The 96,140-nt window shown below is 70.8% G+C and carries 87 protein-coding genes, 2 tRNA genes, 3 pseudogenes and 1 riboswitch; of the genes and pseudogenes, 42 read left to right on the top strand and 50 right to left on the bottom strand.

Annotated features, from left to right (window positions below; all coding sequences use genetic code 11):
• The first annotated feature begins 175 nt into the window (after window positions 1–175).
• Entirely contained in the window at window positions 176–787 is a 612-nt protein-coding gene (locus ACFPZN_RS24545; protein WP_378284486.1) for an AraC family transcriptional regulator, read from the top strand.
• Here ACFPZN_RS24545 and ACFPZN_RS24550 read toward each other — a convergent pair.
• Genes ACFPZN_RS24550 through ACFPZN_RS24575 form a run of 6 tightly spaced genes read right to left on the bottom strand, consistent with a single transcriptional unit; the run spans window position 784 to window position 8,075 of the window.
• The gene (locus ACFPZN_RS24550) at window positions 784–2,046 is read right to left on the bottom strand and encodes an MFS transporter (RefSeq protein ID WP_378284487.1); all 1,263 of its coding nucleotides are present in this window, start codon (window positions 2,044–2,046) and stop codon (window positions 784–786) included. The genes ACFPZN_RS24545 and ACFPZN_RS24550 overlap by 4 nt on opposite strands.
• Window positions 2,034–2,519: a (2Fe-2S)-binding protein gene (locus ACFPZN_RS24555; RefSeq protein ID WP_378284488.1), complete on the bottom strand. Its 486-nt coding sequence runs from the start codon at window positions 2,517–2,519 to the stop codon at window positions 2,034–2,036. The genes ACFPZN_RS24550 and ACFPZN_RS24555 overlap by 13 nt, the downstream gene beginning before the upstream one ends.
• Entirely contained in the window at window positions 2,516–3,331 is an 816-nt protein-coding gene (locus ACFPZN_RS24560; protein ID WP_378284490.1) for an FAD binding domain-containing protein, read from the bottom strand. Before ACFPZN_RS24560 ends, ACFPZN_RS24555 begins: the two co-directional genes overlap by 4 nt.
• Window positions 3,328–5,376 carry a xanthine dehydrogenase family protein molybdopterin-binding subunit gene (locus ACFPZN_RS24565; RefSeq protein ID WP_378284491.1) on the bottom strand — a complete coding sequence of 683 codons (2,049 nt, stop codon included), beginning with the start codon at window positions 5,374–5,376 and terminating at the stop codon, window positions 3,328–3,330. The genes ACFPZN_RS24560 and ACFPZN_RS24565 overlap by 4 nt, the downstream gene beginning before the upstream one ends.
• The gene (locus ACFPZN_RS24570) at window positions 5,369–7,627 is read right to left on the bottom strand and encodes a YcaO-like family protein (protein WP_378284492.1); all 2,259 of its coding nucleotides are present in this window, start codon (window positions 7,625–7,627) and stop codon (window positions 5,369–5,371) included. The genes ACFPZN_RS24565 and ACFPZN_RS24570 overlap by 8 nt, the downstream gene beginning before the upstream one ends.
• Window positions 7,620–8,075, bottom strand: a complete 456-nt coding sequence (locus ACFPZN_RS24575) for a pyridoxamine 5'-phosphate oxidase family protein (protein ID WP_378284493.1) — start codon at window positions 8,073–8,075, stop codon at window positions 7,620–7,622. Before ACFPZN_RS24575 ends, ACFPZN_RS24570 begins: the two co-directional genes overlap by 8 nt.
• A gap of 456 nt (window positions 8,076–8,531) precedes the next feature.
• Here ACFPZN_RS24575 and ACFPZN_RS24580 point away from each other — a divergent pair, with 456 nt between their 5' ends.
• Window positions 8,532–8,819, top strand: coding sequence for a hypothetical protein (locus ACFPZN_RS24580; RefSeq protein WP_378284494.1), 288 nt, complete (start codon window positions 8,532–8,534; stop codon window positions 8,817–8,819).
• A gap of 39 nt (window positions 8,820–8,858) precedes the next feature.
• Here ACFPZN_RS24580 and ACFPZN_RS24585 read toward each other — a convergent pair.
• From ACFPZN_RS24585 to ACFPZN_RS24595, 3 genes and pseudogenes are all read right to left on the bottom strand, one after another.
• Window positions 8,859–8,984 (bottom strand): annotated as a pseudogene (locus ACFPZN_RS24585) (sigma factor-like helix-turn-helix DNA-binding protein); the annotation flags it as partial.
• Window positions 8,985–9,382: 398 nt separating this feature from the next.
• Window positions 9,383–9,634 carry a DUF397 domain-containing protein gene (locus tag ACFPZN_RS24590; RefSeq protein WP_378284495.1) on the bottom strand — a complete coding sequence of 84 codons (252 nt, stop codon included), beginning with the start codon at window positions 9,632–9,634 and terminating at the stop codon, window positions 9,383–9,385.
• Entirely contained in the window at window positions 9,625–10,425 is an 801-nt protein-coding gene (locus ACFPZN_RS24595) for a helix-turn-helix domain-containing protein (RefSeq protein ID WP_378284496.1), read from the bottom strand. Before ACFPZN_RS24595 ends, ACFPZN_RS24590 begins: the two co-directional genes overlap by 10 nt.
• Window positions 10,426–10,564: 139 nt before the next feature.
• Here ACFPZN_RS24595 and ACFPZN_RS24600 point away from each other — a divergent pair, with 139 nt between their 5' ends.
• Window positions 10,565–10,963: an ATP-binding protein gene (locus ACFPZN_RS24600; protein WP_378284497.1), complete on the top strand. Its 399-nt coding sequence runs from the start codon at window positions 10,565–10,567 to the stop codon at window positions 10,961–10,963.
• Window positions 10,964–11,231: 268 nt separating this feature from the next.
• On the opposite strand, the gene ACFPZN_RS24605 is transcribed toward ACFPZN_RS24600, so the two are convergent.
• From ACFPZN_RS24605 to ACFPZN_RS24625, 5 genes are all read right to left on the bottom strand, one after another.
• Entirely contained in the window at window positions 11,232–12,803 is a 1,572-nt protein-coding gene (locus ACFPZN_RS24605; protein ID WP_378284498.1) for a serine/threonine-protein kinase, read from the bottom strand.
• Between the two features lie 112 nt (window positions 12,804–12,915).
• A complete protein-coding gene (locus tag ACFPZN_RS24610; protein WP_378284499.1) occupies window positions 12,916–16,068 on the bottom strand; it encodes a type I restriction endonuclease subunit R in 3,153 nt (1,050 codons plus the stop codon).
• A 3-nt stretch (window positions 16,069–16,071) separates the two neighbouring features.
• Window positions 16,072–17,391, bottom strand: a complete 1,320-nt coding sequence (locus ACFPZN_RS24615) for a restriction endonuclease subunit S (protein ID WP_378284574.1) — start codon at window positions 17,389–17,391, stop codon at window positions 16,072–16,074.
• Window positions 17,391–19,394, bottom strand: coding sequence for a type I restriction-modification system subunit M (locus tag ACFPZN_RS24620; protein ID WP_378284500.1), 2,004 nt, complete (start codon window positions 19,392–19,394; stop codon window positions 17,391–17,393). Before ACFPZN_RS24620 ends, ACFPZN_RS24615 begins: the two co-directional genes overlap by 1 nt.
• Window positions 19,395–19,472: 78 nt before the next feature.
• Window positions 19,473–21,563, bottom strand: a complete 2,091-nt coding sequence (locus tag ACFPZN_RS24625; protein WP_378284501.1) for an N-6 DNA methylase — start codon at window positions 21,561–21,563, stop codon at window positions 19,473–19,475.
• Between the two features lie 129 nt (window positions 21,564–21,692).
• On the opposite strand from ACFPZN_RS24625, the gene ACFPZN_RS24630 reads away from it, so the two are divergent.
• The 7 genes from ACFPZN_RS24630 (at window position 21,693) to ACFPZN_RS24660 (ending at window position 32,704) form a co-directional block, all read left to right on the top strand.
• Entirely contained in the window at window positions 21,693–22,625 is a 933-nt protein-coding gene (locus tag ACFPZN_RS24630; protein WP_378284502.1) for an exonuclease domain-containing protein, read from the top strand.
• Between the two features lie 163 nt (window positions 22,626–22,788).
• Window positions 22,789–23,265 (top strand): DUF4352 domain-containing protein, encoded by a 477-nt coding sequence (locus ACFPZN_RS24635; RefSeq protein WP_378284503.1) that lies wholly within the window; start codon window positions 22,789–22,791, stop codon window positions 23,263–23,265.
• 193 nt (window positions 23,266–23,458) lie between these two features.
• Window positions 23,459–24,700 carry a metallophosphoesterase family protein gene (locus tag ACFPZN_RS24640; RefSeq protein WP_378284505.1) on the top strand — a complete coding sequence of 414 codons (1,242 nt, stop codon included), beginning with the start codon at window positions 23,459–23,461 and terminating at the stop codon, window positions 24,698–24,700.
• A gap of 5 nt (window positions 24,701–24,705) precedes the next feature.
• Complete coding sequence (locus ACFPZN_RS24645) at window positions 24,706–28,161, top strand: AAA family ATPase (RefSeq protein WP_378284506.1); 3,456 nt, start codon at window positions 24,706–24,708, stop codon at window positions 28,159–28,161.
• 34 nt (window positions 28,162–28,195) lie between these two features.
• Window positions 28,196–29,956: a hypothetical protein gene (locus ACFPZN_RS24650; protein WP_378284507.1), complete on the top strand. Its 1,761-nt coding sequence runs from the start codon at window positions 28,196–28,198 to the stop codon at window positions 29,954–29,956.
• Between the two features lie 478 nt (window positions 29,957–30,434).
• Window positions 30,435–31,751 (top strand): hypothetical protein, encoded by a 1,317-nt coding sequence (locus ACFPZN_RS24655; protein ID WP_378284508.1) that lies wholly within the window; start codon window positions 30,435–30,437, stop codon window positions 31,749–31,751.
• Window positions 31,748–32,704: a hypothetical protein gene (locus tag ACFPZN_RS24660; protein WP_378284509.1), complete on the top strand. Its 957-nt coding sequence runs from the start codon at window positions 31,748–31,750 to the stop codon at window positions 32,702–32,704. The genes ACFPZN_RS24655 and ACFPZN_RS24660 overlap by 4 nt, the downstream gene beginning before the upstream one ends.
• Before the next feature lie 1,313 nt (window positions 32,705–34,017).
• Here the strand turns inward: ACFPZN_RS24660 and ACFPZN_RS24665 are convergent.
• On the bottom strand, window positions 34,018–34,161 hold the full coding sequence (locus ACFPZN_RS24665; protein ID WP_378284510.1) for a hypothetical protein: 144 nt from the start codon (window positions 34,159–34,161) through the stop codon (window positions 34,018–34,020).
• Between the two features lie 22 nt (window positions 34,162–34,183).
• Here ACFPZN_RS24665 and ACFPZN_RS24670 point away from each other — a divergent pair, with 22 nt between their 5' ends.
• Complete coding sequence (locus tag ACFPZN_RS24670; protein WP_378284511.1) at window positions 34,184–34,372, top strand: hypothetical protein; 189 nt, start codon at window positions 34,184–34,186, stop codon at window positions 34,370–34,372.
• Window positions 34,373–34,503: 131 nt separating this feature from the next.
• Here the strand turns inward: ACFPZN_RS24670 and ACFPZN_RS24675 are convergent, their stop codons facing one another.
• Window positions 34,504–35,994 (bottom strand): carboxylesterase/lipase family protein, encoded by a 1,491-nt coding sequence (locus ACFPZN_RS24675; RefSeq protein ID WP_378284512.1) that lies wholly within the window; start codon window positions 35,992–35,994, stop codon window positions 34,504–34,506.
• A gap of 97 nt (window positions 35,995–36,091) precedes the next feature.
• On the opposite strand from ACFPZN_RS24675, the gene ACFPZN_RS24680 reads away from it, so the two are divergent.
• Window positions 36,092–36,691: a TetR/AcrR family transcriptional regulator gene (locus ACFPZN_RS24680; protein ID WP_378284513.1), complete on the top strand. Its 600-nt coding sequence runs from the start codon at window positions 36,092–36,094 to the stop codon at window positions 36,689–36,691.
• A gap of 330 nt (window positions 36,692–37,021) precedes the next feature.
• On the top strand, window positions 37,022–37,303 hold the full coding sequence (locus tag ACFPZN_RS24685; RefSeq protein ID WP_378284575.1) for a site-specific integrase: 282 nt from the start codon (window positions 37,022–37,024) through the stop codon (window positions 37,301–37,303).
• Here the strand turns inward: ACFPZN_RS24685 and ACFPZN_RS24690 are convergent.
• Window positions 37,282–37,374 (bottom strand) — tRNA-Ser (locus ACFPZN_RS24690). The two genes, ACFPZN_RS24685 and ACFPZN_RS24690, sit on opposite strands and share 22 nt — an antisense overlap.
• A 255-nt stretch (window positions 37,375–37,629) precedes the next feature.
• Between ACFPZN_RS24690 and ACFPZN_RS24695 the strand changes: the two genes are divergently transcribed.
• The 3 genes from ACFPZN_RS24695 to ACFPZN_RS24705 all read left to right on the top strand — a co-directional run bounded on the left by ACFPZN_RS24695 (window position 37,630) and on the right by ACFPZN_RS24705 (window position 38,752).
• Window positions 37,630–37,702, top strand: a tRNA-Arg gene (locus ACFPZN_RS24695).
• Window positions 37,703–37,991: 289 nt separating this feature from the next.
• Window positions 37,992–38,279, top strand: coding sequence for a CPCC family cysteine-rich protein (locus ACFPZN_RS24700; RefSeq protein ID WP_378284514.1), 288 nt, complete (start codon window positions 37,992–37,994; stop codon window positions 38,277–38,279).
• A gap of 329 nt (window positions 38,280–38,608) precedes the next feature.
• Window positions 38,609–38,752, top strand: coding sequence for a hypothetical protein (locus tag ACFPZN_RS24705; RefSeq protein WP_378284516.1), 144 nt, complete (start codon window positions 38,609–38,611; stop codon window positions 38,750–38,752).
• 105 nt (window positions 38,753–38,857) lie between these two features.
• Here ACFPZN_RS24705 and ACFPZN_RS24710 read toward each other — a convergent pair whose 3' ends face one another.
• From ACFPZN_RS24710 to ACFPZN_RS24730, 5 genes are all read right to left on the bottom strand, one after another.
• Entirely contained in the window at window positions 38,858–39,487 is a 630-nt protein-coding gene (locus tag ACFPZN_RS24710) for a DedA family protein (RefSeq protein WP_378284518.1), read from the bottom strand.
• Window positions 39,488–39,792: 305 nt separating this feature from the next.
• On the bottom strand, window positions 39,793–40,140 hold the full coding sequence (locus ACFPZN_RS24715) for a hypothetical protein (protein ID WP_378284519.1): 348 nt from the start codon (window positions 40,138–40,140) through the stop codon (window positions 39,793–39,795).
• Window positions 40,128–40,466, bottom strand: coding sequence for a hypothetical protein (locus tag ACFPZN_RS24720; protein WP_378284520.1), 339 nt, complete (start codon window positions 40,464–40,466; stop codon window positions 40,128–40,130). Before ACFPZN_RS24720 ends, ACFPZN_RS24715 begins: the two co-directional genes overlap by 13 nt.
• A gap of 126 nt (window positions 40,467–40,592) precedes the next feature.
• Window positions 40,593–40,865 carry a hypothetical protein gene (locus tag ACFPZN_RS24725; RefSeq protein ID WP_378284521.1) on the bottom strand — a complete coding sequence of 91 codons (273 nt, stop codon included), beginning with the start codon at window positions 40,863–40,865 and terminating at the stop codon, window positions 40,593–40,595.
• A 61-nt stretch (window positions 40,866–40,926) separates the two neighbouring features.
• A complete protein-coding gene (locus ACFPZN_RS24730; protein WP_378284522.1) occupies window positions 40,927–43,017 on the bottom strand; it encodes a nucleotide-binding protein in 2,091 nt (696 codons plus the stop codon).
• A gap of 186 nt (window positions 43,018–43,203) precedes the next feature.
• Between ACFPZN_RS24730 and ACFPZN_RS24735 the strand changes: the two genes are divergently transcribed.
• Both ACFPZN_RS24735 and ACFPZN_RS24740 read left to right on the top strand, forming a co-directional pair.
• Window positions 43,204–44,160 (top strand): NAD(P)H-quinone oxidoreductase, encoded by a 957-nt coding sequence (locus tag ACFPZN_RS24735; RefSeq protein ID WP_378284523.1) that lies wholly within the window; start codon window positions 43,204–43,206, stop codon window positions 44,158–44,160.
• A 20-nt stretch (window positions 44,161–44,180) separates the two neighbouring features.
• The gene (locus ACFPZN_RS24740) at window positions 44,181–44,726 is read left to right on the top strand and encodes a bacterial proteasome activator family protein (RefSeq protein WP_378284576.1); all 546 of its coding nucleotides are present in this window, start codon (window positions 44,181–44,183) and stop codon (window positions 44,724–44,726) included.
• Between the two features lie 56 nt (window positions 44,727–44,782).
• On the opposite strand, the gene ACFPZN_RS24745 is transcribed toward ACFPZN_RS24740, so the two are convergent.
• From ACFPZN_RS24745 to ACFPZN_RS24770, 6 genes are all read right to left on the bottom strand, one after another.
• Window positions 44,783–45,694, bottom strand: coding sequence for an HAD family hydrolase (locus tag ACFPZN_RS24745; protein WP_378284524.1), 912 nt, complete (start codon window positions 45,692–45,694; stop codon window positions 44,783–44,785).
• Window positions 45,695–45,855: 161 nt separating this feature from the next.
• Complete coding sequence (gene serS / locus ACFPZN_RS24750) at window positions 45,856–47,115, bottom strand: serine--tRNA ligase (RefSeq protein WP_378284525.1); 1,260 nt, start codon at window positions 47,113–47,115, stop codon at window positions 45,856–45,858.
• 69 nt (window positions 47,116–47,184) lie between these two features.
• Entirely contained in the window at window positions 47,185–47,988 is an 804-nt protein-coding gene (locus ACFPZN_RS24755; protein ID WP_378284526.1) for a class I SAM-dependent methyltransferase, read from the bottom strand.
• Window positions 47,989–48,021: 33 nt separating this feature from the next.
• Complete coding sequence (gene pheA / locus ACFPZN_RS24760; RefSeq protein ID WP_378284527.1) at window positions 48,022–48,951, bottom strand: prephenate dehydratase; 930 nt, start codon at window positions 48,949–48,951, stop codon at window positions 48,022–48,024.
• A 140-nt stretch (window positions 48,952–49,091) separates the two neighbouring features.
• Entirely contained in the window at window positions 49,092–49,544 is a 453-nt protein-coding gene (locus ACFPZN_RS24765; protein WP_378284577.1) for a DUF4446 family protein, read from the bottom strand.
• Window positions 49,544–50,938 (bottom strand): glycosyltransferase 87 family protein, encoded by a 1,395-nt coding sequence (locus tag ACFPZN_RS24770; protein WP_378284528.1) that lies wholly within the window; start codon window positions 50,936–50,938, stop codon window positions 49,544–49,546. Before ACFPZN_RS24770 ends, ACFPZN_RS24765 begins: the two co-directional genes overlap by 1 nt.
• 151 nt (window positions 50,939–51,089) lie before the next feature.
• Here ACFPZN_RS24770 and ACFPZN_RS24775 point away from each other — a divergent pair, with 151 nt between their 5' ends.
• Window positions 51,090–53,372, top strand: coding sequence for a DUF2339 domain-containing protein (locus ACFPZN_RS24775; RefSeq protein WP_378284529.1), 2,283 nt, complete (start codon window positions 51,090–51,092; stop codon window positions 53,370–53,372).
• 568 nt (window positions 53,373–53,940) lie between these two features.
• Here ACFPZN_RS24775 and mptB read toward each other — a convergent pair.
• From mptB to ACFPZN_RS24785, 3 genes and pseudogenes are all read right to left on the bottom strand, one after another.
• Window positions 53,941–54,726, bottom strand: a pseudogene (gene mptB, locus ACFPZN_RS56795) (polyprenol phosphomannose-dependent alpha 1,6 mannosyltransferase MptB); the annotation flags it as partial.
• A gap of 158 nt (window positions 54,727–54,884) precedes the next feature.
• The gene (locus ACFPZN_RS24780; protein ID WP_378284530.1) at window positions 54,885–55,616 is read right to left on the bottom strand and encodes a glycosyltransferase family 2 protein; all 732 of its coding nucleotides are present in this window, start codon (window positions 55,614–55,616) and stop codon (window positions 54,885–54,887) included.
• A 145-nt stretch (window positions 55,617–55,761) separates the two neighbouring features.
• Window positions 55,762–56,097, bottom strand: a complete 336-nt coding sequence (locus tag ACFPZN_RS24785; protein ID WP_378284531.1) for an STAS domain-containing protein — start codon at window positions 56,095–56,097, stop codon at window positions 55,762–55,764.
• Between the two features lie 314 nt (window positions 56,098–56,411).
• Between ACFPZN_RS24785 and ACFPZN_RS24790 the strand changes: the two genes are divergently transcribed.
• On the top strand, window positions 56,412–56,783 hold the full coding sequence (locus ACFPZN_RS24790; protein WP_378284532.1) for a hypothetical protein: 372 nt from the start codon (window positions 56,412–56,414) through the stop codon (window positions 56,781–56,783).
• Between the two features lie 8 nt (window positions 56,784–56,791).
• Here the strand turns inward: ACFPZN_RS24790 and ACFPZN_RS24795 are convergent, their stop codons facing one another.
• The gene (locus ACFPZN_RS24795; protein ID WP_378284534.1) at window positions 56,792–57,397 is read right to left on the bottom strand and encodes a TIGR03086 family metal-binding protein; all 606 of its coding nucleotides are present in this window, start codon (window positions 57,395–57,397) and stop codon (window positions 56,792–56,794) included.
• Between the two features lie 70 nt (window positions 57,398–57,467).
• Between ACFPZN_RS24795 and ACFPZN_RS24800 the strand changes: the two genes are divergently transcribed.
• The 4 genes from ACFPZN_RS24800 (at window position 57,468) to ACFPZN_RS24815 (ending at window position 60,943) form a co-directional block, all read left to right on the top strand.
• Entirely contained in the window at window positions 57,468–57,926 is a 459-nt protein-coding gene (locus tag ACFPZN_RS24800; protein ID WP_378284535.1) for a MarR family winged helix-turn-helix transcriptional regulator, read from the top strand.
• Window positions 57,927–58,261: 335 nt separating this feature from the next.
• Window positions 58,262–59,083, top strand: a complete 822-nt coding sequence (locus tag ACFPZN_RS24805; RefSeq protein ID WP_378284536.1) for a hypothetical protein — start codon at window positions 58,262–58,264, stop codon at window positions 59,081–59,083.
• A 35-nt stretch (window positions 59,084–59,118) separates the two neighbouring features.
• Complete coding sequence (locus ACFPZN_RS24810) at window positions 59,119–59,298, top strand: hypothetical protein (RefSeq protein WP_378284537.1); 180 nt, start codon at window positions 59,119–59,121, stop codon at window positions 59,296–59,298.
• A gap of 91 nt (window positions 59,299–59,389) precedes the next feature.
• Complete coding sequence (locus tag ACFPZN_RS24815; RefSeq protein WP_378284538.1) at window positions 59,390–60,943, top strand: long-chain-fatty-acid--CoA ligase; 1,554 nt, start codon at window positions 59,390–59,392, stop codon at window positions 60,941–60,943.
• A gap of 55 nt (window positions 60,944–60,998) precedes the next feature.
• Here ACFPZN_RS24815 and ACFPZN_RS24820 read toward each other — a convergent pair whose 3' ends face one another.
• The 3 genes from ACFPZN_RS24820 to ACFPZN_RS24830 all read right to left on the bottom strand — a co-directional run bounded on the left by ACFPZN_RS24820 (window position 60,999) and on the right by ACFPZN_RS24830 (window position 64,249).
• The gene (locus ACFPZN_RS24820) at window positions 60,999–61,910 is read right to left on the bottom strand and encodes an endonuclease/exonuclease/phosphatase family protein (protein WP_378284539.1); all 912 of its coding nucleotides are present in this window, start codon (window positions 61,908–61,910) and stop codon (window positions 60,999–61,001) included.
• Between the two features lie 173 nt (window positions 61,911–62,083).
• A complete protein-coding gene (gene tuf, locus ACFPZN_RS24825) occupies window positions 62,084–63,268 on the bottom strand; it encodes an elongation factor Tu (RefSeq protein ID WP_378284540.1) in 1,185 nt (394 codons plus the stop codon).
• A 273-nt stretch (window positions 63,269–63,541) separates the two neighbouring features.
• Window positions 63,542–64,249, bottom strand: coding sequence for a CPBP family intramembrane glutamic endopeptidase (locus ACFPZN_RS24830; RefSeq protein ID WP_378284541.1), 708 nt, complete (start codon window positions 64,247–64,249; stop codon window positions 63,542–63,544).
• Window positions 64,250–64,346: 97 nt separating this feature from the next.
• Here ACFPZN_RS24830 and ACFPZN_RS24835 point away from each other — a divergent pair, with 97 nt between their 5' ends.
• Complete coding sequence (locus ACFPZN_RS24835; RefSeq protein WP_378284542.1) at window positions 64,347–64,961, top strand: DUF7691 family protein; 615 nt, start codon at window positions 64,347–64,349, stop codon at window positions 64,959–64,961.
• Window positions 64,962–64,991: 30 nt separating this feature from the next.
• Here the strand turns inward: ACFPZN_RS24835 and surE are convergent, their stop codons facing one another.
• Together surE and ACFPZN_RS24845 are read right to left on the bottom strand one after the other, a co-directional pair.
• A complete protein-coding gene (gene surE, locus ACFPZN_RS24840) occupies window positions 64,992–66,038 on the bottom strand; it encodes a 5'/3'-nucleotidase SurE (RefSeq protein WP_378284543.1) in 1,047 nt (348 codons plus the stop codon).
• Window positions 66,039–66,146: 108 nt separating this feature from the next.
• Entirely contained in the window at window positions 66,147–67,913 is a 1,767-nt protein-coding gene (locus ACFPZN_RS24845) for an MFS transporter (protein WP_378284545.1), read from the bottom strand.
• Window positions 67,914–67,981: 68 nt separating this feature from the next.
• Here ACFPZN_RS24845 and ACFPZN_RS24850 point away from each other — a divergent pair, with 68 nt between their 5' ends.
• Window positions 67,982–69,196, top strand: coding sequence for an arginine deiminase (locus ACFPZN_RS24850; RefSeq protein ID WP_378284546.1), 1,215 nt, complete (start codon window positions 67,982–67,984; stop codon window positions 69,194–69,196).
• A gap of 263 nt (window positions 69,197–69,459) precedes the next feature.
• Here the strand turns inward: ACFPZN_RS24850 and ACFPZN_RS24855 are convergent, their stop codons facing one another.
• From ACFPZN_RS24855 to ACFPZN_RS24870, 4 genes are all read right to left on the bottom strand, one after another.
• Window positions 69,460–69,993: an ATP-binding protein gene (locus ACFPZN_RS24855; protein ID WP_378284547.1), complete on the bottom strand. Its 534-nt coding sequence runs from the start codon at window positions 69,991–69,993 to the stop codon at window positions 69,460–69,462.
• Window positions 69,994–70,319: 326 nt separating this feature from the next.
• Window positions 70,320–72,236 (bottom strand): PAS domain-containing sensor histidine kinase, encoded by a 1,917-nt coding sequence (locus ACFPZN_RS24860; RefSeq protein ID WP_378284548.1) that lies wholly within the window; start codon window positions 72,234–72,236, stop codon window positions 70,320–70,322.
• 136 nt (window positions 72,237–72,372) lie between these two features.
• Window positions 72,373–73,755, bottom strand: a complete 1,383-nt coding sequence (locus ACFPZN_RS24865; RefSeq protein ID WP_378284549.1) for a purine-cytosine permease family protein — start codon at window positions 73,753–73,755, stop codon at window positions 72,373–72,375.
• A riboswitch (TPP riboswitch) is annotated at window positions 73,748–73,862 on the bottom strand. It overlaps the preceding gene by 8 nt.
• 91 nt (window positions 73,863–73,953) lie before the next feature.
• Window positions 73,954–74,286, bottom strand: coding sequence for a rhodanese-like domain-containing protein (locus ACFPZN_RS24870; RefSeq protein WP_378284578.1), 333 nt, complete (start codon window positions 74,284–74,286; stop codon window positions 73,954–73,956).
• Between the two features lie 49 nt (window positions 74,287–74,335).
• Between ACFPZN_RS24870 and ACFPZN_RS24875 the strand changes: the two genes are divergently transcribed.
• Window positions 74,336–74,803, top strand: coding sequence for an SSI family serine proteinase inhibitor (locus tag ACFPZN_RS24875; protein ID WP_378284550.1), 468 nt, complete (start codon window positions 74,336–74,338; stop codon window positions 74,801–74,803).
• 108 nt (window positions 74,804–74,911) lie between these two features.
• Here ACFPZN_RS24875 and ACFPZN_RS24880 read toward each other — a convergent pair whose 3' ends face one another.
• A complete protein-coding gene (locus tag ACFPZN_RS24880) occupies window positions 74,912–75,775 on the bottom strand; it encodes an Fpg/Nei family DNA glycosylase (RefSeq protein WP_378284551.1) in 864 nt (287 codons plus the stop codon).
• Between the two features lie 339 nt (window positions 75,776–76,114).
• Here ACFPZN_RS24880 and ACFPZN_RS24885 point away from each other — a divergent pair, with 339 nt between their 5' ends.
• The 3 genes from ACFPZN_RS24885 to ACFPZN_RS24895 are packed head-to-tail and all read left to right on the top strand — an operon-like array spanning window position 76,115 to window position 79,687.
• On the top strand, window positions 76,115–76,321 hold the full coding sequence (locus tag ACFPZN_RS24885; RefSeq protein WP_378284552.1) for a heavy-metal-associated domain-containing protein: 207 nt from the start codon (window positions 76,115–76,117) through the stop codon (window positions 76,319–76,321).
• Window positions 76,322–76,328: 7 nt separating this feature from the next.
• Window positions 76,329–77,324: a hypothetical protein gene (locus tag ACFPZN_RS24890; RefSeq protein WP_378284553.1), complete on the top strand. Its 996-nt coding sequence runs from the start codon at window positions 76,329–76,331 to the stop codon at window positions 77,322–77,324.
• A gap of 32 nt (window positions 77,325–77,356) precedes the next feature.
• On the top strand, window positions 77,357–79,687 hold the full coding sequence (locus tag ACFPZN_RS24895; RefSeq protein WP_378284554.1) for a heavy metal translocating P-type ATPase: 2,331 nt from the start codon (window positions 77,357–77,359) through the stop codon (window positions 79,685–79,687).
• Window positions 79,688–79,747: 60 nt separating this feature from the next.
• Here the strand turns inward: ACFPZN_RS24895 and ACFPZN_RS24900 are convergent, their stop codons facing one another.
• Window positions 79,748–80,092 carry a hypothetical protein gene (locus tag ACFPZN_RS24900; RefSeq protein ID WP_378284555.1) on the bottom strand — a complete coding sequence of 115 codons (345 nt, stop codon included), beginning with the start codon at window positions 80,090–80,092 and terminating at the stop codon, window positions 79,748–79,750.
• Between the two features lie 100 nt (window positions 80,093–80,192).
• Window positions 80,193–80,612, bottom strand: a complete 420-nt coding sequence (locus ACFPZN_RS24905; protein WP_378284556.1) for a MarR family winged helix-turn-helix transcriptional regulator — start codon at window positions 80,610–80,612, stop codon at window positions 80,193–80,195.
• A gap of 95 nt (window positions 80,613–80,707) precedes the next feature.
• Here ACFPZN_RS24905 and ACFPZN_RS24910 point away from each other — a divergent pair, with 95 nt between their 5' ends.
• Window positions 80,708–81,106, top strand: coding sequence for a RidA family protein (locus tag ACFPZN_RS24910; RefSeq protein WP_378284557.1), 399 nt, complete (start codon window positions 80,708–80,710; stop codon window positions 81,104–81,106).
• Window positions 81,107–81,136: 30 nt separating this feature from the next.
• On the top strand, window positions 81,137–82,258 hold the full coding sequence (locus tag ACFPZN_RS24915) for an alkene reductase (protein WP_378284558.1): 1,122 nt from the start codon (window positions 81,137–81,139) through the stop codon (window positions 82,256–82,258).
• Window positions 82,259–82,265: 7 nt separating this feature from the next.
• On the opposite strand, the gene ACFPZN_RS24920 is transcribed toward ACFPZN_RS24915, so the two are convergent.
• The 3 genes from ACFPZN_RS24920 to ACFPZN_RS24930 all read right to left on the bottom strand — a co-directional run bounded on the left by ACFPZN_RS24920 (window position 82,266) and on the right by ACFPZN_RS24930 (window position 84,380).
• Entirely contained in the window at window positions 82,266–82,874 is a 609-nt protein-coding gene (locus ACFPZN_RS24920) for a TenA family protein (RefSeq protein ID WP_378284559.1), read from the bottom strand.
• Window positions 82,875–83,264: 390 nt separating this feature from the next.
• Entirely contained in the window at window positions 83,265–83,810 is a 546-nt protein-coding gene (locus ACFPZN_RS24925) for an HAD domain-containing protein (protein WP_378284560.1), read from the bottom strand.
• The gene (locus tag ACFPZN_RS24930; protein ID WP_378284561.1) at window positions 83,811–84,380 is read right to left on the bottom strand and encodes a DUF6368 family protein; all 570 of its coding nucleotides are present in this window, start codon (window positions 84,378–84,380) and stop codon (window positions 83,811–83,813) included. It abuts the gene before it with no gap.
• A 209-nt stretch (window positions 84,381–84,589) separates the two neighbouring features.
• On the opposite strand from ACFPZN_RS24930, the gene ACFPZN_RS24935 reads away from it, so the two are divergent.
• Both ACFPZN_RS24935 and ACFPZN_RS24940 read left to right on the top strand, forming a co-directional pair.
• A complete protein-coding gene (locus ACFPZN_RS24935; RefSeq protein WP_378284562.1) occupies window positions 84,590–84,952 on the top strand; it encodes an ATP-binding protein in 363 nt (120 codons plus the stop codon).
• A gap of 11 nt (window positions 84,953–84,963) precedes the next feature.
• Window positions 84,964–85,824 (top strand): aminoglycoside 6-adenylyltransferase, encoded by an 861-nt coding sequence (locus ACFPZN_RS24940; RefSeq protein ID WP_378284563.1) that lies wholly within the window; start codon window positions 84,964–84,966, stop codon window positions 85,822–85,824.
• On the opposite strand, the gene ACFPZN_RS24945 is transcribed toward ACFPZN_RS24940, so the two are convergent.
• The gene (locus ACFPZN_RS24945; RefSeq protein WP_378284564.1) at window positions 85,805–86,335 is read right to left on the bottom strand and encodes a DUF6817 domain-containing protein; all 531 of its coding nucleotides are present in this window, start codon (window positions 86,333–86,335) and stop codon (window positions 85,805–85,807) included. The two genes, ACFPZN_RS24940 and ACFPZN_RS24945, sit on opposite strands and share 20 nt — an antisense overlap.
• A 215-nt stretch (window positions 86,336–86,550) precedes the next feature.
• Here ACFPZN_RS24945 and ACFPZN_RS24950 point away from each other — a divergent pair, with 215 nt between their 5' ends.
• On the top strand, window positions 86,551–87,126 hold the full coding sequence (locus ACFPZN_RS24950) for an NADPH-dependent FMN reductase (protein WP_378284565.1): 576 nt from the start codon (window positions 86,551–86,553) through the stop codon (window positions 87,124–87,126).
• A gap of 14 nt (window positions 87,127–87,140) precedes the next feature.
• Window positions 87,141–88,760 (top strand): DHA2 family efflux MFS transporter permease subunit, encoded by a 1,620-nt coding sequence (locus ACFPZN_RS24955; RefSeq protein ID WP_378284566.1) that lies wholly within the window; start codon window positions 87,141–87,143, stop codon window positions 88,758–88,760.
• Here ACFPZN_RS24955 and ACFPZN_RS24960 read toward each other — a convergent pair.
• Window positions 88,664–89,164 (bottom strand): winged helix-turn-helix transcriptional regulator, encoded by a 501-nt coding sequence (locus ACFPZN_RS24960; protein ID WP_378284567.1) that lies wholly within the window; start codon window positions 89,162–89,164, stop codon window positions 88,664–88,666. The genes ACFPZN_RS24955 and ACFPZN_RS24960 overlap by 97 nt on opposite strands.
• A gap of 88 nt (window positions 89,165–89,252) precedes the next feature.
• On the opposite strand from ACFPZN_RS24960, the gene ACFPZN_RS24965 reads away from it, so the two are divergent.
• The 6 genes from ACFPZN_RS24965 (at window position 89,253) to ACFPZN_RS24990 (ending at window position 94,767) form a co-directional block, all read left to right on the top strand.
• Window positions 89,253–90,731: an MFS transporter gene (locus ACFPZN_RS24965; RefSeq protein ID WP_378284568.1), complete on the top strand. Its 1,479-nt coding sequence runs from the start codon at window positions 89,253–89,255 to the stop codon at window positions 90,729–90,731.
• Window positions 90,728–91,207: a pyridoxamine 5'-phosphate oxidase family protein gene (locus ACFPZN_RS24970; protein WP_378284569.1), complete on the top strand. Its 480-nt coding sequence runs from the start codon at window positions 90,728–90,730 to the stop codon at window positions 91,205–91,207. Before ACFPZN_RS24965 ends, ACFPZN_RS24970 begins: the two co-directional genes overlap by 4 nt.
• A gap of 130 nt (window positions 91,208–91,337) precedes the next feature.
• Complete coding sequence (locus ACFPZN_RS24975) at window positions 91,338–92,243, top strand: ABC transporter ATP-binding protein (RefSeq protein ID WP_378284570.1); 906 nt, start codon at window positions 91,338–91,340, stop codon at window positions 92,241–92,243.
• A 1-nt stretch (window position 92,244) separates the two neighbouring features.
• Window positions 92,245–92,985 (top strand): ABC transporter permease, encoded by a 741-nt coding sequence (locus tag ACFPZN_RS24980; RefSeq protein WP_378284571.1) that lies wholly within the window; start codon window positions 92,245–92,247, stop codon window positions 92,983–92,985.
• Between the two features lie 14 nt (window positions 92,986–92,999).
• Entirely contained in the window at window positions 93,000–94,163 is a 1,164-nt protein-coding gene (locus ACFPZN_RS24985; protein ID WP_378284572.1) for a sensor histidine kinase, read from the top strand.
• Window positions 94,156–94,767, top strand: a complete 612-nt coding sequence (locus tag ACFPZN_RS24990; RefSeq protein WP_378284573.1) for a response regulator — start codon at window positions 94,156–94,158, stop codon at window positions 94,765–94,767. Before ACFPZN_RS24985 ends, ACFPZN_RS24990 begins: the two co-directional genes overlap by 8 nt.
• Window positions 94,768–94,820: 53 nt before the next feature.
• Here the strand turns inward: ACFPZN_RS24990 and ACFPZN_RS24995 are convergent.
• Window positions 94,821–96,140 (bottom strand): annotated as a pseudogene (locus ACFPZN_RS24995) (hypothetical protein); the annotation flags it as partial.

The raw sequence follows: 96,140 nt of genomic DNA on the forward strand, positions 1-96,140 counted from the left end.
AGGGGCCGTGGAACCCCGCCCACCCGGAGCGACATCCGGGCCACCGACCTGACCACCACCAGAAAACACAAACCGGTCAGGCCGCCACACGACCCAACCGGCGCTGTGAAAGATCGAGGCTAGGAGCTTCAGGCGACCCGAGCCCGATGCGTACTGCCTCTCCCTGCTCCTCGACATGATCAAGACAGTGGAAGCCGAGATCCCCAAGGATCTGCTTTTGCTCCCACGGGGCATGGCCGACCGGGTGATCGGACGTCCGATACCGGCACGCGATGGCGTCGGTGCCCTGCTGGCGGGTTTCCTGGCCCGGATCTGCACCGACGCCGGCGGCTTCACCTCGACCGACGGCCCCCGCCTTGGGGCGATCCTTGCCGGCCTGACCTCGGCGCTGGTGGCCCACACCCTCGAAACCGAGGATGGACCGGAGCCCGAAACACATCCGCGAACCGTGCTTCTGGGCATCCGCGACTACATCGATCATCATCTCCACGACCCGGACCTCACGCCGGGCGCCATCGCCGCCGCGCATCACATCTCCATCAGCTACCTGCACCGTCTTTTCAGGCCCGACGGTGTCACGGTCTCGGCCTGGATCCGCCGACGGCGTCTGGAACGGGCATGTGACGCGTTGGCCGACCCCGCACTGAGTTCCGTATCCATTCACGACATCAGCGCACAGTCCGGCTTCCTAAGCCACGCGGGGTTCACCCGAGCCTTCCGCGCGGCATTCGGCATCACACCCGGCGAATACCGTCGTCACCACCAGTCCCGTAGCCGCCGCGGCTAGGAATTGTCGGGAACGGCGACCTTGGGTCGTGCCTCTGCCCCTGGTCGATGGCGGAGAGGGGCGGCCAACAGGGGGACCAGGGACAGCGCCATGTAGGCGACCGCGATCACCAGGACGGTGGCCGACGCGGTGGTGTGGGCCAGCACCAGACCTGCGGCCGCGCTGCCGAGGGGGTAGCCGAGCGAGCTGACGGCCATCCGTCCCCCGACCACCTGGCCCCGCAGCTCGTTCGGTATCAAGCGTTGCACCATGGTTCGTTCGACCACGAAGTAGGGTCCCCACAGGAAGGCGGACAGCGCCGCGAGGGCGACCGCGATGCCGGGTTGGGAGACCAGGCCGAGCAGGGCGAACGGCGGGACCCCGGCGAAAATGATCAGTGCGACGCGAAAGCCGGGGCGCAAACCCCGCAGGAAACCGATGCCCAGCATCAGCCCCAGCAGGGAGCCCACGCCGGACGCGCCGACGAGTAGTCCATAGGTCTCGGAGCCCGCATGGAGCTCCTGGCGGCTGAAGACGGGGAAGAGCACTTCGATCATTCCGCCGAGGAACAGGAAGCCGGTGGTGGACATCGTCAGCGCGAGCACGGCGGGCAGACGGAACAAGGTCAGGAAGCCCAGCCAGCCGCGTAGCAGCCCCTGCCGCTCCTGCACGGATCCCTGTGCCGTGGGGGCCTCGATCCGCAGCCCCAGGCACAGCATGCTCATGACCACAAAGCTCAGGGCGTCCACGAACAGGGCAGGGGAGGCGCCGATCCAGGCGATCAGCAGCCCGGCCGCCGGGGGACCCAGGATCGAGGAGAGCTCCCAGTTCGCCCCCAGCAGCGCGTTCGCTCCTTCAAGGTCCTCGTCATCGACCATGCGGGGCACCAGAGCGCCTTCGGCGACCTCGCTCGTCACCGACAGGACCGCGCAGAGCGCCGCGATAACGTAGATGTGCGCGATGTGCATCGCACCGAGGAGGTCGAGCACCGGGATCAGAGCGATCAGTACCCCCCGCAGCGCGTTGTCCCAGAAGAGCAGGAGCCGGGCCGGGAAGAGGTCCAGGAGCCGCCCCGCGAACGGGCCGGCGATGACCCGGGGCAGGCCGAAGAGCAGCAGCGTGATCCCGAGCTCGGACGGTCCCGCGGTGGTGAGCACCAACCAGGACAGGGCGACCGTCGTGAACGCGTCGCCCACCCTGGAGATCATCATCCCGATCCAGAACCGGGCGAACCGTCGGTTCCGGCGGACCAGGCCCAGGGCACCGATCAGTTCTCGCACGGGTTCTCCGCGTGGTCGTCGGCCCCGGCGGCGAGCACCGCGCGCACGATCTGGGTGTAACCAGTGCAGCGGCAGACATTACCGGCGAGGGCCTCCCGGACGGTCGCCGTCGTGCGGCGCGCGCCGTAGGTGGCGTTCAGGAACGCCCTGGCGGCGACCACCATGCCCGGGGTGCACATGCCGCACTGGACGGCGCCCTTCTCGACGAAGCACCGCAGCAGCGCGTCGCCGCGCGCCGCGAGCCCCTCGATCGTGGTGATCTCGGTATCGCCGAGCGTCGCGGCCATCGTGGTGCAGGCCAGTGCCGGATGGCCGTCGACCAGGACCGAGCAGCCGCCGCAGTGCCCGGCGCCGCAGGGATGCTTGGTGCCGGTGAGGCCCAGATCCTCGCGCAGCCAGTGGACGAGTCGCCTGCCGTCGGACGGCACCGGCACGGCTACTCCGTTGACCGTGGCCGAAGGCGTGCCTGTCATGCGGATTCCTCCTCTTCCAGTTCGGTGAGCAGCCGCCGGGTGAGCACCTTCACAGCCGCGCGGCGGTAGTCCTCACCGGCCGCGCGGCCGGGCAGCACGACCGCCTCGTCCGCAGCGGCCGCGGCTGTGCGGCGGGCACAATGGTGGTCGCGCCACACGGCCTCCGCGTGCGGCAACCGGTGAGGGACGCTCCCGGTGGAGCCGACGGCGATCCCGCAGTGTCCGCGGCCGAGACGTACGGCCACACTCGCCGTGTTCGGTCCCCCTGCCGCGCGAACCGCCGTTCTGGCGAACGCCGTCCGATCGCCGACGGCCCCTTGCCAGCGCACGGACAGCACGACCAGGTCGGCGCCGCCGAGCACCGTTTCGACGGGAACGTGCCTCGGCGCCGTCATCGGGTACCGGCCGATGACGTGTGCGGAGGCGTCCAGGGTGAGCAGCACCGCTGCCAGGCAGCCTGGCCGGGCCGCTGTGACGTTCCCACCGATCGTGGCCGCCGCGCGGAGAGCCGGACCGCCGATGGTGGCCGCCGCGGACCGCAGCGCGTTCGGCAGTCCTGGGGCGCGAGCGATCTCGGTGAGGGTGACACAGGCGCCGAGCGTCACGTGCCCCGCGTCACGCGAGCGACGGCGGAGTTCGAGCACGGAAGGCAGATGAACGACGCTCTCGGGCGCCCCGTGCCCGCCCCACCGGGGAAGGGCGAGCGTGCCCCCGCCGACGACTTCGGCGGCGGGGTCGTTGAGCAGCGCGTACGTCAGGTCGGCCAGCGTGGAGGGGCGGTGCACCCGGGACGGTGCGGACCGGCCGATCACTGGTGCCCGTCCGAGCCGGCGCCGTCCCTCAACGCCTGCCACAGGGCCGATGGGCGCAGCGGTATGGTCGTGGGCAGCACGCCTGTGGCGTCGGCGACCGCGCTGAGGACCGCCGCGGGGACGGGGACGATGGGCAGTTCCCCCAGGCCGAGACCGCCGTAGGGCGCGTTCTCTGACGGCTCACCGGTGAAGACGGCCCCGACGTCCGGCACGTCCAGCGCTGTGGGAACGCCGTGCTCCTGGACGGTGCCCGGTCCCCGTCCGGTCGCGTCGGCGGACCACAGATCGATCAACGCCAGCCCGAGCCCCTGGACGCAGGCTCCATGGACCTGCCCCAACGCGCCCAGGGGGTTGAGGACCCGTCCGCAGTCGGTGACCACGTCGCACCGTTCCACGTGAACGGTGCCGAGCTCCATGTCGACGAGCACCGTGACGAAACAGGCGCAGTAGCTGGGGGGAACCGGCGACGCGCGGTAGGTGACGGGGACACCTGGCGCGGTATGAGCCGTCCTGGCCGCCTCCCTGGCCGCGCCCGCCCCGAGAAGGACGCTCCGCTGAGACGCGCTTCCCACGTCCACGTGACCGCGCTCGGTGTCGCCCTCGAGCACCTGGACGTCGGCGACGGAGATGCCCAGCTCCTCGGCCACAATCTGGGCCAGCACGGTGGAGGAGCCGGTGCCGGCGTCGCAGGTTCCTGTGACCAGGACGGCTCCCCTGTCCGAGGTGCGGGTGAGCGAGGCCGTGCTGACGTCGGACGCGTCCCCGGTGACGGTGGCCTTGGCGGCGACTGCCACGCCATGCCCCCTCAGGAGGTTTCCAGAGGGACGGTCGTTCGCGCGCGGGGGCGCGGGGAACACGCGAGCCGCCACGTCCAGGCATTGGCGCAGCCGTTGAGGGCTGTTGCGGCGGCGTACCTCGATGGGGTCGAGACCCATGCGCCGGGCGGCCAGGTCGAGCGCGCCTTCGACAATGACGTTCGCCTGTGCCACGCCGTACCCCCGGTAGGCGCCTCCGGGCAGGGTGTTGGTCCGCACGACCCTGCCGGAAAAGCGGTACGCGGCATGCGGATAGGTGGCCGGCACGGTCAGCGCGACGGCGTTCGCGACGTACGGCGCGTGGGAGGCGTAGGCGCCCGAGTCGACGACCGCGTCCAGGTCGATCCCGGTGATGACCCCGTCGTCGTCCAGGCCGAGGCGAACGCGGGCCCTCAGGGCATGACGCCGACGGGTGGCATGCAACTCTTCCTCGCGGTCGTACACCACTCGCACGGGACGGTTCAGGTCCAGCGCGAGCCATGCGGCCAACGCCTCCTCGTAAAGTTCCTGGCGGCATCCGAACCCGCCGCCTTCGTCCACCTTGCGGACATGCACGCGGTCGTCGTCCATGCCCAGGATCTCGGCCACCAGCGAACGCAGCTCGCCGGGCGACTGGGTGTTGGACCAGATCCGGACGCCGCCGCCGGCCGGTTCCGCCCGGCAGGCATGGGTCTCCAGGCAGACGTGCTGTGCGCCTGCGACCTCGAACCGTTCCTCGACGACGACGGCGGAGGCGGCAAGGGCGCCGTCCACGCGGTCGTCGCCGAAGTCCATTCGCCCGATCACCGCCCCCCGCTGGAGTGCGGCGTCGATGTCCAGGACCGGCTCAAGGACGTTCCATTCGGTGCTGGCGGCGCGGACCGCGTCCTCGGCGTGCGCGGCGCTGGTCGCGACGACCACCGCGACCGCGTCGCCCACATGGCGGGCCGTCGTCGCCAGCAACGGACGATCAGCCGCGGCGCGCAACTGGTCACTTGACGGCGCCAAAGCGGGGTTGAACCGGACGCGCGGAACATCGGCCGCCGTGCGAACCGCGACGACGCCCGGGGCGTCCACCAGCAGGCCGGTCAGTTTCGCCTTGGGATGGGGAGAGCGCACCAGCCGCATCCACGCGTCGCCGCCGAAACTCATGTCGGTGAGGAAGGCATGTCTCCCGGTCACCTTTGCCCAAGCGTCGACACGTGGCACCGCGCGGCCGACGACAGAGAAGGACCCATCGGCGTCATGCATGTGGCATCGGCACCAGATTCAGTTCGTCCTCTGACAGCGGATCGGATCGCCAGCCCAACTCGACCGCGGCGCGCTGCACCACGCCGTTGCCCAGGTACGGGAACGCCGCCGGGGAGTTCGGCACCAGCCCCGGTACCAGCACCCGCACCACGCGAAGACCCGCGGCGGCGACGTCCGCGGTGGTGATGTCGGCGTAGAACACCTCGTAGCCTCGGGCCTCCACCGCGCCGCGCAGGTCGCTGGGCCCGGGAGGGGCCAGGTCGGTCTCGGCGGGCATGTCGATCCAGGGCCGGATCAGATCGTGGGCCCGCGGGTCGAGATGCACCTGGACCTGGCACATCAGGTCGGTCACATCGCGGAAGTCGCCACGGTAGTCGTCGAGATACCGCCGGTCCGCGCGCGCCGGCTTCAGGCTCGACGCGTCGATCATGCCGTGTTCGGCGGCGGCGCGGTACGCACCGAGGGGACGCGCCAAGTCGCGCGCGATGTCGTGGAGAGTCAGCGCTTCCGCCCACGCCTTACGGCCGGCCTCGGCGGCGTCCTGACGCGCGGCGAAACCGATGGTGAGCAGCCCGTCCGCGGCATGCTCCACGCAACCGGCCAGTACCGGCACGGAGAACTCGTTGGGAAGCTGGATCAGCCAATGCCGCATCGGGCTTTCCCCCGTCCCGTCCGACCAGAGCGCCTCCAGTTCCGGGGTCGGTCTCACCGAGGGCACGGGGTGGGCGTTCAACCACCAGACCATCGTCACGTGCCGCTCCACGACCTCATACAGGGCCGCGTCCAGCGCCGAGTCCAGCGAGGACCCCGCCGCGATCCCGGAATAGAACACGGGGTTGATGAACGGCCCCTCCGAGACCGACAAGGAGTGCCAGTTGGCATAGACCATGCTGGCCGGAAGCCAGGCGGGCACATCATGGGTCAGCGACCGGCCCCGTACCCAGTGGACCTTCCGATCTGCGGTGAAAGGAACGAACGGAAATCCTGGGGACTCGTACATGCGCTGTGAGAACAGCACGAGCTTCCGAGGGTCCACGGCGCTCTCGCCACGCTCCCGCAGTTCCGCGAAGCTGGCCTGGGTCACCAGGTCGTGCCGAACCACGTTGCCGCAGTAACGCTCGACCGCCTCCCCGACGGCGGCGTGCTCGGCGGCCGCCCGGTCACCGAAGGTGCTGCCCCCTGCCACCGGGTCGTTGCGCCATGGCGTCACGCGGCTCACATCACTCGTCCTGGCGTGCACCGTCGTCAAGGTGCGGGGAATCGAAGGATGGTGCTCCACGTCGACGACTCTGCGAATGATGCCCGTGCGCTCGTCCACGAGCAGATCCGAAGGGGCGCCGGGCAGGGCGGCGATGGACGCCGCCGGTGACGATCCCGGCAAGGGCAGCACCGGGTGTGCGGACACGGCGAGTTCGACAGGGTCGAGTTCCACCTCGTGCCACGCGCCGCGTGCCGGCAGTCCCGCGACCCAGCGCCCCAGGTCGGTAAGGACGGCACCGAGCATCCAGAACAGCTCCCCGACCGGTGGGAGATAGCGGTCGCCGATCAGCGGCGGGCCGTCCAGCGCCGCCAGGACATGCGGGTCCGCGGCCGCCGCTGCGCGGCGGGCGAGCAGGTCCTCGGCGTCGGGACCATTCTCCGGATCGACATGGGGGCCGAACCAGCCGCGCTCACGCTCGAAATGGAAATGCGACCACCGCAGACTCCGCTGTCGGCAACGCCGGTCGACGTCCCGCAGAAACGCGCGATCAAGATGGTCGGACAGCGCCAGCAGGACCGTGTCGTCACTCTCCACGGTCGCGATTTCTGCCGGTGCGGCGAGACTGCGCACAGACCCGAACCCCGCCGACCGAACCAGGGAGTCCGCCGCCGAGACCATGGCGGCACATTCTCCTTCGCCCACCACGACCAATTCGGGCAGTGGCGCCATGCCGCCATTCATCTCGGGCGTCGCGAAACGCACTCGGTCCTGTTCATCCCGCACGGGCGGCGACATTGAAAGGACCCCGCTCTCGCAGAGCGCAGCCAGCATGGGGTGAAGATCGGCACCGAACGCGGCGGCGGACGGGAGAGAATGCACAGGCCGCTGTCCGTCACAACCTTCGAGCAGAGCGATCACATCCTCAGCGGACGCCTTCACCCGATACGAAGTGCCCTTGGGCGTGAAAATGACGACGCCTCCGCCGGGGTGGCCGAAAACCTCCGCACGCACCAGTCGGGGGCCGCGGGTCTGGCTCGGAACCTCAGTCATCGCCGGTCCATACGAATATGCTGGCGACGGGACGCTCGCTGGTTTCATGGTCGTAAGTGATCCAAAGCACTCGGTCGATGACCAGCTCGTAGAGAACGCTGTCGGCCGGCACGCGCACGTTGCCGTCCGAGACGTCGGCGAGCGCCGCGGCCTCGTCCGATGGCAGCCGCCGAACATGGCCGTTCAGGCTGAGCTCGGCGTCCTTCGGCCCAGGCAGCGCGTGCAGCACGAACCGTCCGTCACGCTCCAGGTCACCCCTCTTGGAAGAAGAGGGAATAACGCCGATATAGACGCGGCCATCAATGATCACCGGACAGACGGGGTGGACGCGAGGACCGCCGTCCCGGCGCACCGTTCCGAGATAGGCGATTCCATACTTGCGCAGCATGCGGGAGCCCAGCTCCGCGATGTCCGGCTCCTGTTCGGCGAACTCCGCCCACGTGGCCATTCGATTCCGTTCATCCGGGGCTCCGGCCCCCGGGCCACGCTCGCGGCCCGGGAACCGGAACTTGTTCAGAACGAGCGCATTACTCGTCGTCGTCCTGGGACTCGTCCCACACGAACGACTTGAACGTCGCGCTGTGGTGGCCGGGCGCCAGGATCTCGCGCTCACTGTCCTTCTTCTCGATGTCCTCGAACATGATCGCCTCCTTTCTCTTCCTCGAGTCATGGCCGCGAGCGGCCGCCACGCCACCCGTGATTTCTTGCGATATATCAGCGGGCTTCATGGCCTACATCGACAACTCTGCCCCAGGAACTCGACAAGATCATTGACCAGGAGTGCACTGTTGGTTGATCGGCAGTGCACCCGACGCCATATCCAGGGAATCCGCCTCTTGGCGACCGTCCGACAACTCCATGTGATCCCGGATCACGCTGCCGTAACAGCCGCCTGCGCCTGCCTTTGCTGCGCCTGCCCGACGAGGAGACGGTCTTCCTCTTCACGCTGCTCAGAACCGCCTCACCCGGAGCCGAGAACCCGCAGGACATGGTGGAGGCCAACCGTTCCCTCTACCTGCGCGCCCAAGCCGTCGGGGGTTACCAGTACCCGGTCGGCTCCATACCGACCACGGCTGAGGAGTGGCGCGCCCACTACGGCCCCGCATGGGCCGCCTTCAAGACGGCCCGTGAACGCTACGACCCCGACGGAATCCTCACTCCAGGCCAGGGCGTCTTCCCTCCGGGACCGTGAAGTCCGCAGCCGGATCACCCGTGCCGAGTCAAGGGCGCGGTGTTGCAGGACCTTCGCGTTGCCGACGCTGGCTTCGAGCGCCGCCGCTGCCTGCCGGAGCGTACGGCTCTGCAGGAAGCGCAGCTCCAGCACCGTCCGGTAGTGCGGGGGCCGGGCCGACCTCATCGGCAGCGGCTACACCGGCCGCCGCCCGCTCGATCAGGAGCAGGACGCCACGCTGCCTTGATCATCGCTTTTCACCGGTACTACCGGCACAACGTGCGCTTCCCCGATCCTTCCAGGCGCCACATCCACCAAGAAATGGTCGGCTTCGTGAACTCACTCGCGCACCTGGACTGGTCAGAGGCACCGTCCATAGGCAGGCCGCAAGATCAAGCATCGTCCCCGCGCTGACGGCGCCGCCCTGCGGGTGCTCGGGCTGGCGGGAGATGAGGAGAGGACGCCCGGAGGTTCTTGCGGACGGGCCGGGGCCATGGTTCCGGAGGCGCGGTGGTGCGGCGGGCCGTCCGGGTGGATGGACCCGCCGCGACTCTGCGTATGAGGGGCGAGGGATCGGCTGTGGGTCAGCGGGTCGTAAGGGCGGAGTTCACGGCGGTGCGTAGGGCCGTGCGGGTCAGCAGGAGGACGGGCCCGTCCGGGTCCTTACTGTCCCGCACCGCCACCACACCGGCCGCGTCCGCCAATTCGACGCAGTTCCCGCCGTTCTCGCCGCTGCGGCTGCTCTTGCGCCAGGAGAGCGCTGCTAGCTCCACGCAGTCCCCGCCGTTCTCGCCGCTGCGGCTAGCCTTGCGCCAGGTGAGGTTCGTCAGATCCATTTCTCCAGCGCCTCTTTCATCTTGTCCCGGGACATGTCTTCGGGGAGCGCCCTCGCGCGCAACTCTCTGAGAGATTCGGAGAGTTTGGCGAGGTCGGAGGGGGTGTCGGTCGTGATGCCTCGTACCGTCGTCTCCATGTAGGCGACCTCGCTCCGATCTTCCATGGTAGCCACCACGAAAGCGCCTCCCGTGCCTGCCGGACGCCCGTTGTTCTGGACGATCTGGATGGTGACGTTGGGAAGCTCGCTGAGGGTGATCAGGTGCTCTATCTGCTCGCGCATCACCTCGGGTGAGGTCACCAAGTAGTCGAGGACGTATTCGCTTAGGAGCGCGACCAGCGCCGTTGGGGGCGCGTCCTCGCGACTGAGGATGGCCTGACGTGCCATGCGTGCCTCGACGGCCTCGTTCGAGTTGAGGAAGCCGCGGGCGTAGGCCGGAGTCTGGAGTAGTCCGGGGACGATCGTGTGCTGCCAGGTGACGAGTTCTGCGGCGTCCGACTCGGTCTGGGGCCAGTCGAACCAGATCGGTACCGGGTGGCCGTCCCGATTCAGGTCCTCCCACAGGTTGAGGAGCGATCCGCCCGCCTCCAGGTAGTCGTCCACGAGCTCCACGAAGGCGCGGGTGGCGCGCTTCTTGCCGTTCTCGATCCGGCTGACCTGAGCAGGGCTGACCTTTGTGAGGTGAGCGATCGTGTCTTGAAGGACGTCTTTGGCTTCTCGTAGTCGGCGCATCTGGCGGCCGAAGGCCACGAGCGCGGGGGACTCGTTGGGACGCTGACGCCGTGCTGGCATGCTCACTTACCTTTCTCGGCAACTTGCATCCACTGCCTGTGCCCTTGCTGCCGCGTTCCGCTTTCGAGCGGCATGCCAAATCTAACTCCGAAAGTGACTGAATGTGTGGTGTTCGCCACGCAACGTGAGGAGAAGGATCATGGGCCAGGCGGCGTGCCACGAGAACGAGATGGTGGTGAAGCAGGACCCGAAGGTCGTTGCGGAGGTGCGGCGGTTCGTGCGGCTGGTCACCGGTCAGTGGGACATGGACGACTTTGCGCCCTGCCTGGTGGCGAGTGAGTTGGTCACCAACGCCCTGCGCTACGCGTCCGCGTCGGACGGCGATGTGACGTTCCGGATCGGACGCACCGAGGACGGCGCGCTGTGGATGGAGGTTCAGGACGCGACCTGCGACCTCCCGCACATGCAGGAGAGCGACACCATTAGCGAGGCGGGCCGGGGCCTGTTCATCGTCGACCAGTACTGCCGCTGCTGGGGCGTCCGCCCTCTGGCCGGCAACGTCGGCAAGGTCGTCTTCGCGGTCCTTGACGCCTCATGAAGACCAGCGGAGGGGCGGTTCCCCCCCGTCCGCCCCTCCGCTACCTACCGGCCGGGCCCGCCCCCTGCCGAGGCCCGTACCGCATCGGAGTTCATCGCCCTGGGGTCCTGGGCCTGCTGGGTCGCCGGCCTCCTGGGGCAGGCCGTCCCGGCAGGTTCTTGGGGTTCCTCAACCAATGGATGTCGCGGAGAAGACGCCCGTGATCACTCCCCCGTGGAGAAGTCGGCCGCTCGCCGGACGTGGGCACTTCCCGTCCGCTCGCGGCGGTCTATCGGGACGTGGAGAGGCGGATGCGGGTGAGGAGGTCGGCGATTTCGCGGGTGCGTTCGTCGTCGGGGCCGTTGATGACGAGGTGGTCCTGGTGGAGGGACTCGAAGACGTTCTCGGCGGCGGCCTTGTCACCGGCCGAGAACAGGAGCAGGCCGATGCTGTACCGGATGTCGAGGGCGAGTTCGCTGGCGTGGCTGCCCACGGCGGCGACATCGTCGAGGAGGCGGCGGAACTGGTCGAGCGCGACGGTGTTCTGGCCGAGGTTGGCGCGGCAGTGGGCGGCGTAGCGGCGGGATTCCAGCGCGCGGTCACTCGACGGCCCGGCGGTGCGGGCATAGGCATCGGCCAGGGCGTCGAACTCCGGGAGGGCCGTCCGAGAGTCTCCGCCAAGGAAGAGGATCAGCGCGCGATGGAAGCGGAGCTTGAGCAGGTCCGGGCTTTCGGAGCCCAGCATCTTGGCGGCAGGGCCGATGACCGCTTCGACGACGTCGGCCGCCTGCGCGAAGCGGTCGTAGCCGAGGAGTTCGGTGGAGCGCTTGAGCGCGTCGTCGATGGCGTTCCGGAGTTGGGTCGGCGGCGTGGTCGGTGCATGCGGCACGGTCGGCGGCGTCGCGACGGGAGGTTGCCGGAGCGTGCGGCGGCGAGGAGCGTTCGGCTGCCGGTACAGGAGCGTCGGGTCGGGCATCGTGCCGAGCCGCCGGCTCGTGGCGAGCGCCGGCGAGCCGGGCGACGGCAGGAACGGCAGCAGGCGCTCGTAGACGGCGTAGGCGTCGGCCGGTCGCTGTTCGGGCTTCTTGGCGAGCAGGGCCAGGACCAGTTCTTCAAGCTCTGCCGGCACGTCCGGACGCAGCTCGCGTAGCGGTTGCGGGCTGGCGGTGATGTGCTGCTGCCAGAGTTCGTACTGGCCGTCGCCGGTGAAGACGGGCCTCCCCGACACCAGTTCGTGCAGGACACAGCCCAGCGCGTACAGGTCGCTCTGCGGGGTCACCTGGGCGGCGTTGACCTGCTCGGGGGACATGTACCGGCTGGTGCCCATCGGGCTGCCCGTGACCGTGATCTTGGTGATGTCGCGGCGGAGGATCGCGGCGATGCCGAAGTCGAGGACCTTGACAGTGCCGTCATCGGTCACCAGGACGTTGTCGGGTTTCAGGTCGCGGTGGACGACCGGGATCGCGTGCGCGTGGGACAGGACGGTGGCGATCTGCGCGCCGACCGCGGCGGCCCAGGCGATTGGCAGCGGGTCGGCTGGGTCGATGTAGGAACGCAGGTTCCGGCCCTCGATGTACTGCATCACCAGGTAGAGGCGATCCGCGGAGTCGGCGTCCAGGACGGCGTCATACACCTGGGGAACGCCGTGGTGCTGGATGCGTGCGGTGACGCGCGCCTCGCGGCGGAACCGTTCGGCCAGGTCGGCGATGTGCTCCGGAGACAGCAGCATCTCGGGGCGGATGGCCTTGACGGCGACCTCACGGTCCAGGACCGAGTCATAGCCGCGCCAGATCATGCCCATGCCCCCGGAGCCGATCTGCTCGATCAGTTCATAGCGGGTGGCAATGGTTCTGACCGGCATCCTTGCTCCGAGTGCGATCGCTTTTGTCCGATGTGGTCAGTGTTGCGGTGGCGGAGATCGGCTGTCCAGCCGTCCTCCGATTCGCTCGGTGAACGGCCGGACAGGCAAGCGATCAGGCGACTCCGGCCTGTTCGCGCAGAAGTTGCCATGCCGCGCGGCGGGCGCGGCTGTTGAGGGACGACTTGAACTCGGGGTCCGAGCCGAAGTACTTCTGGCCGAGGGTGGCGATGGTGTCGACGTGGTCCATCATCTTCTCCTCGAATTCCTTGTCGAAGACGACGCCGAAGTTCTCCAGGTCGTTGGCGACCGCGGCCTGTTTGACCTTCGGTTCGGCCATCGCCTCCTCGAACGGCCGGACGAAGTCCTCTTCGGTGAAGTCCGTGCCGAACTTGGCGTTGAACTTCTCGATCAGCTCCGCCAGCGGCGACTTCTCCGGCTCCTTGGCGCCGCTGGCGCCGTCGCCGAAGCCCTTGACCACCGTGGCGCCCTCAGGGCCAAGGCTCAGGTTGTGCTCGCCGGTCTTGTCCACCCGCATGTGGGTGAGGTCGACCTCGCCGATGTCGACACCGCCGTCGGCACGCCTGGGAAGCCGGTTGAGCAGGTGCCGCCCGTACAGGTGGAGGCGTTCGAGTTCGGCGTCGCGGTACGGGACGATCTGCGAGAGGAACCCGTACTTACGAACGTAGTCGTTCAGGTTCGCGCGGAAGTCCTCGGCGGTCTCGTGGTCGTCGTCGTCCTCGCTGTCGATCAGTGCGGTGAAGCGCTCGACGGCCGGGTTGAGCAGCCGGTACAGCTCGGCGTGCAGCTTCTCCCAGCGTGAGGCCGAGCCGCCGGCCTTCTCCTCGGCTTCGAGGTAGGCGCGCGCGAACTCGTCCATTTCCGTGTTGGCGAGGATCTGCGCCGACATGACCCGGCTCTGCGCGGTGTAGAGGAGGTTCGGGTCCGAGGGGAGGGTCATCGCCTCCTCGTAGTACGGACGGAAAGCGTCCTGGATGTCCTCGGCGTCGTTGAGGAAGTCCACGACCGCCAGGTCCGTCTGGCTCTTGCGGTCGGCGGTGCGGTTGAGCCGCGACAGCGTCTGGACAGCTGCGATCCCCGACAGCGTCTTGTTCACGTACATCGTCGTCAGCAAAGGCTGGTCGAAGCCGGTCTGGTACTTCTCGGCGACGACGAGGATCCGGTACTCGGGCTTTCCGCGTCCGCCCGTCTGCGTGGCCAGGTCGTCGGCCCGCGTGTACGCGAACGCCTTGGGCAGGGCGCTCTCGGGCAGGCCGCCGTTCTCCTTGGACTCGGTGACCTCTTCCTTCTCGTAGGTGAGGGAGCCGGAGAACGCCACCAAGACACCGATGCCGTATCCCATGTCCTCGATGTGCTGCTTGATCGCGCGAGACATCTGCACGGCGCTCTTTCGGGACGCGGTCACCACCATGGCCTTGGCCCGTCCGCCGAGCCGTCCCTGGGTGTGCGCCCGGAAGTGCTCCACGATGATCTTCGCGTGCTGCGCGACGGTCGAGGGATGCGTCACCGCGTACCGCGCCAGCAGCGCGTTCGCCTTGGACGGGTCGACCTCGCGCTCGTCGGGGTTGTTGTTGACGAGTTTCCAGTACGTGTCGTAGGTGACGTAGTTGCGCAGCGGGTCGAGGATGAAGCCCTCCTCGATCGCCTGCCGCATCGAGTAAGCGTGGAACGGCCGGTACGTCGGCTTGCCTTCCACGGTGCCCAGCGTTCCGAACAGCTCCAGCGTCTTGCTCTTGGGCGTGGCCGTGAACGCGAAGTAGGACAGGTTGGACGCCTGCGAGCGCTGCGCGGCCTTGTGTTCCAGCTTGGCCTCGACCGTCGTGGCGCCCTCATCGTCGGAGTCGGCGTCCAGGCCCAGATCGCGCAGTGCGGCCTTGACCGCCGTCGCCGCGTCCCCGGACTGGGACGAGTGCGCCTCGTCCACGACGATCGCGAACCGGTGACCGGCGATCTCGGTCGGGTTGCGCCGCAAGAAGTCGATCAGCGCCGGGAACGTCTGCAACGTCACCGTGATGATCTTCCCGGACTGCTGCGACAGCGCCTTGGCGAGCTGCTCGGACTTGGCGCCGACCTTCTCGTCGATCTTCACTACGAGCCCGGCCGTCTGCTCGAACGCGCCGATCGTCTCCCGCAACTGGGCGTCCAGGTTCCGCCGGTCGGTGATGACGATGATCTTGTCGAAGACCGGAACCCCCGGCTCGACACCGCTCGCCACCGCCTCCGGAGCCAGGCCCGCCGCGTCCACGGACGTGTGCAGCGACGACAACCGGTGCGCCAGCCACGCGATGGTGTTCGACTTGCCCGACCCGGCGGACGCCATGACCAGGTAGTTGTGACCAGCCCCGGAGCGGGCGGCGTGCGCGGTGAGCTTCTTCACCACGTCCCACTGGTGGTAGCGCGGGAAGATCAGCGTCTTGCTCGTACGGCCGCCGGCGCTCTTGGTCTTCTGCTCGTGGACGAACCGCTGGAGCAAGTCCAGCCAGGTGTCCGGCTCCCAGATCCGCGTCCACAGATAGGAGGTCGAATACGTCCCCGGCTCGACCGGCGCCGGATTGCCCGCGCCGCCGGGCTGGCCCGGCCCATCGGACCCGGTGTTGAACGGCAGGAACCGCGTCTTCTGGCCCCGCAACTGCGTCGCGACGAACACGAGATCGGGATCGACGCAGAAGTTCGCCACCACCCGCTGCCGGAAGATCAGCTCGCTCGGGTCGCGGTCGCTGCGGTACTGCTGCTTCGCCTGCTCCACGCCCTGCCCGGTCAGCGGGTTCTTCAGCTCGGCCGTCGCGACCGGAATCCCGTTGACGAACAGCGCCAAGTCGAGCCGGTTTCCCTTGTCGGCCTGCTTGGTCGCGTACTCCAACTCGCGCACGACCGTCAGCCGGTTGGCCCGGTACTCGTCCAGGACGGAGTCGTCCAGCACAAGGTTCGGCTTGAAGTACGCGACGCGGATCAGGACACCCCGGTCCTTCACGCCCTTGCGGAGGACGGTGAGCACCCCGTCCTCGGCGATCGCCTTGTCGAGCCGCTTGGCGAAACCGAGCTGCGCGGCCTCGGTGCTATTCCCGTAGAGCATGACGAGCCGCTCCCACTCGTCGCCCTGGGTGTCCCCGATGAAAGTGAAGAGCTGCCGCGTGTCCAGCCCCACTTCTGGCCGGTAGTCGCGCGGATCGCCTTCCTCCCAGCCGCCCTTGAGCATCGCCGCGACGATCGCATCCCCGAACGCCCTCTCGTCATGCACCGGACTCATGCCCTACTCCGTAACCCCACGACCGGATGCCGTGGACACATCGAACTGCCCCGTAACCGCCGCCGTAATCAACGCCCGCCGCCGTTCTGCCAGCAGCTCTACCTGGCGACTGAGATTGTCGACGGCCTGATTTATTCTTCCAGACGTCGCGCGGATCTTTTGGACAATCTCGGTTTGCTGATGTATTGAGGGAATTGGAACTCTAATAGAGTACAAGTCTGGCATGAAGACCGTTACGTTTGTTGTTCCGACCTGTACGCTTTCGAAATATTGACGCATTGATCGAAGAAGGTAGAGAAGATATGCTGGCGCCAATCTGCTGCCGCATGTCCATGTAACGAAATGTTGACTGACGGCCATTTCCTTTGCCATGATAGTGGAGAAGCCGACAGATGCCGTGCGAGACAGCACTACTGTTCCTGCTGGATGGATGCACGCCGACGAGTTGTCGATGCCAAGTTGGCTGATCTGCTGCTTCGTCTCATGCAGGTACTCCTGGCGTGGATTTCTCATTGAGCCGACATCAAACAACGAGATCCACGGTATGTTGCAGTTCTCCCAGTACTCGGGACGCGTCCTGCTGGGCGTGTGCCCACTTCCCAGTTTTGCGACTTGATTGAGTTTGACGATAGGCCAGTTGTCGGGAAGGCAGTCCACCCATCCAAGGCTTCGGGGTGACTTAGGCAACGAAGTGTTCTGTCCGGTGACGCCATTGTAGATCGAAGCCCATCGTCGCTCTTCTAGCAGGTCGATCGTTCGCCTGGACACGCTCATAACCTGGTCGATCCGAGCGGTCTCGGCGTCGAGGAAGTCGGTGATCCGCCGTTGTTTTTCCAAGGGCCAGAGGGGAATTTTGAAGTCGCGGATTTTGCTGCTGCTGGTGGAAGCAAGGTTGGTCGTTTTGGTCCCAGTGCTCTCGAAATAGTGGCGCGCGTAAGCGGACTGCGTCAGGTAGGCCAGGTAGTCAGGGTCCAGGCGAGGGTTAGGGCGGACCGCGAAAACATGGTTCTGGTGCAGGCAGACGGGTATTTCACTGCGCCAGACGGTTCCCCGGCCGAGTTTGTCGAGGTCGCCACCTTCGGTCATCAGGACGTCGCCCGGCAGGAGCGTCGCCGTTGCGGCGGTGGTACGTGAGACGGTGATCTCGGTGACCGAGTCCAAGGCGAGGCGTCCCGCCTGGACGTTCGCGACTCGCAGATACGGCAGGGTGACTTTGTCCTCGGTGTGTTGGCGGGACGCGTCGACCGTGATGCCCGACTGGACACGGGCCAGATAACCCAACCGGACGAGCGGGGCCGAAGTTCCAGCGGGGAAAGTGAGCATCACGCGGTTACCTCGCTGAGGAGGGTCTGGATTTCGGCTTCGAGGGCCTTCAACTCGGCGTCGATCTGCGACAAGGGGCGTGGGGGTTTGTAGACGTAGAAGTAGCGAGTAACCGGGATCTCGTAGCCGGTCTTGGTTTTGGTGTGGTCGATCCAGGCGTCGGGGACGTGTGGGAGGACCTCGCGCTTGAGGTACTCCTCGACGTCCTCGTCCAGGGGTACGTTCTCGTAGTCGCGGAGGTCGGTGTCGGGTTCGATGACGCCCTTGCGCACCATCTGAATCTCGCCTTCGGGGTCGCGGACGCCGATGGCGTCGCGGACGGCCTTGGCGAATGGGGCGCCGGGCTGCCACTGGAGGCCGGCCTCCACGACGGCACCCATGAGGGCGTCCAGTGCCTCGACCTTGGTCGGCCAGGTGGTACCGAGGAGCGGGCGCACCGCGTTGATGAAGGCTTCCGCGTCGCCGAGCTTCTGGACCTGCTTGGTCGCCTCAAGCGCCGCCAAGGTCTCGTCGGTCAGCTCGAAGCGCAGCTTGAGGGGGCGTTCGACGGTGATGCGGCGGTAGCCGAAGTCCCGGTTGCGGAAGACCTTCACCTTGCCGTGCAGCGGGTGTTCGGGGTCGCCGGCGACCTCCAGGGCTTCGCCGTAGAGCCGGGTGATCTCAGCGATGTGGTCGGGGCGGCCGTCCTGGCCGTCGCCGATCTCCTTGCGTTTGTCGCCGAGGGACTTGCGCATCTTCTGCCAGTAGTCCCGGGCGTCCAGCAGGATGACCTTGCCCTCGTGGTCCTCGTGCTTGCGGTTGGTGACGATCCAGAAGTACGTCGAGATGCCGGTGTTGTAGAAGAGCTGGTCGGGCAGGGCGACGATCGCCTCCAGCCAGTCGTTCTCGATGATCCACTGGCGGATGCGGGACTCGCCGGACTCGGCGGCGCCGGTGAACAGCGGGGAGCCGTTGAAGACGATCGCGATGCGGCTGCCGCCGGCCTCCCGCGGTTTCATCTTCGAGATCATGTGCTGGAGGAACAGGAACGAGCCGTCGTTGATGCGCGGGAGCCCGGCACCGAAGCGTCCGGACTCGCCGAGCGTGTCGTACTCGTGCTCGATCTCCTCCTTGACCTTCTTCCACTCGACGCCGAACGGCGGGTTGGCCAGCAGGTAGTCGAACTTGGTGTTGCGGTGGCCGTCGTCGCTGAAGGAGTTGCCGAACGCGATGTTGTCCGGTTCCTGGTCCTTGATCATCAGGTCGGACCGGCAGATGGCCCACGACTCGGGGTTGAGTTCCTGCCCGTACACCTCGACGGTCGCGTCCGGGTTGAGGGAGGTGATGTACTCGTGGGTCGTGCTGAGCATGCCGCCGGTGCCGCAGGCCGGGTCCAGCACCCTGCGGACGATGCCGGGGACGCTGAGCGCGTCGGCGTCCGGCGCCACCAGCAGGTTGACCATCAGCTTGATGACCTCGCGCGGCGTGAAGTGCTCACCGGCCGTCTCGTTGGACAGCTCGGAGAAGCGCCGGATGAGGTCCTCGAAGAAGTAGCCCATGGCGTGGTTGGACACCACGTCGGGGCGGACGTCCAGGTCGGCGAAGCGTCCGACGACCTTGTAGAGCAGGTTCGCGCCGTCCAGGCGCTTGATCTGCTGGGCGAACTCGTACTTCTCCAGCACCTCCCGCGCGTTCGGGGAGAAGCCCGCGATGTACTTGGCGAGGTTCGTCGCCGCGTGCTCCGGGTCGTTGGCGATCTTCGCGAGGGTGTAGGCGGTGACGTTGTAGAACGACTGGCCCGACGCGCGGCGGAGGAACCGGTCGGTGTCGATGTCCTTGCCCTTGAACCGCTCCACGGTCTCCTGGACGGCCGCCCGGGTCGGCTCCAGGACGGTCTCCAGCCTGCGCAGCACGGTGAAAGGCAGGATGACCTTGCCGTATTCCGACTGCTTGAAGTCGCCGCGCAGCAGGTCTGCGACCGACCAGGCGTGGTTCACCAGTTCGGTGTGCTTGCTCGGATTCAAGGGGTTCCTTCCGGGGGTTGCGGGCCGCGGGGCAAGGGCTATCAAGTCTGGTTCATGAGAGCCGGGTGGCGCCGGTCGTCATGGCAACTCGGCTCCGTGGGGAAGCAGTGCTCCGCTGCTGAGGGCGGTGGCCATGAGGTCGGCCATCTCGTCGGCGCACGTCGCCGCGTTCCGCGCGCTGGCCCTGAGGTCGTGGAGTTTCCGGAACGCCTGGCCATATGCGGTCTGCTCGTCCAGCGGGAGCAAGGGGACGCGCAGCCGTGACGCCACGAGTTGGTGCGTGGAGCTGCCGGTCGTCGCCTGGCTGACGTTGTCGGGCGCGCTGACGAATCCGGCGAGGAACCACGGATTGAGGCGTGCGGGGTCGGGCCTGAGCAGGAACACGCCGTTGCCGAGCAGGCATCCGGCGTCGTCGTCGCCGGCCACGCGGGTCGCGACGCCCTGCGGGCCGACGACCTGGGTGATCAGGACGTCTCCCGCCTCGATGACGACCGGGTCGGCCAGGCGCGTCTCGCGTGTGTCGCCGCCGGCACGCGTCCCGCCGAGCAGGTCACGTGCCCGGAGTACGGGACGATCCGCGAGATCGGTGGGCGGGGTGTCGGCAGAGGCGGCCCGCGTTCCACGATGGACGGCGAGCGCGCCGCCGCGAGCGAGGTCGGCGACCGTGGCGCTGCGCCAGGTGCGGCTTGCCTCCCCGGCCGAGGCCAGCGGCCCGATCTCGCTCGCCTCGGTCAGCGCGGCCACGTCCGCCTTGAGACGCTCGGCGAGCTCGAGGACGTCGCGCAGGGCCGCGTCCGGAGTGACCATCGGCGCCGTGCGGACGTGCCGTGCCGGTGAGAGGTCGACGAGGTCGTCCAGGAGGTCGATCGTCGGCACCGCGCGGGCGGTCCCCGGGACCTCGGTGAACTCGGTCGGCGCGACGAACGCCTGCCACGTGCTGAGGACTGTTGCGTGGAGCCTGCCCGTGTCCGATGTCCTGCCTTGGCCGGAGGGCTCGTCCGCGGCGGCTTCGTCGGAGGCGTCCATCAGCAGGACCCGGTCCTGGCCGGGGCGGCCGGCTTCAGAGCGTCGCAGGATCCACAGGTGAAGCCCGATGTGGTGCGGGACGGCAAGGCCGGGCGGGAGCGCGATGATCGCGCACAGCGCCCCCTGCCGCAGCAGTTCGGCCCGGATGCGTCGGCCGGACGATCGTGACGCGGTCGCCGGCGGGAGCAGCAGCACGGCGTGGCCGCCCTCGGCCAGATGCGCCAAGGCGTGCTGGACCCAGGCGAGTTCGGGTTCTGAGCGCGGTGGCACGCCGTAGGCCCATCGCGTGTCGAGCGCGAGTTCATCGTGCCCCCAGTCGCGGTCGCCGTAGGGCGGGTTGCATACGACGGCGTCCACGTGCAGGCCGGGGAAGGCGTCGTGGCGCAGGCTGTCGCCGGTCCTGACGTCCACGGAGACCTTGGGCGCCGTCTCGGCCAGCCGGGTCTTCGCTTGAGCCGCCGTGACGGGACGGTACTCCTGGCCGTGCACGCCGGCGCCGGGCGTGAGGGCGGCCGCGGTCGCGGCGAGGAGGCGTCCGCTCCCGCAGGCCGGGTCGAGGACGCTGCGGACGCGCGGGCCTCCGGATGTCGCCAGCCCGGCCATCAGGTCGGCGAGCACCTCCGGCGTCAGATGCGTTCCGCGGATGCCGAGCGGCGCATCGGTGTGTTCCTCGAGCACGTCGAAGACGGCGAGCGGGCCTTCCTCGTGCGTCACGTCCGCCGCCGATCGCAGGAGCGTGGCGGGGACGTCCACATGGCCCGAGCCGCCGGGACCGGTCGAGGAGACCGCTTGCGTGTACATCGCGGTCAGTTCATCGTCGTCCAGGGTTGCGGTCTGGGCGCGCTTCCTGGCGTCCAGACCGGCCAGGTGCGCGGTGAACAGCGCCACGGCCCCGGCCTCGCACGGCGTGCGGCCGTGCAGGTGCGCCCGCAGGTCGTCCCTGGACGAGCGCGCGGGAAGGCGGCCCCGCGCGGCGAGCCACGCCTCGATCCGCCGCCGGTCGTAGCTGGGGCTGGCCTCCGTTCCGCCGCTGGGCTGCGGAAAGTCGGGGTGACGCCGGCGCCAGTTGCTCACGGTCGCCCGCGTCACGCCGGCGAGCCGGGAGATCTCGGCGGCGGTCAGCTGCTCGCTCTGCGAAGCCATCGAACGTCCTCACTTGCTTTCGGAAGCATCGCCACTATACATCATCCAATCGCGGCAACTTGTTTGACAGTGCTTTCACATCATGCTCTCATGGTCGTGCTTTCAATGGCTCGGGGTGAGGAGTGACGGATGACGAGCTGGGTGGCGATCGACTTCGAGACGGCCAACGCCCTGCGGGCGAGCCCGTGCTCGGTGGGGATGGTCAAGGTGAAGGGCGGGCGGATCGTCGAGGAGTGGTCCTCGTTCATCAAGCCCCCGGACGGACACGACCGCTTCGACGCCTTCAACGTCGGCGTCCACGGCATCACGGCCGACCGCGTCAGGGACGCCCCCGGCTGGCCCGAGACGCTGGAGCGCATCGTCGGGTTCGCCGACGGCATCCCCTTCGTGGCGCACAACGCGGCCTTCGACATCGGGGTTCTGGCCGGCGCGTGCGAGGCGAGCGGCCTGCCCGTCCCCGACCTCCGGTTCGCCTGCACACTCGTGGTCGCCAGGCGCGCCTGGACCGGCCTTCTCGCCTACAAGCTCCCGGTGCTCGCCGACGCCCTGGGCATCGAACTGCCGCGCCACCATGACAGCGGCGACGACGCGCGGGCGGCGGCCCAGGTGATGCTGGCCGCCTTGAAGCGGCAGGGCACGGCCGCCCTCGGCGACCTCCTCGCCGCCCACCAGATCACGATGGGCTCCTACCGCGGCGGTGTCCGCCAGGGGTGCAGGTACCGGGGTGCCGCACCGCGCGCCCCGTTTCCCGGCGCCGATCCCGACGCCGACCCCGACAACCCGTTCTTCGCGCTCACCGTCTGCTTCACCGGATCACTGCCGGGCATGACCCGGGCGGCGGCCGCCGGACGGATCGCCGCTCTCGGAGCCCGGACCGTCCGCGACGTCACCGCGGCCGTCGACCTGCTGGTGGTCGGCGGCATCCAGCCCCACCAGCTCGCCCCGGGGGCGAAGAAGACCGGCCGGCTCGCCAAGGCCGAACGTCTCCGCGACTCCGGCCAGGACATCACGGTCATCGACGCCGAAGAGTTCTACCAACTCCTCGCGGTCGTCGAGGGCTGACCAACCCCGCGAAGGCCTTCCGACCTCAGCATCCCCCCGGATGCGCGCCGCCGCCGGCTCGACCACTCCACGCCGGTCGGGCGCCGGCGGGCGGCGCACCTTCCACCGCGACCCGAACCGGTGACGCGCCATGCAGAGCGCGCCCGGCCACCAAGGAGCACCCATGCGCAAGATCATCGCCTGCCTCGGCGCCGTCGCCGTCCTCACCGCCGGCTGCGACCTCGAGCAGGACCCGGTCGCCGTCCAGCCCGCCGCCCCCCGCCAATCCGCGGGCAAGAGCGGTGCCGCGCCCAAGGGCACGACCTTCCCGATCAAGCTCACCGCCAAGCGGGCGCGCGCGAGCAGGAGCGTCCTGAGCGACGGCGGCGCCCTGTCCTGCGTCAAGGTCACCGTCACCAACCAGACCAAGAAGCAGCTCGAGGTCAACCCGCTCTACTTCTCGATCACCGACACCCGCGACACCAAGCACGACAGCGGCTCCGCCCTCGGCGAGTACGAGGGGCAGATCGCCACCACCGAACTCGCCCCCGGCGAGAAGGCCACCGGCCTCGTGTGCGCCAAGGGCGACTTCCGGCCAAAGATCGTCGCGATGACCAGTCCCCTGTTCAACGAGGCCGCACGCGCCCAGGTCGCCTCCTGAAAGGCGACGAAGGCCGAAGAAAAGGGCGGTCCCCGATGCGAGAAACCGCTTTATGGCCCCTACCTCCCCGCATGGCGACGTTTTCGTCACTTCGATCAGACAAGTCACAACACGCGGCTACCGTTCCTGAGGTCACTGGAGTCCCAGGACCATCCCGGCATCGGTCGCCGGGTCTCCCACGAAAAGGACGAGCATGAAGAAGATCCTGCATGCCGCCGATCTTCACATCGACAGTCCGCTGCGGGGCCTGTCCCGTTACGAAGGAGCCCCCGAGGACGATCTGCGGCTGGCGACCCGGAGAGCCCTCGACAACCTCGTCCGGCTCGCGACCGACCTGTCCGTGGACGCCGTGCTCCTCGCCGGCGACGTGTACGACGGGGACTGGAACGACTACCAGACCGGCCTCTACTTCAGCCGGCAGATGGCATTCCTCAGGCAGGCCGGCATCCCCGTCTACATGGTCTCCGGTAATCACGACGCGCAGAACCGCACGATGCGCACGCTCAAGTTCCCCGACAACGTGCACGTCTTCGCGACGGAGAAGCCCGAGACCATCCGGAACGAAGAGGCGGGGCTCGCCGTTCACGGCCAAGGCTTCGCCCGATGGGACCTTGGCGACAACCTCGCCGCCGGTTATCCGACCCGAGACGGCGGCCTGTTCAACGTCGGACTGCTGCACACAGGTCTGGAGGGCGGCCACTCCGATCACAAGCGGTACGCGCCCTGCACCGTCGCGGATCTCCAGGCGCGGGACTACGACTACTGGGCGCTCGGCCACATCCACACTCAGCAGATCGTCAGCCGGGAGCCGTGGATCGTCTACCCCGGCAACATCCAGGGACGGCACGCCCGCGAGACGGGTCCGAAAGGCTGCGTCGTCGTCACCGTGGACGGCGAGCTCCGGGTCGCGTCCGTCGAGCACCATGACCTCGACACCGCCCGCTGGGAACGCCTCGACATCGACGTCACGGGCCGCGACGACATCGACCAGGTGCTCAGCCTCGTCGAACAGGGCTTCCAGAAGATCCCGGAGGAGAGGCTGACCGCCGTCCGCGTCACCCTCAGCGGTGCGACGTCCGCGCACGCCGCACTGTGGCGGGACCGCGAACAGATCCTCAACGAGCTCCGGGCCGCGGCCGGTCACCACCCGAACCTGTGGCTGGAGAAGATCAAGATCCGCACGTCCGGGGAAGACGGCGCCGACGTGGGCGGGGGCGCCTCCGGGATCCTGACCGACCTTCACCGCACCCTCTCCGTGCTCGGCATCGATCCGGACGGTCTCATGACCAGGCTCTCCGGCCACCCGCTCATCGGAAGGATCCCCGCCGAGATCAAGGGGCCGGAGGGCATCGCCCCGAACGACCCGGCATGGGTCGGGAACCTGGCCGACGAGGCCTACCAGCTCGTGGAGTCCCTGCTGCAGGAAGCGCGGTGACCGGAATGCGCATCGAACGTCTCGACCTCATCGCCTACGGCGCCTTCGACGGCCACAGCCTGAACGGTCTGGGCAAGCCCGGCGTCCATCTGGTCCACGGCCCCAACGAAGCCGGCAAGTCCACGGCACTGAGCGCTCTCGATCAGCTCCTGTACGGCATCCCCCACAACTCCCGGTACGCCTTCCGGCACGGGAACCGGACGCGGCTGGGTGCCCGGCTCTCGGCCGCCGACGGGGTGGCCCTGGAGATCGTCCGCCGCAAGAAGCGCAGGGACGACCTCGTGGACGGCGACGGAGACCCGCTCGGTGACGAGGCACTCGCCCCCTTCCTCGGCGGCGTCGACCGCAAGACCTTCACCACCGAGTTCGCTCTCAACAGCGAAGAACTCCGCGAGGGCGGGAAACTGCTCGCCTCAGGCCAGGGCGACATGGCCCAACTGCTTGCCGCCGCACGGTCGGGCATGCGCCTCAACGCCGTCCTCGACAAGATCGAGGCCCGTCAACGCGCGCTGTTCCTGAGGCAGGGGAAGAAGCCCGCGATCAATGCCTCGCTGGACCGGCTGGCGGGCGTCCGGAAGAGGTCCCGCGAGGCGACCCTTCACCCCGAGCAGTACCGGGACGCCGAACAGTCCGCCGCCGAAGCGGTGCGGCGCCTCGCCGAGACCGAGGCCGAGTTGCGGGACGCGAAGCGGCGACGGGACGCCAAGCACCGACTCCGGGAGAACCTGCCCGCGCTGACCCAGTGCCGCGATCTCGAACAGCAGGTCGAGGAGATCAGCGCCCAAGGGCCGGTGGCCCTCGACGACATCCGCGAGCAACTCCCCGAGCTGCTCAACCAGCGAAGCCGGCACAGGGGGGTGCGCTCGACGAACGCCGAACTCCTCGAGCGAGCCGAGCGGCAACTCTCCGAAACAGGGCAGGACGGCTCCCTCCTCCCGCATGCCGCCGCGATCGAACGGCTGGCCAGAGACACCACGGCGATCCTCGACGAGCTGGACCGGCGGAACTCGGCGTCCGACGAGATCGCCGGCAAGCGCGTCCACGCCGAATCGCGGCTGCGTACCGTTCACGGGCACGCGACCCTGGCCGACGAAGAGCTCTACCGGATCCCGGAAGCCCTGCGCGGGGAGGGGCAGGAGCTCCGGGACCGGGGCCGGACGCTCCGCGACGACCTCGATCACGCGCGGGACGCGGTGCAGCGATGCCGGGACAAACACGAGCGACTCCACAAAGAGCTCAGCGCCCTCCCGGCCGGCGAGGACATCTCGCGGTTGCAGAACGCGTACGCGTCGGTCCCCCCTGACCTGGCGGGGAAGCTGGCCGACACCGAGGCCACCGAGAAGAAGCTGGACCGCCGGTTCCGCCAGGCACGCAATCGGCTCGAACTGCCCGAACTGCGCCCTGACGGCGTCCTGGACCTCCGGCTCCCCGACCGAGAGCAGGTCACCGGAGCCGAGCGGGCCCTCCGCGACCTCGGGCAGCGTCTGCGCGATCGCGCCGGAGAACTCGACGGCGCGCAACGGCGACTGGCGAAGTGCCGGCGCGACCTCGATCGGCTCGTGACCGACGACGCGCCGCCGACACACGACGAGCTCCACGCGCGGCGCGCCGAGCGTGACGACCTCATCGCGGGACTCCCCGATGGTCCGAGCGCCATGGACTCGCTCAGAGAGGCCGTCCGGCGAGCCGACGACACCGCCGACCTGATGCTGCGGCATGCGGAGAGCGTCAACAAGCGGGCCGACCTCGCGCGCGAGATCACCGACCTGGAGGCCGCCGTGCCCGGCCATCAGAAGGCCGTGGACGACGTGCTCGCCGAGCAGGCGCTGGAGCAGCGGCGCTGGGAGACGCTGTGGGAGGGGTACCCGGCCCCGGCACCCGCCATCGAACAGGCGTCGAAGGTCCTGGACGACTTCGACCGGCTCCAGGCCGACGCGCAGGACCTCCAGGACGTCCGCATCGAACTGGAAGGCCGGCGTGAACGCCTCAACGCCCACACGGCCAGGCTCCAGCACCTGCTGCGCCTCGGTGAGGACTCGCCGGCCGGTCCCGGTACGGCCGAGACGTCCGCGATGTTCGCGGAGATGGTGGAGACGGCACGCGGACGCCTTCACGAACATGAGCAGATCACCCAGGACAGAGCAGCCGTACAGCGCGACCTGGCAGGCGCGGAAACCGACCTTGACGAGGCGGAATCCGCGAAGGCCGAAGCCGAAAGGGCCTTGGCCGTCCACGACGGGCAATGGCAACGGTTCCTGAGCGGCGCGGGCCTTGCCGCCGACCGCGACTTCGACGCCGCCCTCGCCGACCTGGAAAGCCTGTCCCATGTGGCGGCGGACGTCGACGCGGCGGAGGCGTTGGAGCGCAAGCTCCGCCAAGGCGAGCAGCGGATCTCCGAGTTCGGGAACCTGCTGGAGGACACGCTCAGCGCCTGCGGGCGGAGCGTCCCGGCGTCCACCACCGGCTGGCACCAGGCCATCGAAGCGGTGGCGCGGGAACTCCAGGAGCAACGGGACGGCGCGCAGCGGCGCAAGGACCTGCTCGAACACAAAGCCGACCTCGTCAAACGGGTCGGCGACGCGGAGGCCGAACTGAGCGGACTGGAAAGCCGCTTGCAGGACTTCTCCGCACGCCTCGGCCTGTCCTCGATCACCGAACTGGAGGCCGCCGCGCAGCGCGGCACCGCCCTCAGGGAGGCGTCCACCGCTCTCGCGAACATCCGGCGAACCCTTCCGGCAGGGCAGGAACTGGCCCTCCTCCGCGAGCAGGCGGAGAAGACGTCCACTGAGGAACTCGTCGACGAGCTGACCGAGCTCGACCGTCAGCTCGAGGAGCTGGAGGCGGCCAGAGCCACCTGCCTCGAACAGCGCCTGGCTCGGCGGCAGGTGCTCGACGGCCTTGACGGGGGCGCCGACGCTGCCCGCGCCGAGGCCGACATCGCCCAGATCTGTGCCGAACTCGCCGAGAACGCCGAGGAGTTCCTGCGCCTGGAGGCCGCCAAGATCGCCATCCATGCCTGCATGGAGGAGTACCGGAGCAGCGACCAGGAACCCGTCCTGGCGCAGGCCTCCGCGATGTTCACCCAGCTGACCCGCGGCCGCTTCGCCGGGCTTGAGATGTCCGACGAGGAGCCCCCGAGCATCCGCGCCAAGTCGTCCACGGGAACGCTGGCGCCCGCCGCCCTCAGCGAGGGCACCAGCGACCAGCTCTACCTCGCGCTGCGGCTGGCCACTCTCGAACGCCATGCCGCGGCCGGAAACGCCCTCCCGATCGCCGTCGACGACATCTTCATGACCTTCGACGAACAGCGCACGGAGGCGGCGCTGCGCGTCCTGGACGGCGTGGCGGACCGGTTCCAGGTCATCGTCTTCACCCACCACGAGCACGTGATCCACCGTGCCGCCAAGGAACTGCCTCAGGGGCGGTGCCACGTGCACCGGCTGCCCGTCCGGCCAGAATGACAACGTCGCGCCACCCGGGCGGGAGGACTTCGTGATGGAGCCGGCCGACCGACAAGGAGAAACCATGCAGGGCCCTTCGGACTCGAAGAAGATCTCCGATCCTGAGGAGAACGGCCAGAGCACTACCGCGCCCGACTCGGCAACGGTATCGACGGTCCTGGCGGAAATTCTCCCGGGAGTCGTCGCCGCCTCCGGCGATGTCCCGGAGGAACTCAAGCTCGAGCCGATCGACCTTGGGTTCGTGTCGGTCGCCGACCGCGAGCAGATCTCCACATTGCTCGCCTCGATCGGAAACGCGGCGACCGTGGGCGGCAACCTCGCGAACGCGTTCGCCGGCGTGGAGGGGCTCTACAGGATCACCGACGCGACACGGACCCTACTGAACGCCGGCGGAACGCTCGCCGCCAAGGACGGAGCGAACCTCGGAGCGATATTCGTCAACGGCAAGCTCACCGCCCAGGCTCGCTTCATCCCCGTGTCCAAGGTGAACGCGGCGAAGAACCTGGCCGCGATAGGACCGGCGCTGGCCATGGTCGCCCTGCAGATGCAGCTGAGTGAGGTCACGGGCCTTGTCAGGACAAACATCGCGCTGACGAGCCAGGTACTCACGACCATGAACCACGCCCAGTGGGCCACGCTGACGGGGCTCGTCGAAACCGTCGATGACGCATTCCGCGAGGCACAGGAGGTCAGAGCGGTCACCCAGCACGTGTGGGACACCGTCGCGACCAAGAAAGCGGAGTTGCGTACGGTGCGTGACCAGTACCAACGGAACATCAGCGGGCACATCCAGAAGATCAGACAGTGTGCCCCGCATGGCCGCCGTGAGTATCTCGAGACCAACGCCGCCGCCATCGTCTTCGACGCCCACGCCCTCCGGGCCTCCCTCGAAGCGCGGACCAAGTATCAGGTGCTCCGCGCAGCGAAGGTGAGCGCCGCCGGACGCGAAGACCCCGACGAGGCACGGCTCGTCGAGGTCATCGCACGCGACACCCGCGCGGAGCACGACTCCGCCCTGGCCGAGATGACGAGTCTCGTCCACTCGCTGACGCGGGAGCTGCGCATCATCGCCGAGCTGCCCGACCGCGCCACGATGCCGCTGGCCCGGAACCGGAGGGACTCGAAGGCCGCCCGCCTGACCTGCACCCAGCTTCTCAAGGCGATCCAGCCCCTTGCCGACGCTCTCCACCCACCGGTCCCTCCGCTCGAGTCTCCGGACGTCGTCTGCGCACCCGCATCGCTGGATCTCGATCCGTACCTTCGCATCCTGCGATGGTTCCTCGAGGACGGTGAGACCCTCCGTGTCCTCGGCTTCCCCGACCAGCTCGATGCCCTCGGTCCTTTCGGCGCGACCTCCGGCGGAGCGAAGGAGAAGGCGGCGGCAGCCAAGGACAAGGTGGCGGCGGCGATCGACAAGGCGGCCAAGAACCTGGTCGCCGTCACGGATCGCCGCATCATCACGGCCAGGACCAACGTATTCCGCAAGCAAGGCCAGCTCGGTCAGGACATCCCGATCGACCGAGTGCGCTACGTCCGAGCGCCCGCACAGGACGCGAACGGGCGCTCGGCGATCGATATCATCACGGCCGATGAGAACATCCGGTTGATCTTCCACGCCGACATCGACAACGCGCACGTGGACGCGCTCGCCGCCGTGCTCGCCGAGTCCATGACGATCCCGGCCGCGGAACGCGATGAGCTTCAACGACGCCGCCCCGCCGCCCTCGAGGCGGGCAAGAAGGGCGAGAACACTGCCACGAGTTCTACCGAGGCCGTCACCGGCGATGCCGAGTAGGAATCGAACCAAGAAAGGCGGCCGCCCGCACGCACCCATGGATGGTCGGTTACCCCAAACCGCATTAGCGATACCATTCCGGGCGGCTGGATGCGTAGAGTCACCGGACGGGCGGCCACCACATGTGGCGCTGGGGTATGACCCGGCGGCCGAAACCACCGCGCGGACGTACAGCGCCCGTCATCCCCCGCCAGGGGGAATGCTGACGGCGTCGCTCCGCGACCTGCCACCCTCGAAGGGACGGGGCAAAAACGTGTCGGCGTCGCGACTCCCCTTCTTCCAACCGGCTCCTGATCGGCTACCTTGCCAGGAACGGTATCGTCGACATCGGGCCACTTGACGAACGCCCCTTCACCACATAACGCCCCGGCGGCCCCGAAGACTTCTTCACCGAAGGGGAGGTAACACCCATTATGGACGTCCTGAACGTTGTCCGAACCACCGACGTGCCAGCACACGCGCAGGCAGGCTGACCGTCATGGGAATGCTCATCCCCGCCTCCGGTGAGGCGCTCAACAGGTACGACGGCATCTCGGTCGCGGTGATCCGGATGACAGACGAGATGCGTGAAAACCTTGTTCTGCATCGCACGTTCATCGAGCGGCCCACGTTCACGATCGCCGACACCGCCGGACTGACCTGGAAGCGCGATCGCCGCTATCTCGGCGTCTTCAAGACCGATGTGGACGATGAGTCCAGAGTCGTCGGCCTCGGCATCATGACCCCGTCCAAGATGGCGAGCGATTACACCCGAAGGATTCGGGTAGAGCAGTTCGATACTTTGCGGCGCCCGATCCCGGTCTCCCAGATCCGCGGCATGCTGGGCGATCGATATCGGGACGCCATCAACGACGGACCACCGACCGATGCGCGATCCAGGCGCCTGCTCGCCGTACTGGAGAGCCTGGACGAGTCCGTAGGCGTCCTCATGGGAAAGTTCGCCCCTGGACTGGCGGTTCCGGACTTGAGTGAGGCCGCTGCCGCGGTCCGATCCTTCGAGAAGGACGCCACCGCGACGCTGTTGGATGCCGTCCTGGGCGACCGGGGGGCCGTCCGCGGTGCCGGTCTCCTTCACGAGAGCGAACCGTTCGTCAAGGCCATGCCGGGAGACAACAACGTCAACCATGACTGGCTTCATTTCGCGGACTGGCCAGGGATCGGTGACGTCAGTCATGGTGTCCGCCGCTTCAGCGGGCCCGATGAGCAGGAACTCGTCGTCTGCAACATGACAAAGCGGCTGCCTGAAGAGGTCGACGGCGTCGACCTGCTCTATTACAACGAACTTCATGCCTGCTTTGTACTGGTGCAGTACAAACGCCTTGTCAAAGACGGCAGGCACTTCTACTACCCAGGCGAGAACGCACTCGATCAGCAATTGACTCGCCTGCGTGCGATCGATGACGAGTGTCCGCCCGGCGATGCGGTGGCCGACATCCGGCTGCACGCGCAGCCGTCCTTCTTCAAGTTCTGCGAACCGAGCCGGTTGAATCAGGATTCGATCGACATGTTGAAGGGCGTCTACCTCGCCCGCCCGCACTTCGAGAGGATCTTCGCTGGAGGGGAGGGGGTGCCTGGCGGCAGCCGCTACCGCCTCGGCAAGGGTGAGGTCCCGCGCCACCTGAACACCACCGCGTTCACGATGCTTCTCGCGCATGGATGGATCGGCAGCTGTGGCACCGGCTCCGATTTCGTTCGGGAGCAGGCGCGACTCAGTCTCAGCACACGCGGCAGCCTGGTTTTCGGCCTTCACCGCGGCCTACGTCCCCCGGGAAACAGTTCTACGGGTTGGGGGTGAACGGCAAAATGCGCCTCCTTCCCGCCCCGAACACTTTGCTTGGGTTCCGGTGTATTCAGGTTCTCGACTGGTTGAGCGACATGAGACTGGAGAAACCCAATGTATTCCCCGAAGTGCGGTTCTTCTTGGCCCACCTCGACCTCCCCGCAGACGTTGACGAGGGGGCGGCTCCCGAATGGCTTCCACATGTTCTTTCGACCCTCGGTTCCTCAGGGCTGGTCACACTTCACAAGGTTCTGGGTTCCTATTTGGACCACAGTCTCCAGCTCACCGACGAGGGCTTGCGTGACGTGGCCGAGCGTGCTGAGCGCAGGCGTGACCGTCCGGCACGGAGGGCGACGGCCCGGCAAGGCGTCCTGCGGTGGCTCGATGAGGTATCGACGGACGTGCACTGTGAGCCGGAGATCCAGACCATATTCAGCAGTCCGTGGAGCACCTACGAGGGCGAGTACTTTACCATTGGGGAAGTCGTGGACGCTTGTGCCTACCTCATCGAACAGGAATTGATAGGCAAGGACCCTTACAGGCTCACCGCGGCTGGAATCGACTGCGTCGACGACCATGGAGGCCATGTGTCCGAGTACTTCGAGGACAAGAAGCCGCGTTCGAGCTTCACCACTCATTTCCACCAGCAGGTGGGAAACCTCCAGCTGGCGCAAGGTAACGGCGATGTCCAGCAGAACCAGCGCGTCGAGGGAATGAGCGGTACCGATCTGGCGCTGCTCGCTCAAGCGTTGCGCGAAGCCGCCCCGGTTCTGGGGCTGCCCGAGGCCAAGCAGGCCGAACTCGCGCATGTCGCGACGCAGATGGAAGAGGCAGCGGAAAGCGACGACCTTCCGCAGAGCCGCGTGCAGCAGCTCATGGACTGGAGCCGAACCATCCTGACGGATGCATCGCAATCCGCATTGGCTCAGGTTCTGATCGCCATCACGGGAGGCGTGGCCGGCGGTTGATGACAGCCGCTTGGCCTTGCGCCTTCCTAAGCTCCGTCTGCTCGGGTCGAGGAGCGTGCTCATATCTGACGTCGACCACGGTGGTGGTAGCACCCGCGTGCCATAAGCGGCTATCCCTCTCGGTCGGCGCCATGGGCGTTCCCGTCCTCGAGGCGTACGGAGTCGAGGGCGACAAACCCAGTGAACTGATCCGGCGCCTCCTTGAGGTTCGGGCGTACTCGACGAGAGCGCCGAAGGTCGCAGAGCCCCCACGCCGCAAAACAGACGAGATCCATCTCCCACCTCGCATCAGGGGAAGGTGGGTGAAGCCGCTCGTCTGGACGATCGAACGCGTCGAGCGACGCAGGAAACTGGGAAGGTGCCAGGCCCGGTGATGGTCTGGACCCCGCCCAGACGGGAGCCCCTCGACTTCATCGTGGATGAACAGCTGTATGCCCTCTTCCCTCTGGTCGCCTTCCGTGGGCTGCGTCGCGCCGAGGCCGCGGGGCCGGCCTGGGCGGACACCGATCTGTAGCGTGCGGGCACGCTGACCGCCCGCGAGACGAGTCCTGTTTCCAGGAGCCGGGACGACGAGTACGACGACACCAAATCCGAGGCCGGCGAGCGCATCGCGGCGCTGGGCGAGGCGACCATCTCGGTTCTGCTGGACTGGTGGCGAGACAAGCGCACTCCGCCGACGTCCCGTCCACACCAGGCGCGGGACAGCGGACGTCTGGAACGCGACAGGGACTCCGTCCGAGATTGAGATCTTGGACGAAGTCCCTGGTCAGGTGGCGGAGGATCGGGGATTTGAACCCCGGATGGGCGGTAAACCCAAACCGCATTGGCAGAGCGCCCTGACCCGTCCACTGGGGGTGGCCGCGTACCACAAAGTCCACTCAAAACCGGACACGCGGCCACCCCATCCATCAAGATCCAAAGCCCTCCCATGCAGTTTGGCCACACCATGGCCACACCACAGAGCCTTCCGACAGCCTCGGCCGTGCCCGGAGGGCTCAGATACGTGATCACTCTCCGTGCGAGTCGTTCTACTGTCAGTCGGTCGGAGCGCGCCCGATGTGACAGTAAGAGGGGCACGCCAACCCAGTCGTGACGATGGTGCCGATCAGCGGCAGGAGAGTGTGTTCGCCAACTCATCGTTCTCGGGGAACCTGTGCAGTGATCTGCACGGACAGCGCCGCGATCAGCCCAATGTTCACTCCCTTTGTGAGCGCAGGCTCCGCCATAACCCCTCGTACCAGCTCGACCAACTCGGTGATGAGTCACACTTCGAGGCGTACTGAGGGGCGCGTCCTGACCCCGGTCGGCAAGCATCACAAGGGCTTCGCCGCGTCGAGGCCACCGCCGACCATCCGCTCAGAAAGGCGGCTCGTCCGAGCTACTCGCGCCCACGGATCGATCGCCTTGGGCAGCGCCGCCTCCGGCAACGGCAGGTTGGTCACCACGTAGAGGTTCAATATGTCATCCCGATCCATAAACATGGACGGGCTCGTGGTGCTCTTCCCCGCCCACGTCATCCGCTACTGGGCACGGCCGGACATCGCCTACCTGCCGGTCACCGATCTGGAGCCGCTGCCGTACGCGCTGGTGTGGCGGAGGGAGGCGCAGAGCGAGCCCATCCGGGCCCTGGCCGGGATCATCCGAGGCCGGGGCTCTCTCGGCTCTTGATGTCGTCCGTCACCCTCGGGTGGGATCTGATGCCAAGCGGGCCGGGTGTTGCCTGGCTGTACGCCAATTCGCGCTGTCCCTGATGGGCAGGTGAGTGGCGGCGTCGTAGTCGTAGGAGCCGACCCGGACAATTACGAGAGATCGAAGGGGGCGGGGGAGTGGCCTTCCCAGATCTGGCGGGATGCCTGTTCGGGGTAGGGCAGAGTCTTCGACTCGGTGTCCAGGACGCGGGTGAGGTGCCCGCCGGGCCGGTGGGCGGACCAACCCGCGTCGCCGGTGGTGACGAAGCGGACCCATGCCTCCTGGAGTTCGCGGGAGAGCGCGACGGCCTCGGGAGTGGGCTCCTCGCCGATGAGCTGGGTGCCGACGGGGCTGTCCAGCGTGCCGAACGCCAGGGGCACGTCGAGGCTGTGGCAGGCGCCCAGGATGCCGCCGAGGGCCGGGGCGACCCAGCACAGTTCGAACAGGTACGAGGTGCCGCCGGCTGCGGCGTTCGCCTCGGCCAGCTTCTGTGACGGCATGCGGAAGAGGGCGTCGGAGTACACCGTCTCCACCAGCTCCTCCGGGCCTGCCTGCGGGAACGCGGCACGGTAGGCCCGCGCGCCGTCCGGCTGCGGGGCGTGCAGGTCCAGGGCTGCGTGGGCGTCCTCCTCGGTGAAGGTGCCGTGCCGTCCGCTCATGACGCTGAAGTACCGGAATTCGTCCCGGGTGTGGCCGACGAGCAGTTCGGTCCCGCTCGCGCGCGCGCCGGTCAGCGCGGGCCAGGGCGTTTCCGGGAGGACCTCGCCGTCGACGACAGGGCACAGCGCGGTGCCGGTCTCCGTGAGGCGTCCCCAGCTCTCCCGGTGCGCGTGGAGGCCGGCGTTGAAGGAGGTGAGCTCGGCGGCCAGGTGCCATGGGTCGATGTCGCGCAGGGCCTCGGCGGTGGGGGCCGCCGCGCCGAGCCGGTCCGCGAACGCGGCGGTGACCTGCCGTGCCAGCGCGGGGGTGCTGTGCAGCCCCGGCACCGAATGGGCGATGGCCCGCCGGAACAGGCCGCGCGCGGACTTCATCGTCAGCAGGGCGGCGACCGAGCCCGCCCCGGCGGACACTCCGCCCACGGTGACCCGGCCGGGGTCGCCTCCGAAGGCGGCGATGTTGCGCTGCACCCACTCCAGCGCCGCGATCTGGTCGAGGAATCCGCGGTTGGGCGGCACGTCGTCGAGGAACGCGAATCCCTCCGCGCCCACGCGGCAGTTGATGGTCACCACGACGACTCCCGCCTCGGCCAGCGCTGCCGGGTCGTACATCGGGTCGCTCGACGCCGCCGAGAGGTAGCCGCCCACGGGGATCCACACCAGCACCGGCAGTCCCGCCGCGCCGGGATCCGGAGTGCCGACGTTGAGCGTCAGCCAGTCGGTGCCCTGCGGGGGCACGTCGATCGGCAGGGACAGCGGCACCACGGGGCCGAACTCGACCGCCTGCCTCGTCCCCTCCCAGCGGTGCGGCGGCGCGGGCGCGGCGAAGCGGAGCGCTCCGACCGGGGGCTGGGCGTAGGGGATGCCGCGGAACACCGCGTGCCCCTGCCGCCGGCGGCCCTGCACCACGCCTTCCGTGGTCCGCACCCTTGGCTGTTCGGACATGACGATTCCTTCCCTCGAGTGGACCCCAGGATTATGGGTCAGGTGTATTATGTCAACTGTATTGGAAAAGTCCCGGAGGACGAGGGAGGGGCCGGCGATGCCGAAACAGGTGGATCACCGCGGACGCCGCGAAGCGATCGCCCGCGCACTGTGGCGGGTGGTGGAGCAGCGCGGCGTCACACAGCTGACGATGCGCGTGGTGGCGCAGGAAGCGGGCATGTCACTCGGGCAGCTGCAGCACTACTTCGCCTCCCGGACCGCCATGCTCTCCTTCGCCATGGACTTCGCGTCCGAGCAGACCTCGGTGCGCGTACACCAGGGGCTCGAAAAGCTCGGTGACCGTCCGCACCCCCGTGACGTGCTGCGACTGACGCTCGCGGAAATGCTCCCCCTGCATGCCGACGCCCGCGCGACCAGCCGGATGAGCGCCGCCTACGTCCTGGAGGCGCTGCACGACGAGGCCGTGCGCGAGCAGGCGCGCCGCGGCCTCGTCCAAGGGCGGGCCCTCGTCGAGCAGTTGGTCCGCCAGGCGATCGCCGACGGGCACATCGACTCCGGCCGCGACCCGGCGACCGAGACCAACCTGCTCCTCGCCCTCACCGGCTTCACCTCACTGATCGAACTCGACGTGATCGAGCCCCAGGACGCGCTCGCCGCGATCGACGTGCATCTGGACCGGCTGTTCAGGAGTACGTGACCTGCCCCGGACACGGGGGCAGGTGGGGACAAGATCAGCCCTAGTCCGGCCGCTCCCCGGCCTGGTGCCATCTGACCGGCCACCTCTACCTCGGCACCGCGCCCGGCAACGACCGTCCCATTTACGCCCTGAGCGTCCAGGCCGACGCCCGCCGTACCGAGCCCCATGCACCGTGGCGGTCAACGGTTCGGCCTTGCGCCCCGAGTGGATCTCGCAGCGCTTCGACGTCCTGATCGAGCGTTACAACACGATCCGACGGCGCCACCTCGATGAGGGGTGGCCCGTTGAGCAGATAGCGCGGTCACGATCTACGGCGGCCCGCTCCTGCCGATCAGGTTCCACGACCTGCGCCACGGCGCGGCGACGCTGAGCCTGCTCGGCAAGGTCGACATGAAGGTGATCAGCGCAACGCTCGGTCACTCCCGGTCCTCGTTCACCGCGGACACCTACACCTCGGTCCTGCCTGAGGTGGCCAGGGCCGAGGCGGTGGCCGCCGTGGTGCCGCTGCGACGCGATGGCCACACCATGGCCACACCAGACACCGAAAACGCCCCCGCCGAGATCATCTCACTCGGCGGGGGCGCTGGTAGTGGCGGAGGATCGGGGATTTGAACCCCGGATGGGCGGTAAACCCAAACCGCATTAGCAGTGCGGCGCCATAGACCGGACTAGGCGAATCCTCCAGAAGCCATCAGGCTCACGACAGGTTACCGGTCCGCAGCCCAACCAGCAAAGTCCGAACCCGCCTCACCGGCAGCCTACCTCCGGAGCCCCTCACAGGGTGTGCTCCGCTGCCTGGCTCGCCACGGCCGTGATCGTTCCGCCGCCCTCCGCGGGCCCGGGCACCCCCTCCGGTGCCCTACACTGGTGGACGTTGCCGAACGCGGGAAGCTGCTAGACTCCCGTCCGGCATCAAGCCATGGCACGACCAAGGCCCAGCAGCCGTAGCTCAATGGATAGAGCATCTGACTACGGATCAGAAGGTTGGGGGTTCGAATCCCTCCGGCTGCGCATCACATCAAAGGCCACTCTCCATGATGGAGAGTGGCCTTTTGAATGCGCCTTAGGAGCCACGGGCCCGTCAGGGGCCGAAAAGCGGCTACGCCGCACGCCCAAGCGCGTCATGGGGCTGCGCACCGCGCGTCTACATGCGAAGCAGTGACGGCAACACCAGCAGACACGAACGAAGGTGATCAGCGCTCAGCAGCACGGCCGCGCCAGATGATGACCTCGGAGCGGGTCGAACTGATAAAGATGCGGCCTGACGGTTGAGGTCTCACGCACGGTTAGCATGCGAGCCATGGTCGACAATGTGTCCCGGCCGCCACGTGGTGAGCCCTACGCATGCCCTTGTTGTGGCTTCCTCACGCTTGAACGGCGGGGATGGTACGAGATCTGTCCCGTGTGCTGCTGGGAGGACGTTGGCCAGGATGACCACAACGCCGACGAGTACCAGGGCGGCCCCAACCATGTCACCCTCACCGAGGCGCGACGGAACTTTGCCACTCTCGGAGTCAGTGACCCTCGCCGTCTTCCTCATGGGCGAGACCCGTATCCGCACGAACGCCCGCTCGGTAAGAAGGAGTAACAAGCAGGCCAGCGGATCGACTGGTCAGGGGCTTGATCCAAGCGGTGGTCTCCCGGCTCTGGTAGTCGCGTTGGGAGCCACGCGAACAAACGATCTTGAATCGCGGCGGACTGATCCGGACGGGTCTAAGGTCGGCGGACCAGCGTGCGGACTGATCTGAACGGGGTCGTTGATCTGGGAATCTACGGACCAGAAGGTTGGGGGTTCGGATCCCTCCGGCTGCGCACCACTGAAGCTGCCCGGATGGGTACAGCGATGGCGCGGATCCACGCCGTGACGGTGGTGCACTGGTCGGCGAAGAGCCGGTGCAGGGACCGCAGGGAGATGTGGTGGACGGCGGCGATCGCGGCCAGGGACAGTTCCGGGTTGCCCAGGTCGATGTGGGCCTGAGCCGGATGGATGCGGATCTGGAGAAGAAGGTCAATCTCGCCGTGTACTGGGCACGGCAGCGCGTTGACGTCCCTCGGGGGTGAAGAGGCACGCGGTGACCAGCCTGCGGTTCTTCTTGGACGCCGACGGCATCGAGCGCCCGGCGTAACGTGCAGGTGTTTCCCTGCTCGTCGATGGGCCTCGTTGCCTCAGTCCGGTCTGCCTCGTCGTGTGCAAGCGCGGCGACGGTGGTGGCGTAGGGCCCAGATGGTCAGGAGCGCGAGAACCACGATGGCCACCGCGATGTCGACGCCGTGGCCGACCAGGCTCTCGACCCGCGTGTAGGTGGCGCCGGCGAAGTAGCCCAGGAGGGTGAACGCCACCCCCCAGAGCAGCCCGCCCAGCGCGTTGAACGGCAGGAAACGGCGATAGGGCATGTGCGAGAGGCCGGCCAGTGCGGGCATGACCGCTCGGAAGAAGGCCACGAACCGCCCCAGGAACACCGCCACTGGACCGCGCCGCCGTATCAGCTCCCGGGCCGCTTGGACGCGGTCGGCGTGGCGGCGCAAGAGCGCGGCGTCCAGAATGCTCGGCCCGAGGCGACGCCCCACCTCATAGCCCACGCTGTCCCCGACGATGGCGGCGGCCACCACGACCACCGCCAGCAGGGTGACATCGACCCTGCCCTGGTGGGCGAGAAATCCCGCGACGACGACGGAAGTCTCGGCGGGCAGGACGAATCCAAAGAACAGGGAGTCCTCGGCGAAGACCAGCGCGGCGACGATCAGGTAGATCAGAGGGCCGGGCAGACCACCGATCCAGTCGGTGATGAAACGCATGACCCCCCTTTCTCCCGTAGTGCTTCCGGGCTTGCCGCCATCCACGGGGAAGGCCCCGCTTCCAGACTGCCCCCGGATCGACGAGATGACGCGTGAGAACACCCGCCGCTCCTGCCTTATCCCGCCGTTCCCGGACCGGAACTCGACGTACGCGACCGGCCCGGCCCCCTCTGGCCGCGGTGGAAGCCCACCTTGCCCACGACGCGGCTCGGCTCGACCGGGTGGTGCCGTTGTGGGGCGGCCAACGTAGTCGGCCAGGGTGGCGGAGATGACGTGGCGGCGGGCGGCGTAGCCGTACAGCCCGGTCATGGAGGACAGTTGCCGGTGCCGATCTGGTCGCGGTAGGCCACCAGGGATCGCCGACCGCTCACCGCGGCACGGCGTGGGGAAGCGGTGGGATTCACCATCGAGGTCGGCGATTCTTCGTTATTCGTGCCGATGGCGGCTCGCAGGTCGATGTCTTGAGAAAGGTGCGGGTCAGCGGGGAGACAACGGGCACCAGCAATGTTTGCTGGATCGTCGCGGACGAGATCAAAGTCGTCTGAGTGGCTCGGGTTGTGCTCCTCAACGACTCTGTGTCCTGGCTGGCTCTTCGAAGGCCGCTTTCCGTGATGGAAGGTGGCCTTTTGAACGCTCGGGGTCAGGGTTTCCATTCGGTTGGGCGTATCCAGGTTTCTTGGTCGCCCGGGCGTACTCTGGCGGCGTCGCCGACCTCCAGCTTGGCCAGGACGCCGAAGACGAGGGCGAGCACGGTGGATCGGTTCGCCGCTGGATCGATGTCGACGTCGAGGTTCGAGCGGTTGAGGCCGGTTCCGGCGCCGGTGACCTCGCCGAGACCTCGCAGGGCCTCGTTGAGGTCGTCCTCGACGTCGTCACGGTCGATGTTCGTCGGGAGTGGCCGGTCGAAGACGATTTCGATGAAATCCACGTTCGGTGTGCCGATTCTTGGGACTGTCGCGGGTGAACCGCGCCTGGTCATTGTCGGTGGAGGGTGGAGATGTTCGAGGGGGCTCGCCCGGGGGCGGGTTCACCAGCGCGGTCCTGGCCGCCGTGTAGGCGCCGGCGCCCTTGGCGCGGAGCTCGTTGTGCTCTGCGAAGGCCGGAGTCAGGTGTCGGGGCGGTGGGTGGCGCTGATCTCGGACAGGGCCGTTCGCCAGTGCAGGTGGGATCGTTCCTGGGCCAGGGCGGCGTGCTGGTTGCAGAACCACTCGGTGTTCTCGGGGTGGCCTACCCAGCCGCTGCGGTCACGGGCCTGGTGGGCGGTCTTCTCTTCGTGCGTTAGTTCGAAGGTGACGAGGGTGAAGACCGACCACAGGTCCTGGTCGTCGTCGATATCGCGCAGGCTCAGGCCGCAGACGAAGCAGTGGGGTGGTCGCATGGGCGCCATTGTGCTGCGGAACGGCCGGTTCTTGTAGACCGTTCCGCGGCACCTGGTGGTTCTAATGCTCGCGCTGCTGGTCCAGGCCGTCGCCCACCACGGCGGCCAGGGTCAGGTACGCCTCGCGGGTCGGTGGAGCCAGGGCCTCCAGTTCCACCTCGGCGCCCTCTTCCAGGTGGTCGTCGTACGGGACGCGCACGACGGCCCGGCAGCGGCTCTCGAAGTGGGCCTGGAGCTTGTCGAGGTCGACCTGGCTGCGGGTGCGGTTGCGGACCATCGACAGCACCACGACGCCGTTCCGCACCAGGTGGCCGTGGTCGTGGGCCTCCAGCCAGTCGAGGGTGGCGCTGGCGGAACGGGCGCCGTCGACCGACGGGGAGCTGACCAGGACGAGCTGGTCGGCCAGGCTCAGCACGCCGGCCATCGCCGAGTGCAGCAGTCCGGTGCCGCAGTCGGTGATGCAGATCGAGTAGTACTGCTCCAGGATGACGGCGACCGCGGCGTAGTCCTCGGCGCTGAACGCCTCGCTGACGGCGGGGTCGCGGTCGGAGGCCAGGACCTCCAGCCGGGCGCCGTTCTGGGACGTGAACGCGCGCACGTCGGCGTACCGGTGGATCGTGTCGCGGTTGTTGAGCAGGTCCCGTACGGTCGCGGCCGTCTCCAGCTTGACCTTGTCGGACAGGGTGCCGCGGTCGGGGTTGGCGTCCACCGCGATGACGCGGTCGCCGCGCAGCGAGGCCAGCATCGAGCCGAGACCGGTCGTGGTGGTGGTCTTGCCGACGCCGCCCTTCAGGGACATGACGGCGACGCGGTGGTGGCCGCCGCCGACCTGCTGCCGGGCGCGGGCCACCAGGTCCTTGCGGCGCAGCTCGCCCTGGGACTCGCCTGGGTGGACGTTGCCTGCGGTGGCCTTGTAGACGGCGCGGCGCCAACCGGACGACGGCGCGATGCGGCGTTCGCCGAGGAGGTTCTCAGAGCTGAGGCTTTCGGCGGTCTGCGGTTGGGGCGGGTAGCCCTGGCCTTGGTCCGGCGGGATCTGGCCCGGGACCTGTTGCGGAGGCCCCTGGGGGTAAGCGCCCGGAGGCTGCTGCGGCGGGCCGGGGACGTAACCCTCCGCGGGGGGCATCGGCTGCGGCGGAGGGCCGTACCCGTGCGGGGGTGGGCCGTAGCCGGGCGGCGGCGGGGGCGGGAAGCCCATCGGTGAGCCCTCGGCGGGCTGCGGCGGCGCGGGCGGGGCCTCGGGCGGGCCGAACGGGGGCAGTTGGTCCAGAGGTGGGGCGCCCGGAGGGTTGTTCGGCGGGTGGGGCTGCTCGAACGGCTGCGCGCCGCCCTCGGCCGGGGGCGGCGGAGGGGCCTGGAAGGGCGGCTGCGGGGGGCCTTCGAAGGCGGGAGGCTGCGGCTGCGGCTCACCGAACGGGGGCTGCGGCGGTTGGGCACCCTGGTACGGCGGGTGCTGCGGGCCGCCCTGGGCGGGGTCGGGCTGGAAGCCCTGCCCCGGTTCGGGCTGCTGGAACCCCGGCGCGTACGGCGGGGGAAGCATGCCGCCGTCGAACGGCTGCGGCATCGGGCCGCCGTCGTACGGCTGCGGTGGGGCGCCCTGACCCTGGACCTGCTCGAACGGCGGGGGGCCCGGGTACGGCGGGGGGCTGAAGTCGTTGTACGCGGGCGGGAAGCCGGGCGGCATCGGGCCCCCGGGTGCTTCGGCCGGCGAAGCGGGCGGGGGCGACGGTGGGTTCGGCGGAGGGAAGCCGCCCTCTGGCGGGGGCGGGAAGCCGGCCTCTGGGGGTGGTGGGAAGGCTTCCTGGCCGGGTGGAGGGGTGTTGCCCTCCTGGAAGGGCGGTGGCGGAGCGGGCGTCCACGGGTTGGCGTCCTGCTCGCCCGAGGGCGGCCCCCCGGGCAGGCCGGGGAAGGGCGTACCGGCGGCGGGGGAGGGATCGCCCGTGTCGGGGGCGTTGTCCTTCGGGGCGGCCTCGGGGCCGGCGGTGGCGGCCTTCGGCGGCTCGGCGTCACCGGGTTGCTCCGCGGGCGGTGACGGGGGTTCGGCGGCGGGCGCGGGCGGGACAGCGGACGGCCCGGTGGCCTCGCTGCTCATCGCGTCCAGAGACGCCAGACGCTCCTCCAGGGAACGTCCGTCGTGATCGTTCCTTGCCACCGTCTCTCCCCTCGGCCACGCCTCTAAAGTTCGGTTCAGGAGCGGGTAGGCATTGGCCCATCGGCAGGATACCTGTGCACCAATACCACGCATCCCGCCGCTGGGGCCACGCACCCCCGTACGCCCAGGGCAGAGGGGACTCAACCGGGGCGTACTCCCGCACCACGGCCCGGTAGCGTGACCGTTATGCATGCGATCGTTATTCGTGAGCCGGGCGGCCCGGAGGTCCTGGAGTGGACCGAGGTGCCCGACCCTGAGCCCGCGCCGGGCGAGGTTCTGCTGGACGTCGCGGCGAGCGCGGTCAACCGGGCGGACGTCATGCAGCGGATCGGCGTGTACGACCCCCCGCCCGGGGCGTCCCCGTACCCTGGCCTGGAGGTTTCCGGCAGGATCGCCGCGCTCGGCGAGGGCGTGACCGGATGGCGGGTCGGTGACGAGGTGTGCGCGCTGCTGTCCGGCGGCGGGTATGCCGAACGGGTGGCGGTGCCCGCGGAGCAGTTGCTCCCCGTCCCGGACGGCGTCGGCCTGGTCGAGGCTGCCGGGCTGCCCGAGGTGGTGTGCACGGTGTGGTCGAACGTCTTCACGCTGGCCGGCCTGGAGGCGGGCGAGACTTTCCTCGTGCACGGTGGCGGCAGTGGCATCGGGACGATGGCGATCCAGCTGGCGAAGGCGCACGGTGCGCGGGTGCTGTGCACGGTGGGCAGCGCGGAGAAGGCGGCCGCCTGCCGGGAGCTGGGTGCGGACGCGGCGATCAACTACCGCGAGGAGGACTTCGTCGAGAGCGGCCCGTACGACGTCGTCCTGGACAACATGGGCGCCAAGTACCTGGACCGGAACGTGCGGTCCCTGGCGACCGGCGGGCGGCTCATGGTGATCGGCCTCCAGGGCGGCACGCGGGCGGAGCTCGATCTGAACGCGCTGCTGCGCAAGCGCGCCGCGGTGCACGCGACCTCGCTGCGGGCCCGCCCGGCGGACGAGAAGGCCGCGATCGTGGCGTCCGTGCGCGAGCACGTCTGGCCGCTGCTGGCGGCCGGGAAGGTGCGGCCGGTGATCGACCGCACGCTGCCCATGGCGGAGGCGGCGTTGGCGCACCGGGTTCTGGAGGACAGTGGCCACATCGGCAAGATTCTGCTGAGCGTGTGAGACGGGAGACCCGAGACATGATGAACGAGCCGTCGAAGAACGAGTCGGAGCAGGAACCGCAGATCCTCGTGGTCGGCCCGAACGGGATCGCGATCGAGGGCGGCGGGGACGGCGGCTCCGGCGAGAAGTCGGTCACCGACATGGTCGAGCAGCCCGCCAAGGTGATGCGGATCGGCAGCATGATCCGGCAGCTGCTCGACGAGGTGAAGGCGGCGCCGCTGGACGAGGCGTCCCGGGCCCGGCTGCGGGAGATCCACCAGTCGTCGATCAAGGAGCTGGAGGACGGTCTCGCGCCGGAGCTGATCGACGAGCTGGAGCGGCTCTCGCTGCCGTTCATCGAGGGCCAGGTGCCCAGCGAGGCGGAGCTGCGGATCGCCCAGGCGCAGCTGGTGGGCTGGCTGGAGGGGCTGTTCCACGGCATCCAGACCACGCTGTTCGCGCAGCAGATGGCGGCGCGGGCGCAGCTGGAGCAGATGCGCCGCGCCCTGCCGGCCGGCATGGTTCCGCCGGCGGCCGACGACGAGCAGCCGGGCAGCCGCCGCCACTCTTCCGGCCCCTACCTGTAACCCCGCGGCGTCCGTGTCCGGTCCGTTCCACGGGCCGGGTGCGGGCGTTTCGCCTTTCAGGCGGGGAAGAAGGCTTCCAGGACTTGGGCGACGCCGTCGTCGTTGTTGCTCGCCGTCCTGTACGTGACGGTGGCCAGGACGTCCGGGTGGGCGTTGGCGACGCCGTACGAGGTGCCCGCCCAGGTGAGCATCGGCAGGTCGTTGGGCATGTCGCCGAACGCGACGACCTCGGCCGAGGTGATGCCCTGCCCGTTGCAGAACTCGGCCAGCGCGCTGGCCTTGGTGATGCCCTGGGCGCTCATCTCCAGCAGCCCGCGCCCGGACGAGTGCGTGACCGTGACCAGGTCGCCGACGGCCTTGACGGCCTCCTGGGCGAGCGAGTCGGGGTCGGCGCCGGGGTGGAAGGCCAGCAGTTTGGTGCCGCCCTGGCTGACGAGGGTCTCGTCGTCGACGGGACGGCCGCCGAGCGCCTCGGCGTCCCAGCGGCCGAGGTTGTAGCGGGCCTCGAACACGAACCCGCTGGGGTACTCGACGGCGAAGCGCAGCTCGGGCAGGGCGCCGCGGAGCCGCTCCACGACCTGCGCGATCACGTCCGGTTCGATCATGTGGGAGTTCAGCACCCGCTCGGTGTGCAGGTCGTAGAGCACGGCGCCGTTGGCGCAGATGGCCACGCCCCGGTGGCCGACCGCGGTGGCGATCTCGCGCATCCAGCGCGGGGGACGTCCGGTGACCATGACGACGGCGGCGCCGGCGCGTTCGACGCGGGCCAGGGCGTCGACGGTCCGGGACGAGACGGTGCCGTCCGAGCGCACGATCGTCCCGTCGAGGTCGGTGGCGACCAGGCGGGGCGTGAAGCCCGGCAGCGTGTACGGGACCGTCGGCTTGGTGTCGGCCAGGGGTGTGTGGTCGTGCGAAGGGCGGGGCGTGTCCGAATCAGCGTTCGCCGGGCGTGGCGTGAAGTCAGACATGTCACCTTCCAGTCCGGCCGCACCCGGGTCCTCCCCCGCCCCGCCGGCAGGGTCGGCGGGGTACGACGGCGGCTGGAACACACCATAGGCGATGTCTCATCCCCGTCCGCCACAGAGATCCCCGGGGCCGTCCTCGGCGGCCCCGGGGGTTCCGTGCGCGGTCAGCGCTTGACCGGCTCCAGGACCTCCTGGCCCAGGTACTTCTGCAGGGCCTTCGGGACGCGGACGGAGCCGTCGGCCTGCTGGTGGTTCTCCAGGATGGCGACGATCCAGCGGGTGGTGGCCAGGGTGCCGTTGAGCGTGGCGACGGGCTGGTTCTTCCCGGCGTCGTCCCGGTACCGCACGGCCAGGCGGCGGGCCTGGAACTCGGTGCAGTTGGACGTCGAGGTCACCTCGCGGTAGGCGTTCTGCGTCGGCACCCACGCCTCGCAGTCGAACTTGCGGGCCGCGCTGGCGCCCAGGTCGCCGGCCGCCACGTCGATGATCCGGTACGGCAGCTCGACCTTGGCCAGCATCTCCTTCTCCCACTCCAGGAGCCGCAGGTGCTCGGTGTGGGAGTCGGCGGGGTCGCAGTAGGAGAACATCTCGACCTTGTCGAACTGGTGCACCCGGATGATCCCGCGGGTGTCCTTGCCGTACGAGCCGGCCTCCCGCCGGAAGCAGGACGACCAGGCCACGTACCGCCGCGGCAGGGCGGAGATGATCTCGTTCATGTGGTACGCGGCGAGCGGTACCTCGGACGTCCCCACCAGGTAGAGGTCGTCGGCCGGGAGCTGGTAGACCTCGGCGGCGTGCGCCCCGAGGAACCCGGTGCCCTCCATCGCCTCCGGCTTGACCAGCACCGGCGGGTACATCGGCGTGAAGCCGCTCTCGACCGCCTGCTCCATGGCGAGGTTGAGGAGCGCGAGCTGCAGCCGCGCGCCGACCCCGGTCAGGTAGAAGAACCGGGCGCCGGACACCTTGGCGCCGCGTTCCATGTCGATGGCGCCGAGGCTCTCGCCGAGTTCCAGGTGGTCCTTGGGCTCGAAGTCGAACGCGGGCGGTTCGCCGATGTGCTCGAGGACGATGTAGTCCTGCTCGCCGCCGGGCGGGGCGCCCTCCTCGATGAGGTTGGGGACGCCCTTGATCAGCGTGTCGAGTTCGCCGCCGAGCCGGTCGGCGTCCGCCTCGGCCTGCTTGACCTGCTGGGCGAGCTCCTTGGCGCGGCCCAGCAGCGCCTGCCGCTCGTCGCCCTGCGCCTTGGACACCGACTTGCCGAAACTCTTCTGCTCCGCGCGCAGCCGCTCGAACGACGACAGCGCCGCTCGCCGCCGCTCGTCCAGGTCGAGCAGCGTGTCGACGACGGTGTCATCCTCGCCGCGGGCGCGCTGGGACGCGCGCAGCCGCTCGGGATCCTCTCGAAGAGCTCGCAGGTCAATCACAGACCCGAGGCTACCGCCGAGAGGCCCCCCGCCGCGCCCGAGTATCCGCCTTCCCGGCCCGGCCCGAGGTCAGCGGGTCGCGTGGGCGAGCAGGGCGTGGGCGGGGAGGGAGACCTGGCCGTCCGCCACGGCGTAGCGGGTCATGATCTCGTCGTAGGCGGCCTTGATCCGCGTGATGGTGGCGGTGTCCTGGCGGGTGACGATCACGCCGTTGCTGCCGACTCTGGACATCGCCCCCGTCTCCCACCACTCCTGCGGGTCGGTGCGGTGGTGCCAGGTGACGGTCTCGGCGCGGGCGTCGGCGAATCCGGCGGCGCGGACGAGGCGTTCGAACGCGGCGCGCTCCCCGTGCTCCATGAACGGCGTGACCGGGATGTCGTCCGGCCAGGGCACGCCGACCCGGTCGACCGCTTCCCGGACGATCCCGAGCGCGCCGCTGCCGGGCATCTCCCAGCAGGTCAGCGCCAGCCGCCCGCCGGGCCGCAGGACGCGCCGCAGCCCGGCCAGCACCGCCGCCGGGTCGCCCACGTGGTTGATCACGAAGTTGCCGGTGACGGCGTCGAACGAGGCGTCGCCGAACGGCAGGTCCGGCAGGACGGCCACGGTCACGTCCAGGCCGGGGACGTTCCGCGCGGCCGTCTCGGCCATCTGGGGGTCGGCGTCGACGGCGGACACCTTCGCGCCCCGCCGGACGGCCTCCGCGGGGACGACGCCGGGCCCGGTGCCCACGTCCAGGAGTGCGGTTCCGGGGCCGACCTTGGCCGCGTCCAGCAGCAGGCCCGCGGTGTGGGCGGTCAGGCGGGCGAAGCCGCGGTCGTACGCCGGTGCCCGCCCGGTCCACAGCTCCCGCTCGTACTCATCGAACGTCGTCACCCGGGCAGCGTACGCCCGCGGGCCCCGGCCGGGTCAGGGATGCGGCTGGCCGGAGCGGACGGACTCCAGCCAGGCGGCGGCCTCGGTGAAGTCGGTGTCGTGGGTGCCGCGGCGGATCTCGGGGCGGACGCGGTCGGCCCGCGGGTAGGAGCCCAGGAAGCGGACGTCCGCGCACACCCGGCGCAGGCCCATCATGGCCTCTCCGACGCGGGCGTCGGTGACGTGGCCCTCGAAGTCCATCCAGAACAGGTAGGAGCCGAGCCCCGCCCCGGTCGGCCGGGACTGGATGAGGGTCAGGTTGATGCCCCGCATCGCGAACTCGTTGAGGATCTCCAGCAGCGCGCCCGGGTGGTCCTCGCCGATGAACGCGACGACCGTGGTGCGGTCGGTGCCCGTGGGGTGCGGCGGCGGGCAGGGGCGGCGGACCGTCACGAACCGGGTGACGGCGTCGGCGATGTCGTGGATGTCCTCGGCCAGGGTCGACAGGCCGTAGCGGGCGGCGGCGAACGACCCGGCCAGCGCGGCGTCGTAGTGGCCGTCGGCGACGTGCTGCGCGGCCTCGGCGTTGGAGGTGGCGGCGCGCCACTCGGCGTCGGGGACGTGCTCGCCGAGCCAGCGGCGGCACTGCGGCTGCGCGTGCGGGTGGGACGCGACGGTCTTGATGTCGGCGAACGACGTCCCGGGCCGGACCAGCAGGGCGAACGAGACGGGCAGGTGCACCTCGCCGACGATCTGCACCGGCTCGCCGGTGGCCAGTTCGTCCAGCGTGGTGGGGACCGAGCCCTCGACGGAGTTCTCCAGCGCGACCACGGCCGCGTCGACCTCGCCGCGGCGCAGGGCGTCCAGCGCGGCGGGCACGGTGGCGAACGGCAGGTGCTCCGCGCTGTAGGCGTCCGGCACGGAGCGCAGCGCGGCCTCCGTGAACGTGCCCTGGGGCCCGAGATAGGCGTATCGCTGTGGCATGTGAGGTCTACTCCTCCGCCCCGGCGCGCGGCGGCGCGGGCGGGTGTGAGGCAGGAACGGCGTCGAGTGGTCCGAGTTTACGGTGCGTGGCGGCCCCGCACATCACGCCACCCCGCCAAGGGCGGCTCCGGCCCCGGCGGTCAGGCGGTGGCGGGGTGGGTGCGGTTGCCGAAGTCGGGGAGCGGGTCGTCCATCGACACGACCGGGCCCTTGCCGAGCCGGGCCGCGCGCAGCGCCTGGTTCTCCTCGGGCGAGAGCGAGTCGATCGGGTGCCCCTCCCGGACCGCCTTGGCGTACGTGCGGGTCTCGGTGCGGCCGTTGATCGAGCTGATCACCACCCCGTCGCCGTTGGCGTTCAGCACGGCGAGGGAGAAGGACCGGTGGCCCGACATCTCCTTGAGGGCGTCGTAGTGCACGATGGCGAGATCGCGCAGCGCCTGGTCGTCGGCGTTCCCGCCGGTGACCTGCAGCTGGCGTCTGAGGAGTTCCGAGCACTCCTCGACGACCTGGTTCACCCGATTGTGGGCCATCACCGCGATGGTCAGACCGGCCACCCCGGAGACCAATCCGACGACGGCCACCGCGACAAGCATCACAGGGGGAGAGTATCCATCCCGGCCGGTCGGCGCGAAGCATCTTCCCCATCTGGTACCCGCGTGACCAGCCGGTTGACCAGCCACCGGCCCAGCAGCAGGACGAGGGCCACCGCCGCCAGACCGTAGGCGTCCTGCACGATCTTGCCCGGAATCTTGGTGAGCGGCCCCTGCTGGAGACTGATCAGCTTGGCCCCCCACCAGGGCAGGGGGAACAGGAACCAGACCCACACGACAGCCGCGACCAGGCGTCTGCGGGTGTCGCGCCCGTCTCCCAGCAGGGCGCCCAGAACCGGGACGAGCCACACGAGGTGGTGGATCCAGCCGACCGGGGACAGCAGCACCGAGAGCAGGCCGACGATCGCGACCGCGGCCAGCCGCAGGCTGCGGGCGTCGGCGGCGCGGTCGCCGGCGGCGCGCGGGTTCTCGGCGAGCACCGTGTCGGCGAGCAGAGTGTCGGCGAGCAGCGTGGTGCGCCGCGCCATCCGGAACCCGATGTACGCCATGGCCGCGACCAGGACCAGCCACAGCAGCGTGCCGGCCGGGCCGGGCAGGTAGAGGCGGGCGACCATGCCGTTGATGGCCTGGTTGGTGGTGCCGTTGACGGCGCCGGTGCGGTCGCCGCCCTCCAGCAGCGCCCCGAACCAGAAGTCGGACGAGTCGCTCGGGAGCACCGCGAACGCCGCCAGCGAGGCCGCCGCGGCGGTGAGGACGGCGTTGCCCAGCGCCTGGCGCCGCCCGGTGACCAGGAAGTAGATGAGGAACACCCCGGGCACCAGCTTGATCGCGACGGCCAGCCCGACCAGCATGCCGCGCGGCCAGCGGGGGCGCTCGGTCAGGCAGTCGGCCATGCACAGCGCCATCAGCATCACCCCGACCTGCCCGAACCGGGCCTGGTCGAACACCGGCATCAGCCACGCGGTGGCGCCGATCAGCAGGCCCGCCGTGACCGGCGCCCAGCGTCCGGTGCGCCTGATCAGGTCGCGGAACGCGTACCCGACCACGACCGCGAGCGCCGCGTACAGCAGCGCCATCCACAGCCACTGCGCCGCCTTCCACGAGATCACCGTGAACGGCACGGCCAGCAGCGAGGCGAACGGCGGGTAGGTGAACGGCAGCAGCTGCGGCGGCTGCGTGAGCACCTCGTACAGCGGGGCCCCGCGCAGGACGGCGCGCCCGCCGTCCCGGTAGACCTCCAGGTCGACCATGCGCTGGTCGGGCGGGTTGTTCAGCCACCACGCCAGGATCGGGGCGACGAGGGCCGCCGCGACGGCGATCCCGGCCGCGAGGAATGCCAGATCCGGGCCCGACCGCCTCCGCCGGCCCGCCGCCGGAACCGTCCGCGGGGACCCGGCCCGTCCGGCGTCACCGCGGACCTCGTTGCCTGCACCCATGGCCCCCATCCTGGCGCACGTCCCCGGCCGCCACGGCCGCGCGGCCCTCGTGTCGCCCCCGTGCCGGCACCGTGCGGCCGCCGTCCGGTCCCGCGGTGAACGACCGGGAACGCGGGACAGGGCTCGGTGAGGTCCCTGTAGCCTGGACGCCATGGCGCGGGGGCTCAAGATCGGCATGGTCTTCGCCGCCGTGTTCTCCCTGGTGGCCGGGCTGACCGTGCTCATGGCGGCGCGACCGGCACCCGCCGCGGCGGCACCGGCGGCCGCGCCCGCCTCCCCGCCGGCCGCGGCCGCGCCCACCGGACGCACGGTGATCATCGGGGTGCCGGGGCTGATGTGGCGGGACGTCGGCGAACGGACCACCCCGGCGCTGTGGCGGCTCACCGGCCAGGGCGCGGGCGGCGCGCTCAGCGTCCGCACCACCAAGGTCAACACCTGCCCGACCGACGGCTGGCTGACAGTGTCGGCGGGGCAGCGGGCCCTGCTGCCGCAGGGCGACTGCGTGCTCCCCGCCTCCCCCGTCCTGCCGGGGTCGAGCGCGGCCTCCGCGCCCGGGACGGCGCCGCCCCCGGAGGCGGGCGCGACCGCCCCCGGCTGGGCGGAGATCAAGAAGGACAACGCGCGCGGTTCGTACCACGCCCAGGTCGGGCTGCTCGGCGACACGGTCCGGCGGGCCGGCGGCTGCACCCTGGCGGTCGGCCCCGGCGCGGTGTTCGGGCTGGCCGGCGGCGACGGGCGGGTCGACCGGTACGTGCCGTCCGCCGACCGGGTGTCCGCGCAGGACTGGACGCGCTGCCCGCTGGCGGCCGTCGAGGTCGACGACGTCTTCCGCGTCTACCTCGACGCCGGCGTCGACGCCGACGGCGACCAGGTCCCGGTCACCCCGGACGACCGCAGGGGCGCCGCGGCGGCAGCCGACCGCCGGATCGCCCAGGTCGTGGCCGCGCTGCCGCCCGGCACGACCGTCCTGGTGGCGGGGCTGTCCGACATCGGCGTCACCCCCCACCTGCGGGTGGCCGCCGCGCAGACCCTCGGCGCGCAGAACGGCCGGTTCGCCCGCTCCGGAATGCTGACCTCCAGCGCCACCCGCCAGCCCGGGATGGTCACGCTCACCGACGTCACCTCCACCGCGCTCACGTCGCTCGGCCTGGAGCAGCCCAAGCAGGCCGTCGGCTCGCCCTGGCGGGTGCAGCCCAGCCGGATGACCACCGGGGAGCGGGTCGAGGACCTGGAGGACGCCGACGTCGCGGCGCAGGCGATCCGCAACATCCAGGGCGTGTTCTTCTGGGTGCTGGGCGGGGCGCAGCTGCTGCTGTACGGGCTGGCCGTCCTGGCGCTGCGCCGCCGCCGCTGGGACACCCCCGAGTCCCGGGCCAAGATCCTCGCCGGTACGCGGATCGTCGCGCTGGTCGGGGGAGCGGCGCCGGTCGCCTCGTTCCTGGCCGGGCTGCTGCCCTGGTGGCAGTCCGCGCATCCGGCGCCCGCCCTGGTCTGCGCCGTGGTCGGGTTCGCCGGGCTGGTCGCGGGCGTGGCGGTGGCCGGGCCGTGGCGGCGCTCGGTGACCGCCCCCGGACTGGTCATCACCGGGGTGACCGCGCTGGTCCTGGCGATCGACGTGATGACCGGCTCGCGGCTCCAGCTCAACGCGCTGATGGGCTACACCGCGCTGGTCGCGGGCCGGTTCTACGGCTTCGGCAACCAGGCGTTCTCGCTGTTCGCGGTGGCGGTGATCCTGTCGGCGGCGTGGCTGGCGGAGTACCCGCTGCGCGCCGGGCGCAAGTGGCTCGCGGTCGCGATCGTCGCGGTGATCGGCGTCGCCGCGGTGGCGGTGGACGGGCTGCCGGCCTGGGGCAGCGACTTCGGCGGCGTGCTGGCGATCGTCCCGGCGTTCGCCGTGCTCGGGCTGATGATCGCGGGCAAGCGGGTGTCGGTGCCGCGGCTGGTGCTGTTCTGCCTGGCCGGGGCCGTGCTGGTGCTGCTGATCTCGTACCTGAACGCGCGCAGCGCCAACCCCACGCACCTGGGCCGGTTCTGGCAGGACCTGGTCGCGGGCGACGCCTGGGACACCGTGGCCCGCAAGTTCCAGGCGATGCTGCGCAGCCTGGGCTACTGGCCGTTCATCATCCCGCTGGCCGGCGCGGTCGGGTTCCTGTTCTTCGCGCTGGTCCGTCCGATCAAGGCGCGCACGCCGCTGCTGGAGCGGGCCTACGAGCACAGCGCGACCATGCGGCCCGCGCTGCTGTCCGCGCTGACCATGGGGGTGGCGGGGACGCTGGCGAACGACTCGGGCGTGGTGATCCTGTCGGTGGCGCTCAGCCTCGCGACTCCGCTGATGCTCGCGGCGAGCGTGCGGGCGCTGGAACTCGATCACGGCCGGCCCGCAGGCACGTCCGGATCACCGCGATCAGAATCGCCGTCGTCAGTATCGGAATGATGATCGGCCGGACGATGGTGACCAGCCAGCGCAGCCCGTCCGGCAGCCCGATCAGGTCGGGGTCGCGGGCGGGCAGGTAGGCCAGGCTGAGCGCGGTGGTGTGGGCCAGCAGCAGCCGGTCGAAGCGCGACCACGGCAGCAGCGCCAGCGCCGCCCAGGCGAACCCGTCGTACCAGGGCAGCTCGTAGGGGGCCGCCAGCAGCCAGGCCAGGACGAGCGCGGCGGCGATCCGCAGGCTCTCCGCGTGGTCGCCGGACGGCCCGTCGAGGCGGCCGGGCTCGCGCGGGAGGGCGCGGGCCAGCAGCACCACCAGCGTCACCATCAGCAGCACGAAGCCGATCTTGATGACGGTGCGGTGCCCGCCCCGGCCCATGAGCATGTCGAACAGGTGCCACGGGGTGGCCAGCGAGACCGAGTTGGACGCCTTGGCGACCTGGTCGAGCGCGTGCGGCCCGGCCAGCGCGAACGTGACCGCCGCGACCGCGCCCGCGCCCGCGAACAGGGCCGCCGCCCGCCACAGCGCGGCGCCCTCGCGGGTGGCGCGCCAGCGTTGCAGCAGCACCCAGGCCGGGCCGCCGCCGACCAGCGCGGCCGGCAGTTTGATCGCCATCGCCGCCCCGACCAGCGCCCCCGCCGCCAGCGCCCGCGTCATCGGCGCCCGCACCCGCTCCCCGCCCCGCCCCTCGTCGCGGGCGTCGCCGGCCCAGGAGCGGCCCGCGAAGACGGCCAGCGCGGCGACCATGGGCGCGATCGCGAGCGTGTCGTTGTGGGAGCCCGCGACCAGGTGGAACAGCAGCAACGGGTTGAACGTCCACATCAGCGCGGTCCGCAGGCGGCGCTCGGGCGTGCGCGACGTCCAGTACAGGACCGCCGCGGTCACCGCGAACGCCAGCGAGTTCACCAGCGACATCACGAAGACCGTGAGCCGCACCGACTCCCCGCCGATCCGCGACGCGAACGCCTCCTGCGCCGTGGCCAGCGGCCCGTACACCGACGGGGCGCGGCGCCACTCCTCGACGGCGCCGACCACCGGATCGCCGGGCATGTCCACCGCCCGGGTCGCGTACGGGTCGTGCCCGGTGACGACCATCCGGCCGTACGCGGCGTAGTTGAGATGGTCGCCGGAGCCGATCGGCGGCAGGAACGCGAACGCGGCCGCCACCAGCACCCCCGCCGCGACCAGCGGGAACGGCCGGCACCGCCAGCCCCGTCCGACCGCCGTGAAGCACGCCAGCAGCCCGCCCGCGCCCGCCAGCACGCCGAGCACCACCAGGCCGATCACCAGGTACGGCGACGGCGCGGCGTCGAACGCCCAGGGCGGCTGGCCGGGCCTGCCGGGCAGCGCGGGCTCCATCACCGACGGGCCCAGCACCGAGGTCACCAGGAAGCAGGCGATGCTCAGCCCGATCGCGCCGAGCCCCGCGCGGCCGAGCCGGCCGGGCGGGGCGCCGTCCGCGAGCTCCTTCCCGCGGCCCCCGCCTGCGGGGGTCCGCCGCAGGCGGGTGGCGGCCTTCACGACCGGCGGCCCCGGAACCGGGCCAGCCCCGCGACCACCGCGGGCTCGCGCGCCGCCAGCGCCCTGGCCACGTCCCGGAACTGCCTGGCCCGGTGCGTCTGGGCCCGCCAGTCGGTGCCGGTGGCGCGGTGCGCCAGCGGCACCTCCACCTCGGTGACCCGGAAGCCCTTGCGCAGCAGGTCGATGGTGAGCGCGGTCTCCACGCCGAACCCGGCGGCCAGCGGCAGCGCCGCGTCGAACGCCGTCCGGGTGAGGCAGCGCTGCCCGTTCAGCGGCTGGGTGGCCTCCCAGCCGGTGGCCCGCCGGATGCCGTCCCGGGAGAGCCGGACCACGAAGCCGTGCCCGCCGAGCTTCACCGTGCTGGAGAACGTCGCGATCGTCATGTCGGCCTGGCCGGCCCGCACCGGCTCGACCAGCGGCGCGGCGTCGCGCGCGGTGTCGGCCAGGTCGGCGTCCAGGAACAGCAGGTGGCGGGGCCGGTCGCGGCCCGCGTCGAGCAGCCGGGCGGCCTCCGCGCCGGTCTCCATGGCGGCGCCCTTGCCGCGGTTGCGGCTGTGCCGCACCACCCGGGCGCCGGCCTCCTCGGCCACCCGCCCGGTGCGGTCGGCGGATCCGTCGTCGACCACCACGACCAGGCCGGCTCCGGGCAGTTCCAGGGCGGCCTTCACGGTCGCCGCGATGCGGTCGCCCTCGTCCTTGGCCGGGATGATCACCGCTACATCCTGCATAGGGGCGATCGTAGTGGGCCGCCGCGGGCCCGCCCCAGGGAACGGCGCGCCCCGGGGGAGAACGATCCGCCACGAAAAAGGGAACGACCCGCGAGGGGGGCGCTCCCCGCGGGTCGGTCGGTCGTCGGTCAGTGCCGGCCGGGTGTCATCCGGCGTCCAGGGCGGGCACGGCGTCGATCACGGTGAAGACCGAGTCGAGCCCGGTGACCTGCAGGATCCGTCTGACCGCCGGCCGCGGCGCGGCCAGCTCCAGCGTGCCGCCCCGTTCCTTGAGCCGCTTGAAGGCCGACAGCAGGACGTTCATTCCGGTCGAGTCGCAGAAGTCGATGCCGCTCATGTCGACCACCACGCGGTCGAGCTGCTCGCGCAGCAGTCCGGCGAGCGCGGTCTGCAACCGGGGCGCGGTGTACAGGTCGAGCTCGCCGGTCGCCGTGACGACGGCGTGACCTCCCTGAGACGCGGTCGAGACATTTAGCTCCACGTCCGGCACACTATCGGGCGAACGGCGCGCGGGCCAGGGAGTACGCCAAGTCCCGTGTCGCATCCCCCGGCAGGGCGGGCGACTCCTTCCGCGATACCACTTTTGCCCGATAAATCCGTGCCGCTGGAGGGGCCGGAACAGGGCGGCGATCTGCGCGTTCGGGCCGCGCAGGGCCGCCGAGTAGGGGAGGCTGAGCGGGTGCGACAGAGGCAGCCGGATCCCGCACGCCCCGCGCCGCGCGCGTCACGCCGCGGCCACGGGCGACCGCCCGTCGCGGGGGATCCAGGGCCGCCATGCATAGGGGGGCGCCGCGTATGAAGGCCGACCATAGGACCGATCCAAGGGAGGCCCGGCTGCGGGAGCGCCTGGCGGCGATCCGGGCCCGCTCGGAGAAGTCCAGCTCGTGGCGCTCGTCCACCCGGTACCTGTCCCGCCTGGTGAACAGGTCCGGATTCGTCCCGATCAGGACCCGGCTCTCCCGCGAGGACCTGGCCTTCCTGACCGGCGCCCGGGACGAGGTGATCGCCTTCGCCGAGCTCGGCCTCCGGCTCCTCGAACTGCACCGCCCCCAGGACGCCGGCGGGATCACCAGCGACCCCGACCACCCGATCCTCCGCTGCCGGGCCTGCATGGGCCGCTGGCCGTGCGCCACCTTCCGCGTGGTGGACGAGACCCTCGACTCTTAGCCCGGGGGTCAGGCGCCCTCGACGCGGGGCCAGGCGGGTGAACGGCCGAGGGCGAGCAGGATCTCGTCCAGAGAACCGGGATCGCCGGTGGCGCCGAGGGCCGGGGCGAAGGCGGCGCCCGGCTCCAGCCTGAAGTCGCCGTCCGGCACGGCGAGCGCGATGGGACGCGCCGCCTCCAGCAGCTCCGCGTCGAGCTCGTAGGGCAGGTCGAGCGCCCGCGCGACGTCCCATCCGTGCACCACGTAGTCGATGAAGTGGAACCCCATCGCCTGCTCGGCCGGGACCGCCACCCCGGGACCGAACTCGGGAAGCGCGAAGTCGCGCTCCGCGACGCCCTCCCCGGCGAACGCCGCGATCACGGCGTCGGCGGCCTCGGCGTAGGACTTCACGGTGCCCGGCGGGCGCACCTTCCAGGCGCCGAGATCGGCGCCCTCACCGCGCGCGGAGGCGGCGAATCCGTGGTGCTGCGCGGTCATGTGGGCCAGCAGGTCGCCGAGCGTCCACCCCGCGCAGGGCGTGGGACGGGAGAGGTCGGCGGGGCCCGCCCGGTTCGCCACGTCCACCGTCGCCAGCACCGCCCGGCGGTCCAGCTCGCGTATCGCATCAATCGTCATGAACCGGATAATAGGCAAGCACCTATCATCTGTCCATGCTTATTTTCCCGGACGTCCTATCTTTGACGCCATGGCGGACGGGCTGGAGGAGGAGCGGGACGACCTCGCGGCGATGATCGTTCCGCTGGGCCGCGCGCTGATGGCGGCCGAGGTGCCGATCCTGCGCGAGCACGGCCTCGCCATGTGGGCGTACGGCGTCCTGCTCGGCCTGAGCGAGGAGCCGGTACGGACCCAGAGCGCCCTCGCGAAGGCCATCGGCGCCGACAAGACCCGCATCATCGGCGTCCTCGACGACCTGCAGGAACGCGGCCTCATCCGCCGCACCCCCGACCCCGCCGACCGCCGCGCCCGGCTGCTCTCCCTCACCCCCGAGGGCCGCCGCCTGCGGGACTCCGCCCAGGCCGCGATCCGCCGCAGCGAGGACGAACTGCTGGCCCACCTGCCCCCGGACGAGCGCCGCGCCTTCGTGCGCGCCCTCAAAACCCTCTCCGTCCTCCCCTGGCCCGACCCCGCCGGGCCCCAGACGTAAGGGAGCGGCAACTCGACCCGGCAGATGGCCGCATGCCCCGGGCCCGGGCCGCGTCCCAAGCCGTGCACCGCGACAAAGCCCGCCCGGCGAACCCTCACCGCCACCGCACCGCCCCGCACGACGCCGGCGATCTCGACCTTCCCGTCGGCGGCCCCGCGCCCGTGCCGTCGCGCGAGCTGCGCGCTGTGAAGAGATCGTCGTTGCGGCGGGGACGTTGCTGTTACGTCATGTAGGTGTGAGGTTGCGGTGGGTGCCATGTCGCCGGTTCGTAAGACCTGATCTTCACCGTCGAGCGGGGGCCTTCACGGGCGCATGGCGGGCGGTTTAATGGGCGGATGTCGCAAACGCGCTCCCCCTCGTCCAGCGGTGCGATCCTCGCCGCCGTCCTCGTCGGCCTCGTCGCCGCGACCATCGTCGACGCGGTGATCACGGTGATCATCAGTTTCATGGTCAACAACCTGGGATACGGCGGCGTCGGGACCGTCCGCGTCACGGCGGCGCTGACGGCGCTGATCGTCGGCGCGATCGCGGGCGGTGTGCTGCTGTTCACGAGGCCGAACGGGCCGCTCGGGCCGATCCTGGCCGCGGTCTCGTCGCTGGTCGCGGTGCTCGTCGGCGACATCATCGGGATCTTCGTGTACCACGGCGTCCGGGGCAGGGGCCTCCCGATCGAGATGGTCGAGATCTACTTCAGGTCGTTCCGGCACATGGACCTGATCGGGCTGGTCATCTTCGTGCTGCCGCCGGTGGTCGCGGGCGGGCTCGGGGCGGTCCGGCTCATGAAGGAGGGCGGGCGGCAGGCGCAGCAGCCCGCACCGGTGGGCCCGTGGGGCGGCCAGCAACCGCAGCCTCCCGCTCCGTACGGCGCACAGCCCGGCCAGTACGCGCAGCCGGGCCAGCCTTACCCGGGGCAGCCCGCTCAGCCCGGGCCGTTCGGCCAGCCGGGGCAGCCCGGTCAGCCTTACCCGGGACAGCCTGCCGAGCCGGGGCAGTTCGGACAGCCGGGCGGGCAGCCTGGGCAGGTGGGTGGGCAGTTCGCGCCCCCGTACGACCAAGGTCCCGGGGGGTCCTTCCAGCAGCCGGGTCAGGGTTCGTCTCAGGGTGAGGCTCCCCCTGGCGGCGGGGCGCAGCCTCCGCAGGGTCCTCCCGCAGGGTGATGACGGACGTCCACGGAGCGGCATAGCGTGGTGCCATGGGTAAGACAATCCTGACGATCGCCGGAGTGGTGCTCGCCATCTGGCTGGTGCTCACCGTCCTCGGCGCGCTCATGTCGATGGTGAAGTTCTTCTTCTTCATAGGCTTCGTCGCCGTCCTGGTGTACCTGGCGGTGATGCTCGTCTCCAAGTCGTCCAAGTCCTTCAAGGGCCGTTAGAAACGCTCGGCCGGGCGCCTCTTGCCCCCGGTGCGCCGATACCCGCATGATTTCGATCACAACGGGCGGCCACCCGGCGAAAGGGGCTTTCGTGCCGAGCCTGACTGAGGTACTGCGCGAGCGCGCGCAGCGGCATCCGGATCGCATCGCGTTCCACGCGGGCGACTCCTCGATCACCTACCGTGACTTCGACCGGCGCGTCGATCGGGCGGCCGCGGCTCTCGCCGCGCCCGGCGTCGGCCATGGGGACCGGGTCGCGGTCCTGGACAAGAACTCGCTCGAGTACGCCGAGCAGCTCTTCGGCGCCGCCCGGATCGGTGCGGTGCAGGTTCCGATCAACTACCGGCTGGCGCCCGACGAGGTCGCCTACATCGTCAACAACGCCAAGGCGAAGGTGTTCATCGTCGGGCCGGAGTTCGTCCCCGTGCTGGACGCCATCGCGGGCAAGCTGGAGCACACCGACCACACCATCGTGATCGGCGGCGGCGACGGCCACCAGGACTACGAGACCTGGCTGGCGGCGCAGGAGCCCGGCGGCCCCGTGGACGCCACCGACACCACCGACGTGTTCGTCCAGCTGTACTCCTCGGGCACCACCGGGCTGCCCAAGGGCGTGATGCTCACCCACGACAACTTCAACTCGGTGCTGCCGCTGAGCAACGACATCTGGAACATCGACGACTCCACCGTGCTGATGGTGGCGATGCCGATGTACCACGTGGCGGGCAACGCGCTCACCGTCTGCGTGATCTTCGACGGGATCACCGGCGTGATCGCGCGTGAGCCCGATCCGATGGCGATCGCCCGGGACATCGAGGGGCGCCGCGTCACGCACGTCTTCCTCGTCCCGGTGCTGCTGCAGTTCTGGCAGCTGATGCCGGAGGTGGCGGAGGTGGACATGTCCAGCCTCCAGCTGCTGCTGTACGGGGCGTCCCCGATCAGCGACGAGGTGCTGCGCGGCGCGATGGGCATGCTGCCCGGCACCGACTTCATGCAGGTGTACGGGCTGACGGAGACCACCGGGGCGATCACCTCGCTGCCGTCGGCGGACCACGACCCGGACGGCCCGCACGCGCACCGCATCCGCAGCGCGGGCATCCCGAACCCGTCCTGCGAGCTGAAGATCGTCGACCCGGCCACGCTGGAGGAGGTCCCCACCGGGCAGGTCGGGGAGATCCTGTGCCGGACGCCGCAGAACATGAAGGGCTACTGGGGGATGGCGGAGGCGACCGAGGCGGCGCTGCTGCCGGACGGCTTCTTCCGCACCGGCGACGCGGGCTACCTGGACGAGGACGGCTACCTCTTCATCCACGACCGGGTCAAGGACATGATCATCTCGGGTGGGGAGAACATCTACCCGGCGGAGGTGGAGAACGTCCTGATGGGCCATCCGCACGTCACCGACTGCGCGGTGATCGGCGTGCCGGACGAGAAGTGGGGCGAGCGGCCCAAGGGCATCGTGGTGCTGGACGCGGACGTCCCGGAGCAGGAGCTGATCGACTACTGCCGGGAGCGGCTGGCGCACTTCAAGTGCCCGTCGTCGGTCGAGCGCCGGGACGCGATCCCGCGCAACCCGACCGGCAAGATCCTCAAGCGTGAGCTGCGCGCCCCGTACTGGGAGGGCCAGGACCGCGCCGTCCACTGACGCGCTCCGTGCCCCCGGCCACCGGCCACCGGAGCGCCGGTGGCCGGGGGCACGGTCAGCGGAAGCTGACGGCGGCGGCCAGCGGGCGGTGGTCGGAGGCCCGGGTCGGCGTGCCGGAGACGCCGCAGGAGGCGCCGGCCGTCTTGCTGATGAAGAGGTAGTCGGTCTTGGCGACGGGGGTGCCGCGCCAGTCCTGCTGGGTCATCGCGCCGGTACGGGACTCGTTCGGCCCCTGGTCGCACTCGGCGAAGGCGCGGTAGAGCGGGTCGAGCGCGGGGGACTCGGGGCGTTCGGTGAAGTCGCCGCCGATGATCACGCGGTTCTCCGCGGCGAGTTCGCCGAGCGCGCCGATCTGCTTGCCGCGCCACTGGCCGCGCGGGTCGTCGTCCCACTGCGACGAGCTGAGCTGGACGCCGCACAGCCGGGCGTTCCACGCGCCGACGGTGCCGCAGGCCGCGGACCGGCCGTACCGGTCGGGCGAGGGCAGCCGCATCTCCCGGACGTCCGACATCGGCGCCTCGGTGCCGACCGCCACCCCCAGCGTGCCCTGGCCGTTCGCGCACGCCCGCTCGGCGCCGCCGGTCGTCCGGGACGGGGCGAACGCCCAGCTCCACGAGCGCAGCCGCTGCTCGCGCTTGAGGGTGTCGACGTGGCCGGAGCAGACCTCCTGGAGGAAGACCGCGTTCATGCTGACGGTGCGCCCGCCGACCTCGCTGCCGGCCAGCTGCCGGGCGATCTCGGTGGCCAGCTCGCCGGGCCTGCTGCCCATGGGGCAGCCGGTGTCGCCGCAGACGTTCCAGGTCAGGGCGTTCACCGTGGCCGGTGGAAGCGCCTCGGCGGCGTCGGCGAGGGCCGGTCCGGTGGTGCCGGACACGTTCTCGATCGCGGCGCCGGCGCCGGCGGTGACCACGACCGCGGCGGCTCCGGCGACGGCGAGCAGGGGGATCAAGGCGCGCGGGGTTCGCACAGTTCTCCATGCGGGGTCACGGGGTGAAACAGCGGGGTATAGGGGAATCCCACCACATCAAGATCCATTCGTGCCGGTGAAACGCGGAAGTAGGCGCCCGGAACGGCGAAGGACCCGGCGGATTCCTCCGCCGGGTCCTCCCCGGTACGACGCCCGATCGGGGCGGCGCCGCTCTAGTCGAGCAGGGCGGTGACGGTGCCGGCGCCGACCGTGCGGCCGCCCTCGCGTATGGCGAAGCCCAGGCCCTCGGCCATCGCGACCGGCTTGCCCAGCTCGACGGTCATCTCGACCGCGTCGCCGGGCATCGCCATCGAGCCCTCACCGCCGAGGTCCACCGCGCCGGACACGTCCGTCGTCCGGAAGTGGAACTGCGGCCGGTAGCCGTGGAAGAACGGCCTGCTCCGGCCGCCCTCCTCCGCGGTCAGCACCCGGACCCGGGCCCGGAACCGCAGGTGCGGCCGGATCGTGCCCGGGGCGGCGACCACCTGGCCGCGCCGGATCTGGTCCCGCTTGACGCCGCGCAGCAGCATCGCGGTGTTGTCCCCGGCCTCGGCGTGGTCCATCGTCTGCCCGAAGGTCTCCAGCCCGGTCGTGACCGAGCCGAAGGTGTCCCCGAGCCCGACGACCTCGACGGCGTCGCCGACCCGTACCGAGCCCTGCGCCACCACGCCGGTCACGACGGTGCCGCGGCCGGTGATGGTGAGCACGTTCTCCACCGGCATCTGGAACGGCTTGTCCAGGATGCGCGGCGGGACGGGCACGTAGGCGTCGATCGCGTCGAGCAGGTCGCCGATGCGGGCCGTCCAGTACGGGTCGCCCTCCAGCGCCTTGAGCCCGGACACCCGGACGACGGGGATCTCCTCGCCCGGGAACCCGTACTCGGAGAGCAGCTCGCGGACCTCCAGCTCGACCAGGTCGAGGAGCTCGGTGTCCTCGACCGCGTCGGCCTTGTTGAGCGCCACCACGATGTGCCCGACGCCGACCTGCTGCGCCAGCACGATGTGCTCGCGGGTCTGCGGCATCGCGCCGTCCTGCGCGGACACCACCAGCACCGCCCCGTCGACCTGCGCCGCGCCCGTGATCATGTTCTTCACGTAGTCGGCGTGACCCGGCATGTCGACGTGGGCGTAGTGCCGGGTCGCGGTCTCGTAGTGGACGTGCGCGATGTTGATGGTGATGCCGCGGTCGCGCTCCTCGCGGGTCCGGTCGATGCCCTCGAACGGCACGGCGGAGGCCAGCCCCCGGGCGGCGAGCACCTTGGTGATCGCCGCGGTCAGGGTGGTCTTGCCGTGGTCGACGTGGCCCATCGTGCCGATGTTGAGATGCGGCTTGCCGCGTTCGTAAAGCTGCTTCGCCATGATCCTTGTCCTCACTGGGTTCCGGCGGAACGTGAGAACCCCCCGCGGGTATTCCGCGGGCGTCTGGACCAACCCCCCTCCGCTGGTTCTCCGGAGGGTGGGACGGAGAGGGGTCAGCGTCGCAGGCCGTCGACGGCTGCGTCTGCTGCCTCTGCTGCCAGGAGGAAGGCAGCCGGCACCGCGCTCAGCAGAGCGGACTCTGCGAGCGTGCGGGTGCCGGCTGCGAAGAACATGCCCTGAGCGTACGAACCGTTCCGCCGGAAGTCGATTGATTTATCCGCGGCCGCCGATGACCGCGTACGCGGTGGCGAACCCGAGCCCGTTGACCGCCCAGTGCAGCGCGGCGGGCGCGATCAGGCTGCCGCTGCGGCGCTGCACCTCGCACAGCAGCGCCCCGGCCAGCGTCATGGCGACCACCGTCACCGCCACGGCCACCGCGGCTCCGGCCGCGCCCGTGCCGAAGATCCGCTCGAAGTGCGGGTTGACGGTGCTGATCCCGGACGAGGGCAGCACGTGCCAGAGGCCGAAGAGCACCGACGACACCGCGGTCGCCCAGACCACCCCGTGCTCCGCCCTGACCAGGCCGTACAGCACGCCGCGGAAGGCCACCTCCTCCAGCAGCACCGTGCCGAGCGGGATCCGGACGAAGACCTCGAAGACCAGCCGTCCCTGCCCGGCGTCCCCGACCCGCCGGTCCAGGAACAGCTCCCGCGTCGCCGGAAGCAGCGCCAGGACGAGGTAGCACGCGGCCACCGCGGCGACGAGCACCAGGTCCCAGACCAGCCCGCGGCGCGCCGCGTCCCGTCCCAGACCCGCCTGCGACCAGCCCACGCCCGCCGACGCGAACAGCGCCAGCAGCACACCGGTCGTGACCACCGAGGTCAGCACGTACGCCGACGGCGCCAGCCTGTTGTTGAGGACGTTCGCCGCCACCAGCACGGCGACGGCCGCCGCCAGGGCGGCGTGCGGGCTCAGGGACATGACCGTTCCGACCCTAGCCACCGCCCGTGACGGATCGCCGGAACGTCCCCGGCGCCCGTTAGCGTGGCCGCCGAGATCACGAGACACGGAGGCATGCATGGGTTACGGCGTCACGCCGTATTCGGTGAACGTGAACGTGCTGCGATCGCCGCACACCTACACCCAAGACCCCGAGGATTTCCTGGCCTGGATCCAGGACCGCTTCTGCAAGGACGACGAGGACGAGGAGTACGAGTACGGGCCGACCCGGCAGTCCATGCGGGAGATGTTCTTCGACCAGCCGCTCACCGGCACCGAGGGACTTGTGTACGGCAACACCCTCAGAGCGTTCTGCGACACCTTCGGCGGCATGCTCGGCAATGGGCACTGGTACCCCGTCGGCTTCAGCTGGTTCGACACCGTCCGGGACGCGCTCGCCCAGGTCGGAGTGAGCTTCGACCCGAACGACCTGATCTACTCGGGCTCCCCGGTGACGATGCCGCCCATCGACGACTTCCCGTGCATCGGCTACCTGGAGCGGGACGAGGCGCTGTCCCTCGCCGAGCAGTTGGACGCCGCGGACCTGTCGGCCATCGGCGACCAGAAGGTCACCGGCTCCATCAGGGAGATGGTCATCGGCTCCATCAGGGAACTGCACGGCTGGTTGAAACAGTGCAAAGCCGACGGGGAACACGAGACCGACAACTACGACCTCGTCTGCTTCTACAGCTGAGCCGCCGTTTCGCGTCCTGCGGGGCGTTCGTCAGCCGCCGGTGAGGGCGAGGTCGCGGACCCACCCGGGTTCGGCGGTCCTGTTCACCGAGATGGCGCCGATACTGATGTGCCCCGCCCGCAGGGCCGCGGTGTCGCTGCGGGGGTCGAGCCTGGGGGCCGGGTCCGCCGTGCTAAAGCCGAGCCGGTACCCGCCCGCTCCGTCGGGCACATAGGTGACGTGCCCGAGCGGGTCCCGGCCCATCCGCGTCCACCGCGGCGAGGGCGACGCGCCGGGGCGGACGTCGGGAACGTTGATGTTGAGCAGCACCTTCTCCCGGCCGAGGCGCTCGGCCGCCCTCCGGTCGGACAGCAGGCGGGCCGCGACCTTCGTCGCGAAGGCGGCGGCGGCCTCGTAGGTGCGGTCGGACGGGGGCCGCCCGATCTCGCCCTGGCCGCTCGCGCTGACCGCCACGGCCGGAACGCCGTGCTCGGCGGCCATCGTCGCGGCCCCCACCGTGCCGGACATGTTCACCGCGATGTCGGAGTTGGCTCCGGAGTTGGTCCCGCTCAGGACGAGGTCCGGCCCGCCGGCCCAGCCCGCCTGCCGCGGCAGGAACGCGTTGAGCGCCAGTTCGACCGCGTCGGCGGGCGTGAGCGTCGCCGACTGCGGCGTGCACGGGCCCGAACTCGCGCACGCGCCCACGATCAGGCCGCGGGACGGCGCGGTCGAGCAGTCCCCGGCGAACCCCTCGGGGATCGCGATCGGCGGCGCGACCCTGGCCTGCGGGGCCGTGGAGATGCCCCGGCCCGCTCCGCTCTGCTGCTTCCACGGCCCGACCACGACCACGTCGGCCTTCGCCTCGCACAGCGCCTTGCGCAGGATGTAGAGGCCGCGGCCGTCGGCCCCGTCCGCCGCCGACGCCTGGACCGAGTCGTCGTTGGCCAGCAGGATCCGCTTGCCCGCCACGACCTCCAGCCCGTTCCCGGGACGGACCCTGTCCGCGCTCGCTCCGGCCGGTACCAGTGCCGTCCCCACCGCGACCGCCGTCGCGAGCGAGATCCTGCCGCGCCGCTCCAAGGCAATCAAGCGGAACATCCGTCCCTCCAATGTCGAAGAGGCCCCCAGATTCTCGACCGCGCCCGTAGGAGACACAAGACTTGACAATGACGTCGAAAATGAGTCACCAGTTCAGGACCCGTGCCGTCAGCGCTTGGTGACCCGGTCGCGGGCCCGGGACGGGCGGCCGATGAGCAGGAGGAGCAGGCCGAGGAGGGCTCCGAGGAGCTGGCAGGCGGCGATGGCCAGGAGCAGTCCGATCGGGCCGATCGTGTCGGCGAACGTGCCCGTCAGGGCGGCGCCGACGGCGGACGCCCCGATCTTGAGGCTGCCGCCCGTCGTGTTGACCTGCCCGAGCCGTTCAGGGGGCGACTCGCGCTGGCGGAGCATCAGGGTTGCGGTGAAGACGGGTCCCTCGACGATGCCGACCACGAGGAAGCACAGCAGCGCCCAGGGGAGCGACGGCGCCAGCGTCACCAAGGCCAGCGCGCCGCCGAAGGCCGCCAGCCCGCCCAGGACCACCGCGTCCGCCTGACCGGCCTTCAGCCATCGCGCCGAGGCGAGGGAGCCGATCAGCGAGCCCGCGGCGAACGCCACGAGGAACTGGCCGCCCGCGCCGGCCTCCTCGCCGATGTGCTCGGCGAACAGGACGGCGGTGACCGCCACCCCGCCGAACCCCAGCCACGCGAACGTCGTCGCGACCGTCAACGACCGCAGACTCGGGTTCGCGACCAGCACGAACAACCCGCCGATCACCACGTCCCCGATCGCCCGCACACCCCCGAAGCGCTCCCGCCGCCCCAGGCGCGTTCCACCGCCCCCCGCGCCGCCGTCCTCCGCGCCGCCGTCCTCCGCGTCGCCGTCCTCCGCGTCGCCGTCCTCCGCGTCGCCGTCCTCCGCGTCGCCGTCCCCCGCGTCGCCGCCCCCCGCGTCATCGTCCTCCGCGTCGCCGTCCTCCGCGTCGCCGTCCTCCGCGTCGTCGTCCTCCGCGTCGCCGCCCCCCGCGCAGCCTTCCGGGTCCGCGCCGCCTTCCTGGGCCGCGCCGCCTTCCTGGGCCGCGCTGCCTTCCTGGGCCGCGCCTGCTTCCTGGGCCGCGCCGCCTTGCGTGTCCGCGTCGCCTTCTGGGTCCGCGTTGCGGGCGTCAGGCCCTCGAATACCGCTGTCCAGGCTTCCCTTGCGTCGTCCGTCCCCAGGCCCACTGGCCGCCTCGCCCCAGCGGGCCGTGGCCTGGTAGCCCGTGTCGTCGGTGGCCGCGCCCTGGTCGTCCGCCGGGGTGTCCCCGCTCACCGCGCCGCCGCGGGCAGCGGCCCGGGGGGCTGTTTGGCGGGCGCCCGTGTCGTCGGTGGACGGGGTGTGGCGGTGGGGGAGGAAGAGGAGGGCCAGGGTGCCCAGGGCGGCGGCGGTCACGGTGGCCAGGCCCGCGTTGGAGCCGCCGGCGAGGGTGGCCAGTGCCGCGGCGAGGCCGGGGCCGGCTATGGCGGCGACGCTGTAGCTCGACGCCTCCAGGCCGTACGCGCGGGAGAGCCGCTCGGCCGCGACGAAGCGGGGCAGCAGGCTGGTGAGCGCCACCACGATGGGCTCCGTGCAGCCGACGACGGCCGCGATCATCAGGGCCAGGACCAGCGGGGAGCGTCCGGCCGTCAGGAAGAGCACCGCCGTCGCGGCCGCGTAGCCGGTCGCGAGCGCCATGGCCAGCGTGCGGGGACGGGACGTGCGGTCCAGCAGGTGCCCGATCACCGGCCCGCTCAGGATGTACGGCAGCGTCAGCGCGGTCTGCAGGAACCCCGCGTCGGCCGCCCGGCCCGTGCGGGCCTGGACGGTCAGGACGAGCGCGGTCGCGGCGCCCTCCGCCGACACCCGGAGCAGCGTGGCCGCGGTGAGATGGGGCGCGAGGGCACCGATCCGTCCGGGCACCACCAAATGGTGACACAGCCGGACGTCTGGCCGATCGGTGCTGATCAGCGGGCACCTAGACTCGCAGTGTGACGCACACGAGAGCGTACGAGCATCGGGTGACCAGTGAGGTGGGGCGCCTGCGGACGGTGCTGCTGCATCGTCCGGGCGCGGAGCTCAAGCGGCTGACCCCGCGCAACAGCGACAAGCTGCTGTTCGACGCGATCCCGTGGGTGGGGCGGGCGCAGGAGGAGCACGACGCGTTCGCGCAGGCGCTGCGCGATCGCGGGGTGGAGGTCCTGTACGTCACCGAGCTGCTCCAGGACGCCCTGGAGTACGAGGAGGCGCGGGACGCCGCGATCTCGGGGGTGGTGGCCGACCTGCGGTGGGGCGATCAGCTGCGCCGGGTCGTGGCGGACCACCTGCGCGATCTCGATCCGGAGGAGCTGGCCCACGTGCTGATCGCGGGGCTGGCGCACGAGGAGCTGAAGAGCGGGCACGGCCTGGTGTACCGCCTGATGGACCGGCTCGACTTCATCATCGATCCGCTGCCGGGGCTGCTGTTCACCCGTGACAACAGCGCGTGGATCGGCGACCGGGTGGCGGTGACGAGCCTGGCGATGCCCGCCCGGCGGATGGAGGCGTCGCTGGTCGGGCTGGTGTACGCGCACCATCCGCGGTTCGCGGGGGTGGAGCCGGTGTACGGGCCGTCGCTGGAGCATGTGGAGGGCGGCGACATTCTGCTGCTGTCTCCGGGCGTGCTCGCGGTCGGGACGGGGGAGCGGACGACCCCGGCGGGGGTGGAGCGGCTGGCCCGGCAGGTTCTGGAGGCGGGGCTGGCGCACACGGTGCTGGCGGTGCCGATCGCGCAGGAGCGGGCGACGATGCACCTGGACACGGTCTGCACGATGGTCGACGTGGACACGGTGGTGATGTATCCGCCGGTGGCGGACTCCCTGACCGCGTACGCGGTCACCTCCGGCAACGGCGATCTGCTGGTGGGGCCGCCGCGCCCGTTCCTGGAGGCGGCGGCGGAGGCGATGGGCCTGGACCGGCTGAAGGTGATCGACACCGGGCTGGATCCGGTCACCGCGGAGCGGGAGCAGTGGGACGACGGCAACAACACCCTGGCGATCGGGCCGCGGCTCACGGTCGCCTATGAGCGCAACATCGAGACCAACGCCCAGCTGGAGGCGGCTGGCGTCGAGGTGATCCGGATCAGCGGCAGCGAGCTGGGCACGGGACGGGGCGGTCCGCGCTGCATGTCGTGCCCGATCCTGCGTGATCCGCCCCCCGGAGGCTAGGGGGCCTCAGGTACCGCGCGAGTGCGTTACCTGGGCGGTGAGGCGATGCCGGAGGCGAGTGTTACCGCCCAGATCGCGGAGCGATGCCGCGCTCGCCAAGGCCCGGTCAGGGGCGAGCCGCCAGGCGAGCGCCGTAGGCCGGGACTTTGAAAGAGAGTGTGGAGGCTCGGGCGGTGTCGACGGGGGCACGACAGCGCCCGAGCTTGAAGAGGACCATACAAGGTCGGGCGGGCAGATGAACACCCGGGGTCCTACTCCGGCCGTCAGCCTGGAAAGGCCCTGGTGGGGGCGGTCTCTCTGGCGCTGCCGTTGTGCAGTCCGCCGGACGGCTCCTCGGTCAGGTCCTCCAGGGAGCCGAAGTCGGGGAACACCGCGGAGGGGCTGTGGACGGTCTCTTCGGCGTTCTCGGGGGCGCGCAGCACCGCCCAGACGGTGGTGGAGCCGTCCTCGTGCCGGACGCCCCAGCCTTCGGAGAGGGCCTCGACGATGCCGAGGCCCCGACCGCCGAGGGACGACAGCGTCCCGGGGCCGCGTCTGGGTTCGGTCATCGCCCCGCCGTCGCTGACCGACAGCTCGATGAGGTCGCCGTTGCGGAACCAGGTGAGGCGGATCTGGCCGGAGGGCAGCGGGCGGGCGTGGCGGAGCGCGTTGCTGAGCAGCTCGCTGACGATGACGCTGGCATCGTCGACCACGGTCTCGAAGACGCCCGAGGCGGTCAGGTCGGAGCTGAGGCGCCTACGGGCGACCGCGACGCTGGACGGCGCGTGTGGCAGCAGTACGACGCTCGACGCCCTCACCTCCCGTGACCCTGCGAAACCGGCTGCGCTTTCTGGTACGTCCGAAATGCCCGGAAGCCAGAAGCCGGAAACCTTCGCGAAACACCCTGCTTCCTGGCACAACGAGTGACCGACCGTCCAGTCACGGCCCATCACCCCCGTATACGGCGCCGATCGGAAGCACAACCCCGCTCGAAAACATCTATGGATCTATCCAGCCAACGGCGGATTACTCCTCACGCGCGCGTTTCGTCCGTCACACTGCCGTCGCCGGGAACGTTCCCAAAGCGCACCGCCGGTCACGGCAGTAACACCGCCACAAGGCCCTGGCGTGCGGCGACGCGGGTTCACCCCGGCTCCCCGGCGGGATGCGCGCCCTCACCGGCCGGCGCGGTGGCCGCCTTCAGCCGCAAGCACATCCGCGTGCCCGCGTGCCCGGCGGCCGGGTGCGCCGAAATCTGCCCGCCCTGCGCCTCTGTGAGGCGTTTCACAATGTAGAGACCGAGCCCGATGCCGCCGAAGCGGCGCCGGTCGCCCGCCTCGCCCTGCACGAAGCGCTCGAAGATCCGCTCGTGGTCGCCGGGGGCGATGCCGATGCCCTCGTCGACCACGGTGACCACCACGTCGTCGTCCTCGCACCAGGCCCGCACCGTGATCGTGCCGCCGTCCGGGGAGTACTTGACGGCGTTCTCCAGCAGCTGGCCCAGCACGATGTCGGTGGCCAGGGCGTCTCCGCGCGCCTGCGGCAGGTCGTCGGCGATCTCCAGCTCGACCCGGTGCAGGTCCGACAGCGAGCGGAAGCCCGCCACCACGCCCTCCAGCACCCTGGCCAGCCCGAACGACTCGATCGTCACGGCCAGCTCGTCCGCCCCCGCGCGGGCGCCGCGCAGCAGGTGCTCCACCAGGCGGCCCAGCGACTGGGCGCGCTCGGCGATGGTCGCGACGGCGGACCGGCGGTCGGCGTCGGCCATCTCGTCCCACCGGTTGGTGAGCGTGCTCGCGAACCCCTGCACGACCGTGACCGGGGTGCGCAGCTCGTGGCTGGTGGTGGCGAGGAACAGGTCCTTGGCCTCCTCCAGCGCCTTGGCCTCGGTCACGTCGCGGAAGTCGACGACCAGCTCCTCGGTCTCCTCGATCTCCGCGACCAGCACGTTCAGCCAGACGCCCGTCTCGAACGGGATGGTGAGCATCTCGCCGACCGCGGGCATCTCGAACGGCAGCTCCTTGCCGAGCGCCTGCTCCGGCGGGATCCCGGTGAGCGCGTGCGCGGCCGGGTTCCACTGCCGGACCAGGCCGTCGCGGTCGAGGACGGCGATCCCGTCCGCGCTGGAGTCGATCACCGCCCGCTCGTGCGCCCGCTGCCGGACCACCTCCTCGTAGGCGACCGCGTTGCCGACCGCCACCCCGGCGTGCCCGGCCAGCAGCTCCAGCAGTTCCAGCTCGCGGTGTCCGACCTTGCGGCCGGAGAACAGCGCGTACAGCGCCCCGTACGGCCTGTTCTGCAGGAACGACAGCCCCAGCGCCACCGTGTGCAGTCCGGGCAGCTCCGACCAGATCAGATCGCCCAGCCGCTGCCGGCCGGTGGCCAGCCGCACCGCCCGGCCCGACCGCAGCAGCTCGCCGACCAGGCTGGAGCGCAGGTCGGCGGTGGCGCCGCGCATGTGGTCGGGCAGCCCGGTCATGTTGACCAGCCGCAGCCGCTCGCCCTCGATCCGGACGAACCCGGCCGCGTCGGCGCCGGTCAGCTCGATCAGCGCGGCGGTGATCCGGTCGAGCACCACGCCCAGGTCGAGTTCGGCGTTGAGGTCGGCGACGATGTCGTTGAGGCGGCGCACGAGCCGGGCCCGTTCGGCGGTGTGGTGCTGGGCGACCTCGTCCTCCTCGACCGGGTGGTAGACGCCCACCCAGCCGAGCGGGGCGCCGTCGCCGTCCTGCAGGAGGCTGGTGTCGATCCGCACGTCGATCAGCCGCCCGTCGCGGTGGAACCGGCGGGTGGCGATGGAGATGCGGCCGCCGTCGCCGCCCTCGCCGGTGCGCCGGGTCAGCAGCCGCTCCTGGACGGCGTTCTGCTCGGCCTTGAGCTCGTCCGGGACGATCGGCGGCGGCCGGCCGATGACCTCGGCGGCGCTCCAGCCGAACATCCGCTCCGCCGCCGGGTTCCACACGGTGACGTGGTAACCGTTGTCGACGGCCACGATCGCGTCGGCCGCGCACTCGATGACGGCGCGGGCGATCGGGTCGTGAACGGTCTGCACGTCTGTCATCGTGCCACTGCGACTCGGGGCCGCGCCGGGCAACCGCCCTGGAAAAGTTCCCACCCCGCCTTCCGGCCTGAGGGAAGAACACCACGTCAGGGCACGGAAAGCGGGCGAAACGCCGGTCACCGGCGGTCTCCGGCCGTCAACGGCGGCGCAGGCGGCCGACCAGGATCGCGGCGAGCCCGGCCAGCAGGAAGGAGAACAGCGAGGCGCTCATCCAGGTCTGCGGCGTGAAGCCCAGCGCGCCCTGCACGTCCTGCCAGAAGGCCGCCCACCAGCTCACCCCGCCCGGGTAGATCAGCTGGTAGGCCACGAAGCCGATCGCCCAGGCCGCGATCATCCCCCAGCGGGACGGGGCGTTGCGCGAGGTGTCCCAGCCGAGCCGGTCGGCGTCCGCCGTCCCGATGGCGGCCCGCCACCGGCCCCGGCCGAGGAAGAAGTCGGCGGCCAGCACGCCCAGCATCGGCACGAACACCGACCCGATCAGGGACAGGAACGCCGCGTAGTCCCCGATGTCCAGCAGCAGCGCCAGCCCGGTGATCCCGGCGCCCAGCGCGACCGTCAGCACGCGGCGGTCGGCGCGCGGGATCAGGTTCTGGATGGACACCGCCGTGGAGTACACGTTCGCGAACGACTGGTCGGCCTCCCGCAGCACGAACACCGCGAAGAACAGCACGCCCAGCGTCACGCCCAGGAACGGGTCGAACACCTTGGAGGAGTCCCCCGCGACCAGGGCCAGCGCCAGCAGCCCCAGCACGTAGGCGAAGATCTGCGTGGCGGAGTAGCCGACCGCGGCCGCGCCGAACGCCCCGCGCGCGCTGCGGGCGTGCCGGGTGTAGTCGGCGGCCACCGGCACCCAGGAGATCGACACCGCCAGCGCCGCGTCCGCCCCGATCCAGAAGCCGCCCCACGACCCCACGGTCAGGTCGGGCAGCGGCTCGCGCAGCAGCTGGACGTAGAAGTAGACCAGCGCCACCATCACGGCGGCGGTCACGTAGCGGCGCAGCAGCCGGACCGAGCCCAGCGGCCAGATCGTCAGCGCGGTGGTGAGGATCCCGGCCGCGATCACGTACCCCCACCGGGGTATCCCGTCCCACAGCGTCCGGGCCGCGTCCGCGATCACGATCAGCTCGAACGTGCCCCAGCCGATCAGCTGCGCGATGTTGAGGACGGTCGGCACGTACGACAGCCGGGCGCCGAAAAGGCCGCGCAGCAGCACCATCGCCGGCTGCCCGGTGCGCGCGCCGGGCGCCGCGGCCAGGCCCAGCATCAGCCCGCCCAGGACCGTTCCCACGACCATCGCGACGATCCCGGCCGCGATCGACAGCGTCGGCCGGCCGTTCTCGTCGGGGGCCAGCACGGTGTACGCGCCGGAGAACGCGAAGAGGCTGACGCCGAGGTTGGCCCAGAACGCGCCCTGGTCCCAGAAGCCGAGGGCCTTGGGGGCGGGCTCCTCCAGGGTGAAGGGCACCTCGGCATGCGGGCGCGGCCCGTTCTTGGGGCGCGGTTCGGCCTTGGACGTCATGGGACACGCTCCCTACGCCGGCATTACCCGGACAGGTTCATGCGGTCGGCGACGCCCTACAGGTCGCCCTCTCAGCCCGGTCGGCCCGAGCTCCCGCGGATATCGGTCGAGCCAATCGTAGCTAGGCGAAACCGGCCGAACCACCCCCGGTCCGGCACATTCGTCACGCCCGCCTCGCTCGTCCCATGAGACCGGTGGTCAGGCCACGTACGGCGGTGCCCCCGAGTCGGTCTCCATCGGGCGCCCGGTCTCCACCCAGCGCTTCATGCCGCCGTCGACGTTCTTGGCCAGCCAGCCCGCCTGGTTGAGCGCGACGGTCACCTGGGCCGACCGGACACCGGACCGGCAGATCACGTAGACCTCCTGGTCGCGCGGCACCTCGGCGGCGCGGTCGCTCAGCCGCCCCATCGGAATGTGCACCGCGCGGGGCGCGTGACCGGCGTCCCACTCGTCCTGCTCCCGCACATCCAGCAGGTACGCGTCCTGCGGAACGTCCTTCGCGTCAACCGCCGGGACATCGTCCCCGAAAATCATCACACCCCCATGGAACCCTGCGGACCCTGCCCGCGTCGAATCACGCATGCGGTATCGGACGCTCCTTTTCACGACGCCCGGGCTCGCCATGATCCTGTCATTGGCGGCCTGCGGCTCAGAACAGGCCACGAGCAACCCCGCTGACCAGCCCTCGGCCACGACGTCCGTCCAGCCCTCCGGGTCCCCGGAGGCGAAGAACACCCTGACCGTCCAGGTGAAGGCCTCGGCCCAGGCCCCGGCCACGACCTGGACGCTGAGCTGCGATCCGGCGGGCGGGGACCATCCGAAGGCCCAGCAGGCGTGCGCCGCGCTGGCCAAGGCCAAGGACCCCTTCAAGCCCACGGCCCCCGACCAGATGTGCACCAAGATCTACGGTGGTCCGGAGATCGCCACGGTCAAGGGCACCTGGCACGACAAGCCGATCGACGCGAAGTTCACCCGCGCCGACGGCTGCGAGCTGCACCGGTGGACGCAGGTCGCCCCGCTCCTGGGCGACGTGCCGAAGGTCCGCTGACAGCCCGTTCGCCCGACAGAACGACGACCCCGCCGACCACACCCCGCCGACGACGACCCCGCCAACCGCACTCCCCGGCCGCCGAGCCCGCCGACCCGGGCCCGGCGGCTACTTCAGGAGGCGGGACATCCTGCGGTCGGCGAGCGGTTTGCCCCCGGTCTGGCAGGTCGGGCAGTACTGCAGCGACGAGTCGGCGAACGACACCTCGCGGATCACATCCCCGCAGACGGGGCATTTCTCGCCGGTACGGGCGTGCACCCGCAGCCCGGTCTTCTTCTCGCCCTTGAGGTCCTGGGCGGCCAGGCCCCGGGAGCGCTCGACCGCGTCCCGCAGCGTCCCGACGATCGCCTCGTGGAGGGTGCGCACGTCGTCCTCGGTCAGCGATGAGGCGATCTTGAACGGGGACATCCGCGCGACGTGCAGCACCTCGTCGGAGTAGGCGTTGCCGATGCCCGCGACGACCTTCTGGTCGCGCAGCAGCCCCTTGATCTGGGTGCGCTTGCCGCCGACGATCGCCGCCAGCGCCTCGGGCGTGAACGCCTCGTCCAGCGGGTCGGGGCCGAGCGTCGCCACGCCCGGGACCTCCCGCGGGTCGCGGACGACGTAGACGGCCAGGCCCTTCTTGGTGCCGGCCTCGGTGAGGTCGAAGCCGGAGCCGTCGTCGAGGTGGACGCGCAGCGCGAGCGGGTTCTTGCCGCCGGGCCGCGCGGGCTTGGCGGGCATCTCCTCGCGCCACCGCAGCCACCCGGCCCGGGCCAGGTGGACGACCAGGTGCAGCCCGTCCACGTCGATGTCGAGGAACTTGCCGTGGCGGGCGACGCCGGTGACGGTCAGGCCGCCGAGCGCGGTGACCGGCGGGTCGTACGTCTTCAGGGCGGAGATGGCGAGAACATCGACTCGGGCGACGGCGTGTCCGGCCGCGCGCTCGCGCAGGAATCCGGCGAGCGCCTCGACCTCGGGTAGTTCAGGCATGGCTCAAGTATCCGTGACGGAGGTGTCCACAACCCTGTGGAAACCTGTGGACAACACTGTGGACGACCGGGCGCGGGCCCGGGTGTTCGACACTTTCAGGGGATAGAGCTCAGCAAACAGGGACAAAATTCCATGAAGATCGTCCACTCGCCCGGTCGCGGGGGTGTGGATAACTTCGTGGACGACCCCGCGGGGCGGGTGCGCGCCCGGTCTCCGCGGCGGCGATGTGACCCGGATCGCGAAATAACCCCTAGGGGGTACGGGTTGTCATGTCGTGAACGTTGTGCCACCATCAGAACCGTCAGATACCCCCCAGGGGTAAATAGAGAGGGAGTGCCGATGAGCACCGCCACCTACACCGTCACCGGAATGACCTGCGGGCACTGCGTGAACTCGGTCAAGGAGGAGGTGGGCCAGGTCGCCGGCGTGAGCGAGGTGGCCGTCGACCTCGCGACCGGCCGGGTGACCGTGACCAGCGCAGCGCCCCTCGACGTGGCCCAGGTCCGGGCGGCCGTCGAGGAGGCCGGATACGAACTGAAGGCGTGAGGATGAGATGAACACCGCGACCAAGCTGGGAGCGTACGCCCTGGGCCTGGCCGCCGTCTTCGGCGGCGCCCTCGGGGCCGGCACCGTCGTCGGCCCCGTGGGCGCCACCACCGAGACCGCGCAGCACAAGGGCGGCGGCGGTCACGGGACGGGCGGCGGCGCGCAGGCCGGCGGGGGACACGGCGGCGGCCACGGAACCTCCGGCGGCGATACCCCCTCCCCCGTACCCGGCGGCCTCCAGGTCTCCCAGGACGGCTACACCCTCCGGCCGGAGACCACCACGGTCGAGCCGGGCGAGAAGACCGACTTCCGCTTCACGGTGGACGGCCCGGACGGCAAGCCCGTCACGCGGTACACGCTGCTGCACGGCAAGAAGCTGCACCTGATCATCGCTCGCCGCGACCTGTCGGGCTTCCAGCACCTGCACCCGGCCGAGGCCGGCGGCGGCGTCTGGACGATCCCGCTCACCCTGCCCGACCCGGGCGCCTACCGGTTCTTCACCGACGTCCAGCCCGAGGGCGCCAAGAAGCAGCTGACCCTGGGCACCGACGTCACCGCCCCCGGCGACTACCGGCCGCGGAAGCTGCCGGAAGCCGGACAGGTCGCCGAGGTCGACGGCTACGAGGTGAAGCTGGACGGGCGACTCGTTCCGGGCCGCTCCAGCAAGCTGACCCTGACCGTGAGCAAGGACGGTGAACCGGTCACCGACCTGGAGCCGTACCTGGAGGCGTACGGCCACCTGGTGGCGCTGCGCGATCGGGACCTGGCCTACCTGCACGTCCACCCGGACGGCGAGCCGGGCGACGGCAAGACCCGGCCGGGGCCGTCGATCACCTTCTACGCTGAGGTGCCGAGCACCGGCGCGTACCGGCTCTACCTGGACTTCCAGCACGGCGGCACGGTCCGTACGGCCGAGTTCACCGCGACGGCCGGGGACCAGGGGACCCCCGTCCCGCCCGCCGAAACCGGCGACGGGCACGGCGACGACCACGAGCACAACTGACATCTCGCACGACGATGCAAGGAGGAGGGGCGATGGCTTCCGGCGACGCGCTGGACCGGGTCGAGCTGGCGATCGGCGGGATGACGTGCGCCTCGTGCGCCGCCCGTGTCGAGAAGCGGTTGAACAAGCTGGAGGGCGTGACCGCGACGGTCAACTACGCCACCGGGAAGGCGCGGGTCGACTACCCCGAGGGCGTCAGCGTCGACGATCTGATCGCCCAGGTGGAGAAGGCCGGATACACCGCCGAGCCGCCCCCGCCCCCCGATCCGGACCCCGGGCCCGGGGCGGATCACGCCGATGACGACGGGCTGCGGCCGCTGCGGCAGCGGCTGGTGACCTCGATCGTGCTGGCGGTGCCGGTGATCGCGCTGGCGATGGTCCCGGCCTGGCAGTTCGAGTACTGGCAGTGGCTGTCGCTGACGCTGGCCGCGCCGGTCGTGGTGTACGCGGGCTGGCCCTTCCACAGGGCCGCCTGGACGAACCTGCGGCACGGCGCCGCGACCATGGACACGCTGGTGTCGCTGGGCACCCTGGCCGCGTTCGGCTGGTCGCTGTGGGCGCTGTTCTTCGGCACGGCGGGCGTGCCGGGCATCCGGCACGGCTTCGAGTTCTCCATGACCCGCTCGGACGGGTCGATGAACATCTACCTGGAGGCGGCCGCGGGTGTGATCGCCTTCATCCTGGCCGGGCGCTACTTCGAGGCCCGTTCCAAGCGCCGTGCCGGTGCGGCCCTGCGCGCCCTGCTGGAGCTGGGCGCCAAGGAGGTCTCGGTCGTCCGGGACGGGGGCCGCGAGGAGCGCGTCCCGGTCGAGCGGCTGGTCCCCGGGGACGTGTTCGCGGTCCGCCCGGGGGAGAAGATCGCCACCGACGGGCAGGTCGTGGAGGGCTCCTCGGCGGTGGACGCCTCGCTGCTGACCGGCGAGTCCGTCCCGGTCGAGGTCGGGCCGGGCGACGCGGTCACCGGCGCCACCGTCAACGCGGGCGGGCGGCTGCTGGTCCGGGCGACCCGGGTCGGAGCCGACACGCAGCTGGCGCAGATGGCGCGGCTGGTGGAGGAGGCGCAGAACGGCAAGGCGCGGGTGCAGCGGCTGGCCGACCGGATCTCCGGGGTGTTCGTCCCGATCGTGATCGCGCTGGCCGCGGCGACCCTGGGGTTCTGGCTGGGCACCGGCACGGGCACGGCGGCGGCGTTCACCGCCGCGGTCGCGGTGCTGATCATCGCCTGCCCGTGCGCGCTGGGCCTGGCCACCCCGACCGCGCTGATGGTCGGCACGGGACGCGGCGCCCAGCTGGGCATCCTGATCAAGGGCCCGGAGGTGCTGGAGTCCACCCGCGCCGTCGACACCGTCGTCCTGGACAAGACCGGCACCGTCACCACCGGCCGGATGGCCATGGTCGGCGTGGTCACCGCCGAGGGCGTGGACGAGGCCGAGGTGCTGCGGCTGGCCGGCGGCCTGGAGAACGCCTCCGAGCACCCGATCGCCCGGGCGATCGCCGCCGGTGCCGTCGAGCGCGCCGGGGAACTGGGCACGGTCGAGGACTTCGCCAACGTCGAGGGCCTGGGCGTGCAGGGGATGGTGGACGGGCACGGCGTGCTGGTCGGCCGTCCCCGGCTGCTGGCCGAGTGGTCCCAGCACCTGCCGCCCGAGCTGGAGAAGGCGATGGACGAGGCGCGGGAGCGCGGCCACACCGCGGTCGCGGTCGGCGTCGACGGCGCCGCCCAGGCCGTGATCACGGTCGCCGACCAGGTCAAGCCGACCTCCGCCGAGGCGATCGAGCGGCTGCGCGGGCTGGGACTGCGGCCGGTGCTGCTGACCGGCGACAACGAGGCGGTCGCCCGGACCGTCGCGGACGCGGTGGGGATCGAGGAGGTCGTCGCCGAGGTCCTGCCCGAGGGCAAGGTCGAGGTGATCAAGCGGCTGCAGGCCGAGGGCCGCACGGTCGCGATGGTCGGGGACGGCGTGAACGACGCCGCCGCGCTGGCCCAGGCCGATCTCGGGCTGGCGATGGGCACCGGCACCGATGTCGCGATCGAGGCGTCCGACCTGACCCTGATCAGCGGCGACCTGCGCGCCGCCGCGGACGCGATCCGGCTGTCGAGGCGCACGCTGACCACCATCAAGGGCAACCTGTTCTGGGCGTTCGCCTACAACGTGGCCGCGCTGCCGCTGGCCGCCGCGGGGCTGCTCAACCCCATGATCGCCGGTGGGGCGATGGCGTTCTCCTCGGTGTTCGTCGTCAGCAACAGCCTGCGCCTGCGGGGGTTCAAGCCGCTCAAGGGGCGTCCGGTGGCGGAGGGGGCCGTCGCGGCGCCGTCCGGCCCGCAGCCCCCGGCGAAGGAGTCGGCCACCGCGACCCGCTGACCTCCCGCGCCTCGGCAGGACGAGCGGCGCTCCCGGACGGGGGCGCCGCTCGTGCTTTCGTCAGCGGCGGTGGTGGGACGTGGCGCACCGGAGCAACTGGACGGGCCGCTGCTTCCAGGAGAAGCGGCACCGGCCCGGGCCCGCCGTGCGGGCCCCGGCCTCCGGCGGTCCGGAGGGGAGGACGTCCGGCGTCACCCTCTGGCCGGGGGCCTTGTCCCAGCGGCCGTCGCCCGTACCGCGCGCGCCGTCGTCCCCGACGGAGCGGAGCGCGGCGCCGGCACCGCCCGACGCGCCGGTCGTCCCGGCGAGCCCGGCGAGCAGCAGAAACGCGACCAGGACGGCTGGCCGCGCCGGCCGCCGCTGCTGCGGAGCGTGACCGGTAGATATCGGACGGGAGTGACTCATGCCCACGGAACGGACCCTATATCCCTCTGCGTGCTCCGTCCCTCACCTTGGGTCATCGTCCGGCTGAAAAGGCGATGGCCGGAGCATGTCCGGGGGGCGGTCAGGCGCGGAGCGCGGTGACCAGGGGGCCGACGCGCTGGTCGCCGGTGGCGGAGTCGAGCGCGTCGCGGAGGGTCTCGTGGTAGGTGGGGGCGGCCTTCTCCTGGACGGCCCGCCCCTCCTCGGTGATCATCGTGTAGACGCCGCGGCGGTCGTTGGGGCAGTGCGCCCGCCGGGTCAGGCCGGACGACTCCAGCCGCGCGACCAGGCGGCTGACCGAGCTCTGGTTGAGGCCGATGAGGTCGGCCAGCTCCTGCATGCGCAGCTCGCCGCCCTCGGCGGAGGCGAGCCGGCACAGCGCCCGGTACTCCGACAGGCCGATGCCGTGCCGCCGCTGGATGGTCTTGGCGAGTTCGCTCTCGACGCGCCCGTGCAGGGTGACCACCTGGTCCCAGATGGCCCCGTCCGTCGTCCCGGTCATGTCGGCGCCTCCTCTTGACAGAGGATACATGCACTGCAAACATCTGCATGCACATACATTCAATGTAGGTACATGCATTTCTTCTGGAGGCGATCATGACCGTCAGCGCGAAGCGGCGGGTGGCGACCGACCCCGACTGGTACGAGCCGTACCGGATCTCCCAGGCCATCGAGGCGGGCGGGCTCATCCACGTGTCCGGCCAGGCCGGCATCGACGAGCACGGCCGCACCGTCTCGGCGGACTTCCTGGAGCAGGGCCGCCGGGCGTTCGGCAACGTGCGCCGGGTGCTGGACGCCGCGGGCGCCGGCCTGGCCGACATCGTCAAGATCGGGATCTTCGTGACCGACCTGGAAACCCGGCTCGACGACGTGATCAAGCTGCGCGAGGAGTTCCTCACCGAGCCCTACCCCGCCGACACGCTCCTCGAGGTGTCCCGCCTGGCCCAGGCCGACTGGCTGATCGAGATCGAGGCCACCGCACTCGCCGCCCGCTGAGCGCGCCCGTCCACGACAGGAGGAAACCCCATGCCAGAGGTCGTCCCGCAGCCCCCGAACCCGCTGCTGCTCCCCTACGAGACCGGCCACCTGCGGCTGCGCAACCGGATCGCGATGGCCCCGATGACCCGCGGCCGGGCCGACGACACCACCGCCGTCCCGAGCCCGCTGACCCGCACCTACTACGCGCAGCGGGCCGGCGCCGGGCTGATCGTCACCGAGGGCCTCTGGCCCCACCCGCTCGGCAAGGGCGGCCCCGGCATCCCCGGCCTGGTGACCGACGAGCACGTGGCGGCCTGGCGCGAGGTGACCCGCGCCGTCCACGCCGAGGGCGGGCGGATCTTCGCCCAGCTCTGGCACGTCGGCCGCATGACGCACCCCGTCACCCTCCCCGACGGCGAGCTCCCGGTCGCGCCCTCGGCGGTCCGGATCACCGGCGAGCCGATCTTCACCCGGGACGGCCCGCTCGACCACGTCACCCCCAGACCGCTGGCGACCGCCGAGGCCGAGGCCGTGATCGCCGCGTTCGCCGCCGAGGCCCGCAACGCGATCCGCGCCGGGTTCGACGGCGTGGAGGTGCACGGCGCCAACGGCTACCTCCTCCAGCAGTTCCTGGCCGAGAACACCAACCTGCGCACCGACCGCTTCGGCGGCTCCCGCAACGGCCGGCTGCGCCTGGTGGTCGAGGTCGTCGAGGCGATCGCGGCCGAGATCGGCCCCGAGCGGGTCGGACTGCGGATCTCCCCCGACAACCCGGAGAACGAGATCGCCGAGGAGGACCCCCAGGGCACCTACCGCGCCCTCGCCGGCGCCCTCGCCCCCCTCGGGCTCGCCTACCTGCACGTGATCGAACGCGGCGCGTACGGCGCGCTCGCCGACCTGCGCCCGCTCTGGCCGGGCACCCTGATCGCCAACTTCAACGGCCCCGAGCCCACGACACGGCGGGCGGGCGAGGAGGTCCTGGAGGCGGGCCTGGCCGACCTCTTCTCCTTCGGGCGGCTGTTCATCTCCAACCCCGACCTGCCGGCCCGCTTCGCCGCCGGAGCCCCGCTCAACCGCCACGCCGAGCACCTGGTGTACGGCGGCGGCGCCGAAGGCTACACCGACTACCCCGCCCTGGAGGCGCCCACCGCGGAAGGGGCGCGGACCTGACGGCCGCTCAGAACGGCACGTCCCAGAACGCGACCTCGTGCCGCATGCCCTCCAGGAACGCCCTTTCGGCCGCCTCCCGCTCCGGGGCCGCCTCGTCGATCATCTGGGCGACGCGGCGGGTCAGCGCGGCGAACCCGGGATCGGCGTAGGTGTCGACCCAGCGGCGGTAGCGCGGCTCGGCGGGAGGGTCCTCCGCGAGCCGCGCCCCGAGCGTGGAGTAGCCCCACATGCAGGGGTACAGCGCGGCCAGGCCCGTACCGTACGAGGCGGCGCCGTCCAGCAGGAACGCGGTGTACGCGGCGCACGCCGGCCCCTTGCCCGCCCCGTCCAGATCGGCGCCGAACTCCGCGGACAGCGACCGGTGCAGCGACAGTTCCTCGTGGTACGTCGCGTGGGCGAGGTCGACCAGGTCGCCGAGGTGCGCGGCGGGCGCCTGCCAGGCCAGCCGGGAGAAGACGCGGACGTAGTCGTGCAGGAAGAGGTAGTCCTGCTCCAGCCAGGAGCGGAACACCGCCTCGTCGAGGTCGCCCCGGGCGATGCCCGCCACCGTCGGATGCTTGAGCTGCTCCTCGACCAGCGGCCGGCCGAGCTCCTCCAGATGCGCCGCGAGACTCATGCCGCCAGTGTGCCAGCCGCCCCGGAGACGACCAGACCCCGCCAGGTCCTGGGACCTGGCGGGGCCGTGGTCATGCCGGTGTGCGGGTCGCCTCTCGGCGAAATGCACAACGCGGCTCCAGCCGGACGGTATTCCGCGAAGGCGATAGGTGAGGCCCGGGGACTCCAGGCACACCGGCCATCACATGTAACCACGACCGCCGCCCCGATGTTCCCGCGCCCCACCGACGGATCCCCGAATGATCGTCGGCACCCGGCACGCGCCGCCGCCGCACACCCGAACTCCGCGGCGACCGCCCCCGTCGTTTCACGTGAAGCCTCCACCCGAGACGACGCACCGTCCGCCCGGCCGGCCTGCGCGTCCGGACCGCGGCACCGAATGCGATCATTCTCACTCGCGGACTCCGGAGGGCCAGGTGAGGAGGCGGTCCACGTGGCGGCGGGTCAGTCCCTCGCGCGGGTCGGCGTGGACCAGTTCGATGCCCCGGTACGGCCACGCCTGGCGCTTGATCCGCGGCGGGATGACGTCATCGATCCACGCGAAGCGGCGCCCGTCGGCGTGGCGGAGCAGGGGCGCCCATTTGTGCGTTTCGAGAAGCTGGATGATCGGGAACCGCGGATCGCCCCGCCGCCGCCGGTACGCGGAGAACTCCACCACGGGCAGTTCAGGTAGGCCCAGCAGCGGCCCCACGTGCTCGTTGGCGTGATGCTCCCAGGTCGTCGCCCAGACCAGGTCGTAGAGTCCGGCCAGTTCCCGCAGCCAGGCGCCGTGGTCCGGCGAGAGGCGGACGGTGAGATCTCCGATCGAGTGCCGGGCGAAACGCTCCGGCTCGGAAGGCGACAGCGGATTCAGCACGCCGTCGATGTCCACGTACAGCAACGGCTTGACCGCCGGGCGGGTTCCGGGGCGCGGTACGCGACCGATTCCCCAGGCCACCTAGTCGCCCAGGTGGAAGTCGGGGTGGCGCAGCCAGGCGGCCAGGAACTCGGTGTCGCCGACGTGCCGGAACCAGCGGCCGCCTCCGCCGGTGTCGTACGAGACTTCTTCGACCCGTCCTGGCAGGGAGGCCACCAGCGCTCTGGCCCGGGTCAGGTCGGCCGGGTCTCTGGTTTCGTCGCGCGGGGTGGGGTAGCCCAGGACGCCGTCGAAATCGATGAGTGCGTCCAGACGCGCGGCGAGTGCGAGTGCGAGGTGGCCGAGGACGAGGTCATGCGTGCGGCCCGAGCGCCCTGCGTCGAGAATCAGGCTCTGGACGGGCGGACGCGCGAATGCGGAGTAGTCCTCGTCGTCGGCCGGAACGCATTCGTCGTCGGAGAGGAAGAAGGCGCCGGTCTCACCAGGGGAAAGGGCGTCAAGGGCGATGGCGGTGCCGTCCCGTACCCAGAAGGAGACGTCGCCGTCTCGTGCGATCTTCACCCCGTCGCAGAAGGTTTCCAGCCAGGGGACGACGCGGGGCCGCACATCGTCCGATGCGAAGAGCCACAGCCCGACGGCCGAACCTGCCATAACCCCGTCCTCTCAGCGCGGGTCGGCTCGATCATCGCCTCACCCTAGCCGCGGGGGTCCCGGGTGGGGGAACACGTTTATCCAGATCCCAAATTTCGGGTCTCCCCTTGTCAGGCCAGGCGATTGTTTCCTTTTCCCCGGTGGCCCCATGCTGCTTACCGGAGGGGGTGGGCCGCGTGCGGGTGCTCGGTTCGATCAGTCTGCCGGGGGTGACCAGGTCGGCGCCGCGGGCGCGGGCGTTCGTGGGGAGGGTGGCGGGCGACCGGCTGCGGGTGGACGCGGAGGTGCTCGGCGACATCGGGCTGTGCGTCGGCGAGCTGGTCGCCAACGCGTGCGAGCACACCGCCTCGGGACAGGGCGGCCGGGTCGCGGTGGTGGTCGAGGCGCGGCGCGCCGTCGTCCGGGTCACGGTGATCGACGATGGCGGCGCGGACGGGAAGCCGCATGTGGCCGAGCCGTTCGGGGAGGACGGCCGCGGCCTGCGGCTGGTGGAGGCCCTGGCGGCGGGGTGGGGGGTGGACGAGGCGGACGGCGGAAGCGCCGTGTGGGCGGAGTTCCCCGCCGCCGTCTAGGGTCGGGTCGCGTGGAGGATCCGGAGGCCCTGCGGGCGGCGATCGTGGCGTGGGCCAGGAACGATGTGCGGGTCGAGGCCGTGGTGCAGACGGGGTCGCGGGCGCGGGGGACGGGCGTCGACGCGTTCTCCGACCTCGACGTGGAGATCATCGGCCGGGGCTGGCGGGAGCTGTTCGCGGACGTGTCGTGGAGCGGGGCGTTCGGGCGGGTGCTGGTGTCGGTGTCGACGACGCCGGAGGAGTTCGCGGAGGAGCGGGCCACCCGGCTGGTGGTGTACGGGGGCGGGCGCAAGGTCGACTTCACGCTGGCGGGGCCGGAGCGCCTGGAGGGCTTCCGGCGGGAGGGCCTGGACGATCTCTACGAGCGCGGTCACCTGGTCCTGCTGGACAAGACCGGGGTCACGGAGGGCCTGCCGGCGGCGACGGGGGCGGCGCCGGTGCCGCGGCGTCCGGGCCGGGAGGAGTTCGATCACGCGGTCGCGGAGTTCTGGTTCGAGGCGACGCAGGTGCCGATCTACCTGGCGCGCGGCGATCTGTGGGTGGTGAAGTTCCGCGACACCACCATGAAGGAGTTCCTGCTGGACATGCTCCAGTGGTACGCGGCGGTGGAGGGCGCGGCGGACGTGTGGCATATCGGTCACCGCATGGATCAATGGCTTCCGGAGCATATCTGGAAGGCGCTCCAGGAGACCTATGGGCGTTTCGACGCGGCGGACGGCTGGCGTGCCCTGCGCGCCACGAACCGGGTTTTCGCGGAGGTCGCCGAGGTGGTCGCGGAAAGGTGCGGTTTCGCGTCGTGCGCGGGGTTGGCCGAGGATGTGGGCCGGCTTGTCGACGCGATCGAGCGGCGGGCTAGGGAAGGCTCGTTCTGACGGCTTGGCCTGCGGGTTCGCTGATGAGGGGCTGCCAGGAGAGGAAGAGTTCGCGGAGCCCTCGTCCGTGGCGGGCGCGCATTTCCGGGGACGCGCGCATGACGTCGAGTTCGTTCGCGACGGTGATTTCGGCGAAGCCCCTCCGGATGGGTTCGGGCGCTAGGGAGATCGTGCCGGTGAATCGGTCCCGGTAGGTGCCGCCGTCCTGGACGAGGCGCGGATGGGTGTGGGCGCGGTCGCAGGCGCCGTAGAAGTAGACGAGTTCCTCGGCCTCGGCTCCGACGGCGGCGGAGAGGACGTGGCGGTCGCCGATGTGTCCCAGGGCGGCGGGAGAGCCGTCGGCGCCGTAGAAGGCGTGGGTCAGCCCGGCCATGCGGATGTGCGCGGGGGCGTCCCAGCGGCGCAGCAGCGCGTGGACGCGTTCCAGGTGGGCCAGCAGCGTGCCGCCGGGGTGGGCGATCTCGCCCGCGCCCCGGTCGCGCAGGAGCTCGGTGGCCGCGGTGATCGGCATGGCCTCATGCTGTGATCGCCGCCGGCCCCGGTCAATGCCCCGTCGCGCTTGGGACGGTCCAAGCCGCGAGAACGCGCTTGACATCAACCATTGTTGAGGTTTCAGGGTGGGGTGCGAGCCGGTCACCCGCACCGGTCACGTGACGGATGCCCGTCCGCGAAGGGGCTTCCTAGCGTCGTGAACGACCGTACGACCTGCATGGACGGAGCGAGACCATGACCGAGAACGCACTGCGCGTGGCGATCGTCGTCGGCAGCAACCGCAGCGGGCGGTTCGCCCCCGCCGTCGCCACCTGGTTCGCCGGACGGGCAGGGGAGCACGAGGGCGTCCGGCCCGACGTCATCGACCTGGGCGATCTGGAGCTGCCCACCGTCCTGGGCGACCCGGCGGCCGCCGCCGCGCTGGCCGAGGCCACCGAGGCCCTCGAACGGGCCGACGCGTTCGTGATCATCACGCCGGAGTACAACCACAGCTTCCCCGGGAGCCTGAAGAACTTCATCGACGCGCACTTCACCCAGTGGCAGGCCAAGCCGGTGGCCTTCGTGTCGTACGGCGGGATGGCCGGCGGCCAGCGGGCGGTGGAGCACCTGCGGCAGGTCTTCGCCGAGCTGCACGCGGTGACGATCCGGGACACCGTCAGCTTCCACAACCCGTGGGGCCAGTTCGACGGCGAGGGCCGCCACCTGGAACCCGAGGGCGCCAACGCCGCGGCCAAGGGCATGCTCGACCAGCTCGCCTGGTGGGGCCACGCCCTGCGCGACGCCCGCGCCGTCCGCCCCTACAGCGCCTGACCTTGGGAGATGCGATGAGCAACGAAAGACCCGGCGAGCAGGAAGGCCCGGACGCGATCGCGTCCAGAGACACCCCCCGGCCGGCCGGGCGGGGGGCGATGACCATCGCGCTGGTGCTGGTCCTCGGATCGATCATGGTCTCGCTGGACATGACCGTGGTGAACGTCGCGATCGCCCACCTGTCGGCGGACTTCGACGCGCCGCTGGCCACGATCCAGTGGGTCGCGACGGGCTACTCGCTGGCGCTGGGCGCGGTGATCCCGCTGTCGGCGTGGGCGATCGGCCGCTTCGGCGCCAAGCGGCTGTACCTGGGCGCGATCGGGCTGTTCGCGGCGGGGTCGATGCTGGCCGGGCTGGCCTGGAACATCGAGTCGCTGGTCGCGTTCCGGGTGGTGCAGGGCCTGGCGGGCGGGCTGGTGATGCCGGTCGGCATGACCATCCTGATCCGCGCCGCCCACCCCGACCGGCTGGGACGGCTGATGAGCACGCTGGGCCTGGCGATCCTGGTCGGGCCGATGGCCGGGCCGGTGCTCGGCGGCTGGCTGATCGACGAGGTGTCGTGGCGGTGGATGTTCTTCATCAACCTGCCGATCGGCGTGGTCGTGATCGCGCTGGCGTCCCGGATCTTCGCCCCGGACGGCGCCCGCGACCCGCGTCCGCTGGACGTCCCCGGCGCGCTCCTGCTGTCGCCCGGACTGGCCGCGCTGATCTACGGGGTGACCTCCGGCGGGGAGCACGGCGACTTCGCCCGTCCCGCGGTGCTGGTGCCGCTGGTCGCGGGCGGCGCGCTGATCGCGGCGTTCGTCGGACGGGCCGTCACCGCCCGCTACCCGCTGCTGGACCTGCGGCCGTTCCGCGACCGGGCGTTCGCGACCGCCACCGGGACGATGAGCCTGTTCGCGGTCGGCTACTTCGGCTCGATGCTGCTGCTCCCTTTGTACTTCCAGGTGGTGCGGGGCGAGAGCGCGACGATGGCGGGGCTGCTGGGGGTGCCGATGGCGCTGGCGTCGGGGACGGTCATGCAGTTCGCCGGGCGGCTGGCCGACAAGGTGAGCCCGGGCCGGACGGTCCCGGTGACGATCGCGGTGTCGGCGACCGGGTTCGCCCTCTTCGCCCATCAGTTGAGTGCGGACGCCTCGTACTGGGGCCTGGGCGCCGCGCTGCTGCTGGTCGGCGCGGGCGGCGGCGCGACGATGATGCCGCTGATGACGGCGGCGACCCGGCGGATGCCGCACGACCAGGCGCCGGCGGCCAGCACCACCCTCAACCTGATCAACACGACGGTCGCGGCGGTGGGCACGGCGGTGGCGTCGGTGCTGCTGTCGGCGGCGATGGCGGCGCGGGTGCCGGTGGCGGGCGAGGGCGGCCTGCAGGCGCTGCACGGGCTGGCCCCGGACGCGCGGGCCGCGGTCGCCCCGGGGCTGGCGGAGGCGTTCCAGCACACCTACGTGTGGGCGGTGGCGTTCGTGGTGCTGGCGATCGTCCCCGCGCTGTTCCTGCCGCGCCGCGACGACGGCCGTCCGGGGCGGGGCGCGGGTCAGCGGGACGAGCCGGAGCCCCGCCCCGAGACCGGCACGGAACCGGCCTCCGGCCTCGCGGTCTCCGCGGCCTCGGCCGAGACGCGGGCGTCGTAGGCGGTGCGGGCGGCGGCGATCTGCGGCTGGTGCTCCTCGGTCCAGGTGACGAGCGCCTTGATCGTGGAGTGCAGGTCGGCGCCGAGCGGGGTGAGCTCGTAGTCCACCCGGGGCGGGACGACCGGGTGGACGGTCCGCTTCACCAGCCCGTCGCGTTCGAGATGGCGCAGCGTGCGGGCGAGCATGCGCTGGGAGATCCCGTCGATCTCCCGGCGCAGCTCGGTGAAGCGCATGCTGCGCCGGTCGAGCAGGGCGATGACCAGCAGCGACCACTTGTCGGCGATCCGGTCGAGGATCTGCCTGACCTCGCAGTCCGCGCGGGTGTCCCAGTTCGTGACGTCGAAGCCCTGGTCGGTCCCGGTATCCCCGCAGTTACCGGGTGACTCGAAAGTCCCGTCTTCCATGGTCAGACATGGTGTCGCATGATGCTGCCGGTTACAAGAAGGAACCGGCAGGCCCCTGGAGAACCAGTCGGGCCGGGAGGAGACGTCCATGTCCGCACCACCACCGCCGCCGGGAGATCCCGGCGCCGCCGCCCGGATGGACGGGCGCGCCTGGGGCGTCCTCTTCGTCCTCTGCGGCGCGATCTTCCTCGAGGGCATCGACATCGCCATGCTCAACGTGGCGCTGCCCGCGATCCGCGCCGACCTCGGGCTGTCCACCGGGATGCTGAGCGGCGTGGTGAGCGCCTACGTGCTCGGCTACGGCGGGTTCATGCTGCTCGGCGGGCGCGCCGCCGACCTGCTGGGGCGCCGCCGGATGTTCCTGCTCTGGCTGACGGTGTTCCTGGTCTTCTCCGGTCTGGGCGGGTTCGCCACCGAGGGCTGGATGCTGCTGGTCGCGCGGTTCGTGACCGGGGTGGCGGCCGCGTTCATGACCCCGGCCGGGCTGTCGCTGATCACCACCGGGTTCCCCGCGGGCCCGGCCCGCGACCGGGCGCTGCTGATCTACGCGGGCACGGCGGCGGGCGGGTTCTCGCTGGGCCTGGTCGCGGGCGGGCTGCTGACCGCGGCCGGATGGCGCTGGGTGTTCTTCGCGCCCGTCGCGCTGGCCGCGGTGATCCTGGCGGCCGCCATCCCGCTGATCAAGGAGACCGGCGCCCCCGGCCGCGCCGCCCGGTCCCTCGCCGGCTTCGACCTGCCCGGCGCGCTCACCGTCACCGGCGCGATGATGCTGCTGGTGTACGGCGTCGTCCGGCTCGAGCACCCGGGGCACGGGCCGGGCCTGACCGCCGCCGTGTTCGCCGCCGGGCTGGCGCTGCTGGCCGCGTTCGCCGCGATCGAACGGCGGTCGCCCGCCCCGCTGGTGCGCCTCGGCATCCTGCGCTCGGGCGGCCTGGTGCGCGCCAACCTCGGCGCGGTCCTGCTGCTCGGGGGCTTCTTCGGCTTCCAGTTCCTGGCCACCCTCTACTTTCAGGAACTGCGCGGCTGGTCGACGGTCGAGACCGGGCTGGCGCTGCTGTTCCTCGGCATCGACGCCGTCCTGGCGCCCACCCTCACGCCCCGGCTGGTCCGGCGGTTCGGCCATATCCGGGTGATCTTCGCCGGGTTCGTGCTCGCGGCGGCGGGCTACGCGCTGTTCCTGACGGCCGGGCCGGACACGGTGTACGCGGCGATGATCCCGACCCTCTTCCTGGTCGGGCTGTCGTTCGCGCTCACCTACGGCCCGATCACGATCGCCGCCACCGACGGCGTGGACGAGCGGGAGCAGGGCCTGGCCGGCGGGATGCTGAACACGGCGTTCCAGTTCGGCGCCGCGTTCGGGATCTCGGCCGCGACCGCCGTCCAGGTCGCCGCGCTCGGAGCCTCCACCCAGAACGGCTACGACGCGATCCGCACGGCGCTGCTCGTCCCGGTCGTGGCCGCCTCCCTCGGCGCGGTCGTCATCGCCTTCGGACTGCGCGCCCGCCGCACGACGGCGCCGCCCGCGACCGCCGAGACCGCCGAAGCGATGACGGGAGCCACCCGATGACCGCCAACGTCCGGGACTTCTCCGCGATCCGCGACGCGTTCGACACCTACATAGGAGACATCGTCTACGCGACGATGACGACCGTGGACGCCAAGGGCCGCCCACGCGCGCGCGTCCTCATCCCCGTCTGGGAGGTGATCGACGGCCGCCCCCTCGGCTGGCTGTGCACGTTCAAGACCCCGGTCAAGGCCGCGCACCTGGCGGCCAACCCGCACACCACCTTCTCCTACTGGAGCCCCAGGCAGAACGCGGTGTACGTGGACACAGTCGCCGGATGGACCGAGGACCACGACCTCAAGCGACACGTCTGGGACCTCTATACGAAGGGGAGCCCGCCCGGCGCCGGCTACAACCCCGCCCAGTTCTGGAAGGGCCCCTCCGACCCCGCGTTCCAGGTGCTGCGCCTGGAACCGTGGCGGGTGCAGGTCATCCGCGGCACCGACCTCGACAGCCGCATCTGGCGGCCCGGCGCCTGAGGGCCGATGGACGGCGCCGCGCACCGGCGCCGTCCTCGCGGGTCGTACGGCGGCATCGGCCAATCGGTTGATGCCGGGACGAGCGCCCTGGCCGATACCGCCGGACCCGCGCCCCGGACATGCTCGAAGCATGCCGATCATCGAAGTCACCGGCCTGCGCAAGGTCTACGGGGGCCGCCCCGCGGTCGACGGCGTCTCCTTCGCCGTCGAGGAAGGCGAGATCTTCGGGATCCTCGGCCCCAACGGCGCGGGCAAGACCACCACCGTCGAGTGCGTCGAGGGACTGCGCGTCCCCGACGCGGGCACCGTCCGCGTGAACGGGCTCGACCCCGTCGCCGACCGCGACGAGCTCACCCGGTTCCTCGGCGCCCAGCTCCAGGAGAGCCAGCTCCAGGGGAAGCTGACCGTACGCGAGGCCCTGGAGCTCTACAGCGCCTTCTACCCCAGCCCGCTCGAATGGCGGCCCCTCGCCGAGCGCCTCGGCCTCACCGAAAAGCTCCGCACCCGCTTCGCCGACCTCTCCGGGGGGCAGAAGCAGCGCCTGTTCATCGCGCTCGCCCTCATCGGCGGCCCCCGGATCGTCGTCCTGGACGAGCTCACCACCGGCCTCGACCCCCGCGCCCGCCGCGACACCTGGACCCTCATCGAGGAGGTCCGTGACTCCGGCGTCACCGTCCTCCTCGTCACCCACTTCATGGAGGAGGCGCAGCGGCTCTGCGACCGGATCGCCGTCATCGACTCCGGCCGCGTCGCCGCCCTCGACACCCCCGGCGGGCTGATCCGCCGCGCCGCCGGCAACACCGTGATCTCCTTCACCCCGTCCCAGGCCCTCGACCGCACGGACCTGGAGGGGCTGCCGGAGCTCGACAGCGTCCACCTCCAGAGCGGCCGGATCACCATCAACGGCACCGACACCACCGTCAACGCCGTCATCTCGCTGCTGGCCCGCAACCAGATCACCGCCCACCAGCTGCGCGTCGTCGACGCCACCCTCGACGACGCCTTCCTCGACCTCACCGAGAAGCAGGAGTCCTGACGTGTCCGCGTCCACCGCCGTCCTGAAGGCCGAGTCCCGGCTGTTCTCCCGCGAGCCCTACACCCTCTTCTGGCTGGTCGGCTTCCCCACCCTGCTGCTGGTCATCCTCGGCCTCATCCCCTCCTTCCGCGAGCACTCCGCCGACCTGGGCGGCCGCCGGGTCATCGACCTGTACGTCCCGATCGTCGTGCTGCTCGCCCTGATCGTCGCGGGGATCCAGGCGCTGCCGCCCGTGCTGGCCGGCTACCGCGAGAACGGCATCCTGCGCCGCATGTCGACCACGCCCGTCCGCCCGGGTTCGCTGCTCGGGGCGCAGATCCTCCTGCACCTCGCGGGCGGGCTCGCCTCCGCGATCCTGGCCATCGCCGTCGGAAGGCTGGTCTTCGGCGTCGCCCTCCCCGAGCACGTCCCCGGCTACCTGGTCGCGCTCGCCCTCGCCGCCACCAGCGCCATCGCCACCGGCGCCGCCATCGCCGCCGTCTCGCCCAACACCAAGGTCACGACCGTGGTCGGCTCCGTCGTCTTCTTCCCCTCGCTGTTCACCGCCGGCGTCTGGGTGCCGGTGCAGGTCCTGCCCGACCTGCTGCGGCGGATCGTCGAGTTCACCCCGTCCGGTGCCGCCTCCCAGGCCCTCGACATGGCGAGCCGCGGAGACTGGCCGGACTGGACGCACCTGGGCGTCACCGCCCTGTGGGCCGTCCTGCTGATCGCGGCGGCCATCCGCTGGTTCCGCTGGGAATGACGCAGACTGGCACCGTGATCGAGGACCACTGGGAACGCTTCATCCGCTGGGGACCGTACGGCCTGCTCGCCCTGGCGACGCCCATCGCGTTCCTCACCCGCGACGTCCTGATGTCGCCCGCCGAGCAGCGGCTCACGGCGCCGCTGCTCGGGGTGACCCTCACCCTCCAGCTGTTCCACACCGCGGGCCGGATTCCCGGACCGCTCTACTACTGGGCGCGCACCGTCCTGGCCTTCGCCCTCTCCTGGCTGAACCCGCTGTTCGCGATCTACGCCGTCATCGGCTACTTCGACGCCAGGCAGTGCCTCAAGGGCCGCTGGGCGAAGATCGGCTGCTACGCCAACGCGGTCACGATGGCCGGCTCGGAGGCCGGCGGCTTCCCGCCGAAGGAGCCCCTCGTCTGGGTCCTGTTCGGCGTCCTGCTGGCCCTGCACATCGCCCTCCTCGCGATCTTCGGCGGCATCGCCGAGCGCGAGGACCGGCTGGCCGCCGCCAAGACCGCGATGATCGACGAGCTGGAGCGCACCAACGCCCGCCTCGAACAGGCCCTCGGCGAGAACGCCGCGCTCCAGGCCCAGCTCCTCGTCCAGGCCAGGGAGGCGGGCGTGAACGACGAGCGCCGCCGCCTCGCCGCCGAGATCCACGACACCATCGCCCAGGGCCTGGCCGGCATCGTCACCCAGCTCCAGGCCGCCCAGGACACCACGGACCCCGCACACGTCCGGCGCGCCCACGCGCTCGCCCGCGAGAGCCTCCGGGAGGCCCGCCGCTCCGTCCGCAACCTGGCGCCCGCCCACCTCGAGCACGACACCCTGCCCGAGGCCCTCAAGAAGATCGTCGCCACCCACCCCACGGCCCGCCTCACCCTCACCGGCACCGTGGAACCCCTGCACGAGGAGATCGAGGCCACCCTCCTGCGCATCGCCCAGGAGGCCCTCGCCAACGCCATCCGGCACGCCGCCGCCGACCGCGTCGGCGTCACCCTCTCCTACATGGACGACGAGGTCACCCTGGACGTCCGCGACGACGGCCGGGGCTTCACCGGCCCCACCCGCGGCTTCGGCCTGAACGGCATGCGCGAACGGGCCGAACGCGTCCTCGGCACCCTGGAGGTCGAGTCCGAGCCCGGCCAGGGCACCGCCGTCTCGGCCCGCGTACCGTTGGTCCGCCATGGCTGACATCACCCTCCTCATCGTCGACGACCACCCCGTCGTCCGCGACGGCCTGCGCGGCATGTTCGCCGGCGCCCCCGGCTTCGAGGTCCTCGCGGAGGCCGCGAACGGCCGCGAGGCCGTCGCCCTGGCGGCCGACCTGCGCCCCGACGTCATCCTCATGGACCTCCGCATGCCCGGCGGCAGCGGCGTGGAGGCCATCACGGAGATCACCGAGCGGGGACTGCCGTCCAAGGTCCTGGTCCTCAACTCCGACACGATCCCCGCGATCGAGGCGGGCGCCACCGGCTACCTCCTCAAGGACGCCCCCCGCGACGAGCTGTTCAACGCCGTCCGCGCCGCCGCCGAGGGCCGCACCGTCCTGTCCCCGGCCATCGCGTCCCGCCTGGTGAACCGCGTGCGAGCACCCCAGACCGGCACCCTCAGCGCCCGCGAGATCGAGGTGCTCCGCCTGGTCGCCAAGGGCACCGGCAACCGCGAGATCGCCGCCGAGCTCTTCATCAGCCAGGCCACCGTCAAGACCCACCTGACGCACATCTACGCGAAACTGGGCGTCAAGGACCGCGCCGCCGCCGTGGCCTCCGCCTACGACCAGGGCATCCTGGGGTGAACACGTGAGGCCCGCGCCGTGTGGCGCGGGCCTCGGTGTTTCATCGTGTGGGGTCAGACCCGCTTGGACGGGTCCCCTCCGCCTCCGCCTGCCGGGGGGTCGCCGTCGAGTTTGTTGAGCTTGCCGTGTCCGGGGTCGGGTGCGGGGCCGGCGCCGCTGGGCGGCCCGCCGCTGCCGGGTGCGCCGTTGCCGGACGGGGCACCGCCGCCGTTGGGTGCGGGGGCCGAGGGTGCTCCACCGCTGGGTGCGCCGCCGGACGAGCTGTCGCCGGAGGGGCCGCTGTCGTTGTGGGAGTCGTAGGTGCCGTTGTCCCTGTTGCGTTGCTGCTTTTTGGCCTGCGATTCGCGGCCGCTGTTGCCGTAGTCGGGGTCGGCGGTGTTGGCGCTGGCGCCCTGGCGTCCGTAGGTCTTGGGTTCGTCGTCGTTGTCGTGAAGGTTGCCGATCTTGCCCTTGGTGACCTTGCCCGATTTGATCCGTGACCGGGGCGGGGTCTTGTCCCGCTCCCGGTCGTCCTTCGGGACGACCCTGGGAGCCGGCTTGATGGTGCGCTCGGGCATCATCCAGTCCAGGTTCTTGCCCTCCTGGCCCGCGCGGTACCGGTAGAGCGCCCGGGTGTCGCGGATGCGTGCCATGTCCTGCGGCGTCAGCACCCCGTAGCGGTCGTTGGGGTTCATCGGCGTCAACGACGGGGGATGCTGGGCCTCCCAGAGGGAGATCAGGTAGCTCCTCAACTCGGGAGTGAAGTAGCCATCGATGAACTCCTCGTCGTTGAGCCCGAGGAATTGCCCGACGTCCCGCTTGCGCCGTTCCACCCAGCCCAGCTTCTCGTACTCGGCGTAGTCCGCCAGGTACCGGTCGGCGGCCGCCTTGTCACGTGTCAGCTGATTGGCCAGCCCAGTCAGGTTCAGGGAGAGCATTCCCGTGTAGGCGGCGTCCAGGCCCTGGAAGACGACTTCCGCGGCGACGTTGCCCTTGCTGAGGGGGCCGAGGCGTCCGCGCCGGAAACCGTCCAAGGTCCCGGGCGTGTTACCGGGCGTGAACCTGGAGGTCTGGGGAGTGACCGCAGGTCGTCTCGTCCAGGTGTCGTCCGGCCTGGCGGGCGGGCGCCCGAAGCCGTTACGGGCGACCGGCGGGCGTCCCTGACCGTCCGTGGTGACCGGCGGACGTCCCGGACCGTTCGGAGCGATCGGCGGGCGGGCGGAGCCGTCCTGCGTGCCCTGCGGAGGGGTGGCCGCCGTGCCGGACGGTCCCGGCCCGGGCGGGACGCCCTGACCGTACGCACCGACCTGGTCGGGCGGGACGGCACCCGGGGCGACGCCCCAGGCCCCCTGCTCCTGGCCCTGCCCCTGGCCGTACGGAGCGGCGCCCTCGGC

The sequence above is a fragment of the Actinomadura rugatobispora genome (assembly GCF_042656285.1).
Taxonomy (GTDB): Bacteria; Actinomycetota; Actinomycetes; order Streptosporangiales; family Streptosporangiaceae; genus Spirillospora; species Spirillospora rugatobispora.

Coding starts and splice junctions, on each gene's coding strand:
- ACFPZN_RS24545 (WP_378284486.1), top strand. CDS start 176: ATGATCAAGACAGTGGAAGCCGAGATCCCCAAGGATCTGCTTTTGCTC.
- ACFPZN_RS24555 (WP_378284488.1), bottom strand. CDS start 2,519: ATGACAGGCACGCCTTCGGCCACGGTCAACGGAGTAGCCGTGCCGGTG.
- ACFPZN_RS24565 (WP_378284491.1), bottom strand. CDS start 5,376: ATGCATGACGCCGATGGGTCCTTCTCTGTCGTCGGCCGCGCGGTGCCA.
- ACFPZN_RS24570 (WP_378284492.1), bottom strand. CDS start 7,627: ATGACTGAGGTTCCGAGCCAGACCCGCGGCCCCCGACTGGTGCGTGCG.
- ACFPZN_RS24575 (WP_378284493.1), bottom strand. CDS start 8,075: ATGGCCACGTGGGCGGAGTTCGCCGAACAGGAGCCGGACATCGCGGAG.
- ACFPZN_RS24590 (WP_378284495.1), bottom strand. CDS start 9,634: ATGGATCTGACGAACCTCACCTGGCGCAAGGCTAGCCGCAGCGGCGAG.
- ACFPZN_RS24595 (WP_378284496.1), bottom strand. CDS start 10,425: ATGCCAGCACGGCGTCAGCGTCCCAACGAGTCCCCCGCGCTCGTGGCC.
- ACFPZN_RS24600 (WP_378284497.1), top strand. CDS start 10,565: ATGGGCCAGGCGGCGTGCCACGAGAACGAGATGGTGGTGAAGCAGGAC.
- ACFPZN_RS24605 (WP_378284498.1), bottom strand. CDS start 12,803: ATGCCGGTCAGAACCATTGCCACCCGCTATGAACTGATCGAGCAGATC.
- ACFPZN_RS24610 (WP_378284499.1), bottom strand. CDS start 16,068: ATGAGTCCGGTGCATGACGAGAGGGCGTTCGGGGATGCGATCGTCGCG.
- ACFPZN_RS24615 (WP_378284574.1), bottom strand. CDS start 17,391: ATGCTCACTTTCCCCGCTGGAACTTCGGCCCCGCTCGTCCGGTTGGGT.
- ACFPZN_RS24625 (WP_378284501.1), bottom strand. CDS start 21,563: ATGGCTTCGCAGAGCGAGCAGCTGACCGCCGCCGAGATCTCCCGGCTC.
- ACFPZN_RS24630 (WP_378284502.1), top strand. CDS start 21,693: ATGACGAGCTGGGTGGCGATCGACTTCGAGACGGCCAACGCCCTGCGG.
- ACFPZN_RS24635 (WP_378284503.1), top strand. CDS start 22,789: ATGCGCAAGATCATCGCCTGCCTCGGCGCCGTCGCCGTCCTCACCGCC.
- ACFPZN_RS24640 (WP_378284505.1), top strand. CDS start 23,459: ATGAAGAAGATCCTGCATGCCGCCGATCTTCACATCGACAGTCCGCTG.
- ACFPZN_RS24645 (WP_378284506.1), top strand. CDS start 24,706: ATGCGCATCGAACGTCTCGACCTCATCGCCTACGGCGCCTTCGACGGC.
- ACFPZN_RS24650 (WP_378284507.1), top strand. CDS start 28,196: ATGGAGCCGGCCGACCGACAAGGAGAAACCATGCAGGGCCCTTCGGAC.
- ACFPZN_RS24655 (WP_378284508.1), top strand. CDS start 30,435: ATGGGAATGCTCATCCCCGCCTCCGGTGAGGCGCTCAACAGGTACGAC.
- ACFPZN_RS24670 (WP_378284511.1), top strand. CDS start 34,184: ATGGACGGGCTCGTGGTGCTCTTCCCCGCCCACGTCATCCGCTACTGG.
- ACFPZN_RS24675 (WP_378284512.1), bottom strand. CDS start 35,994: ATGTCCGAACAGCCAAGGGTGCGGACCACGGAAGGCGTGGTGCAGGGC.
- ACFPZN_RS24680 (WP_378284513.1), top strand. CDS start 36,092: ATGCCGAAACAGGTGGATCACCGCGGACGCCGCGAAGCGATCGCCCGC.
- ACFPZN_RS24700 (WP_378284514.1), top strand. CDS start 37,992: ATGGTCGACAATGTGTCCCGGCCGCCACGTGGTGAGCCCTACGCATGC.
- ACFPZN_RS24710 (WP_378284518.1), bottom strand. CDS start 39,487: ATGCGTTTCATCACCGACTGGATCGGTGGTCTGCCCGGCCCTCTGATC.
- ACFPZN_RS24715 (WP_378284519.1), bottom strand. CDS start 40,140: ATGGAAACCCTGACCCCGAGCGTTCAAAAGGCCACCTTCCATCACGGA.
- ACFPZN_RS24720 (WP_378284520.1), bottom strand. CDS start 40,466: ATGACCAGGCGCGGTTCACCCGCGACAGTCCCAAGAATCGGCACACCG.
- ACFPZN_RS24725 (WP_378284521.1), bottom strand. CDS start 40,865: ATGCGACCACCCCACTGCTTCGTCTGCGGCCTGAGCCTGCGCGATATC.
- ACFPZN_RS24735 (WP_378284523.1), top strand. CDS start 43,204: ATGCATGCGATCGTTATTCGTGAGCCGGGCGGCCCGGAGGTCCTGGAG.
- ACFPZN_RS24740 (WP_378284576.1), top strand. CDS start 44,181: ATGAACGAGCCGTCGAAGAACGAGTCGGAGCAGGAACCGCAGATCCTC.
- ACFPZN_RS24745 (WP_378284524.1), bottom strand. CDS start 45,694: ATGTCTGACTTCACGCCACGCCCGGCGAACGCTGATTCGGACACGCCC.
- pheA (WP_378284527.1), bottom strand. CDS start 48,951: ATGCCACAGCGATACGCCTATCTCGGGCCCCAGGGCACGTTCACGGAG.
- ACFPZN_RS24765 (WP_378284577.1), bottom strand. CDS start 49,544: ATGCTTGTCGCGGTGGCCGTCGTCGGATTGGTCTCCGGGGTGGCCGGT.
- ACFPZN_RS24770 (WP_378284528.1), bottom strand. CDS start 50,938: ATGGGTGCAGGCAACGAGGTCCGCGGTGACGCCGGACGGGCCGGGTCC.
- ACFPZN_RS24775 (WP_378284529.1), top strand. CDS start 51,090: ATGGCGCGGGGGCTCAAGATCGGCATGGTCTTCGCCGCCGTGTTCTCC.
- ACFPZN_RS24780 (WP_378284530.1), bottom strand. CDS start 55,616: ATGCAGGATGTAGCGGTGATCATCCCGGCCAAGGACGAGGGCGACCGC.
- ACFPZN_RS24790 (WP_378284532.1), top strand. CDS start 56,412: ATGAAGGCCGACCATAGGACCGATCCAAGGGAGGCCCGGCTGCGGGAG.
- ACFPZN_RS24795 (WP_378284534.1), bottom strand. CDS start 57,397: ATGACGATTGATGCGATACGCGAGCTGGACCGCCGGGCGGTGCTGGCG.
- ACFPZN_RS24800 (WP_378284535.1), top strand. CDS start 57,468: ATGGCGGACGGGCTGGAGGAGGAGCGGGACGACCTCGCGGCGATGATC.
- ACFPZN_RS24805 (WP_378284536.1), top strand. CDS start 58,262: ATGTCGCAAACGCGCTCCCCCTCGTCCAGCGGTGCGATCCTCGCCGCC.
- ACFPZN_RS24810 (WP_378284537.1), top strand. CDS start 59,119: ATGGGTAAGACAATCCTGACGATCGCCGGAGTGGTGCTCGCCATCTGG.
- tuf (WP_378284540.1), bottom strand. CDS start 63,268: ATGGCGAAGCAGCTTTACGAACGCGGCAAGCCGCATCTCAACATCGGC.
- ACFPZN_RS24830 (WP_378284541.1), bottom strand. CDS start 64,249: ATGTCCCTGAGCCCGCACGCCGCCCTGGCGGCGGCCGTCGCCGTGCTG.
- ACFPZN_RS24835 (WP_378284542.1), top strand. CDS start 64,347: ATGGGTTACGGCGTCACGCCGTATTCGGTGAACGTGAACGTGCTGCGA.
- surE (WP_378284543.1), bottom strand. CDS start 66,038: ATGTTCCGCTTGATTGCCTTGGAGCGGCGCGGCAGGATCTCGCTCGCG.
- ACFPZN_RS24860 (WP_378284548.1), bottom strand. CDS start 72,236: ATGACAGACGTGCAGACCGTTCACGACCCGATCGCCCGCGCCGTCATC.
- ACFPZN_RS24865 (WP_378284549.1), bottom strand. CDS start 73,755: ATGACGTCCAAGGCCGAACCGCGCCCCAAGAACGGGCCGCGCCCGCAT.
- ACFPZN_RS24875 (WP_378284550.1), top strand. CDS start 74,336: ATGCGGTATCGGACGCTCCTTTTCACGACGCCCGGGCTCGCCATGATC.
- ACFPZN_RS24880 (WP_378284551.1), bottom strand. CDS start 75,775: ATGCCTGAACTACCCGAGGTCGAGGCGCTCGCCGGATTCCTGCGCGAG.
- ACFPZN_RS24885 (WP_378284552.1), top strand. CDS start 76,115: ATGAGCACCGCCACCTACACCGTCACCGGAATGACCTGCGGGCACTGC.
- ACFPZN_RS24890 (WP_378284553.1), top strand. CDS start 76,329: ATGAACACCGCGACCAAGCTGGGAGCGTACGCCCTGGGCCTGGCCGCC.
- ACFPZN_RS24895 (WP_378284554.1), top strand. CDS start 77,357: ATGGCTTCCGGCGACGCGCTGGACCGGGTCGAGCTGGCGATCGGCGGG.
- ACFPZN_RS24900 (WP_378284555.1), bottom strand. CDS start 80,092: ATGAGTCACTCCCGTCCGATATCTACCGGTCACGCTCCGCAGCAGCGG.
- ACFPZN_RS24905 (WP_378284556.1), bottom strand. CDS start 80,612: ATGACCGGGACGACGGACGGGGCCATCTGGGACCAGGTGGTCACCCTG.
- ACFPZN_RS24910 (WP_378284557.1), top strand. CDS start 80,708: ATGACCGTCAGCGCGAAGCGGCGGGTGGCGACCGACCCCGACTGGTAC.
- ACFPZN_RS24915 (WP_378284558.1), top strand. CDS start 81,137: ATGCCAGAGGTCGTCCCGCAGCCCCCGAACCCGCTGCTGCTCCCCTAC.
- ACFPZN_RS24920 (WP_378284559.1), bottom strand. CDS start 82,874: ATGAGTCTCGCGGCGCATCTGGAGGAGCTCGGCCGGCCGCTGGTCGAG.
- ACFPZN_RS24930 (WP_378284561.1), bottom strand. CDS start 84,380: ATGGCAGGTTCGGCCGTCGGGCTGTGGCTCTTCGCATCGGACGATGTG.
- ACFPZN_RS24945 (WP_378284564.1), bottom strand. CDS start 86,335: ATGCCGATCACCGCGGCCACCGAGCTCCTGCGCGACCGGGGCGCGGGC.
- ACFPZN_RS24950 (WP_378284565.1), top strand. CDS start 86,551: ATGACCGAGAACGCACTGCGCGTGGCGATCGTCGTCGGCAGCAACCGC.
- ACFPZN_RS24955 (WP_378284566.1), top strand. CDS start 87,141: ATGAGCAACGAAAGACCCGGCGAGCAGGAAGGCCCGGACGCGATCGCG.
- ACFPZN_RS24960 (WP_378284567.1), bottom strand. CDS start 89,164: ATGGAAGACGGGACTTTCGAGTCACCCGGTAACTGCGGGGATACCGGG.
- ACFPZN_RS24965 (WP_378284568.1), top strand. CDS start 89,253: ATGTCCGCACCACCACCGCCGCCGGGAGATCCCGGCGCCGCCGCCCGG.
- ACFPZN_RS24970 (WP_378284569.1), top strand. CDS start 90,728: ATGACCGCCAACGTCCGGGACTTCTCCGCGATCCGCGACGCGTTCGAC.
- ACFPZN_RS24975 (WP_378284570.1), top strand. CDS start 91,338: ATGCCGATCATCGAAGTCACCGGCCTGCGCAAGGTCTACGGGGGCCGC.
- ACFPZN_RS24990 (WP_378284573.1), top strand. CDS start 94,156: ATGGCTGACATCACCCTCCTCATCGTCGACGACCACCCCGTCGTCCGC.